Origin of the sequence: Stenotrophomonas beteli (genome assembly GCF_001431665.1) — a bacterium.
Classification (GTDB): domain Bacteria; phylum Pseudomonadota; class Gammaproteobacteria; order Xanthomonadales; family Xanthomonadaceae; genus Stenotrophomonas; species Stenotrophomonas beteli.
This window is the reverse complement of sequence record NZ_LLXV01000027.1, coordinates 1-113010: the sequence shown is the minus strand read 5'-3', so window position 1 is coordinate 113010 and position 113010 is coordinate 1. Positions and strand designations below refer to the sequence as shown.

The following is a 113010-nucleotide window of genomic DNA, read 5'->3' as shown; positions in this document are numbered from 1 at the left end:
GGAGACCTCACCCGGTACATCTCCGTAGGCCAGCCCGGACAGTGCGCCCGGCAGCGCAGGGGCGGCCACGCTGGAGGGGCCCAGGGTCTGTTCCAGCGCGTCGAACACCTCGGCATCGAGGTTGTTGCGTGCCTGGTGGTGCACCGACAGGCACAGGAACTGCGCATCCTCGCCCACCTGCGGATGCTGCGACAGGTTGAAGCGCGCGCCCGGCGCCAGCGCCCGCCATTGGCCAGCGCCTTCGATCGTGCGCGCGCGCACGCGCAGCGCATCCAGATGCTGCTGCGCGCGCCGCTGGCCGCGGGCGTTGTCCTGCCAGCCATACGGGCCGCAGGTGTCGCGATCGACGATGCCCAGGTCGTTGTTCTGCGCGGCCTCGGCGCTGGCCTGGCGCCGCTCCAGGGTGCGGTAATCCCAGGTGGCGCGCTCGACCTTGCCCGGTCGCCAGCGGTACGCGGTGGACCACTGCTGCACGCTGTCGCTGCGCTCGCTCTCGTCGCGGCGATGGAAGCGCACGCTGCCCAACTCGGCCGTGTCATGGCTGTGGTCGGCCAGCACCAGGGTGTGCGTGCCGAAGTCCGCACCGCCGGGCTCGCCGGCATGCTCGAACCAGTAATAGATGCCCTCTTCGGCCAGCAGCCGCTGGACGAAGGCCAGGTCGCTTTCCTGGTACTGCGTGGTCAGGCTGCGCCGTGCGTACTGGCTGGCGTCACCCAGCGACCAGCGCCAGGCCGGTGCCAACCCGCTGTAGTCGGCAAACAGGTCTTCGACGATCTCGACCACGGTCTTGTCGTGGAAAACGTAGCTGTCCACGCGCTGCGAGAGGAACGCCAGCCAGGGTTGCAGGCGCAGCCGGTAGCGGGCCAGGCCGCCGTTGCTGCCCAGCCGCTCGGCGGCCGTGATGCGGCCATGCAGCGGGCGCACGCTGCCATCGGCCTGTTGCAGCTGCAACAGCGCGCCCTGCCCGATCAGCGGTGCCAGCGCCAGGCCGGCGTCCAGCGACAAGGCGGTGATCGTCCACTGGAAGCCGAGGCCGTCGATCTGCTCGACGCCATCGAGGGTTTCGGCGACCAGCACGTCGGGTCCGCACGATGTATGCAGTTTCAGGAAGCGATGCGCATCGCTGGGCATCGCCAACGCCGAGCGCAGGGCAATCCACTGCGAAGCAGGTACAGAGCCATCCATGGGGCAACGCACGCAGGTCCAAGGAGCCGTGAGCGTGTTGCGGTAACGGAAGCCGATGAAGAGGCAAAGACGTCACGGCAGACGGGGCCACCGTGAAACGCAGGCGCTACCTGCGTGTTGTGGGCGCTAAGAAAGATACGAAACGCGCGCAGGGCACCGCATGGAATGGCGGTACCCGCCAACAGGCCAGACTGAAAACGGCAGCGGGTCACCGGGTCGGCAGTGCCGGCCACCGGCCGGCAACCCCCACTCCCTGGGTCAGTGCGCCATGCCGCGGGTGATCGCCGCCGCCCGCTGCTTCAGCTGGGTCACCGCATCGGGAATCATTTCCATGCCCACATCCAGGCCCGGGTTCAGCACCAGGCCGACGCCGTCGCCGATGCCGGCCAGCAGCGCATGCACCGCGATCGGCATCGCGTGGGCGAACTGCGGCAACTGTTCGTGCCACAGGCCGGCGCGCTCGGGGGCGGTGAACACCGCGAACATCGGCTCGCCGCTCTCGCTGGTCAGCACCAGCGGCGAGATGCTCTCATCCCACGCACCGTCTTCACCGATGGCCTTGTCCAGCAGCACGAACGCCGTCGAGGTCAGCAGGCCGTCGAGGAACTGCGCTGCGGTCAGCGTACCGTCCTGGGCCTGCAGCAGGCGTACCTCGAGGTCGTTGAGGGGTTCGAACGGGGTGTCGTGGTCCATGGTCGGTTCCGGTACGTGGTTGCAGGGCAGACTTTAGCAGGCCCGGTCCTCAACCGAAGAATCCGTGCCGCCACAGCCAGCCCAGCGCGGCCAGCCCCGCCACCACCACCAGCATCAACGGCAGGCCGAAGCGGTGCCGCCACGGGATCGGCACCCCGCCCAGCTGCTGGTCCATGGTCTCGGTATCCAGCACCCAGCCGTGCTCGCAGCGGGTGCAGGCCAGCTCGTAGCGGCGCTGGTAGGTGAAGCCGAACAGCAGGTCAATGCACGCCATCGTGTAGCGCAGCTGCGGGGCAAACTCGGTTTCCGTCTGGCAGCGCAGGCAGTGGTGCGCTTCGGTGGGACCGACGATCAGCACCCGTTCCTGTTGGCCGATCAGCAGCATCATGGGCGGCCTTGGCACGCCGGCTGGGCCAGCAGCCACTGTTGGGCCGCCGCCAGCGTGGCCGCATCACCTTCCGTGTGCTGATCAGGTTCGATCTTCAGCCCGTCGCCGCGGCCATCACGGTCCTGCATCACGCTGGTGGTCAGCAGCAGGCGACTGCCATCGGCCAGGGTGTGCACAACGTTGCCGGTCGAGACCCCTGCCGTCGGCTGGCCGAAGCTGCGCGCCTGCGCGCGGCCACGCCATGCCAGCGCCGAGGCCTCGCCCGAACTGCCGGTGCGCGGCCCTAACAGCACCGCCACCGGTGCCCCGGGGTGCCGCAGCACATGGCCGGACTGGCCGAAGTCCAGCAACGGCTTGCCCGCCAGCTGCACGGCAGTCGCGGTTAACGTCCAGCGCTGTGGCCCGTGCGCGGTTTCGAACGAGCCAACGTCCTCGTTGTTCACCACCGAGGTGCGCAGCAGCGGGGCCATGCCCAGCAGCATGGGCCACATGGAGCCGCCGCCGTTGTCACGCAGGTCGACGATCCAGCCACAGCGTGTGCCGTCATCCTTGCTGCGGATGACCTGCTGCCACCGCACGGCACGCTGGATGTCCTGGCGGAATTTTTCCTGCGGCGTTGCGCCAGGCGTGGCGGCATAGCCCTCGATGACCACCCAGCCAATACGCGCATCCACCGCATCGGCGACTTTGGCCCTTTCCACGGCGGCGGCGCCGACATGCTGCGCGCGCGCAAGGGATTCGCGCTGGCGCTGGGTCGTCGTCCATACGCCATGATTGCCCGTGCTGAGCGAAATGGCTTCGCGCAGAACGGCCAGCCGTTGCGCGGGGTCGCTCTGCGCCGATTGCAGGCGTACGCGGGTGGCGGCCCAGTCCACCCGGTCGCGATACAGTGCCTGCCGTTCAAGCAGGTTGAGGATCTCGGCCTGGGCCTCTGCCGAGGGCAGCTCGACCGGCTTCGGGGTCTCGGCCAGGGCGTTGGCCGCCAGCAGCGTGATCATCAGCGCGCCGATGCGACGCACTCCCTTGCGAACCTGCATGCGACGTTTCCTTGTCGTTGAGTCAGGCCGCAGCATAGCTCGCGGCCGGTGCGCTTTGCCATGCGTGAACTGTCGCATCTGGCTCCGCCGCGGGCTTAGGGAAGACGACCTCGATGCGATCAGCCCTTTGCAACGTTGCCCATGTCATCGCGGCGTAGAACGGGGGAAGGCGGCCTCCGTCGGCACCGCTTGTGCCGGCCGGGATTGGCGTCCTGAATCAAACATCGAATCGATCAAGTTGCCGCCTCAACGGCAATCGCGACAATGCGCCGGCTCGCCCATGGCGGGCGGTGCGTGGGGATCCTCGTGATCCGTGGGCTTTTTTCGATTCGATTCTGACCGGCACGCCAACCCGCACCGTCCGCCACCCTGCTTCCCGCAGGTGGCCTTGCCTTGTGAGGTTGCCGCCATGAACACGCGCCGCCCTCGGCGTTCTTCGCGCGATTGCGTGGCATTGCGCGGGGCCACGCCGCCGATGGGCAGGCGTGGCGGAACGCCAGACCAGCGAGGCACGCGGTCGGGAGTTGGCCGAGGCGACGCGCTGTATGGCGGCGGTGGTTGCGTGCGGCGGTGTGTTGCTGGCGGCGCAGTCCGCACGCGAGATGGATGATGCACAGGCGCAATGTCCGCCGCAAGGTGGAGGAAGGGTTGCTGCATGCGGTGGTGGTGTTGCCGATCATGCCGGGGCGCTGGTGGAACCGGATGCGCACGCCAGTGCGGTTTAGAGCCGAGCCCATGCTCGGCTGCGCGGAGGTCATGGCGCCGGTGGGATCAGTGCCGACCAAGGTCGGCACCTACCAGAGCGGGTCATGACATCTGCACGGCGCACTACCAGTCCGCGCGCAGTCCGATGTTGCCCTCGATGATGCGGCGCTTCTCGTTGCGGTCGCCACCCAGCTCGCGGGTGTAGTCGGCCACGGCGTAGGCGCTGATGGTGCGGTTGAATCGACCGACCACACCCACACCGGCTTCCAGCGCGCGTGAGCGCTGCGAATTGACGATCACGTCGTCGTCGAAGCGGATGCGGTCCTCGCCGGAACGGCCATGCCAGTAGTTGAGCTTGAAGTACGGCTGCCAGCCGTTGTCGGCCAGCTGGTAATCGCCGGCCAGGCGCAGGCCGACGCGGCCGGTCCAGGCGTTGTCGTTGTCGAAGCGCACGCTCGACACCTCATCGCGGCGTCCATCCAGCGCGGTGCGTTGCCAGATCACCTGCACCTGCGGTTCCAGCCACCACGCGGACTGTCCAAACCGCAGCAGCGGTTTGCCGGCCTCCACCGACACGCTGGTACCATCACCGCTCAGGCCGAAGCCCAGCCCACGCGAGGAACGCACGCGGCCGTCGTAGCGGCTCTGCATCGCTACAGCGTCGAGGTAGCCACCGCTGCTGTCGGTGAGCGTCCAGTACAGGCCCACGTGCTTGTCGTCCAGGCGGTTCTGTCCCACCTGCACGTTCTCCCAGCCCAGTGCCAGGCCGGTGGTCTTGCCCTGCGCGCGGGTGCGGCCGACGAACACGCCGATCTGGTTGCGGTGGTTGTCAGACACCGAGGCCCACACATCGAGACCGGCCTGCAGGCCCATCACATCGCCATCAAAGCCGGGCTGTGCATCGCCCTTCCAGTGGATCTCGCTGCTCTGCCCCACCAACCTGCCCCAGGCGGTGCGGAATGCGCCCTGGTTGTACAGCAGGCGCTGCTCGCCCTGCCGCTCGTGGAACGTGCCGAGACTGGCCAGCGAGGTCTCGCGCAGCAGTGGCGGTACCACCGCATAGGCGGCGGTCTCCACGCGGTACAGCGGCACCACCGCGCCTTCGGCCGGGCGTGCACCCGGCGTTGGCGGAGTGCCGGTACCGGGCAAGGCGCCACCGGCCACGGGCACGTCCGGCACCGCCGGGTCGCTGGGCGGCGCCACCGGCGCCGGTTCCGGCGGCGGCGGCGGCGGCGCGGTCTCGCCGGCGGTCAGGTCCGGATCCGTGGCGCCTTCCGGCGGCGGCGGCGGTGCCGGGGTGATCGGTGGCGGCGGTGCCACCGGCGGTGTCAGCGGCGGCGGGGTGGCGCTGCCACCGCCGTTGGGCGCCGGCGTCGGCCCGGTCACCAGCGTCGAGCGCAGGTACCAGTTCTCGCTGGTGCCGGCACTGACACCGCCCTTGAACAGGAAGTACTCGTAGGCACCGGCCGCGACCGGTGCGAACAGCGAGAACGCGCCCGGCGCGGTGCGGCCACCATTCAAGGCCTGCACCACCAGGATGCCATCGGCCAGCGTGGCAGCCCCGCTGCCGCCGGCATTGAGCACGCCGATGCCGGTGGTACCGGTGGCGGTACCGCCATCGATCACCAAGCGGTCGCTGGTTGAATTATCCGCCCCCAGAACGGTGCGCAGGTACAGGCCACCACCGTCACCGCGGTAGTTGCCACGCACGGTGAACACGTCACCAGCGCCAGTACCGGTCAGGTCGATGCGCCCGGCGTTGACCATCTCCACCAGTGCACCACTGTTGAACGGACGGACGGCATGGCCGCCACTGCCCGCGTAGACGGTGCTGGTGTCATCCACCGTCAGCGTGCCGGTGCCGGTTCCGCTGTCGCCCAGCACCAGGTCGCCATCAAAGGTCAGCTCGGTGCTGTTGGCCAGGCTGATCGCCTCCCAGTTCTGGAAGCGGCCCACGCCGTTGGTCTTGACGTTGTTGAAGTTGAGCTGGTCGATGCCACTGCCGCCGTCGAACAGCGGCACCGCACCCAGGTTGCCCTGGTTGAGGTTGCTGAGGTTGGCCACGTCGTTGTCCGGCCCCATGTCGATCGCGCCGTAGACGATGCCACCGCCGCTCCAGTTGAAGGTGTCATTGCCGGTGCTGAGCAGCACCTGCCCACGCACGGTGCCGTCGGTGATGGTCACGCTGTCGGCGCCGCCGCTGACGCTGATGTTGCCGCCGATGTAGGCGGTGCCGGAAATGATGATGGTGTCGGTGTCGAAGCCGGTCACCACGTTGCCGTCCACCGTGCCACCCGACTGGTCCCACAGGTTCTTGTCCAGCTTCATGTTGACCCGGCCGATGCGGCCGCCGGTCATCCAGGCCTGGTCGCCATCCTCGAACGCGCCGACGATGCGGCCGCCACTCATGCGGAACGTATCGATGTTGTCGCCCTGCTGCAGCGCGCCGAGAGTGCCGCCGGTCATGACGAAATCATCGCGGCCGCTGCCCTGCGCCACCACGCCGGTGACAGTGCCGCCGCTGACCGTCATCTGGTCATCGCCCGTGCCCTGGTCGATGCTGTCGATGGTGCCATCGACCAGCAGCAGCACATCGTTGCCATCGCCCTGCAGCACGCCGCCGGTGATGCTGCCGGCCCGCATTTCCAGGCGATCATTGCCGGCACCGAACTGCACGCCGGTACGCCCACTGATCGTGCCGCGGTTGACCAGCACGCTGTCACCGGCACCGACGAACTGCAGGGCTGTGGTGTTGCCGGTGCTGATGCTGCCGGTGTTGTCGACACGGCTGCCGCCACCAAGCTGCACGGCCACGCCTCCGACGGCGCTGATCGTTCCCAGGTTGGACAACAGGTGTCCGCCTGCGCCGACCAGCGAAATGGCGCTTGCGCCGCTGCTCTGTTGCAGCTGTGCGCCGCTGGCGACGTTGACCGTGATGCCGGCCGCGCCATTGGCGGTGATGGGAACCGTCTGCGGGTTCGGCGCGTTGGCGTCGCAGGTGACGGTCTGGCCGGCGACGGGGGCGGCGATGTCACAGCCGGCCCAGGCGGCGCTGGCGGTCAACAGCATGACGGACGGTACAGCCAGGGCCTGCAGTACGGAAACAGTGAGGCGGCGCATACGCACTGCGCGCGGGACGGCACGGGACATACAGCACTCCTGGAAAGGGGATCAGGAACTGCAAATGCACACTGCTGCAGGTGCAGTCTGCCGTGATATGAACCGTTTCGATAGGTGAACTTGCGTGCGGAAAATCACACTTCAGATGTGAAATCGCCGAACTCTCACGCCAATGTGATGTGGCTGAAATCGTTCATTTTTCAAGGCATCGGGGAACCGCGCGCAAAAGCACCCACGCCATGCGCGGTTGAGACGCCCTCCGGTGTAGGGTCAGAGCCATCAGATCTTCAGGTAGATCTTCCGCCGGTCCAGCCACCAGGCTACGCCCCACCACAGCGTGACGAACGCCAGCGCCTGCAGCATCGATGCCAGTTCCAATGCCTGCGGCAGGGCAGTCGCCAACTGCTGCCAGGCCCAGCCCCAGGCGCCAGTGGCCAGCAGCACCACCGACATCACCGATGCGCCCAGGTAGGCGGTGATCGCGTTGACCCCAAATCGCCGGCCCAGCGGCGGCCAGCCCTTCTGGTCGATCAGCAGGTGGCCCAGCCACAGCGCCAGCGCCGCGAGACCGCCCGTCCACAGTACGTAGCTGGGCGTCCACAGCTGCTTGTTCAACGGCAGCACCACGGCCAGCAACAGGCCCAGCACGGCGGTCGCCACACCCAACCCGGCCAGCGCGGCAGCGCGCCCATCGCGCAACAAGCCACCGGCCAGCAGGCCCAGCACCGTGCTGGCCAGCGCACCCAGCGTGCTCAGCAGGCCCTCCGGGTCGTGGCCCAGGCCGGTATCGGCGTGCCATTGGTAGATCCACGGGGCGAACAGCGCGGTATCCAGGCGGCTGGCCGGGTTGGTCCATGGCGCCAGATCACCGAGGCCCAGCAGCAGCACGGTGTAGCCCACCAGCAGCACGACCAGCACCCCAGCCTGCACGCGCGGCCGCGCATACACCGCCAGAACACCTGCCAAGGCGGCACACACCGCGATCCGTTGCAGCACGCCCCAGATGCGGAAGTGGTGGGTATCCAGCGCCCACCAGATCAGCAGATGCAGCAGCGCGCCGGCCACCAGGATGCGCAGCGCGCGCACCAGCACGCCGCGCACCAATGCTGGGCGTGCAGCGGCGTCCAGCGCGCGCGGTGCCACGCTGAAGGCCATCGATACGCCGACCAGGAACAGGAAGAACGGGAACACCAGATCGGTGGGCGTGCAGCCATGCCATTCCGAGTGACGCAGCGGTGCGAACACCGCACTCCAGTCACCAGGATTATTGACCAGCAGCATCGCCGCCACGGTGATGCCGCGCAGGGCATCGATCGAGCCCAGCCGGCGTGGCGGCGTAGCGTTCATCAGGCGGCCTCGTACTGCCCGGCAATCCAGGTGCCACGCACCTGCAGCGCATCGTCCAGCAGCACCAGGTCGGCCTGGTAGCCCTCGGCGATGTGGCCCAGGCGGTCATCGACATTGAGGAACTGCGCCGGATAGGTCGAGGCCATGCGCGCCGCTTCGGCCAGCGGTTGGCCGAGCAGCTGCACGGTGTTGCGCACTGCGGTGGCCATGTCCAGCGCCGAGCCTGCCAGCGAACCGGCGGCATTGCGCACCACGCCATCGATGGCGGTGATGGTTTCGCCGTACAGCACATAGCTGGGATCGTCGGCCCCGACCGGCGGCATCGCATCGGTCACCAGCAGCAGGCGACCGCGCGGCTTGGCCGCCAGCGCCACGCGCAGGCTGGCCGGATGCACATGCACGCCGTCGACGATGATGCCGATCCAGCTGTCGCGGTCTTCCAGCGCGGCGCCCACCGCGCCTGGCTCGCGGCCCTGCAGCGGCGACATCGCGTTGTACAGGTGGGTGAAACCGCGCACACCGGCATCCAGCCCGGCGCGGATCTCTTCGTAGGTCCCGGCGGTGTGGCCGGCAGCGACGATCACCCCTCGCTCGACAAGCGCACGGATGCTCTCCAGAGGCACCCGTTCCGGGGCCAGCGTCAGCAGCGTCACGCCGTTGTCCAGCGATGCCGCCAGCGCGATTTCCTCTTCATCGGGCACGCGGAACTTGCTGGCATCGTGCGTGCCCTTGCGCGCCGGCGCGATGTACGGGCCTTCCAGGTGGATGCCGATCACGCCCGGCACGCCCTGCGCGATCGCTTCGCGCAACGCACCGATCGCCTCGCGCATCACGCCCACATCATCGCTGATCAGCGTCGGCAGCATCGCGGTGGTTCCGAAGCGGCGGTGTGCCTGCGCGATGGTGCGCAGTGCTGCCACGTCCGGCGTGTTGTTGAACAGCGCACCACCACCGCCGTTGACCTGCACGTCGATGAAGCCGGGCAGCAGCCAGCCGCCGCCCAGGTCCACCTGCGCGTCGGCCTGGCCGAGCTGCGGCGCGGCGTCGGGCAGCAGCGCGGTGATCTTCCCGTCCTCGATCAGCAGCGCCAGGTCATCGCGGAAGTCATCCCCGACCAGGATGCGGGCATTGCGCAGCACGGTTGCCATCACACGGTCTCCGTCACCTTGTTCAGGTGCGGCGGCAGATCCGGATTGAAGCCTCGGCGCAGGGCCAGCGCGTTGATCGCGCGGTAGAAGCTCTGCACGGTCAGCAACGGTGCGCACAGCGGATGCGGGGCGGCCGCCACCGGCAGGTTGCCACCGGCACCGGCCAGCCACACCCGCGCGCCACGCGCGGTGAACTCATCGACCACTGCACGGGTGCCGGCGCCGGTTTCATCCGGCTGGGCGAAGGCCAGGACCGGGAAGCCGCGATCAACCAGCGCCATCGGGCCATGCTTCACTTCGGCCGAGCTGTAGGCTTCGGCATGCAGGCTGCAGGTCTCCTTGAACTTCAGCGCCGCTTCCTGCGCCGCGCCCAGGCCCAGGCCACGGCCCAGCACGAACAGGTTGGTGGCCTCGACCAGGCCTTCGGTCACTGCGCTCCAGTCGCACTGCCACGCTTCGCGCATGGCATCGGGCAGCAGGTCCAGCGCATTGCGCAGGCTGCTGTCCTGCTTCCAGTAAGCGGCCAGCTGCAGCAGCGCGGCCAGCGACGCCAGGTAGCTCTTGGTGGCGGCCACGCTTTTTTCGGCACCGGCGTGCAGCGGGATGACCGTGTCGGCCAGCTGCGCCAGCGGCGAATCCTCGACGTTGACCAGTGCAACCACGCGCGCGCCTGCAGCCTTGGCGGCCTCGGCATTGCGCAGCAGATCCGGGCTCTTGCCCGACTGCGAGATGACGATGAACAGCGCACCGCGCAGCTGCAGCGGTGCGGCATAGACCGACCCCACTGACGGCGACGCGGAGGCGACCACCAGGCCCAGCTGGGTTTCCAGCAGGTACTTGCCATAGGTGGCGGCGTGGTCGGAACTGCCGCGCGCGCAGGTCACCACGAACGGCGGCGGTGCCGCGCGCAGGCTGGCGGCCAGGGTTTCCAGGGTGGCGTGGTTGCGCGAGAACTGGCGGGCAACCACATCGGCCGCTTCAGCGGCCTCGGCGAACATCAGGGTGGCGGTGGGGTCTGACAGCGACATGGCAGGCTCAGGCAGGATCGGAAGGGAGGGGGCGTACGCCGGCCGGGCGCATCGGCGCGGTCGAACCGCGCACCACCAGCTGCGGCACGAAGCCCTGGTTATGCAGCGGCGCCGGCGCGTCGTCGTAGGCGTCGCTGCGCAGCTGCGCGATCAGCAGGCGCGCGGCATGCCGCGCAATGTCCTCGGTGGCCTGCTTGGCGGTGGTCAGCGGCGGCCACGACTGGCGTGAGAACGGGCTGTCCTCGAAGCCGGCGATGGACAGGTCGTAGGGCACGTTCATGCCGGCCGACTTGGCGGCGGCCAGTACGCCGGCCGCGATTTCATCGTTGGAGCCGAAGATGGCGGTGGGCGGCTCGCGCAGCGCCAGCAGGCGGCGCGCGCCGCGGAAACCATCGTCGAAGGTGTAGTCGCCCTGCACTACCAGGTGCTTGTCCACGGTCATGCCGTAGTCCTTCAGTGCGGCTTCGTAGCCGGCATAGCGTTCGCCCGAGGAGCGGTGCGACGTGCCGCCCCAGAGGAAGCCGATGCGCTGGTGGCCCAGCTGGATCAGGTGCTCGGTGATCTCGTAGGCGGCCTCGCGGTCGTCGACGAACACGCAGGCACCATCGGCCGGGTCTTCAGTGGCGGCGATGATGCGCACCAGCTTGATGCCGCGCGCGGTCAGCGCCTGGATCAGGTCGCGTCGCTCGGACATCGGCGCGGTCAGGACCAGCCCGGCCAGGCGCGAACGCTGTACCCAGTCGGCCAGTTCATCGGCCAGCAGTGGCGAGCTGGAATCACAGGGATGGATCTGCAGGCCGAAGCCGGTTTCGCGGCAGGCGGCCAGCACGCCGTTCTGCACGCCGATGATGTGGTACGGGTTGGGGTTGTCGTAGACCAGCCCGATCACGAAGGTGGTGCCGCTGCGCAGGTTGCGCGCGGACGGATCGGGTTCGTAATCGAGCTCGGCGATGGCACGCAGCACCCGCGCACGGGTGGCCTGCATCACCGAGGGCTCGTTGTTGATCACCCGCGAGACCGTCTTCAGCGAGACCTTGGCCTTCTCCGCAACGTCCTTGATGGTCGCTCTGCGCATGGGTTTTCCCTGGGGTTGGCTGCCGTCCATCATCGCCGATCAGGCCTTGTCCTGCGGCAGGCCGGCACGATGGCCGATCACCGAGTAGAACAGGATGTACAGGTAGCAGGGCACCATCAGCAGCACGAATACCAGCTGGAAGTCGATGTGCTGCTTGAGCACGGCGAACAGCTGCGGGATGATCGCGCCGCCGGCGATGCCCATCACCAGCAGCGCCGAGCCGGTCTCGGTGAAGCGGCCCAGGCCGCGGATCGCCAGCGGGAAGATCGCCGGCCACATCATGGCGTTGGCGAAACCCAGCAGGGCCACGAAGGCCACCGATACGTAGCCGTGGGTGGCCCAGGCGCCCAGGCAGAACACCACGCCCAGCACCGCCGAGATGGTCAGGTAGCGCGACTGCGACACCACCTTGGGGATCAGCAGCAGGCCGACCACATAGCCGACCAGCATCGCGCCGAGGGTGAGCGAGGTGAACATCTTGGTCTGGTCCAGCGGCAGGTCGAAACCATGGCCGTAAGTCCCGATCGCATCACCGGCCATGACCTCCACGCCGACGTAGACGAACAGGCACAACACGCCCAGCCACAGGTGCGGGAACTGGAAGATGCTGCGCCGTTCGGCGGCACCGGCCGCAACCGGCGTCGCATTGGCTTCGGACGACTTGATTTCCGGCAGCGGCGAGAACAGCACGGCCACCGCCAGCAGCACCAGCAGGCCCGCCATGGCCAGGTACGGTGCGTGGATCTTGGCGGCGAAATCGTTGAGCAGGGCGACCTTGGTGACCGCGTCGGCGGCCTGCACCTGCTTGTCCAGATCGCCGATGCCATGCAGCACCAGCGTGCCGATCAGCACCGGGGCGAGCATGCCGGCGATCTTGTTGCAGATGCCCATCAGCGCGATGCGGCGCGCTGCGGTCTCGATCGGGCCGAGGATGGAAATGTAGGGGTTGATCGCGGTCTGCAGCAGGGCCAGGCCGCTGCCGATCACGAACAGGCCGCCGAGCGCGCCCGGGTACCAGCGCTGGGTGGCGAATTCGCCGAACAGCGCGGCACCTCCGGCCATCACCAGCAGGCTCAGGCTCAGGCCCTTCTTCATGCCGGTGCGGCGCAGGATCCACGACGCCGGCAGCGCCAGGAAGAAGTAGGACAGGTAGAACACCATCAGCACCAGGAAGGCGCCGACCTCGCTGAGCTCGAAGGCCAGCTTGACGAAGGTGATCAACGGGCCATTGAGCCAGGTGAAGAAGCCGATCAGGAAGAACAGCACGCCGACGATGGCGATGGAGGTGGCCACGTTCGGGCGCGCGCTTGCAGCGGGGACGGCGGACATCAGGAGGGCTCCTGCGGCGACGGCCGCAGAACGCGGCGTCGGAGAGTGGCTGGGAACAACGTTGTCACATTCTTTCGATGGACAGCCGCGGTTTGTCAACTTCCACGCGCGGCACTGTGAACCTCGTGCTGCACTGCGCAACCTGATCACAGCGCGTTCTGCTGAATGCGCTTGAGCCCTTGAGCCCCGTGCAGCAAAGGTTCCCACGTGAAACGCATCCTCACGCCGTGTAAACGTTTACTGCATGTCGCATTCGTTGCGGCGCAGCAACGAAAGTGTCACGAACTCGTTGACATCGTTGTCAGCGGAGTTACAGACTCCGCCCAATCGCCGCCCCCTTTCCCGGGTCCGGCCCCACCTGCAGCAGGAGCCCGCGTGATCGCCAGCCACCCCGCCCCGGCCCATGTCCTGTCCCGCGTCGCGCCCTCGTTCCTGGCTGCCGACGTTGGCGGCACCCATGTGCGCGTGGCCCGGGTCCAGGCCAGCGGCGATGATGCCCATCCGGTGCAGGTGCTGGAGTACCGCAAGTACCGCAATGCCGACCACGCCGGGTTGAGCGCGATCCTGTCCGACTTCCTCGGCAATGGCCCGCGGCCCACGCACTGCGTGGTGGCCAGCGCCGGCTACGCCCGCGAGGATGGCACGGTGATCACCGCCAACCTGCCGTGGCCGCTGTCGGCGCGCCAGGTGGAGGCCGATGTCGGCCTGCAGCGGGTCTACATCGTCAACGACTTCGAAGCGGTGGCCTACGCCGCCGCGCAGGTGGACGCCAGCGGCGTGCTGCACCTGTGCGGACCGGAGACCGCTGCACGCGGCCCGACCCTGGTGGTGGGCCCGGGCACCGGCCTCGGCGCCGCACTGTGGATCCCCACCGCGCACGGCCCGGTGGTGCTGGCCACCGAAGCCGGCCAGCCGACCCTGGCGGCCAGCACCGAACTGGAAATGGCCATCGTCCGCCACATGCAGCGCGACCGCGCGCACGTGTCGATCGAGCACGCCCTGTCCGGCCCGGGCCTGATGAACCTGTACCGCGCGGTCTGTGCGCTGCAGGGGCAGGCACCGACGCTGGCCAGCCCGGATGCGGTGACCGCCGCCGCGATGGCCGACAGCGATACGCATGCGCGCCAGGCGCTGGATGTGTTCTGCGGCCTGCTCGGCAGCACCATCGGTGACATGGCGCTGTTCTACGGCGCGCATGGGGGCGTCTACCTGGCCGGCGGCATCCTGCCGCAGATCCGCGAATACCTGCATGCCAGCACCTTCGTCGAACGCTACCTGCAGAAGGGGCCGATGGGCGAAGCACTGGCACGCATCCCGGTGAAGGTGGTCGAGCACGGCCAACTGGGCGTGGTCGGCGCGGCCAGCTGGTACCTGCAGCAGTCGGCCGCCTGACACCGCAACCAGCTTCAACGCAATCGCAGCACGCAGTACGTGGCACGCCAACGCACGGGACCTCGCCGCCGCCCCGCGCATGTCATCGCAACCGTAATCGAACACCGCCGCCGGCATCCAATCGAGTGATGAGGAGAGACATCATGAACACCCGCAAGACCCTGCTTTCGGCCGCCATCGTCAGCTGCATCGCCTTCAGTGCGCATGCGCAGCAGGCCGCCCCGACCGCCACCGATCTGGACACCGTGACGGTCACGGGCATCCGTGGTTCGATGGAAAAGTCGCTGGACACCAAGCGCGAAGCCAATGCGCGCGTGGAAGTGGTCACCGCCGAAGACGTCGGCAAGCTGCCGGCGCACAACGTGGCCGACACCCTGCAGCGCCTGCCGGGCGTCAACATCAGCTCGTCCAGCGCCGACGAAGGCGGCTTCGATGAAGCCGACCGTGTCAGCCTGCGCGGCACCAGCCCGAGCCTGACCCAGACCCTGATCAACGGCCACACCGTCGGCTCGGCCGACTGGTTCGTGCTCAGCCAGGGCAACAATGTCGGCCGCAGCGTCAGCTACTCGCTGCTGCCCTCGGAACTGGTCAGCTCGGTGGAAGTGAACAAGTCCTCGCAGGCCAAGCTGCAGGACGGCGGCACCACCGGTACCGTCAACATCATCACCCGCAAGCCGCTGGAATTCTCCAAGCAGTTCACTGCCGAAGGCTCGATCGGCATGGTGCGCTCGGACCAGGCCAAGTCGAACGACCCGCAGTACTCGGCGCTGTTCAACTACAAGAACGACGAAGGTACCTTCGGCGTGATGGTGCAGGGCTTCAGCCAGAAGCGCGAGCTGCGCCGTGAAGCACAGGAAATCCCGGGCGGCTTCTTCAAGATCGCCGCAACCGATCCGGTGGCCCAGACCAACCCTGACCTGATCGGCGTCAACGTACCGGGCCTGCTGGGTTCGACCCTGTTCGAACAGACCCGTGAGCGCAAGGGCGGCCTGGTCTCGCTGCAGTTCAAGCCGACCGACACCCTTACCCTGGGCCTGAACGGTTTCAGTTCCAAGCTGGACGCCAACAACTACAACCGCAACTTCATGCTGTTCGGCAACAGCTTCGCCAAGTCGCAGGCGCCGAATCCGGGGTATGTGGTCAAGGACGGCGTGCTGACCAACGCCACCTACGCGGGCGTGCCGGGCACCGACTACGCGGTGTACGACATGATCTACCGCGAGTCGACGGCCAAGTCGAGCTACGTCACCTTCGATGCCGACTGGCAGATCAGCGACAGCCTGACTGCAAAGTTCCAGGCCGGCAGCACCAAGGGCACCGGCGAGACGCCGCGCCAGTACATCGCCGAAGTCACCCTGGCCAATGGCGGTGGCGCCAGCTGGGCCACGCACGGCAACGGCTCGCCGATCGACTGGAACCTGGGCGGCGACCTCTCGCCCAACGGCGTGACCAGCTTCGGCACCTGGGGCAACCAGCAGGTCACCGCCGAGGACAAGGAGAAGTGGGCAACGCTCGACTTCAACCAGTACTTCAACGACGGTGGCGTGCTGAACTCGATCGATTTCGGCCTGCGTTTCGCCGACCACAAGCGTGAAGCACTGTCGCCGGAAGGCGCAACGCCGGGCGACATCTGGAGCGCGTTGAAGAACGGCGCCACCTCCAACTATCCCAGCGGCTTCGCCGGTGATATCGGCGGCACCTTCCCGCGCAACATCTGGTATTTCACCCCGGGTGCGCTGAAGGACGCAGTGACCAACAACTCCACCTGGCTGGCCGGCAATGATGGCCCGACCGGTCGCCACAACTACGGTGCCGAGTGGAAGGTGAAGGAAAAGAACTTCGCTGGCTACGTGCAGGCCAACTTCCGTGGTGACTGGTGGAGCGGCAACGTCGGCCTGCGCTACGTCAACATCAAGCAGGACATCGACACCTACAACGCCGTCAGCAAGGCCGCCGATGCCGATGTCAGCAGCCTGTTCGGCATGTGGGAACGCATGGCCTTCCAGAACAAGCGCAACCGCGTGCTGCCCAGCGCCAACATCAAGTTCGACCTGGACGACAACCTCGTCCTGCGCGTGGCCGCTTCGCAGACCCAGACCCTGCCGGACTACTCGGCACTGGGCGCCTCCTCCTACGGTTCGGATCTGAACAAGACCGGTGGCGGCGGCAACCCGAACCTGAAGCCGACCCTGTCCAGCAACCTGGATGCCAACCTGGAGTGGTACTTCATGCCGCGCGGCCTGCTCTCGGTAGGCGCGTACCACATGAAGCTGAAGGACTACATCGCCTTCGACGTGGTCTCGCGCCAGCTGTACAGCGAACTGACCAACCAGCTCGAGACCTACCAGATCTCCACCCCGATCAACGCCGACGGCAAGGTGACCGGCGTGGAAGTGGCCTACGAGCAGCCGATCGGCGAGTACTTCGGCGTCAACGCCAACTACACCTACGCCAACGGCACCACCGCGCACACCTGGTCGGATGGTTCGCACAACCTGCTGGGTACTTCGAAGAACACCTACAACGTGGGTGCCTACTTCGAGAACGAACGCTTCGGTGCCCGCGTCAGCTACACCCGCCGTTCCTCGTTCCTGATCAGCCTGTCCGGTACCAACCCGTACTACCAGGATGATTTCGGCACGCTGTCGGCCTCGCTGAGCTACAAGGCCACCGACTGGCTGAGCATCACCCTGGACGGCCTGAACCTCAACAACCCGACCTACAAGTACTACCAGACCGCGGCCATCCCGACCTCGTTCTACAGCAACGGCCGCCAGTACTACCTCAACTTCCGCTTCAAGTACTGATCCAGCGGCGGCAACATCGCCGAGTCGTGCACGCACGCCGGGCCTGGGTCATTCCGGGCCCGGCGTTTTTCATGTATAGCGTTCATCGCACCGTTCCAAGGAGTCGTACCGATGGTCAAGCCTTCCCGCGCCCGGATGCGCAGCGCAGTGCTGCTGGGCAGCCTGCTCGCCCTGTTGCCGGCGCTGCCGGCCCTGGCCGCCGATCCCACGCCTGCCGCTGAAGCCCCCGGCCCGCAGCTGCGCGCCGGCAGCCTGATGCTGATTCCCGCGCCAGCCAACGTGCAACGCGGCCAGGGCAGCGGCATCACCGTGCGCGCCGATACCTTGCTGTATGCAGAAGGCGAAGCCGCGCAGCGCGCCGCCGGGCAGTTCGCCGACCTGCTGGCCCGCAGCGGCGGACCGCGCCTGGCACTGGCCAAGGGCAAGACCGCGGCCAGGACCGGCAGCATCCGCTTCCAGATCGTGCCCACGTTCCGCGACAGCGGCGAGAGCTACACGCTGGAAAGCACCGCGCAGGGCGTACTGGTACAGGCCGGCAACGAGGCCGGCCTGTTCTATGGCGCAACCACCCTCGCCCAGCTCGCCACCGGCGGCAGTAACGGCGTGCTGCCGGCGGTGCAGATCCAGGACGCTCCGCGCTTCAGCTGGCGCGGCTTCATGCTCGACTCGGCACGGCATTTCCAGAGCCTGGACGAGATCAAGCGCGTGCTCGATGCGATGGCCGCGCACAAGCTCAACACCTTCCATTGGCACCTGACCGATGACCAGGGCTGGCGCATGGAGATCAAGCGCTATCCGAAGCTCACCGAAGTGGGCAGCTGCCGCCTGCCGGCCGGTGACGGCGGCATCGATCCGGCCACTGGCAAGGAACATCCGTACTGTGGCTTCTATACGCAGGAGCAGATCCGCGAAGTGATCGCCTATGCCGCCAAGCTGCATATCCAGGTGATCCCGGAAATCGACGTGCCAGGCCACGCGACCGCTGCGATTGCTGCGTATCCGGAACTGGGCACCATCGATACGCCGCTGCAGCCGATCAGCGAATGGGGCGTGTTCCCGAACCTGTTCAACGTGGAAGACAGCACCGTCACCTTCCTTGAAAACGTGCTGGAGGAAGTGATCGACCTGTTCCCGGCCAGGTACGTGCACGTGGGCGGCGACGAGGCGGTCAAGGACCAGTGGAAAGCCTCCCGGCAGGTGCAGCAGCGCATGCGTGCGCTGGGCATCAAGAACGAGATGGCCATGCAGAGCCACATCATCAAGCGCCTTGAAACGTTCCTGGAGGCGCACGACCGGCGCCTGATCGGCTGGGATGAAATCCTCGAAGGCGGCCTGCCGCCACAGGCCACGGTGATGTCGTGGCAGGGCACCGAAGGCGGCCTGGCCGCCGCCAGCGCCGGCCACGACGTGATCATGTCGCCGGTGGGGTACCTCTACCTGGATTACCTGCAGACGGCCTCGCCGAATGAACCGCCGGGCCGCCCGACCCAGGTCAACCTCGGCAAGCTCTACAACTTCGAGCCGGTGCCGGCCGGACTGGCCGCGGACAAGCGCCAGCATATCCTCGGCCTGCAGGCCAACATGTTCACCGAGCACACGCGCACCTATGCGCGCCTGCAGCACAACCTGTTCCCGCGCCTGGCCGCGGTGGCCGAGACCGGCTGGAGCACGCCGGAACATCGCGACTTCCGCGATTTCCTCGCACGCTTGCCGGCGCAGCTGCAGCGCTACCGCGCCTGGAGCCTGGCCTATGCGCAGACCCCGTTCGAAGTGGGCGTGGACTACACCGACGATCGCGCGAAGAACACCGTGACCGTGTCACTGGCCAATCCGCTGGGTTATGAGGTGCGCTACAGCACCGATGGCCAGCCGGTGACCGCGCAGTCGCCGCTGTACCAGCAGCCGCTGACTGCAACGCCGCCCGCCAGCGTGCAGTCGGCCGCGTTCTACCAGGGCCAGATGCTGGCGGCGAAGCCGACGGTGGCGGCATTCACCGCGCAGTCGCTGCTCAGCCGGCGCAGCGATGAGCTGCTCAGCTGCGTTGGCAAGAAGGGGCTGGTGCTGCGCCTGGAAGACGATGGCCCGCGCGAGGGAACGCGTGCCGTGTTCAACGTGGACATCTTCCAGCCGTGCTGGCGCTGGCCGCAGGCACAGCTGGACGGCATCGGCAGCGTGGAAGTCCGCGCGGGACGCATTCCGTACTACTTCCAGCTGGCCCATGACGAGCCCAAGCGTCGCTTCGAAAAAGCAAGGCGCGCGCATGGCGAAATGCAGGTGCGTCGCGGCGATTGCAGCGGCAAGGTGCTGGCCGAAGCATCGCTGCCGGCCACGCCGGATGCCGATGGCTTCGTGACGCTGCGTGCGGCGCTGCCGAAGGGGACGCAGGGCACCGCTGACCTGTGCATCAACTTCACCGGCGACACGCGCCCGGCGATGTGGGTGCTGGATGAGGTCACGCTGGGGAAATGACAGCAGGCCTGTCCTGGCGGGTGCCGACCTTGGTCGGCACCTCGGGCAGCTCATCCACGCATGGCGTGGATCTACTGTAGAGCCGAGCCCGTGCTCGGCCGCCTTTCGGGTGGAAGCCGAGCATGGGCTCGGCGCTACGGAAACCCTTACCCGCGCCAGCGCAGCAGCAGGTCACGCATCGGGGTCAGTGCCGTGCCCATGCCCGCCAGCACGCCCACCGTGTTGGCGATGGCGTCCATCGGATCGGCCATGCGGTCATCGGTCAATGCCCCCTGCGCGAACTCGATGCCGACCCCCATCAGCACCAGGCCCACGCCTACCCACAGCAGCGGGCGTCCGCGCCGGAACAGCTGTACCGCACTGCCCGCCAGAATGAAGTAAGCAAGAAAGTGCTCGCCCTTGTCGCTGTTTTCCGGCAACGGAATCGGCGGCGGCGGGATCAGGCAGGCCACGATCACCAGCAGCACTGCGGTGACCCACAGCGCAGTCCACAACCGCGGCCGCCGCAGCGGCTTGATCAGCGGCAACGCACTGCTCACAGGCGCCAGCTCAGGTCGCCCAGTTCGAACGCCGGTTCGAAATCGACACCACGCTGCAGGCCGATGGCCTGGAAGCGCTCGCCCATCTCGGTCGGCAGGGTCAGCTTCTTCACCTGGTCACGCAGCTGGATGCGACCGACCTCATCGGTACGCTCTTCGGCCAGCAGCAGCACCTGGTCCAGGCCGTTGCCGAGCAGGAAACTGGCTTGACTGCAGTAACCGGCCAGCTCGAAACCACCGTGCATGCCCGCCTCGGCCATCGCGGTGAAATCCACCGAGGCGGTGATGTCCTGCAGGCCCGGCCAGCGATGCACGTCGTTGTGCACGTGGTGGCGATAGAACGCCCGCACGGTGCCATCGTCGCGATCAGGCTGGTAGAACTCGCCGCGGTTGTAGCCGTAGTCGATGAACAGCATCGCGCCGCGCTGCAGGCCACCGGCCACCGCCTGCAGCCAGTACGGCAGCTGCGGCAGCACCTCGGAGCGATAACCCTCGGCGAAGGGCTTTTCCAGATAACGCTCGATATGGCGCACCGCGCCGTTGAGCAGGATGTCGGCCGGCTGCGCGCCACGGATGAAGTTGCCTTCGGCATCCAGCTCGACGGTTTCCTCATACACCTCGCCATCGCGGATCAGGAAGCGCGGGGTCGGCAGCGCGTCGATCACTTCGTTGGCAAACACCACCCCTTCCCAGTCGTCTTCGAACGGGCGGTCGATCCAGTCCACGCGCGCAGCCAGCTCGGCCGGCAGGTTCTGCTGCAGGCGCTGCTGCTGGCGCTCGCGCAGGTCGGCGCTGGGTTCGAGGATGGCGTAGCGCGACGGCAGCGCCTCCAGCTCAGCCAGGCGCAGCAGCACCGCTTCGGCGAAGGCGCCGGTACCACCGCCCAGTTCCAGCATCCGCGCCTGTGCACCCAGCTGGGCGAACACAGGCGCCAGCGCATTGGCCACACTGCCGGCGAACAGGCTGCCGAGCTCGGGCGCGGTAGTGAAGTCGCCGCTGCCACCGAACTTGCTGGCACCGGCGCTGTAATAGCCCCAGCCCGGGGTATACAGGCACAGCTCCATGAAGCGCGAGAACGGCATCGCCCCGCCCTGTGCAAGGATTTCGGCGCGCAGGGCGGCGGCCAGCTGGTCGCTGTGGGCCAGGGCATCGGCTTCGGGCAGGGGGAAGGTGGGCTGCATGGCGTCTTCGAATGCGGTGACAATGGTGCACAGGATAGCCGAGCCTTGGAGGACCCTCGATGAGCGACACCCACCCCGTGGTCCTGATCACCGGCAGCGCACGCCGGATCGGCGCGGCCATTGCCCGCCAGTTCCACGCCTGTGGCTGGTCGGTGGTGCTGCACGCCAACACCTCCAGCGCCGAACTGCAGCAGGCCGCATTCGATTTCGACAACGTGCGCCCCGGCAGCGTGCTGGCCCTGCAGGCCGACCTGCGTGACGCCGACGCCCTGCCCGACCTGGTCGAACAGGCCGTCAGCCACTTCGGCCGCCTGGACGCGCTGGTGAATAATGCCTCCAACTTCTTCCCCACGCCGCTTGGCCAGGTGACCGCCGAGGCGATGGACGCGCTGTATGCGGTCAACGCGCGCGCACCGCTGCTCCTGTCCCAGGCTGCCGCGCCCTATCTGCGCCGCCAGCAAGGCTGCATCGTCAACCTGACCGACCTGCACGGCACCGACCCGATGCGCGACCACATCGCCTACACCATGGCCAAGGCCGCGCTGGAAATGGCCACGCGTTCGCTGGCGCTGGAGCTGGCGCCAAAGGTGCGGGTGAATGCGGTGGCGCCGGGGGCGATCCTGTGGCCGGAACAGGGCAAGGACGATTTCGCCCGCGAGGCGCTGCTGGCACGCACGCCGCTGGCGCGGATCGGCACGGTCGAGGAGATCGCCGAAGCGGTCTACTGGCTGGTGGCCGAAGCCAGTTTCGTCACCGGCCATATCCTGCGCGTGGATGGCGGGCGTACGGTCAGCTGAGATGTTGCCGGGATCCACAACGGGGTCAGATCCCTTTTCCCGCCGGGAAAAGGAATTGACCCCGTCACCCACCATCAGTCCAGGTCAACCACCTCGAACGCCTCGCCATACTGCGCGTGCGCCCGCCACAGCGTGGCCAGGTCGAGCCCGCTGACCGGATCGATGAAGCCCGGGGCGATGTCGGCCAGCGGCTTCAGCACGAAGGCATGCTTCAGCTCCGGGCGCGGAATGCGCAGGTGGCCGGGTCCTTCCACCACCAGGTCGCCGTAGAACACCACGTCGATGTCCAGTGTCCGGTCGGAGAAGCGCGGCCCGCTGCGATCGCGGCCGTGCGCGTCTTCCAGCGCATGCAGCCAGTCGTCCAGTTCCTGCAGCGGCAGGTCGGTGTCGATCGCCACCGCATTGTTGAGGAAGGCCGGGCCCTCGAAGCCGACCGCGGCGGTACGGTAGGCCGGCGATACCTGCAGCGCGCCGAAGCGCTCGCGCAGGGCCGTCACCGCAGCGTGGAGGTAGCGGCGGGGCTGGACGTTGCTGCCCAGGCTCAGGAGCACGGTGGTCATGCGATTCCGGTGGCGGCGTTCTGGGGGAGGACGTGGGCATGCCGTCATCACGGCGGCCTGCCTACACTACGGGACGCACATGATAGGGCACCGACATGACCTATTGCGTTGGAATCGAGGTCGACCAGGGCCTGGTCTTCGCCGCCGATACCCGGACCAATGCCTCGCTGGACGATGTGCGCGTGCATCGCAAGCTGCACGTGTTCGAGTACCCCGGCCAGGCAGCCTACGTGCTGATGGCGGCTGGCAACCTGGCCACCACCCAGCTGCTGGTGTCGCGCCTGGGGCGCGATGCCGATGAACGGCGCACGCCCAACCTGCGCGACATGACCCACCTGTTCGAGGCCGCCGAGTACGTCGGCCAGCTGCTGGTGGACAGCCAGGTGCACAGCAGCCACGGCGAACACGGCCATGACGGGGTCAACACCCAGGCCACGCTGATCTTCGGCGGCCAGATCGCCGGCGAGCGGCCCGGGCTGTACATGATCTATCCGCTTGGCAACGCCATCGCCGCGTCGCCGGAAACGCCCTACCTGCAGATCGGCGAATCCAAGTACGGCAAGCCGATCCTGGATCGCATCCTCAGCCCGGCCACGCGCCTTGAAGATGCCGCGCGCACCGCGATCGTGTCGCTGGACTCCACCATCCGCTCCAACCTGTCGGTGGGCTTGCCGATCGATCTGGCACTGCTGCGCGACGGTGAACTGCGCATCGGGCAACAGCTGCGGCTGGGCGCGGATTCGGCACTGTATGCCGATATCCACCAGAACTGGTCACGGCGGCTGGAGCAGGCGGTGGACGCCCTGCCGCGCTTCCCCTGGGAATCTTCTCTGTAGAGCCGAGCCCATGCTCGGCTGTCGGGATCAATGCGAACAGCAGCCGAGCACGGGCTCGGCTCTACTGAACCCCAGCCGCATCAGCCCAGCGCGTCGGCCACCGCGCGGAACACCTGCTGCATCTGCAGCGGCTTGCGCAGCACGTGCACCTCCACACCGGGCGGGAAGGCATCGGCAGGCACCGCCACCGCAGCGTCCTCAAGCACCAGCGCCGGGCCGCGATAGCCCAGCGTGGCCATCTCGCCCAGCAGCTGGCTGGCGGGCAGCAGCTTGGAGCCGGCGTCGGCAATCACCAGCGCCGGCAGCGCTTCCTGCTGCATCCAGCGCAGCGCGGCGGGGCCGTCGGACGCCAGCTGCAGCTGGTAGCCCTGGCTGGACAGTGCATTGCCCAGCAGCGACAGGCGCGTGGCTTCGCCATCGACCACCAGGATCGACTGGCCACTACCCAGCGCCACCAGCTGCTCGACCGGCTCACCGGCATCGGTGCTTTCATGCATCGGCAGGCGCAGCTCGAACGTTGTGCCCTGCCCCAACGCGCTGCTGACGTGGATGCTGCCACCGGCACCTTCGACGATGCGCTTGCAGGAAATCAGGCCCAGGCCGGTGCCGTCGGCCTTGGTGGTGAAGAACGGGTTGAACAGGTGCGAGAGCGTGTCCGCGTCCATGCCGATGCCTTCATCGGCCACGCGGATGCACATCCAGTCCACCCCATCGCGATGGCCGGCGTGGTTGGCGGTCAGGCTCAGGCGGCCCCCGTTGGGCATGGCCTGGATCGCGTTGAGTGCCAGGTTCAACATCACCTGCTGCAGCTCGGTGTAGTTGGCATCGACCACCAGGCCTTCATCCTGCACCTGCAGTTCCAGGCGCACCGCGTCGGGCACGTTGCTGCGCAACAGCAGCGCCACCGCGTCGAACAGGCCGTCGATCTCGATGCGTTCGCTCGGCTTGCGCGAACCGCGCACGAACGACAGCATCGATTCGGCCATTTCGTGGCCACGGCGCCCGCACTCGGCGATGACATCGGCCAGATGATGCAGCTGCGGATCATCGGTGCGTGCCTTCAGCAGGTCCGGCATGATCAGCAGCGGCTGCAGGATGTTGCGCAGGTCATGGCTGAGCCCGGCGGCAAGCAGCGACAGGCTTTCCAGCCGTTGTGCACGCATCAGTTCGGTTTCCACCCGCGCGCGTTCCACGGTACTGCGCGCATCGCGGATCGCGCGCGCCACCGCCGAAGGCAGACGCGCCGGCTGGTGCTTGATGATGTAGTCGTTGGCGCCCTTCTGCAGCGCCGCCACCGCGTTCTCCTCACCCATGGTGCCGGAGACGAAGATGAAGGGCACGTCCGGCGAGGTCTCGCGCACGATGCGCAGCGCATCGTCACCGGAGAAGCCCGGCATGCTCAGGTCGGACAGCACGATGTCCGGCTGGAACGCGGTCAGCGCCCGGCGCAGCTCTGCCTCGCTCTCCACGCGCTCGAAACGGGCGTCCAGGCCCGCGTCGAGCATCTGTTCGGACATCAGCTCGGCATCTTCCGGGGAATCTTCCACCAGCAGGATGCGCAGCGCCCCCAGGGCGGGACCGGTCAAGGGCATGGGCTCACTCGAGTTCCGGTGCCTGGTTGATCAACGCCCAGAACTTGCCCAGGGTCTGCACCGCGCCGAAGAACTGGTCCACGTCTACCGGCTTGACCACGTAGGCATTCACGCCCATGTCCCAGCTGCGGGCCAGATCGCTTTCCTCGCGTGAGGACGACAGGATCACCACCGGCAGGCGCTTGAGTTCATCGTGCTCGCGGATCTGCCGCAGCACTTCCAGGCCATCCATGCGCGGCATCTTGATGTCCAGCAGCAGTACCGCTGGCAGCCCTTCCTCGCGGTTGGCGAAGGCGCCACGGCGCAGCAGGTAGTCCATCACTTCCACGCCGTCTTCGACGTGCACGATGGGGTTGGCCAGGCGCGCCTCTTCCAGGGCGTCGATCGCCATTTCGGCATCGGCCGCGCTGTCTTCGGCGAGCAGGATGGTGCGCAGAGTGGTCATGCAGAAGGCCCTTGTTTATCCGCATCAGTGGCGGGAGGCAGGTAGAAGTGGAAGGTGGCGCCGACGTCCGGTTCGGCCTCGGCCCAGATGCGGCCGCCATGGCGGGTCAGCACGCGGCGCACGCTGGCCAGGCCGATGCCGGTACCCGGGTAGTCGCTGGCCTTGTGCAGGCGCTGGAAGACACCAAACAGCTTGCCGGCGTAGGCCATGTCAAAGCCTGCACCATTGTCGCTGACCGTGAACTGATGACCGCCGTCAGGCTGCGGCTGGTAGTCCACGCGGATTCTCGCCGGTTCGCGGTTGCCCGAGTACTTCACCGCGTTGCCGAGCAGGTTCAGCCAGACCTGGCGGATCATGTTCTCATCGCCCACCACGATCGGCAGCGGCGCGATGCTCCACTCCACGTGGTGCGCATGGCCGCTGTTCTCGGCCTCGGCCTGCAGGTTGGCATCGAGCATGGCGCGGGTATCGGCCACCAGCGACTGCATGTCCACGGCCTGCTGGCGCATCGCCGCGCGGCCCAGGCGCGAATAGACCAGCAGGTCGTCGATCAGCGCCGCCATGCGACGGGCGGAACTGGAGATCACCTCCAGGTAGTGGCGGCTCTTGTCATCGGCAGCATCGCCAAGGTGGCGCGACAGCTTGTCGGAGAATCCGGCCACGTGACGCAGCGGTGCGCGTAGGTCGTGCGAGACTGAATAGCTGAAGGCTTCCAGCTCGCGGTTGACCTCGGATACCTGCGCGACCTTGCCTTCCAGCTGGCGGTTCAGTTCCTCCACCCGCAGCTGCACGGCACGCTGCACGGTGACGTCGCTGACCGTGAGCAACACCACTTCATCGTCGGTGTCCGGCAGCGGCATGCGCCGCGCGTTGAGCAGCATGTAGCGCACCATGCCATCGGCGGCGCGCTGTTCATGCTCGAAGTCCCACAGTTCGCGGCCGCGCAACAGCACATCGGACAGTCGCTGGCGCATCACGGGATCTTTCCACGCGCCATCACCGACGGTTTCCAGCAGCAGGCCATCGGCACGCTCGTCGTGCAGCCCATACAGCTCGGCGAAGGCCGGGTTGTGCAGCTGCACGCGCAGGTCACGGTCGAGCAGCACGATCGGCTCGCGCACGGTCTGCAACACCGAGGCGGCGCGCGCGGCCGAGCGCAGCGACTGCCGTTCGGCGTGCAGGCGGCGGCCGATCTGCCGCTGCAGCAGCCACAGCACCAGCCCCAGCAGCGCCAGCTGCACCACCAGCGAACTCCACGACACCAGTTCGGTCTGCTTGCGCTGGCGAGCGGCCTGCTCGGCGCGCGCCGTCAGCAGCGCCTGCTCGCTGGCCTGCAGTTCTTCGACCAGGCCACGGATCGGATAACGCGTGCTCAGGTCCTGCACCAGCGCGCGCTGGTCGCTGTCCGGCTCGGACCGCGCCAGTTCGCGCGCCACCGCCAGCCGGCCGTCCAGCATGGATTGGATGCGGCCAATGCGGATCAGCTGGTCGGGATTGTCGCGCGTCATCCGGCCCAGTTCGGCCAGCCGCTCGGGAATCTCGTTGGCCTTGGCCATGCGTTCGCGCAGGCCCGGCGCATCGATGCCCTTGGACAGGGTCAGCGCTGCCGACTCGACATCGCGAACGTCCGCTTGCAGTTGCTGCAGGGCCACGCCCACCGCCTGGGTGTGGTTCACCCAGGCCATCGCCTCTTCGCTGTCCTGCTGCAGTTTACGCAGGGTCAACCACGGCACCACGATGATCGCCGCGGCCGCCAGCGCCAGGGCGGGCAACCGCCAGCGGTCCCAGATGTCATCACTGAAAACCAGCGCCATGGTTCCTCGTCAGCCGGGCCGCAGGGTGGGTCGGGACGAACCCGACGGCGGCGGAACCGGCAATATAGCGCAGGCGATCACAACTCTGGGCGTTCCAGCCAGGCTGGCTGAACGGGATCGCAGTCGTCAGACCTGTAGAGCCGAGCCCGTGCTCGGCTGCCTTGGAGTTCCAGCCGAACATGGACCCGGCCCTACAGCTCAACGGGTGCCCCTGGCGGGGGCGCCCGCCGGGTTCAGCGCTTGGCCGCGGCGCTGACCTTCAGTGCAGCGGCGTCGACACGGGTCACGCCCTTGATGCCCTTGGCAGTGGTGACCGCCTTGTCCTTCTCGGCCTGGGTGGCCACCGCGCCACTGAGGCTGACCACGCCATTGACCGTTTCCACCTTGATTTCGGTGCCCGGCACGTTGCTGCTGGCCAGCAGGTCCGCCTTCACCTTGGTGGTGATCCAGCTGTCGGTCACCGGTTCATTGGAGTCGTGGCGATCGGCATGGGTCGCCGGATGCGTGCTGGTCGGCGGGCTCTTGGCGGCCGGGTCCTTGGCGAATGCGGCGGAGGAAGACAGCGCCAGGCCCACGGTCAGGGCCGAAGCAATCAGCGTACGGGTGGAATTGCTCATCGTGTCGTACTCCTTTGGGATGTGCTGCCAGTCTGGACAGGTGCATGTGTGGCAGGCGTGGCGCCACGGTCATGCCGCCGTGAATCGGCGCGCCTGCAACGGCAACCGTTCAGTTTTGGCCTGCCACCGCCGGTCGTTTACCCTGCCCTTCCCACTGCCGGAGCCCTGCCATGCGCCCCGACCTGCATCTGGCCCTGATCGGCTACGGCCTTGCCGGCCGTGTGTTCCATGCTCCATTGATCCAGCACACGCCGGGCCTGGTGCTGCACAGCATCGTCAGTTCGCAACGCGACACGCTGCTGCGCGCGTTCAGCGACGTGCACGTGCGCGCCACACCGCAGGAAGTGTTCGACGACCCCGCCGTGGACGCGGTGGTGATCGCTACGCCGAACGAGCAGCACGCACCGCTGGCGATCGCGGCACTGGCGGCGGGCAAGCACGTGCTGGTCGACAAACCGTTCGCGCTCGATGCCGCCGAAGCGGACTCGGTGCTGGCTGCCGCCCGCGATGCCGGGCGCATTGCCACCGTGTTCCAGAACCGTCGCTTCGATGCCGACTTCCTGACCCTGCAGGCGCTGCTGGCTGATGGCGTGCTGGGCGACGTGGCCGAGTGCCATGCGCACTTCGACCGTTACCGGCCGCAGGTGCGCGACCGCTGGCGCGAGCAGCAGGGTCCCGGCAGCGGCCTGTGGTATGACCTGGGCCCGCATCTGCTGGATCAGATGCTGGTGCTGTTCGGCTGGCCCGAGGCGATCGACGCGGATCTGGCCGTGCAGCGCGAAGGCGGCAGCGGCATCGACTACTTCCACGCGGTGCTGCACTACCCACGGCATCGCGCGATCGTGCATTCCGGTTCGCTGGTGGCGGCACAGACGCCGCACTTCAGCGTGCATGGCAGCAAGGCCAGCTGGGTCAAGCATGGCCTGGACGTGCAGGAGGCGCAGCTGCGCCGCGGCGTGGCACCCGGCGCGCCGGGCTGGGGCATCGACCCGCGGCATGGCGAGCTGGTGCGCTGCGACGCCGAAGACAACATGCAGCGCACGACGGTCGACAATCTACCTGGCGACTACCGGCGGCTGTACGCGCAGTTCGCAGCGGCGATGCATGGCGACGGCGAGCCCACGGTCAGCGCGATGCAGGCGCTGCAGCTGATGCGGTTGCTGCAGGCCGGCATGGAAAGTGCGCGCGAAGGACGGCGGATCGCGTTGGGGTGATCGGCAGGGCTGCGCCCTGCACCCGCAGAAACGGTAGTGCCGGCCGCTGGCCGGCAACCTCAACAGCAACAGCAAAAGCCGGCTATCCGCGAGATGGCGGGGGGTCCGGTTGCGGGGGACGCCGTAAACCCCGCTCCGCGGTCCCGCCCAGCCGCTGGCGGCTGTGCGTTCGGACGCTTGCGAAGCAGTGCTTCGCAAGCAAAGCGCCCTCACCCTTGGGGGCTTGGCCGTGGCATCCATGCCGCGGACACCCCCGCAACCGGACCCACCCCGCCTTCGACAGTCATCCGCGCCCGACGGTAGGTGTCGACCTTGGTCGACACATCCACGCCATGCGTGGATGACGTGGCAATGACCGGAGAAGGCTTTTGTAGCGTCGAGCCATGCTCGACTGGCTGCATGGGTCAGAGCCCTTTCCTGCGGGAAGGGATCCGACCCCGATCTGCCTGGGGTCGGATCCCTTCGGCAACGCCGCAGGGCACTGACCCCACCGCAGTGCTTACGACGTCTTGATCGCGTGGCCGCCGAACTCGTTGCGCATCGCCGACAGCAGGCGGTCGGTGAACGAATTGGATTCACGCGAGCGCAGGCGTTCCAGCAGCGACAGGGTGATCACCGGTGCCGGTACGTCCAGCGCGATGGCTTCGGCCACCGTCCAGCGGCCTTCACCGGAATCCTCCACGTACGGCGCAATGCCCTCCAGCGACGGATTGCGCTTGAGCGCTTCGGTGCTCAGGTCCAGCAGCCACGAACGCACCACGCTGCCGTGACGCCACACCTCGGCCACCTGCGCCAGGTCCAGCTCCATCTCCTGCTTGCGTTCCATCAGTGCAAAGCCTTCGGCATAGGCCTGCATCATTCCGTACTCGATGCCGTTGTGGACCATCTTGGTGAAGTGGCCGGCGCCAGACGGTCCGACACGGGCCCAGCCGCGATCCTCGGCCGGTGCCAGCGTGCGCAGCAAAGGCGCGATCTGCTCCACCACCGTTGCTTCGCCACCGACCATCAGGCTGTAGCCTTCCTGCAGGCCCCATACGCCACCGCTGGTGCCGCAGTCCACGTAGCCCAGATCGTCTTCGGCCAGCGCCTTGGCGCGGCGGATCGAGTCCTGGTAGTTGGAGTTGCCGCCGTCGATGACGATGTCACCTTCGGCCAGGTGCGGGGTCAGCTGGCCCAGGGTCTGGTCGACGGTCTCGCCGGCCGGCACCATCAGCCACACCACGCGCGGCGCCGGCAGCGCGGCCACGGCGGCGGCCAGCGAATCCACCACCTCCAGGCCGGCCTCGGCGGCGCGCTGGCGGGCACCTTCGCCCGGGTCGTAGCCGACCACGCGGTGGCCGCCGCGATGCAGGCGCTGGGCCATGTTGGCACCCATGCGGCCGAGGCCGATCATTGCAATATCCATTGTTTCACCTTCAGTTGGGGTCTAGGGTCAGGCTGCCTGGCCTGCCGGTAGCCGCGCAGTGGCGCAGCTGCGCCTCGCGCCAACGCCGGTAGAGCGTGGTATGCAGATTGTGCACCGCCAGGTCGATCGAAAACGGCGTACGCGGGTTGCGATCGAGCAGGCGGGCGACGTGGTAGCCGATGGGACGTATACCGCGTGGATGCACATAGATCACGAACTGCTGGTAGAACGGATCGTCCAGCAGCTGGTCCATGCGGGCCAGCGTGTCGCGATGGCGTGGCGCCAGTGCCGCGCGCAGGCCGGGATCGCGCTCGAACAGCAAGCGTTCAAAGTAGCGCCGGCCCACGCGCGGGATGCGTTGCGCCAGCGTCCACAGCTCCACATTGCGCCGGTCGTACCAGGCCAGGCCACCACGCAGGGCCAGTGCCTGCGCGGCACCCTCGCCCACCTCGACCACGACGAAGTTCTCGGCCTGGTTGCTCAGGTCATCCAGGCTGCCCTTGTCGTACACATGCTCGATGAAGCCGGGAACACCGACGAAGGCCTGCCGGCCCATCGCCGAAGTGCGCACCGCCTTGCCATCGGCAAAGAAGTCGCCGGCATGCGCGCCGAGCAGGATGCTGTCGGTATCGTGCAGCGCCAGGAAGGTACCGATCGACAGCTCATCCGCAGCGAACTCCGTATCGAAGGCAGCATCGCCATACAGCTCGCGCTGGGTGGCCAGCTGCGCGACCTGGCGGCCGACACCGCATTCGGCACGCACCGAACCGCTGTAGAAGGCCTGCAGCGCTTGGCTGTTGCCGGCACTGGGCACGAAGCCACGACCGAAACTGCGTGTGCGCTGCCAGCCCTGCGAAGGCGCGCCCTGCATGCCAAAACCGATCCACCCCAGCTGCAGCCCGGAGAAGCGGAAGTCTGGATTGCCCTGCAATGCGGCCGTTGCACGGCGGGTGGCCGCGCCCAGTTCGAAGGCATAGGCGCAGACCGTCGCCGGATCGTCCAGCAGCGCCTGCAGCAGCGCCTGGCGCTCACCGGCCGGCAACGCCGCCGGCCACCGCACCTGAAGATCGCCGGCGGCCTGCGCCTCGGCCAGCGACGCGCGCGTGCACACCGGGCCCGCGTGCACCTGCGGCGCTGGCGTCTGTGCCGCGTCGAAGCGCCAGCCCAACCGCTGCAGCAGCCCCTGGGTGCAGCCCACGGGTGTGGCCGCATTGCCCAGCGCAGGCATCACCAGCAGCAGGGCCAGGCCCATCCACCTGCCACGCACTCTCAACCCTGGCCCGTGGCCGCCGGTGCGGGTTCAGGGGCCGGCGGTGGCGATGGCGGCGTGCCTGCTTCGCCCGGCAGGTACTGCTGCAGGCGCTGGAAGAAGCGCCGATAGAATTCGGCATCGGTGACCGTACTGCTGGCCACCTTCACCAGCGAGTCGTCATTGCTGCCGAACGGCAGCGATACCGAACCCAGCGCACCGACGCCGACACTGGCCGAGGTCGGGCTCTTCTTCAGGGCGTAACGGTCCTGCACCGCACTGACGAACACCAGCGCCTGGTTGCCGCGCGGCGCGCAGGAGATGCGCAGCACCAGCTGCTCGTGATCATCTTCGCGTGGCTGGAAGTTCTTGTTCCCCTCCACCTGGGTGTCGTCGGCGCGGGCGATGGCATAGCCCTGGCTGAGCAGGGTGCGGCGTGCTGCCTCGCAGGCCTCGCCGGGGCGACCATCGACCGTGCGCGAGAAGGTATCGCCCGAATCAAACGACTCGCGCAGGACGGTGCTTTCGGCGGCACGACCACCACAGGCCGACAGGATCAGGGCGCTGGAAAGCGCTACGGCAACGCTGGAAAGACGGGAGGCCCGCATGGGTACTCCTGCGAGGACGGTACCGCCAAGGGTAGCCCTGCGCCCGTGTGCGGCAGGTCGAAACCGGCGCCACCGGGGCCCACCGGTTGCTGCCGGTTCATGCACTGAAAAGGGGACGGAGGGGGATCAAGTCGTTCGTGGCACGCCGCTGGCCGGGCATGGGCCGACGCTACCGGGATGGACGTCCCCAGGAAGACGAAGGGCCGGCCAGGCCGGCCCCTCGGGTCTCTCGCTTGTCGAGCCGCTCAGTCGGCCCAGCGACCGGCGCCGGTGGACTGCGGCAGCACCTGCGCCGACAGCGGGCGATCAGCCTCCAGCAGGTTCACTGCATCGGCCAGGATCGAGGCCGACTCACGCAGCAGCGGGTCCGGACGCTTCTCGGCGGCCTTCTCGCGCGCGGCGTCCTTGACGATGTCGCGCTCGTTGCCGGTCAGGCCGTCATCGCTGCTGTCATCGGCCAGCGGATCCAGGGCCAGGCCCAGTTCCTTGCGCTGCAGCTGGCGCTCCTTGCGCTGGCTGTCCTGGCGCTCACGCTCGGCGCGGCGGGTGGCTTCATTCAACGAGATGTACTTCTTCGCCGCTTCGGTGCGGAACTGCTCCACATCCTCGTTCCACCACTGGAATTCCTTGTCGGTGGCGATACGCGCGCCGTGGCGGCTTTCCAGCTTCGGCAGCAGCGGCGCGAAGTTGCCGTACTGGGTGTGCGGCACGGCAGCGATGCGGGTCCACGGCAGCGCGTTGTCGTAGGTGCTTTCACCGAACTCGGTGGCATCGACGCTGGCCGGGAAAGCCAGGTCCGGTACTACGCCCTTGTGCTGGGTGCTGCTGCCGCTGATACGGAAGAACTGGGCGATGGTCAGCTTCACCTGGCCAAAGCGCTGGGTCTCGCCACTCGGCCAACGGTCGAGGTCGACGATGTTCTGCACAGTGCCCTTGCCGAAGCTGGTCTCACCGATCACCAGGCCACGGCCGTAGTCCTGGATGGCGCCAGCGAAAATTTCCGAGGCCGACGCCGAACCACGATTGATCAGCACGGCCAACGGGCCGTCCCACGCCACGCCCTGGTTGCGGTCGCTGTTGACGGTGACGCGGCCACCGGACTCGCGCACCTGCACCACCGGGCCCTGCTCGATGAACAGGCCGGTCAGTTCGATCGCCTCATCCAGCGAACCACCCCCGTTGTTGCGCAGGTCCAGCACCACGCCGTCCAGCTTGTCGTTCTTGAAGCCGGCCAGCAGCTTGGCCACGTCGCGGGTGGCCGAGGCATAGTCGGCCGCATTGCGGCGACGGCCTTCGAAGTCCTGGTAGAAGGTCGGCAGCTTGATCACGCCGACCTTGCGCGCCGGTTCGCCATTGGCGGCCGGAATGGTCATGGTCTCGCCCTTGGCGGCCTGTTCGGCCAGGCGCACCTTCTGGCGGGTCAGCACCAGCGTGTGGTGCTTGCCATCCACGCCCTCGGCGGCCGGGATGAACTCCAGCTTGACCTGGGTATCCTTGGCACCGCGGATCTTGGCCACGACGTCATCGATGCGCCAGCCGATCACATCCTCGACCAGGCCGGACTTGCCCTGGCCCACGCCGACGATGCGGTCACCCGGCTTCAGCGTGCCGTCCACCGCGGCCGGACCGCCGGCGATGATCTCGCGGATCACCACCATGTCGTCCTGGCGCTGCAGCTGCGCACCGATGCCTTCCAGCGACAGCGACATCGCTTGGTTGAAGTTCTCGGCAGTGCGCGGGGTGAAGTAATCGGTATGCGGATCGACCGCGCTGGTGTAGGCGTTCATGAAGAACTGGAAGACGTCCTCGCCCTTCAGTTCATTGACCGACTTCTCCAGCGTCGCATAGCGCTTGTCCAGCGTCTTGCGGATGTCATCGGGCTTCTTGCCGGCCAGCTTCAGGCGCAGCCAATCGTTCTTGACCGACTTGCGCCACAGCTCGTCCAGCTCGGCACTGCTGGCCGCCCACGGCACCTTCTTGCGGTCGTATTCGAAGCGCTCGTCGGTGGTGAAGTCCGGCTCCTGCTTGAGCAGCTTGCGCGCGTAGGCCACACGCTCGCCGACGCGCTGCTTGTAGACGGCGAACACCTGGAACGACGGTTCCAGCTCGCCGCCGCGGATGGCCGAGGCGATGTTGGCTTCAAACGGTGCGAAACGTGCCACGTCGGCCTGGGTGAAGTACTGCTTGCCGCCGTCCAGCGTCTCCAGGTAGCGCTTGAACACGTCCTTGGACGTGGCCTCGTCCAGCGCGCGCGGGCGGTAGGCGTAGCGGCTGTCGGACAGCAGGCCGTAGACCAGCTTGGAGGTCGTGACCTGATCGGCGGTCGCCGCCGCGGGCAATGCGGGCGAGTCGGCCTTGGCCGCCAGCGCCAGCGGGGCAACCAGCGCCAGGGCCAACAGGAATGCGGGGGCTTTGAATTTCATTGACGTGCTCGAAGGCGCCTTGCCAAAGGGGAGACTGCGGGGTGTTCAGACACCACGACAGTGCCGAAAGTTGCCGGGTTTGTCATCCGGCCGCGCTCGGTGGAAAACCAGCCTAGCCGGGCCGGTGTAGCAAATTGTGAATGCAGGCGAAGGCGTGCGGACCAACGGTCCGCACCCACCAGAATGGTGGTGACACCCATTGGCAGCGCCGGGCCATGGCCCGGCGGCAACCGCTTACCGGACGCCGGCGCCCTTGGCCTGCACGTCGGCGTGGTACGACGAGCGCACCATCGGGCCAGAGGCCACGTGGCTGAAGCCCAGCGCGTAGCCGTAGTCTTCCAGCGCCTTGTAGTCATCCGGGGTCCAGTACTTCAACACCGGGTGGTGGTGCGCGGTCGGCTGCAGGTACTGGCCGATGGTGATCATGTCCACGTCGTGCGCGCGCAGATCACGCATTGTCGCCTTGATCTGCTCGAAATCTTCGCCCAGGCCCAGCATGATGCCGCTCTTGGTCGGCACGTCCGGGTGCTGTGCCTTGAAGTTCTTCAGCAGGTTCAGCGACCACTGGTAGTCCGCGCCCGGGCGCACGTTGCGGTACAGGTCCGGCACGGTTTCGATGTTGTGGTTGAACACATCCGGCGGGTTCTGCGCCAGGATCTCCAGCGCACGCTCCATGCGGCCCTTGCCGCGGAAGTCCGGGGTCAGTACTTCGATGCGGGTGCCCGGCGACTTCTCGCGGATGGCGGTGATGCAGTCGACGAAGTGCTGGGCACCGCCGTCGCGCAGGTCATCGCGGTCGACGCTGGTCACCACCACGTACTTCAGGCCCATGTCAGCCACGGTCTGGCCGAGGCTGGCCGGTTCGTTGGCATCGGGCGGCTTCGGGCGGCCGTGGGCCACGTCGCAGAACGAGCAGCGGCGCGTGCAGACTTCGCCGAGGATCATGAAGGTGGCGGTGCCGTGGCCGAAGCACTCGTGGATGTTCGGGCAGCTGGCTTCCTCGCACACGGTCACCAGGCGGTTCTCGCGCAGCTTGGCCTTCAGGTTCTGCACGGCATTGCCCGACGGAATGCGCACGCGGATCCAGGACGGCTTGCGCAACACCGGCGCGTCGGCGAACTGCACCGGCGAGCGGTTGATCTTGTCACCGCCCAGCTGCTTGACCCCGGCCTGCAACGGCGCGGCGGACGGAGAGTCGCCCTGCACGATCTGCAGGGGAATGGAACGGGCGGTGGTTTCAGTCATGGCAGTTCCGGGGGGCGGTCAGGCGGCCGCAGAAAGATCAGGCAGTTCCGGCGTGTGCTGCAGCAGCAGGCCGAACTGGCGGGCCAGGTGGTCCAGCAGCACCGGCTTGACGGCCTCCATCCCGGAGGGCCCGCCCAAGTCTACCACCGAGGTCACCTGCAACCCCTGGTAGCCACAGGGGTTGATGCGGTGGAAGGGTTCCAGGTCCATCGACACATTGAAGGCCAGGCCATGGAAGGTGCAGCCGCGGCGCACGCGGATGCCGAGCGCAGCGATCTTGGCGCCGCCGACATAGACGCCCGGGGCGCCCTCGCGGCGTTCGGCGCCGATGTTCCACTCGCCCAGGGTATCGATGAGGGCCTGTTCGATGCGGCACACGTAGTCGCGCACACCAATGCCCAGCCGCGGCAGGCGCAGCAGCGGGTAGACCACGATCTGGCCAGGGCCGTGGTAGGTCACCTGGCCGCCACGGTCCACATGCAGCACCGGGATATCGCCCGGCGCCAGCACGTGTTCATCCTTGCCGGCCTGGCCCAGGGTGAACACCGGATCGTGCTCGACCACCCACAGTTCGTCGGCATCGGTGTCGCTGCGCTGGTCGGTGAAGCGCTGCATCGCGCGCCACACCGGCTCGTACGGCTGGCGGCCGAGGTCACGGACCACGGCCGGGCGCGGCGCGCGGTCTTCCGGGGCGGCGTCGGCCGGGCAGCTGCCGGCTACAGCGTCCACTTCACTTCCGGGTGGTCGCGCAGCGCCTGGTGGGCCAGGTCGTACTGTTCGCGGCTCTCGGCCTTGAACACGATGCGGACGGACACGTACTTGCCGTTGGACGAGTGCTTCCAGCTGATGCGTTCGTTGACGACATCGATGCCGGCGGCCAGCAGCAGGCGGGGGAGCTCATGTTCCAGGCCGCGGTTGGCCGGGCCCATGGCGCTGAGCTCGAACTGGCCGGGGAACTGGAAGCCGTGGTCGGGGTTGTCGGACTTGATTTCCATGGCCCCATTATCGGGCCGCAGGGCAACAAACCCAAGAGTATTCATCAAAGTCAAAGGCGGCACCTGCGGGCTGCTGCGTTGCAGGTGACCCGGAGGCGCGGGCCGAAAGCCCAACGGCAGCTGACTGCAATCTTCTGCCGCGCACGGTCCCGGCGGCGCAAAGACGGCCTGCGGCCGCCTTCACCCCAGGACCGCAGCGCGTACGCGGGTAACAAATTGTGTGCGCCGGACAATGTTGTTTTCGGAACAGACAAGTGATCCGAACGCGCTCGTTCCGACGCGCGGGCACGAGTACCGTAGCGTTGCAGAAAACGACAGAAAACCGCCCCCTTCCCCATGAGCATTCCATCCATGCGTAGTGTCGCAGCCCTCGGGCTGGCCGGCCTGCTGGCCTCTGCCCTCCCCCTGGCCGCCCAGGCGGCCGAACAGTGTGGCCCGGACGCCATGCGCGACCACCCGCCGCAGATCAATTTCCGCGTCGACAACGACCTGTTCGGTGGCCGCCACCAGGACCAGGGCTATACCAACGGCGCGCAGCTGACCCTGGTCTCGCCGAACCTGGTCGACTACACCGACGACCCCTGCCTGCCACGCATGGCGCGCTGGGTGAACCAGTACCTGGAAGGCCTGCACCCGGGCAGGTTCGAGCAGCAGAACATGATCTTCAGCATCGGCCAGGGCATCTTCACCCCGACCGACCCGGCCCGGCGCGATCTGATCGAGGAGGATCGCCCGTATGCCGGCGTGCTGCTGGCCAGCTTCGGTTTCAACGCGCGCAGCGGCGACCGCCTGCAGACCACCCAGCTGGCGCTGGGCGTGGTCGGGCCGTGGGCGCAGGGCAAGCAGGTGCAGGATGCGGTGCACAACCTGCTGGGTGACAAGAAGTTCGAAGGCTGGGACAACCAGCTGCACAACGAACCGGTGTTCATGCTGACCCACGAGCGCATGCGCCGCTGGCCGGCCGATGCCAGCACCAACGCCGGCGGCTGGGGCTGGGACGCGATCAGCCACTACGGCGGCTCGATCGGCAACCTGGAAACCAAGGCCAATGCCGGCGGCGAAGTGCGCTTCGGCTGGAAGCTGCCCGACGACTTCGGCAGCACGCCGCTGCGGCCGGCCGGCGAGAACACCGCGCCTACGCGCGGCGGCCGTCCCAGTGGCTGGTCCTGGCACCTGTTTGCCACCACCGATGCGGCGTGGGTGATCCGCGATATCACGCTGGACGGCAACACCTTCCGCAGCAGCCACAGCGTGGACAAGCGCCATGTGGTCGCCCAGGCCGGCTACGGCATCGCCGTGATGCGGGGACGCTGGAAATTCGCGATGGCGCGCTACCACAGCACCCGCGAGTTCGATGGCCAGCGCCAGTCGCCGGTGTTCGGCAGCTTCACCATCAGCCGCTCGCTGTAGGCGCCGTTCGTAGAGTCGAGCCATGCTCGACTGCATTCACCCTCAGTCGAGCATGGCTTGACTCTACAAAACGAAAAAGGCCGGCATTCGCCGGCCTCTTCCTTCACCACGCCGGGGCGTGGATCATTCCGATTCCCACCACATCCAGAAGCTGTCCCACAGGCGCTTGAAGAAGCCGGCCTGTTCGACTGCTGCCACCGCCACCAGCGGTGCCTCGGCAACGATCTTGCCATCCAGGGTCACCTTCACGGTGCCGATCTGCTGGCCAGCGGTGAACGGCGCTTCCAGCGTCTTGGGCACGTCGATGCTCGGCTTCAGGTCGTTGTAGCGGCCGCGCGGCACGCTCACCAGCATCGGCTGGGCTACGCCCAGCTGCACCTTGTCGGTGGTGCCCTTCCAGACCTTGTGCTCGGCCACGGCCTTGCCCGGCTCATACAGGCGATGGGTCTCGAAGAAGCGGAAGCCCCAGTTCAGCAGGGCCAGGCTGTCATCGGCACGCTGCTTCTCCGACGCACCGCCCAGCACCACGGCGATCAGTCGCTGGTCGCCACGCTGGGCCGAGCTCATCAGGCAATAGCCCGCCTCGGAGGTATGGCCGGTCTTGATGCCGTCCACGCTGCCATCGCGCCACAGCAGCAGGTTGCGGTTGGGCTGCTTGATGTTGCCGACCTGGAATTCCTTGATCTTGTTGTACGCGTAGGTTTCCGGGTAGTCGCGCACCATCGCGCGGCCCAGCAGCGCCAGGTCATAGGCAGTGCTGTGGTGGCCTTCGGCGGTCAGGCCGTGCGCGTTGACGAAGTGCGAGTCCTTCATGCCGATCTTGGCGGCGTAGCTGTTCATCAGCGAGGCGAAGGCCTCTTCGCTGCCGGCCACGTGTTCGGCCAGGGCGATCGCGGCGTCATTGCCGGACTGGATCGCCATGCCCTTTTCCATGTCTTCCAGGCGTGCGGTCTGGTTGACCGGGAAGCCGCTGTAGCTGCCGTCGGTACCGGCGCCACCTTCGCGCCAGGCGCGCTCGCTCATCATCACCTGGTCATCCGCACGGACCTTGCCGTTCTTGACCTCGGCGGCGATCACGTAGGACGTCATCACCTTGGTGATGCTGGCCGGTGCCAGCTGCTCGTGGACGTTTTCGCCAGCCAGTACCTGGCCGGTGGCGTAATCCATCAGCACCCAGGCCTTGGACACGCTCGGCGCCGGAGCGGGCGGAGTGGCAACGGTGGCCGGGGCGGCAGCGGCGGCGGCAGGCGCCGGCGTGGCCGGGGTCGGCAGCGGCGTCTGGGCGGAAGCCAGGCCCACCACCAGGGTGGCGGCCAGGGCGGTGGCGGCGGAACGGAAATTCATTGGACAGCAGGCTCCAGGGGACGGCCAGGAATGGAGGGTGGAACGTAACGGCCATTGTAAGGCCGGGGGAGCGCGGGCCGGCAGCACCGGCCCGGGCGGATCAATCCTTGACGATCTGCGGCGAACCCAGCCCCAGACCGGCGATGCGGCCGACAAGTTCCGCGGCACTGGCATGGTCATTGGCGGGAACACGCAGGCGGAACAGGGTACGGCCTCCGGCGGCGATGTCGCTGATGGTCGCCCCGACGATGCCGGCAGCGTTGAGCTGGCCCATCGCACGGTTGGCATTGTCGCGGCTGGAGAAGCTGGCGACCTGCACCATCACCGCGCCGACCACCTGTTGCGACAGGCTTGGCGTGGCCGGGGAAGTACGCACCGGTGCCGGTGACACGGTACGCGGGGCAGCGCTGGCCACAACGGCCGGCGCGGGTGCCGTGCTGCGTACCGGCGGCGCGCTCGGCGGCAGGCTGCTGACCGCCACGTCCGGCGCAGTACTGGCCACGCCCTGGGTGGTGGCCGGCTGGCCGCGCGACGGTGCCGCGCCGGTCGGCAGGCGGTTGACCAGGCGATCGATGTCGCTGTCGGCGGGTGCACGTGCGGCCGGTGCCGGCCGCGTGCTGGCGATCGCGCTGGCCGCAGCCGCTTCGGCGGCACGACGTTCGCGGCGCGAGGGTTTCTGCGCCAGCAGGTTGCCCTCGCCCGGCTGCAGTGCACGCACTTCCACATTGCCGGTGCCACGCTGGGTGATGCCCAGGCGCACCGCGGCGGCATAGCTGAGATCGACCACGCGGCCGTCATGGAACGGGCCACGGTCGTTGACGCGCACGATGACCGACTCGCCGTTGTCCAGGTTGGTGACACGGGCGAAGCTGGGCAGCGGCAGCGTCTTGTGCGCGGCGGTGAACTGGTACATGTCGTAGACCTCGCGGTTGGAGGTCAGGCGGCCATGGAACTTGGCGCCGTAGTAGGACGCGGTGCCGCGCTCGACGTAATCACGGGTGTCGTCGAGCACCTTGTACGACTTGCCCAGCACCACGTATGGCGACTTGTTGCCGATCGCCGAGCGCTCCTCGGCGGTCACTTCCGGCTCGGGAATGCAGGCCACGTTGGGAATGTAGTCCGGGGTGCTGTCACGCACGCCGGGTTTGTACAGGCCGCCGGCGGTGTAGTTGCCACGCGTGTTCGGGTCTTCCTTGGCCGCCGCATACGGCGAGCCTTCCGGACAGTGCGCCGGGCGCGAGCCGCGGCCCTGCACCAGCGTCCCGCTGGGCTTGCCACCATGGCCGGCCGTGGCCGGCTTCTTCGGCGCGCTGCTGCACGCCGCCAGTGCAAGGACGATCAAGCCTGGGACCAGCCATCTGATGTTCATGCCGGGGGCAGCTCCTGTCCGGCGATGGCCTGGGACAACTGGAACACGGCCATCGCGTACATCTTCGAGAGGTTGTAGCGGGTGATCGCGTAATAGTTCTGGAAACCGAGCCAGTACTGCTTGCCGGTGCTGCCTTCCAGGGTGATCGGGGTGGCGGTGGCGCCGGGCTGCACCGGCGCGCTGGGCTGGTAGCCGCGCTGCGCCAGGTCGGCCAACGACCAGGTCGGCATCCACTCGGTGGGGTTGAACTCCTCACGCCCCGGCGCAAGGGTGGCCGGCACGGCCACCTGCCCACCGCGCACCCAGCCGCCCTTCTTCACGAAGTAGTTGGCAATGGACGAAAACACATCGTCGTAGCTGTTGAACAGGTCGCGGCGGCCATCGCCGTTGCCGTCCACCGCGTAATCGAGGTAGCTGGACGGCATGAACTGGCCCATCCCCATCGCACCGGCATAACTGCCCTTGAGCGTGGTGATGTCCAGGTTTTCTTCGCGGCCCAGCTCGAACAGTTTGGCCAGCTCATCGCGGAAGAACAGCTCGCGGCGCACTTCGCGCTCCAGCTTGGCCGGGTCGCCGCTACGCGGGTAGTAGAAGGCCAGCGTATACAGCGCATCGAGCACGCGATGGCTGCCGGCATTCTTTCCATAGCTGGTTTCCACGCCAATGATCGCCACGATCACTTCGGCCGGAACGCCGGTACGCTGCTGCACGCGATCCAGTTCGGCGCGATGTTCGGCCAGGAACGCACGGCCACCGTCGATGCGTGCCTTGCTGATGAACATCGGCCGGTATTCGTTCCACGGCTTGACCCGCTCGGCCGGGCGCGACATCGCGGCGATGATCGGCGGGCGCACCTGCGCCTGGTCGAGCACGTTGCGGATCTGCTCCGGCTTCAGGCCATAGCGCTTGGCGGTATCGGCAATGAAACGGGCCCGCGCAAGCTCGAACGGCACCGGGGTGAGATCGACCGGCGGCGCGGTGGCGGCGGTGGCTTCGGGTGCGGCCTCGGCCGGGCCATGGGCCTTGGCGGCGGGCTGGCGCGGTGTACTGCTGGCCTGGGGCGAAGGCGGTGGGGACTTCGGCTGGGTCGCGCAGGCGACCAGGCCGAGGGTGAGCATGCAGGCCAGAGTGCGTCGAATCATCGTCGCAGGTTAGCAGGTCATGGATGAATTAAAACCCCTAACACCATGAATCACAACGATTTGCCCGCGTTCAGCGGGAAATGTGAAGGCGTCGTGATTGCCCTGCCCCATTCAGTGAGAGGTGGCCGGTTGCGTCCCCATCCCCGCAGACGCAACCGGCAACCGGATCCGGTCGGTACCTGCGCGGCTGCCGCTCCCCAGTGGCAGTGCTCCGCGCTCCCTGTACCCGTTGGATCAGTACTGCTTCCCGCCCGACGCCCCCTCGCGCTGCAACGATTAACGGCGCGCCGTGCCGAACGGGCCGCCATTGTGCAGGCCGATTACGACAAGTCCATTGATCAAGATCAACGCGGCGTAAAAGTGTGAACCAGACCGCATATTTTTCGGACTTTGGTCGGCGAGCGTAGCCGCATGCGTCGTTGTGAGAACGCTTCCACAACAGGCGTTGCGCAGAGTCAGGAAGGTTCCAGCCAATCGGTGCAGCCCCTCGTGGGTGGAGTGGGTCGCTGAAAGCCGGATTACTGAGGGCTGGCCGGGTGGGTATGCGGGGGTGTCAGCCGCATGGATGCGGCTGCCAAGCCTCCAGGGACGGATTCACGGCGTCCCCCGCGCACCCAGCCCGACCGGCCCACCCACGGCTTCTGCTTTCCACGACCACCCAGACCCCACCCACGAGGGGCTGCGCCGCTGGCTGGAAACCCTATCCCCCGTGCACGGGCCGATGCCCGCGTACCGCCATCACCAACCCGATGCCGGCCAGCAACGAGACCGCCGAGGTACCGCCGTAGCTGATCAACGGCATCGGGATGCCCACCACCGGCAGCAGGCCGGAGATCATCCCGCCATTGACCAGCACGTAGACGAAGAACGCCAAGCCCAGACTGCCGGCCAGCAACCGTGCGTGCGTGTCGCGCGCGTGCACGGCCACCCACAGGCAGCGCCCGACCACGAACAGATACAGCGCGAATACGCTGGCCACGCCGATCCAGCCGAACTCCTCGGCCAGCACCGAAAACGCGAAGTCCGTGGTGTACTCGGGCAGGAAATCCAGCGTGGCCTGCGTGCCCTGTCCCCAACCGCGCCCGTCCCAGCCGCCGGAACCGATCGCGATGCGCGACTGCAGGATGTTCCAGCCGGTACCAAGTGGATCGGCCGCCGGGTCGAGAAAGGTCAGTACGCGATCCTTCTGGTACTGCCGCAACAGGCCGAACCAGGCCAGTGGCGCGGCTACCGCCAGTCCTGCCGCGCCAGTGGCCACCCAGCCCCAGTGCAATCCGGCCAGCAACAGGGCGAACACACCGCTGGCGGTGACCAGCGTGGCCGTGCCGAGGTTGGGCTGCAGCAGGATCAGCACGGCCGGCACGCCAATCAGCGCGGCCGCCGTCAGCACCGTGCGCGGTGACGGGGGCAGCGGTTGCCGGTGCAGGTACCAGGCCATCATCAGCGGCAGGCTGAGCTTGAGCAGCTCCGACGGCTGCAGGTAGAACACGCCCAGGTTGAGCCAGCGTTGACCGTACTTGCCGGTGCCGATCACGTACACCGCCATCAGCGGCAGCATCGACACTGCGTAGATCGCCGGCGTCCACGCGCGCAGGCGCAGCAGCGGAACCCGCGACAGCAGCCACATCGCAACCAGGCCACCGGCAAAGCGCGCCGCCTGCCCGGCTACCGGGCCGGATACGCTGTGCAGCACGGCCAGGCCGGCCGCCATCAGGATCAACAGCACGGCCAGCAATGGCAGATCGATCGTACGCACCGCCTCACGGGCGATGCCAAGCAGTCGTTTCCATTCCACATGGGCACGGTAGCAATGCGTGCTTGCGTGAAGCTGTCAGGGTGCTTCCGCACCTGTAGAGTCGAGCCATGCTCGACTGCTTCTGCTGCATGAAAGGCGGTCGAGCATGGCTCGACTCTACAGAAGCGCGCAGCCGGTGTTACCCGTATCCACCGTGCACCGGGTTGTGGCTGCGCACCGCCATCACCAGGCCGAAACCGGCCAGCAGGGATACCGCCGAGGTGCCGCCGTAGCTGATCAGCGGCATCGGCACGCCCACCACCGGCAGCAGGCCGGAAATCATCCCGCCATTCACCAGCACGTAGACGAAGAACGCCAGGCCGGTGGCACCAGCCAGCAGCCGCGAATAGGAATCGCGCGACTGGCTGGCGATCCACAGGCAGCGCCCGATCACCACCAGGTACAGCGCCAGCACGGTGGCCACGCCGATCCAGCCGAACTCCTCGCTCAGCACCGAGAACGCGAAGTCGGTGGTCTGCTCGGGAATGAAGTTCAGGTGCGACTGCGAGCCCTCGCCCCAGCCCTTGCCATCGAAGCCGCCGGAACCGATCGCGATCTTCGACTGGATGATGTTCCAGCCGGCACCCAGCGCATCCATCTCCGGGTCCAGGAACATCATGATGCGGTCCTTCTGGTACGGCCGCAGCAACCAGAACCAGGCCAGCGGCGCGACCGCGGCCACGCCGCCCACGCCCAGGCCCACCCACCACCATGGCAGGCCGGCCAGCAGCAGCACGAACACGCCGCTGGCAGCGATCAGCACGCCGGTGCCGAAGTCCGGCTGCAGCATCACCAGCCCGGTCGGCACGCCGATGATGACCAGCGCGGTCAACACGGTGCTGAAGCGCGGCGGCAGCGGCATCCTGTGCAGGTACCAGGCCACCATCATCGGCAGGCTGACCTTCAGCAGCTCGGCCGGCTGCAGGTAGAAGAACTTCAGGTCCAGCCACTGCCGGCCGTATTTGCCGGTGCCAAGCACGAACACCGCCAGCAGCGGGATCATCGAGATCGCATAGATCATCGGCGTGGCCGAGCGGATGCGCAGGATCGGCACGCGCGAGATGCCCCACAGCGCCGCCATGCCCACCGCGAAACGTGCGCCCTGGGCCATCACCAGGCTGTCGCCACCAGCGCTCTTCAAGGTGGCCAGGCCGATCACCATCAGCGCGCCCAGGGCCAGGCACAACACCCAGTCCAGCGTGCTGAAGAAGCGGCGCAGCATGTCGCTGGCCCAGCGCAGGAACACCTTCATCGTGCGGGCTCCACAGCAGCCGGGCGCGGCGTGGCCGGTAGCGCGGCGGCAGCCGGCGTGGCCGGCGGCGCAGGTGCCGGTGCGGGCGCCGGCACACCCACCAGCACCGGGTGCTCGCCCAGCTGCGCGGCGCCCAGGTCACCGGCCTGGCGCGCACCCGCATCTTCGTTGTCGAACGCGGTGGCGCCGATGGCGGTGGTGCCGCGCTCGCTGTCCAGCGGCTGCATGCCTTCGGGCATCTTGCCCAGCAGGTAGGCGTCGAACACCTTGCGTGCGATCGGGGCAGCGGCCGAACCACCATAGCCACCGCCTTCCACGGCCACCGCGATGGCGATCACCGGGTTCTCGACCGGTGCGAAGCCGACGAACAGCGCGCGGTGGCGCAGGTGCATCGGCAGGCTCTTGGGGTTCACGGCAGCGGTGCCCTTGCGGCTGATCACCTGCGCGGTACCGGTCTTGCCGGCCATCACGTACGGCGCACCGACCGCCACGCGCCAGCCGCTGCCGCCGGGCCGCATGGTCGCCATCATGCCCTCGCGTACCGCCTGCACATTGTTGGGGTTGGGGCTGACCGGCTTGCTCTGCCCGGGCGGCGTTGCCGTCCAGTCACTGTCGAAGCCGTCGCGTTGCTGGATGACCAGGTGCGGAGTACGCAGCTGGCCGTCGGCCAGCGCGCTGACACCGCGCGCCAGCTGCAGCGGGGTGACCTTCCAGTCGCCCTGGCCGATGCTGATGTTGACCGTGTCGCCCGGGAACCAGGCTTCCTTGCGGGTCTTCCGCTTGTAGGCCGGCGACGGCAGGATGCCGCCGATCTCGCCGGTCAGGTCGATGCCGGTCGGCTGGCCGAAACCGTAGTACTCCATGTAGTGGTCGAAGCGCTCGATGCCCAGATCCAGCGCCAGTTTGTAGTAGTAGGTGTTGACCGATTCGGCGATGGACTTGCGCAGGTCGGTCCAGCCATGGCCGCCGCGATGCGCATCACCCCAGCCACGGCTGGTGCCGGGCAGGTAGAACATGCCGGTGGACAGCACCTTGTCTTCCGGACGGCGTACCCCCGAGTCCAGGCCGGCCAGGCCGATCAGCGGCTTCAGCGTGGAACCCGGGGCGACGCCGCCGAGCACCAGGCGGTTGAACTGCGGCCGCGACGGGTTCTCGTTCAACGCCTTGAAGTCGGCATGGGAAATGCCGTTGACGAACAGGTTGGGGTCGTAGGACGGCAGGCTGACCATCGCCAGCACTTCGCCGGTGCGCGGGTCCATCGCCACCGCCGAGCCTTCCTGGTCGCCGAAGGCAGCCACCATCGCGCGCTGCAGGTCGGCATCGATCGACAGCCGCAGATCGGCACCGGACTGCGCGGCCACCCGGCCGATGGTGCGGATCGCACGGCCCTGCACGTTGGTCTCGACCTGCTCGTAGCCGACCCTGCCGCGCAGCTGCTGCTCGTAATAGCGCTCCAGGCCGGATTTGCCGATGTGGGTCAGCGCGGCATTGCCTTCGCCGAGGATCTCCAGATCCTTGTCGTCGACGCGGCCGACGTAGCCGATGATGTGCGCGAACAGGTCGCCGTAGGGGTAGCGCCGGGTCAGGTAAGGCTCCAGCTCAACGCCGGGGAAGCGCCAGCGGTCGACGGCAAAGCGCGCCATCTCCTCGTCGCTCATGCGCAGCTTCAGCGTGACCGGCAGGAACTTGCGGCGCGCCTTGCGCGACTTGTTGAACGCTTCCAGCTCTTCCGGGCTGATGCTGATGATCTTCGCCAGCCCTTCCAGGGTGGCGTCCATGTCCTTGACCTTGTCCGGGGTCACGTCCAGGCGGAAGGCCGGCACGTTCTCGGCCAGCAGGCGGCCGTTGCGGTCGTAGATCATGCCGCGCCCGGGCACCACCGGCCGCGGCTTGATGCGGTTGGCTTCCGAACGCGTGGCGTAGACGTCGTGGTCCAGCACCTGCAGCTTGAAGTACCAGCCGCCCAGGCCCAGCAGGCACACCAGCACGCCCAGGAAGCCCAGCGCCGCGCGACGGCGGAACTGTTCGGCTTCGGCGTGCGGGTTCTTGACCTGGCGGCGCGGGATCATGGCTCAGCGCCCGCGCTTGCCGAAGCGCACCGCGTCCAGCAGCACGAACACCAGCGGCCACAGGCCCATGCCCAGCAGCGGCGCCCACCAGTATGACCACGGCAGGGTCGGCTCATCCACCACGATGTGGACCAGCGCGCTGACGATGCGGTCGTTGAACAGCAGGCCGCCGATGGCCAGCATCTGCTGCGACATCGGGAAGAAACGGATGCGGGCACGGAAACGCTGCAGGATGAAGGCCAGCATCACCAGCCGCAGCGCCTGTTCACCGAGCACGCCGCCGTACAGCAGATCGGCGACCACGCCGCTGGCGAAGGCGATGCCGAGGCCGACGCGCTCAGGGGCTTCGATCACCCAGTACGCCAGCACCAGCGCCAGCCAGTACGGGCGCAGCGGCTGCAGCAGCGCCGGCAGCGGCAGCAGGCCCAGCAGCAGCGCAATGACCAGGCTGGCCGGCAGCACCCATGGGTTGTCGCGCAGGCGGCTCATCGCTGGGCCTCCGGAATGACCGGGGTCGGCTCGACCGGTTGTGGCGCGTGCGGCTCCGCCGACGGATCCGGCACCGCTGGCTGTGCCGCCGGTGCGGTGGTCGCCCGCCGACCAAGCGGAGCCGCTGCCGGGGGTGCCGGAGCCGTTGCCGGGGAGGATGCAGCCGGAGCCGAGGCCGCCGGCGCAGTGGCGGTCGGTGCCGGCACCGTCGCGCCATTGGCTGGCCCACCTGCGGCCGGCGCTTCCAGCTGCAGGCGCAGCTCCGGCGGGATCCGGATCGCCGCACCGGGGCGCAGCAGCAGCACGTCGCGGCCGCGGTCGAGCTGGGCCGCCGGCTTCAGTTCGCCGACCAGGAAGGCGTGGGTGTCGTCCGGGCGCAGGCCGGTGATGGTGCCGACCGGGAAGCCGGCCGGGAAGCGACCGCCCAGGCCGGAGGTGACGATCTCATCGCCCACTTCCACCCCCGCGCTGAGCGGGATGTCGCGCAGCTCCAGCGTGTCGCCGCGGCCATAGACGATCAGGCGCACGCCGTTGCGGGCCACGGTCACCGGCACCGCGTGGTCGGGGTCGGTCAGCAGCAGCACGGTGGAGGTGCCACCGGTGACGCTGATCACCTGGCCCATCAGGCCGCCGGCATCGATCACCGCCTGCCCGACGTGCACGCCCTCGCGGCTGCCGGCGTCGAGCACCAGGCGCTGCTTCACCGGGTCCAGGTCGATGTCCAGGATCGGCGCCAGCTGCACGTCCAGGCCACTGCGCTCGGCCACGTTCAGCAGTTCGCGCAGCTGGGCGTTGTCCAGCGCAGCGGTCTGCAGGCGGGTCAGGCGCGCGTTGGCCAGCAGCAGCTGGTTGCGCAGTTCGCGGTTCTCGGTGACCAGCTGGGTGTGGCTGGCGGCGGAGTCCTTGACCTGGTTGCCGAGCTTGCCGGGCAGGCCGGCCAGCGCCCATACCGGCTGCACCAGGCTGTTGGCCTGCTCGCGCAGGCGCGCCAGCCACCCGGCCTGGTCGTCGAGGACGATCAGGGTGATGGCCAGCGCGAGGTAGGCCAGCAAGCGCAGGGGGCTGGCGGCATCACCGGATCGGGAGGCGACGGGAGGACCGGCGTAGGGCGGCACGGCAACGATTCAACTGGCAGGAGGCGGAGGGGAAACACGCGGGCGCCCCGCCGGTGCCGGCCCGCCATGACGGCGGGCCGCACCCCGGAAGGGCGCGGCGGGCAGGAGCGGCCGGGACGGCTTATTCCGGCGCAAAGAACTCGTTGCCGTGCATGTCCACCAGCTCCAGCGCACGACCGCCACCGCGGGCCACGCAGGTCAGCGGATCGTCGGCCACCTGCACGTGCAGGCCGGTTTCCTCGGAGATCAGGCGGTCCAGGTCACGCAGCAGGGCGCCGCCACCGGTCAGCACGATGCCGCGCTCGGCGACGTCGGCGCACAGTTCCGGCGGGGTCTGCTCAAGGGCCAGCTTGACCGCGCTGACGATGCCCGACAGCGGTTCGTGCAGGGCTTCGAGCACCTCGTTGGAGCTGATCTTGATCATCTTCGGCACGCCCTCGGCGAGGTTGCGGCCGGAGATTTCCAGTTCCTGCACTTCGGCCTGCGGGTAGGCACAGCCCAGTTCGACCTTGATGCGCTCGGCGGTGGCTTCACCGATCAGCATGCCGTGGTTGCGGCGCACGTAGTTGGTGATCGACTCGTCGAAGCGGTCGCCGCCGATGCGGACAGAGGCCGAATAGACGATGCCGTTGAGCGAGATCACCGCCACTTCGGTGGTGCCGCCGCCGATGTCGATGACCATCGAACCGCGGGCCTCGGTGACCGGCATGCCGGCGCCGATCGCGGCGGCCATCGGCTCTTCGATCAGGTACACGTCACGGGCACCGGCTTCCTCGGCCGATTCCTTGATCGCGCGGCGCTCGACCTGGGTCGAGCCGGCCGGCACGCAGACCAGCACGCGCGGGCTCGGGCGCAGCACGCGCGACTTGTGCACCTTCTTGATGAAGTGCTTGAGCATCGCCTCGGTATAGGTGAAGTCGGCGATGACGCCATCCTTCATCGGGCGGATGGTGGTGATATGGCCCGGGGTGCGGCCCAGCATCTGCTTGGCTTCGGCGCCTACGGCTGCCACCGAGCGGGTGCCCCCGATGGCACGGTCCTGGCGCACGGCCACGACCGACGGCTCGTTCAGCACGATCCCCTGCCCGCGCACGTAGATGAGGGTGTTGGCCGTGCCCAGGTCGATGGACAGGTCGTTGGAGAACATGCCACGGAGTTTCTTGAACATCTGAGGAAGGAGTCCTGAGGGGTGTCGTGCCCGCCGCGGGATGGCGAAAAAATGGGCAGAATTCGAGGCCGACAAGCCTAGCAACCCGCCTGCCGCCGAGCAAGGAAAAAACTAGCTGAACCCGCGTCTTGACAGGCTTTCGGCCGGATCGGGCATCACCCGGTTCTGGCCCTGAGCGGCACCAGCGGGTAACCTTTGCGCCGTCGGGCGCCCAAGGGCGCCGTTTGCTTGCCCGCTGAACCGGGCCGGCCCACCCCAAAATTCACCGCATAGGCTTACATCGATGTCCGCTCTGATCTGTGGTTCTCTTGCCTTCGACACCATCATGGTGTTCCCGGACCAGTTCAAGAATCACATCCTGCCGGACAAGGTGCACATCCTGAACGTGTCGTTCCTGGTCCCGCGCATGCGCCGCGAGTTCGGCGGCTGCGCCGGCAACATCGCCTACAACCTGCACCTGCTGGGCGGCCAGCCGATCCCGATGGGCACCGTGGGTTCGGACTTCGGCCCGTACCGCGAATACTTCGAAGGCCTGGGCATCGACCTGTCGCGCGTGCGCGTGATCGATGAGCTGTTCACCCCGCAGGCGTTCATTACCACCGACCACGACAACAACCAGATCACCGCCTTCCACCCGGGCGCGATGATGCGCTCCTACGAGAACCACGTGCGCGGCGTGCCGGGCGTGACCCTGGGCCTGGTCGGCCCGGATGGCCGCGAGGGCATGATCCAGAACGCGCAGGAATTCCACGAGGACGGCATCCCGTTCATCTTCGACCCGGGCCAGGCCATGCCGCTGTTCAACGGCCCCGAGCTGCGCGCCTTCATCGACCAGGCCGACTACGTGGTGGTCAACGACTACGAGTCGAACCTGCTGCAGGAACGCACCGGCTGGGACGAAAAGGAGATCGTCAGCCGGGTCAAGGCCTACATCACCACCCGCGGCCCGAAGGGCGCGGTCATCCACACCCCGGAGAAGAGCTACGACATCCCGCCGGCGCACGAGCGCCGCGTGGTCGACCCGACCGGCTGTGGCGACGCCTTCCGCGCCGGCCTGATCTACGGCATCCAGAAGGGCTACGACTGGCTGACCATCGGCCGCATGGGCAACCTGATGGGCGCGCTGAAGGTCGAGCATCCGGGCACGCAGAACCAGCGCTTCACCTTCGATGAGTTCAACGAGCAGTTCAAGCAGCAGTTCGGTTACGCGCTGGGCGCGTAAGCCGAACTGCCCGCGCATTCCACCTTGTCCCCGCGCCTTCGGCGCGCCCCCGTGAACAACAAGGGGGCTTTCCACCCGATGCGCTGCCGGGGATGAATGCTGTTGGGAGTGTCGACCTTGGTCGACACGCTGTGCCTTGGTAGGTGTCGACCTTGGTCGACACTGCCGGCCAGCGGCCGGCACTACCCCTTCTGCTGCCAGGCCGCCAGCAAGGCGCGGCAATCGGCGAAATGCCAGTCGGCGCTGCCCGGCCACGGGTTCTCCGGCAGGTTGACCAGCACGGTGTGCGTGCCCGCAGCGCGGCCGCACTCCAGGTCGTAGGCATGGTCACCCACCATCACCATGTCCGCGGCCGCTACGCCCCAGCGCCGCTGGTGCTGCAGCAGGCCGTCCGGTGACGGCTTGGGCACTGCTTCATCGCGGCCGATGATGTCGGCATCGTCGAACAACTCGCCGACCCCGATCGCCTCCAGCGTCAGCTTCGCCAGCGCATGGTCGTTGCGGGTCAGGATGCCCAGCCGGCAGCCCGCTGCAGCCAGCGCGCGCAGCAGCCTCACCGCGCCCGGTGCTGGCAGCGCGCCTTCGGCCAGCGCGCGTTCGTGATCCAGCAACCATGCGCGCTTGGCCTGTGCCGGCGCGTCCGGCAGCGCCGCGATATGGTCGAGGATGTCTTCCTCGGCGGCGATCTGCAGCGCACGGCGGATCGCGGCGAAATCATGCACGGCCACGGTCAGCGTGCCGTCCATGTCGAACACCCAGTGCCGGATCGCGGACAACGCCTGCACGGCGCTGCCCGCCGCCGCCCTCACTGCCACCACGGCGGCATGCGGCTGGCGTCGACGCCACCGGTTTCGAAAACCGCCGTGCGCGTGCCACCGGCCTTGACCGGGAACTCGATGCTGATCGACTTGCCCTTGCGCGCCAGCTTCCACAGCGCCTTCTGGTCGGTGATGAACAGGGCGATGGCTTCATCGGTCTTCGGGCGCCACGCGGCCATCGACACCGGCTTGCCGTCGTCCACGGTCACCTTCACCGTGCACTGCGGGCAGCGGAAGTCGCCGGCCTGCAGTACCAGGTAGGCATGCCGCTTCCACTCCGGATGATCGCGGAACACCAGCTGCACCGGCTTGGCGCCGCTGCCATCCACGTCCACCCGTTCCTTGCTGTAGATCTGCGCGGACACCTGGTTGCCCTTGCTGCCGACCGGAATCTGGTTGTACTGCCATAGCGCCTGCATGCGACGCAGGTCGCGTGCGGCATCGCCCTTGGCCTTGACCTCGTCGAAGCCTGCGGCGATGCGCTCGGCAGCGGCAGTGTCCTTGTACTGGTCCAGCAGCGAGGCGCCATGCAGGCGCGCGCGTTCCCAGTCCTGCGCGGCCACGGCCATGTCGTACTGCTTGGCGACGTCCTCGGCCTTGGCTTCCTTCTGCGCCTGGGCGGCGGCCGCGGCGGCTTCCTGCGCCTTGCGCTCTTCCTCGGGGTTGCTGCAGGCGGCCAGCGCCAGGGTGCAGGCGGTGAGCAGGATCAGTCGTTTCATGGCGGAGGTCCTTCGTGTTTTTCGCGATTCTGTAGAGTCGAGCCATGCTCGACTGGCTCTTCAACAGCAGTCGAGCATGGCTCGACTCTACAAAAAAAAGCGCCGGGGGATGCCCGGCGCGTTTTCTTACTTGGCTTCGGCCTTGGCCAGCATGTCCTGCACCGAGGCGGTGGTGATCGGGTGGTAGCCCGGCTTGGCCTTCTCGAACGCCTGCTTGGCCAGCTCCAGCCCCTTCGGCGTTTTCACCAGTTCTGCATAGATCGGCAGGATCAGCTTGCGACGGCCGACGCGTTCGATGAATGCAGCCGCGCCTTCATTGGCCTGCTCGTAGCCGCTGCGGATCGCCAGCGGGTACCAGCGCATGGCGATCTCGCCATTCGGGGTGCCGGTGAAGTGGAAGGCCTTGTCCAGCGTGGCCAGCTTGTCCAGCGGCTGGGTCGCACCCAGGCCGTCGATGAAGCGCACCCATTCCTGCGTGCTCCAGTCGGCGATGACCTGGCTGCTGGGCACGGTGCCGGCGCTGGCAAAGGCGATGCGCGCGGTATCGACGCTGCTGAAGTTGCGCGACTGCGCCTTGGCCGCGAACGCCGGGATGCCCGGCTCGTCCAGCCAGGCCTCCAGTTCGGCCTCGGTCACGGCCGACGGATTCTTCGGCAGCAGGTTCTTCTTCATGTAGTCGACGAACTGGTCGGTGTTCGCGCTCTGGAAGGCGTGGTCATCGAACCAGCCGCGCAGGAACGGATCGAAGGTCTCGCGGCCGAAGCGCTGTTCCAGGAACTCCAGGAACCATGCACCCTTGACGTAGGCGACCTGGCTGAGCGCTTCGTCGGGGTCGCGCTCGTTCAGCGGCGGCAGCGCCAGCGCCTGGTCGGCCGGGCTCATGTCCTTCACTTCGGCCAGCAGGTCGGTCTGGTCGATCTGCTTCTCCATCTCGGCCATCTCCTTGCCGTACAGGGCTTCGGTGATGCGGCCCTGGACGTAGGTGGTGAAGCCTTCATTGAGCCAGATGTCCTTCCAGCTGGCGTTGGTCACCAGGTTGCCCGACCAGCTGTGCGCCAGTTCATGGGCGACCAGCGAGACCAGCGACTTGTCGCCGACGATCACGGTCGGGGTGGCGAAGGTCAGGCGCGGGTTTTCCATGCCGCCGAACGGGAACGACGGCGGCAGCACCAGCATGTCATAGCGGCCCCAGCGGTATTCGCCGTACAGCTTCTCGGCGGCACCGATCATCTTCTCGGTGTCTTCGAATTCCTTGGCGGCCTTGTTGACCATGGTCGGCTCGGCCCAGACGCCGGAGCGGCCGGAGATCGGCTCGAACACCAGGTCACCGGCGGCGATGGCCAGCAGGTAGGACGGAATCGGCTGCGGCATCTTGAAGGTGTAGTCACCGTCACGCGCGGCCTTCGGATCGTTGTCGGCGCTCATCAGCACCATCACGTCCGGGCGCGAGACCACGTGCGCGCTGTAGGTGAAGCGAACGCTCGGGGTGTCCTGCAGCGGCACCCACGAACGGGCGTGGATGGCCTGCGACTGGCTGAACATGAAGGGCAGCTTCTTGCCTTCGGTCATCGACGGCGCCAGCCACTGCAGGCCCGAGGCGGTCGGTGCGGTGTGGTAGGTCACTTCCACCTTGGCCGGCTGTTCCGGGGCCTCGATGGTCAGCTTGCTGCCGAACACCTTGTCAGCGGCGGCCAGCTCGAACTTCAGCGGGCTGCGCGCGCCATCGGCGGCGACGGCCTCGACCTTGGACACGGTCAGCTCGCGGGTGTCGAGCACCAGCTGCCTGGCGTCCTTCTGCTTCCATTCCAGCGTGTAGGTGGCGGTGCCGCCGATCTGCTTCTGGTCGAAATCCAGCTTCAGATCCAGCGCGATGTCCTTGATGACGACCTTGTCCGGCTCGGCGTACGAGCTTTCGTCGTGGCTGCGGTTCTCGGCGTTCACGGGGGCGGCGGGGGCCTTTGCGGCAGTCGGGGCGGCGGCGGGCGCGGCCGCCTCCTGGGAGCAGCCGGCGGCCAGGGCCACGGCCAGCGGAAGGAGCATCAGCGGATTACGCATGAATCGGGACCGTTACGGGGATCAGACCCCCAATGGTACCTCCCTCCGGCCCCGCAGGCGTTGCGCGGTGCGGGGTAATGGCGGGCAAGGCGCCGGTAGTGCCGGCCGCTGGCCGGCAACCCCGTAGCCCGGTGATTGGCCGCGCAGATGCCGGCCAGCGGCCGGCACTACCGGAACACCGGGCTTACAGCTTGTAGCCGGAATGGATCGAGACGATGCCGCCGGTCAGGTTCTTGTAGTGGCAGCGCTCGAAGCCGGCCTGCCCCATCATCGCCTTCAGTTCGTCCTGCGGCGGGTGCTTGCGGATGCTCTCGGCCAGGTACTGGTAACTGTCCGAGTCGTTGGCGAACAGCTTGCCCAGCTTGGGCAGGATCTTGAACGAGTGGAAGTCGTAGATCGGCTTGAACCAGTCTGCGGTGACTTCGGAGAATTCCAGCACGCGGGCCTGGCCGCCCACCTTCAGCACGCGGTACATCTCGCGCAGGCCGGCGTCCTTGTCGGTCACGTTGCGCAGGCCGAAGGCGATGGTGACCAGATCGAAGCTGTTGTCCGGGAACGGCAGGGCTTCGGCATTGCACTGCACGTAGTCCAGGCCGAGCACCAGGCCGCGGTTGGTCAGGCGGTCGCGGCCGACCGACAGCATGCCGGCGTTGATGTCGCCCAGCACCACCGAGCCCTCGGCGCCGACGCGCTCCTTCAACAGCGCGGCGATGTCACCGGTGCCGCCGGCCAGATCGAGCACGCGGTCGCCCGGCTTCACCTGCGCGGTGGCCACGTAGTAGCGCTTCCACGCCCGGTGCACGCCCAGGCTCATCAGGTCGTTCATCAGGTCGTAGTTGCGCGCGACCGAGGTGAACACCTGCCCGACCAGCTTCTGCTTGTCCTTGGCGGCGACGTCGCGGAACCCGAAATGGGTGGTACCGGCTTTGTAGGGGGATTCGCTCATGGCCCCGATTATCGCACCGCCGGGAGCCATCGGCACCCCCTGCCCGTATCATGGCGGGCCACGACTTACCGGAGCCCCGCATGATCACCACGCCCGACTACCAGGCCCTGCTGCAGACCGCCATCGCCGAAGCCCGCCAGGGCCTGGCCGAAGGCGGCGTGCCGATCGGCGCGGCGCTGTACCACAATGACGGCCGCCTGCTCGGCTGCGGCCACAACCGCCGCGTGCAGGAAGGCGACCCCTCGGTGCATGGCGAGACCGACGCCTTCCGCAAGGCCGGGCGCCAGCGCCGCTACCAGGACACCATCATGGTCACCACCCTGGCGCCGTGCTGGTACTGCTCGGGGCTGGTGCGCCAGTTCAACATCGGCACGGTCGTGGTGGGCGAATCGCGCACCTTCCAGGGTGGCATCGACTGGCTGCGCGAAAACGGCGTCAACGTGATCGACCTGGACAGCCAGGAATGCGTGGATCTGCTGGGCGGTTTCATCAGCCGCCATCCGGACATCTGGAACGAAGACATCGGTGAATGAGCCGCGCGGCGTCATCTCTTGAGCCCGTTTAATGAACGCTTCAGCGCCGGCACCTCTTAGTGCTGGAAGCGTCTGCGGTCGTAGCCGTGACCGCGCGCACAGTCAGCTGGACTACGTGCATACACTGCGGTAACACCCCATCCGGCTGACGCGCCTAGGGTGGGGTTACCGGGGCCCCTTTTCCCCGGCGGAGCCAGCCATGTGCGCGCACGCCGTACGCCCTACGCCCGACCCGATCCTTGCCCCGATCCGCGAACGCCTGCAGCACCAGTTCGCGTTGCATCGGCGCGGCGCGCTGTTCTGGACCGCCTACCAGGGACTGCAGCTGGAACTGGCGCGCAGCCATCCGCTGGAGCATGAGCGCCTGTGCAACGCCATGGCCGACATGGCCGAAGACCTCGGCGCAGTCGAGCATGCGCAACTGATCGGCAATCGCCACACCGGCTCCACATCCCGCTGACGCGGCATGCACCGGCAGATACGCCACACTCCGATGAACCCCCACTCCCTTTCCACTCAACCGAACTGGATTGTCATGCACGCTGAAGTCCCCACCATTCCTCCGGTCATCAACGTAGACGCCGAGCTTGATCACTGGCGCCGCCAGCATGCAGAGGGCGCACTGCCGCACAACTCGTTCGGCTCCTACGTGCCGTGGATCAAGTTCGCCTGTGATTCGCTGATCACCCAGCCGCGCGCCAGCGAGGCCGAACGTGACGAGATGTTCCAGACCCAGTACGCCCTGCAGATCATGCCGCGGCTGAGCGAAGCACAGGCCCGCGAGTTCGTCGATCGTTGCTGGCAGCACGTTTACCAGAGCAGCCCGGTGCGCAGCCTGCAGGCGCCACGACTGCAGCGCATGCGCGCCTGACCGCCACTGCACGGCGCCTGCACGCGCCACTGCCGATCATCCTCGTCACCTGAGTGGGACGACGACGATGAAGGCACGAAACCTGTTCAATACGATCGCCAAGAAGGCCGCGGCCGCCACTGGCTCGCCGTGGACCTTCCTGGCTGCGGTAGCGATCGTGGTGATCTGGGGCATCACTGGCCCGGTGTTCGGCTTCAACGACACCTGGCAGCTGGTGATCAACACCGGCACCACCATCATCACCTTCCTGATGGTGTTCCTGATCCAGCACACGCAGAACGCCGATACGGCCGCGATGCAGATCAAGCTGGACGAGCTGATCCGCGCGACGGCCGAAGCCAACAACGAACTGTTGGACCTGGAAGAACTGGACGAAGCGCGCCTGGAAGAGATCCGCGCCGAGTACGAGCAGATGGCGCGTGAAGCCGGCGACGCGCTGGCGCGGGTACGCGCGTGCCACGCCGCGCGGCGCGACGATGAAGCGGTGTAGCAGGCTCCGCAATGACAATGCCGGCCGGCGGCCGGCTCTGCCATCGATCTTCAGGAGCTGCCAACCTTGGTTGGCACAGGGCCAGCCGCCTGCGCTGACGCATTCGTGCCAACCAAGGTTGGCATCTGCCAGGAGCGCTGCTCAGCTGCGCTCGTGCCAGCCGCCGCCCAGCACCTTGTACAGGGTGATGCGGTTGGCCTGCTGGGCCAGCTGCGCCTGCAGCTGGGTCTGCTGCGCGTTGTAGGCGGTACGCCGCGCATCGAGCAGGGTGACAAAGCTGTCCAGCCCCGCGTCGTAGCGTGCCTGCGACAGGCGGTTGGCCTGTTCGGCCGCTTCCACCAGGCGCTGCTGTGAACTCACCTGCTCATCCAGGCTGACATTCAACGCCAGCGCATCGGCGGTTTCGCGGAAGCCCACCTGGATCGACTTCTCGTACTGTGCCAGTGCGATGTCACGATCGGCGTTGGCGATGGCCAGGTTGGCGCGCAGCTTGCCGCCCTGGAAGATCGGCAGGGTGATCTTCGGCAGGAAGCTCCATACCCGCGTTCCGCTGTCGAACAGGTTGGACAGTTCGCTCGAACCGCTGCCGATGCTGCCGGTCAGCGAGATGCTGGGGAAGAACGCCGCGCGTGCCGCACCGATATTGGCGTTGGCCGCCAGCAACTGGTGTTCGGCGGCCATGATGTCCGGGCGCTGCAGCAGCACATCGCTGGGCAGGCCGGCCGGCGGCGGGGCCAATGCCAGCAGCTGCGGTTCGATGCTGTCCGGCAGCAGCGCCGGATCGAGCTGGCCGCCGGCCAGCAGCGCCAGCGCGTTGCGGTCCTGGGCCAGCTGGCCGCGCAGGCGCGCGGCATCGGTGCGTGCGGTCTCGACCAGGGTACGGGTCTGGGTCAGCTCCAGCGCCGAACTACCACCACGTTCGTGGCGGGCTTGGGCCAGGCGCAGCGAGTCCTCGTAGGTTTTCAGCGTGGCCTCGGCGATCTTCAGCCGCTGCGCATCGGCACCGTAGGTCAGCCATGCGGTGGCCGTCTCGGCCACCAGGCTCAACTGCGCGTTGCGGCGGTTGGCGGCGACGGCGAAGTACTGCTGCAGCGCCGCTTCACTGAGATTGCGCACGCGGCCGAACAGGTCCAGCTCGAAGTCGGCCACGCCGGCACCGGCGCTGAACTGCTCGGTGACACCGGCGTCGGTGCCCTGGCGCTGCATCTGGCCAGTGACGGCCACGCCGGGCACGCGGTCGGCGCGCTGCACGCGGTACTGGCCGCGTGCGCGTTCAACGTTGAGCACGGCCACGCGCAGGTCGCGGTTGTTCTGCAGCGACTGCTCGATCACCTGCTGCAGGCGCGCATCGGTGAAGAAGTCGCGCCAGCCGACGGTGGCGACATCGGCCACCTGGCCCTGCGCAGCGTCTACCGGCCACTGCGCCGGAATCGCCGGAGCGACGGCAGTATCCTTCGGCACCAGGGTGGAGCAGCCGGCCAGCGCGAGCGCGGCGGCAATGGAAAGGAACAGGGATGCACTTTTCATGGGGATGACTTCCATCGGTACTGCCGGATGGCAGGAGGTAGTGCCGGCCGCTGGCCGGCAACCTCGTTGGATTCACATCAAGCAAGCAGTAGGTGCCGGCCAGCGGCCGGCACTACCGTTTCAGGTCACGTCGTGGATCTGCGCTTGAACACGCGCTGCACCACCACGAAGAACAGCGGCACGAAGAACACGCCGAGCACGGTGCCGACAATCATGCCGCCGAGCACGCCGGTGCCGATCGCCTGCTTGGCGCCGGAGCCGGCACCGGTGGAGATCGCCAGCGGTACCACGCCCATGCCGAAGGCCAGCGAGGTCATCACGATCGGACGCAGGCGGTCGCGCACGGCATGCATGATCGATTCGATCAGGCCGGCGCCCTTCTCCAGGTTTTCCTTGGCGAATTCGACGATCAGGATCGCGTTCTTGCTGGTCAGGCCCACCGTGGTCAGCATCGCCACCTGGAAGTAGATGTCGCGCTCCAGGCCCTTGAAGGTGTTGGCCAGCACCGCGCCGAGGATACCCAGCGGAGCGGCCAGCAGCACCGCGGTCGGCACGCTCCAGCTTTCGTACATCGCGGCCAGGCACAGGAACACGATCATCAGCGACAGCGTGTACAGCAGCGGCGTCTGCGAACCGGCCTGGCGTTCCTGGTAGGACATCGCCGTCCACTCGATGCCGAAGCCCGCCGGCAGCTGCTTGGCCAGCTGTTCGATCTCGGCCATGGCGTCACCGGAGGCGACACCCGGGGCCGGTTCGCCCTGGATTTCCATCGCCGACACGCCGTTGTAGCGTTCCAGGCGCGGCGAGCCGTAGTCCCAGTGCTTGCTGGCGAACGCGCTGAACGGCACCATCTCGCCCTTGTCGTTCTTCACGGACCAGAGATCGAAGTCCTCCGGCACCATGCGGAACGGCTGGTCGGCCTGCACGAACACGCGCTTGACGCGGCCACGATCGACGAAGTCGTCGATATACGAGCTGCCCCACGCGGCGGCCAGTGTGCCGTTGATCTGGTCGATCGACAGCCCCAGCGAGGTCGCCTTGGCCGCGTCGATGTCGATGCGGAACTGCGGCGTATCCTCCTGGCCGTTCGGGCGCACGTTGGCCAGCTTCTTGCTGCCGGCGGCGAGGCCCAGCAGCTGGTTGCGTGCGGCCACCAGTGCCTCGTGGCCCTGGCCGCTGTTGTCCTTCAGGAAGAAGGTGTAGCCCGAGGCGGTACCCAGCTCCGGAATGGCCGGCGGCGGGAAGGCGAAGATGAAGGCATCCTTGATCTGGCCCAGCGACGCCATCGCACGGCCGGTAATCGGCATCACGCCATTGTCGGCGTCACGCTCGCTCCAGTCCTTCAGCTTGACGAACGCCATGCCGGCGTTCTGGCCCATGCCGGCGAAGCTGAAGCCCTGCACCGAGAACACCGAGTCCACCGCATCCTTCTCGTTCTGCAGGAAGTGGTTTTCCAGGGCCGCGATCGATTCCAGCGTACGTTCCTGGGTGGCACCGACCGGCGCCTGCACCAGCGCCATCAGCACGCCCTGGTCTTCGTTGGGCAGGAACGAGCTGGGCAGGCGCACGAACAACACGCCCATCAGCACGAACAGCGCCGCCACGATGCCCATGAAGCGCCACGGACGGTGGAGGATGCCGCGCACGCCGCGCTGGTAGCTTTCGCTGGTGCGGTCGAAGCCACGGTTGAAGCCATTGAAGAAGCGACCGGCCAGGCCACGGTGGGCGACGTGGTGCTCACCCTTCTTCAACGGCTTGAGCATGGTCGCGCACAGTGCCGGGGTCAGCACGATCGCCACCAGCACCGACAGCGCCATCGCAGAGACGATCGTGGCCGAGAACTGCCGGTAGATCACGCCGGTGGAGCCGCTCATGAAGGCCATCGGCACGAACACCGCCGACAGCACCAGGCCGATACCCACCAGCGCACCGGTGATCTGGCCCATCGACTTGCGGGTGGCCTCCAGCGGCGACAGCCCTTCCTCGGACATGATGCGCTCGACGTTCTCCACCACCACGATGGCATCGTCCACCAGCAGGCCGATCGCCAGCACCATCGCGAACATGGTCAGCATGTTCACCGAGAAGCCGAGCATGGCCAGCACGCCGAAGGTACCCAGCAGCACCACCGGCACGGCGATGGTCGGGATCAGAGTGGCGCGGAAGTTCTGCAGGAACAGGTACATCACCACGAACACCAGCACGATCGCTTCGATCAGGGTCTGCACCACGCCCTTGATCGACACGCGCACGAACGGGGTGGTGTCGTACGGGATCTCGGCCTTCAATCCGGCCGGGAAGAAGCTCTTCATGTCCTCCAGCGCGGCATCCACGCCGGCAGCGGTATCCAGCGCGTTGGCGCCGGTGGCCAGGGTCACCGCCAGGCCGCTGGCCGGCTGGCCGTTGTAGCGGGTGACGAAGTCGTAGGACTCGGCACCCAGTTCAACGCGGGCGACATCGCCCAAACGCAGCTCGGCACCGTCCTGTGCGCCGCGCACGATGATGTTGCGGAACTGTTCCGGGGTCTGCAGGCGCGACTGCGCGTTGATGGTGGCATTGAGCTGCTGGCCCTTCACCGACGGCGCACCGCCGAGCTGGCCGATCGCCACCTGGGCGTTCTGTGCCTTTACCGCTGCGGTCACCTCGGCAACCGACAGGCCGTAGGTGTGCAGCTTGTTCGGGTCCAGCCAGATGCGCATGGCGTACTTGCCACCGAACACCTGGATGTTGCCCACGCCCGGCACGCGGCTCAGACGATCAACGACATTCGAACCGACATAGTCGGCGATGTCGTTGGCGTCCATGCTGCCGTCCTCGGACACGAACGCGATGACGTTGAGGAAGCCCGAGCTGGACTTGGCCACGTTGATGCCCTGCCGCTGCACTTCCTGTGGCAGCAGCGGCATGGCCAGCTGCAGCTTGTTCTGCACCTGCACCTGGGCAATGTCCGGGTTGGTGCCGCTCTCGAAGGTCAGGGTGATGGTGGCCTGGCCGTTGGACGAGCTGTTGGAGGAGAAGTAGATCAGGCCATCAAGGCCCTTCATGTTCTGCTCGATGATCTGCGTCACCGAGTCCTCGACCACCTTGGCCGACGCACCCGGGTAGGTGGCGCTGATTTCCACCGCCGGCGGTGCGACGTTGGGGTACATCGAGACCGGCAGCTTGAACAGGGCCAGGCCGCCGACGAGCATGATGATGATGGCGATGACCCACGCGAAGATGGGTCGATCGATGAAAAAGCGTGCCATAGGGTTCTCCGCTTACTTCGCGTCGCCGGCCGGAGCGGCAGGCTGGGCGGCGGCCGCCGGCTTGGCCGGTGCAGCGCCCTTCTCGGTGGCCTTGACCGGCATGCCGGGGCCGATCTTCTGCAGGCCTTCGACGATGACCTTGTCGCCGGCCTTCAGGCCGTCCTCGACCAGCCACTTGTCGCCGACCGTGCGGCTGACCTTGACCGGGCGCACTTCGACCTTGTTGTCCTTGCCGACCACCATCGCGGTGGTGTCGCCCTTCGGGTCGCGGGCGATGCCCTGCATCGGCACCAGCACCGCATCGCTGCGCACGCCGCCGCCGATCACCGCGCGCACGTACATGCCCGGCATCAGCAGGCCGTCCGGGTTGTCCACCTTCACGCGCAGGCCGAAGCTGCCGGTGGCCGGATCGACACTGACCTCGGAAAACTCCAGCGAGCCCTTGTGCTCGAAGGTGCTGCCGTCTTCCATCAGGATGCTGACCGGCAGGGTCTGGTTGTCCTGCAGGCGGCCGGCAGCCAGTTCGCGGCGCAGCTGCAGCAGCTCGGCCGAGGACTGGGTCAGGTCGACATAGATCGGGTCCAGTTGCTGCACCGTGGCCAGTGCGTTGGCCTGTCCGGCGCTGACCAGCGCGCCCTGGGTGACGCTGGACTTGCCGATGCGGCCACTGATCGGCGCGGTGATGCGGGCATAGCCCAGGGTGACGTTGGCCGCATCCAGCGAGGCCTTGGCGGCGCCGACGTCAGCTTCGGCCTGCTTCTGCGCGGCCACGGCGTTTTCCAGGTCCTGCTGGCTGACCGCATCGACCTTGGCCAACTCGGTGATGCGCCTGGCGCTCAGGCGGGCGGCGTTGGCGGTGGCTTCGGCGCGGGCCAGCTGGGCGCGGGCGCTGTTGGCCTGGGCGCGGTAGCTGGCGTCCTCGATCTGGTACAGCGGCTCGCCAGCCTTGACCATGCCGCCTTCGGTGAACAGGCGCTTGGCGACGATGCCGTTGACCTGCGGGCGCACTTCGGCAACCAGGAAGGCATTGGTGCGGCCCGGCAGTTCGCGGGTCAGGCCCACGGTCTCGGACTTCAGCGTGACCACGCTGACCTCGCCCGGGCCCTGCTCGGGGGCCTGGGGTTGGCCGCCACAGGCAGCCACGGTCGCAGCGATCGCCAGCGACAGCGCGAGGGGTCGGATTCGGCTCAGCAACATGACGGAAAGGCTCTCAGGGGAAGGAATCTCAAAAAGCGCTGATATCGACCGGCGGGGCCGGCAGGCAACGCGCTCCGGCGTACGGCGGCAGCCTCAGGCGGCCTGCCAGCTACACGGCGGGAATGATGGGAGCGAAATATACATACATGCTTGTTTGTTTGTAAACCGGTACAATTCAGCCACGTTTCACCCGCACTCGTACCCATCCATGGCCCGCAAGACCAAAGAGGACACCCAGGCAACCCGGGAAGGCATCCTTGACGCCGCCGAAGCCTGCTTCCATGAACACGGCGTGGCCCGTACCACGCTGGAGATGATCGGTGCCCGCGCCGGTTACACGCGGGGCGCTGTCTACTGGCACTTCAAGAACAAGAGCGAGGTGCTGGCCGCGATCATCGAGCGCGTGCACCTGCCTTTCATGCAGGAGCTGGAGCGCACCTCGACCGACCAGCGCGACACGCCGGTGCACGACCTGCGCGCGGTGATGATCCACTCGTTCATCGAGCTGTCCGAGGACGAGCGCCTGCGCAAGACCATGGAGATCATGCTGCGCAGCGATGCGTCGGCCGATACCAGGGTGCTGACCGAAATGCAGCAGGCCGGTTTCCGCGATGCGCTGGACCGGATGGAGCGTGCCCTGCGCCGCGCCCGCGATCTGGGCCAGCTGCGCGAGGGTGCCGACCCGAAGATCGCCGCGCGCATGCTGCACGCGACCATCCTGGGCGTGCTGCACGGCGCAATGGTTGAACCAGACCTGATGGACCTCAAGCGCGATGGCATGCTCGCGCTGGACATGACCCTGGCCGCCTATGTGAAGGACGGCGTGTTCGTGCCCGGAACGGTGCCCGAGCCGTTGCCGGAAGCGTGAGCGAGGCTGCTCCCATCACTGCGGCCCTCCTGTAAGGACAGATCGATGATCCTGGACAACGTGGTGTGGGGCTTCATCGGCTGCGGCAGCGTCACCGAGAAGAAAAGCGGCCCCGCCCTGGCCAGAACACCCGGCTCACGGGTAGTGGCGGTCATGCGCCGCAATGCCGCATTGGCCGAAGACTATGCACGCCGCCACGCGATTCCGCGCTGGTACGCGGACGCCGATGCACTCATCGCCGATCCGGAGGTGAACGCGGTCTACGTTGCAACGCCGCCCTCCACGCACATGCACTACGCATTGCAGGCGATCGCCGCAGGCAAGCCGGTCTACATCGAAAAGCCGATGGCCATGGACCACGAGCAGTGCCAGCGCATCGTCGCGGCCAGCGCCCGCAGCGGCGTGCCCGTGTTCGTTGCCTACTACCGCCGCGCCCTGCCCCGCTTCGCACAGGTGAAGCAGCTGCTGGACGACGGCGCGATCGGCACAGTGCGCAGCGTGCGCGCCACCCTGCACCGGCCGCATTCAGTGGATGCCGCATCGCCTGACTTCTGGCGGACCAACCCCGCGATCGCCGGCGGCGGGCTGTTCGTCGACCTGGGCTCGCATACCCTGGACCTGCTCGACCATCTGCTGGGGCCGCTGCGCGATGTGCGTGGCCTGGCCAGTTCGTTGACCGGCGCCTACGCCGCCGAAGACAGCGTTTCGATGTGCTTCCGCACCGCAATGGGCGCGCATGGCATCGCGCACTGGAGTTTCTGCGCGTTCCGCCGCCAGGATGAGATCGAGATCACCGGCGACCGCGGGCAGCTGCGCTTTGCCACCTTCGAGGATGTTCCAGTGGTACTGGAAACCGAAGCAGGCGTGCAGACATTCGATATCCCCAACCCGCCGTCGATCCAGCAGCCCTTGATCGCCTCCCTCGTGGACGAACTGCGCGGCAACGGGCACTCGCCCTCGAACGGCATCAGCGCCGCCCGCACCAATGCAGTGATCGACCAGGTGCTGCGGGACTACCGCACCCGGCAATCGCGCTGACCGCACAAGAAAAAGGCCACCTTGCGGCGGCCTTTTCTGCTGCAGTGGATGGGGTCAGCGCCCTCGCCACGGCGAGGGACCCGACCCCACCGGGCATTACAGGATGTAGCGGCTCAGGTCCGGGTCCTGCACCAGCTCACCCAGGTGCTTGTCGACGTAGGCGCTGTCGATCGCCAGGCTTTCACCGTCGCGGTCCGGTGCCTCGTAGCTGAGCGAATCCAGCAGGCGCTCCAGCACGGTGTGCAGGCGGCGGGCACCGATGTTCTCCTGCCGCTCGTTCACCTGGAAGGCAATCTCGGCCAGGCGCTCGATGGCATCGGCGGTGAAGCTGACCTTGACGCCCTCGGTGGCCAGCAACGCTTCGTACTGCTTGGTCAGCGCGGCCTTCGGTTCGGTCAGGATACGCACGAAATCACCCTTGCTCAGCGCACCCAGTTCCACGCGGATCGGGAAACGACCCTGCAGCTCCGGAATCAGGTCGCTGGGCTTGGCCAGGTGGAACGCGCCCGACGCGATGAACAGGATGTGGTCGGTCTTGATCGTGCCGTACTTGGTCGACACGTTGGAACCTTCCACCAGCGGCAGCAGGTCACGCTGCACGCCTTCGCGCGAGACATCGCCGCCGCCCACGTTGTCGCCGCGCTTGGCCACCTTGTCGATCTCGTCGATGAACACGATGCCGTGCTGTTCGCAGGCCTCGATCGCCGCGGTGCGGATGTCGTCCTCGTTGACCAGCTTGCCGGCCTCTTCTTCCACCAGCAACGGGCGTGCGGCCTTGATGGTCAGCGTGCGCTTGTGCGCCTTGGCGCCACCACCGAGGTTGGCGAACATCGACTTCAGCTGCTGGCCCATTTCCTCCATGCCCGGCGGGGTCATGATGTCCATGCTGACGTTGGCGGCCAGGTCGAGTTCGATCTCGCGCTCGTCCAGCTCACCGTTGCGCAGCATCTTGCGGAACTTGATGCGGGTCTCGTTGTCCTGCGCCGACGGCTCGTTGCGGGCGACTTCCGGATCGAAACCGATGCCACCGCTGCGACGTGGCAGCAGCGCATCGAGGATGCGGTCTTCGGCACGTTCTTCGGCCTGGGTACGCACGCGCACCTTGGCCTGTTCGCGATACAGCTTGACCGCGGTATCGGCCAGGTCGCGGATGATCTGCTCGACGTCCTTGCCGACATAGCCGACTTCGGTGAAGCGGGTCGCTTCGACCTTCACGAACGGCGCGTTGGCCAGCGTGGCCAGGCGGCGCGCGATCTCGGTCTTGCCGACGCCGGTCGGGCCGATCATCAGGATGTTCTTCGGCATCACTTCATTGCGCAGTTCGGCCGGCAGTTGCATGCGGCGCCAGCGGTTGCGCAGGGCGATGGCCACCGCGCGCTTGGCGTCGTGCTGGCCGACGATGTGCCGGTCCAGTTCCTGCACGATCTCGCGCGGGGTCATGGTGGCGGAGGAAACTTCGATCTTCGACATGGATGTGCTCACGGATTCAGATGCATGTAGAGCCGAGCCATGCTCGGCTGACGGGCAGCCCTGCCGAGCATGGCTCGGCACTACAGAAGAGCGGTCACAGCTCCTCGACCACCACGTTGCGGTTGGTGTAGATGCAGATGTCGCCGGCGATGCCGATCGCTTCGCTGGCGATGGTGCGCGCATCCAGTTCGGTGTGCGCCATCAGCGCGCGCGCAGCCGACAGGGCATACGAACCACCAGAACCGATGGCGATGATGCCGTCCTCCGGCTCGATCACATCACCGGTGCCGCTGATGATCAGCGAGGTTTCCTTGTCGGCCACTGCCAGCAGGGCTTCCAGCTTGCCCAGGCGGCGCTCGGTGCGCCAATCCTTGGCCAGCTCCACCGCTGCGCGCTGCAGCTGACCGTGCTTTTCCAGCTTGGCCTCGAACAGCTCGAACAGGGTGAAGGCATCGGCCGCGGCCCCGGCAAAGCCGGCCAGCACCTGGCCATCACGGCCCAGGCGGCGCACCTTGCGTGCATTGCCCTTCATCACGGTGTGGCCCAGCGTGACCTGGCCGTCGCCGGCAATGGCCACGTGCTCGCCGCGACGGACGCAGACGATGGTGGTGGCGTGGAAAACGTTGGGGTTCTGACTGGGGTCCATGATGCCTCCGGGGTGACAGAACCAGAGGTGGGGACTGCGCTGCGCCCTTCAAGCCACCTGCCACCGCCTGCCACAGGGGCAACGTTCAGCTTTCTGCGCTGCCCGCTTTGCCGCTGCGGCGCTTGGCGCGTGGGTGCGCAGCGTCGTAGACCTTGGCCAGGTGCTGGAAATCGAGGTGGGTGTAGATCTGGGTGGTGGCGATGTCGGCGTGGCCGAGCAGCTCCTGCACACCGCGCAGATCACCCGATGATTCCAGGATATGGCTGGCAAAACTGTGCCGCAGCATGTGCGGGTGCACGTGCTTGAACAGGCCCTGGCGCTGCGCCAGCTGGCGGATGCGGATCTGCACCGCGCGCTGGCTGATCGGCCCGTTGCGGCCGGGAAACACCGGCGAGGCCGGGCCGCCACCACTTTCCGCACGCCAGGCCTGCAGCGCTTCGCGTGCCGGCCGCCCGAACGGCACCCGGCGCTGGCGGTTGCCCTTGCCCATCACATTGACCAGGCCGCTGGCGAAATCCAGGTCGCGCCAGGTCAGTGCGCAGACTTCGCTCAGGCGCAGGCCGGAGGAGTAGAACAGTTCCAGCAGTGCGCGGTCACGGCGGCCAAGCTCGCCTTCCGGTTCCAGCTCGACCAGCTGCACGGCTTCGTCGGCATCGAGCACCTGCGGCAACCGGCGCGGTGCGCGCGGTGCCTTCAGCGTCGCCGCCGGACTCACTTCGATGCGACCGTGCTTGAGCAGCCAGGCGTAGAAGCTGCGGCAGGCCGACAAGCGGCGCTGCAGGCTCTTGGCCGAAAGGCCACGGCGATGCTCGTCGGCAATGAACTGGCGCAGCGCGTCTGCATCGAGTGCCTCCACTGCGACGCTACGCGGCTCGGCCCAGGCCGAGAGTGCGTCCAGGTCGCGGCGGTAGGCGTCAAGCGTATGCGCCGACATCCGCCGCTCCACCTGCAGGTGCTGCAGGAAGGCCTGTACCGCGCTCATCGTCGTGGTGTCCTGCTCAGCCTGCGAAGCGCTTCAGGCCGGTGGCCAGGGCGTCGCCCATCATGCGCAGGAACAGCGTGCCCATGCCCGGGTAGAAGCGGTTCGGATCGTGGCTGCCCACGGCAATCAGGCCCACGCCCGGCAGCGGCAGCAGTGCGGTGGTCTGCACTTCCTCGTTGCGCACGCCGTACAGCACGGCGTTCTTCTCCGGCTGCAGGCGGCCGCAGATCGGCTCACCGTCCTTCAGGCAGTCGCGGAACGGGCCCAGCTGCGGATCATCGGCGGCAATCACCTGCAGCCAGTCGGCCTGTTCCAGCCCGGCCACCGGCGTGTGCACCACCAGCCTCACCAGGTCGCCGGCGAAGTCTTCCTGCAGCGATGCGGCCATCGCGCGCAGGGTGTCAGCCGCGTTGTCCTGCTTCATCAGCGCCAGGGTCAGCTGGTGCGTGCGCACCGCCAGGCGTTCGTTGACCTGGGCGGTCGCGCCCAGGTCGGCCAACCGTCGTGCCAGCTCGCGGTTCTTCTCGCGCAGCACTTCCAGCTGGTAGCTGGCCAGCGATGCGGTCGGGCCGTCATCGCGCGGCACCACCAGGGTCAGGGCCAGGTCCGGGAACTGCTTGAGGAAGCCGGGATGACGCCGCAACCAGGCAGCGACTTCATGGGCCCCGAGCTTGTCGACGGTTTCGGTCATGCCATCCACTCCCCTTCGAAGACGAATGCGGTCGGGCCGGCCATCACCACCGGCTGGCCATCGCCCGGCCACTGGATGCGCAGGTCGCCACCGGGCAGGCTGATGCGGGCATCGCGCTGCAGGCGGCCGCGCTGCATCAGGGTTACCGCGGCGGCGCAGGCGCCACTGCCGCAGGCCAGGGTTTCGCCGACGCCGCGCTCGAACACGCGCAGGCGGGCGTGCGCCGGGCCCATCACCTGGGCGAAGCCCACGTTCACCGAGCGCGGGAACGACGCATGCTGCTGCAGCAGCGAACCCACGCGTTCAACCGGAGCAGCATCGATCAGGCCTACTTCGATCACCGCATGCGGGTTGCCCATCGACACTGCGGCGAAGCGTACGCTCTCGCCCTGCAGTGGCAGCAGGTATTCCTCGCGCGGGTGGGCAAAGCCCATCAGCGGCACGTTGGCCGGCTCGAACGCGGGCACGCCCATGGTTACCGCGAATTGCCCATCACCGAGCACCTTCACTTCATGGCTGGACAGCGGGCTGTCGATGACGAACGCATCGCCCTGCGCACTGCCCTCGCGCACCAGCCAGGCCGCGATGCAGCGCGCCCCGTTGCCGCACTGCTCGGAATTGGAACCGTCGGCATTCCAGATGCGGTACGAGGCCACCGAGCCTTCCGCACGCGGCGCCTCGATGGTCAGGATCTGGTCGCAGCCGACGCCGGTGTGGCGGTCGGCCAGGCGCGCGGCCAGCTCGGGCGTCGGCGGCAGCGTGCCGTCACGCAGGTCGATCACTACGAAATCATTGCCCGCGCCGTGCATCTTGCTGAAGCGCAGGGCCCTGGAACCGGCCTTACTCATTCCCGCTGCCCGCCTTCTTCTCCGGTGCTGGCGTCGGCTGCGGTGCCGGCTCTGCGGTCGTGGCCGGGGTACCGGTGCCCTCGGTCTGCGCCGGGGTCGCCTCGGTGGCGGGCTCGGCCGCCGGTTCAACGGCTTCTTCCACCGGCACCGGCTTCTGCGGCAGTACCAGCGGGCCCTTGTTGCCGCAGGCGGCGAGGAGCAGCAGCGAGGCCGCTGCCAGCGGAATCAGGATGGCGTTTCGATGGGGGATCTTCATGCCCCGAGTATAGCCATTGGTGGCTGAGCGGTTGGTGCAGGGAATCGGGTTGCCGGCCAGCAGCCGGTACTACCGCCGGCGCTCAATCCGCGGGCGGTGGCGGCAACGGCCGGGTCCACAGCCAGATCGCCACCACGGTCATGCTGCTGATGGAGAACCATTTCACCCAGGCAATCGGCACGCACCACAGCATGATGCCCGCGCACACGGCCATGGTGATCGTGGCCATCCACTTGCCGTAGCGGCTGACCGCGCCATGCGCCTGCCAGTTGGCGATGGCCGGGCCGAAGCGCGGGTGCTGCAGCAGCCAGGTGTGCAGGCGATCGGACCCGCGCGAGGCGGCCCAGGCCGAGATCAGGATGAATACGGTGGTGGGCAGGCCCGGCACGAAGATGCCGACGATGCCGGTGCCCAGGCTGGCGTACGCCAGCAGCCACCAGGCCCAGCGGAACCGCACCACGCGCGGCGGCGTGGCGGCATCGCGGGTGACGGGATCAGGCGGGCTCATGGCCGCAAGGATACCGGTTCAGGGTGCCAGGCAACGCCCGGCACCCTGTCGTCGTCACGGCTGGGCGAGGCCCAGCTGCTGCAGCACGAACGCGTACGACTCGGACAGCTCGCGGTAGCGCTGGAAACGCCCGGACTTGCCACCATGCCCGGCCTCCATGTTGGTGCGGAACAGGATCGGGTGGTGGCCGGTGTTGTCGTCACGCAGCTTGGCCACCCACTTGGCCGGCTCCCAGTACTGCACCTGCGAATCCCACAGGCCGGTGCCCACGAACAGCGCCGGGTAGGCCTGCTGCTTCACGTTGTCGTAGGGGGAGTAGGACAGCATGTAGTCGTAATACTGTTTCTGTTCCGGGTTGCCCCACTCGTCGTACTCGTTGGTGGTCAGCGGAATGGTCGGGTCGAGCATGGTGGTGACCACGTCGACGAACGGCACCTGCGCCACCATCACCCGGTAATCCTGCGGCGCCTGGTTGGCCACCGCGCCCATCAGCAGGCCACCGGCGCTGCCGCCGGACGCGGCGACGCGATCCTTCGCCGCCCAGCCCTGCGCGACCAGGCCGCGGGTGACATCAATGAAGTCGTTGAAGGTGTTCTGCTTGTGCAGCAGCTTGCCGTTCTCGTACCAGTCGCGGCCCATTTCCTGGCCACCGCGGATGTGGGCGATGGCATACACCACGCCACGATCGAGCAGGCTGACCGCCGTCTGGTTGAAGTACGGGTCCATCGACATGCCGTAGCTGCCGTAGGCGTACTGGAACAGCGCGCCCTTGCCATCCTTCTGGTAGCCCTTGCGGTAGACCAGCGACACCGGCACCTTCACGCCATCGCGCGCGGTGATCCAGACGCGGTCGGTTTCGTACTTCGAGGCGTCATAGCCGATCACCGGCTGCACCTTCAGTTGGCGGCGCTCACCGGTGGCGGTGTTCAGTTCGAACACGGTGGTCGGGGTGGTCATCGAGGTGTAGACGTAGCGCAGCCACGGCGTATCGGCCTCGGTGTTGTCGCCCAGGCCCATCGAGTACGCCGGCTCATCAGCCTTCACGTAGTCGCTGCGGCCATCCTTGAACAGCAGGCGGATGCGCTCCAGGCCCTCGGAACGTTCAGCGATGGCGGTGTAGCTGTCGAACAGTTCGAAGCCTTCGATGAACACCGCATCGTCATGCGCAATCCAGTCTTTCCACTGTGCGCGGGAGGTGGCATCGGTCGGTGCGGTGACCAGCTTGAAGTTCTTCGCCCCGTCGTTGGTGCGGATCACCCAGCGGCCGTCGTAGTGGTCGGCATCGTATTCGACATCACGCTGGCGCGGGGCCAGCACGGTGAACGTGGTCGGGTCGCTGGCCGGCGCGTAGCGCTCTTCCGAAGACACCGTGCTGTGCACGCCGATGGTGATGAAGCGATCGTCGCGGGTGCGGCCGATGCCCATGTAGAAGCTGTCGTCCTTCTCTTCGTAGACGACGGTGTCGGTGCTGGCCGGGGTGCCCAGCACGTGCTTCTTCACGCGCACGGTCAGCAGCGTTTCCGGATCGTTCTCGACATAGAGCACGGTGCGGTTGTCATCGGCCCAGACCAGGTCGCCGGAACTGCCTGTGATCACATCGGGCAGCACCTGGCCGGTGCGCAGGTCCTTGAAGCGGATCGTGTACTGGCGGCGGCCCACGTCATCATCGGCCCAGGCCAGCAGCTGGTTGTCCTGGCTCACTTCCATCGATCCGACGCTGAAGTAGCCCTTGCCGGCGGCCATCGCGTTGACGTCCAGCAGGATCTCTTCGGCCGCGTCCATGCTGCCCTTGCGGCGGGCGTGGATCGGGTAGTCCTGGCCGGTCTCGAAGCGGCTGTAGTACCAGTAGCCGCGCTCACGCGCAGGCACGCTGGAATCGTCCTGCTTGATGCGGCCCACGATCTCCTTGTAGAGCGTGTCTTCCAGCGGCTTGAGCGGTGCCAGCAGCTGGTCAGCATAGGCATTCTCGGCCTGCAGGTAGGCCAGCATGTCCTTGTTCTCGCGCTTGTCGTCGCGCAGCCAGTAATAGTCGTCGTTGCGGGTCGCGCCGAACGGCGCCTTGACCACATGCGGATGCTTGGCGGCATCCGGCGGAACGGGCGGAGTGGCGGCGGTGGCAGTGGTGGTCATCAGGCTGGCAAGCAACAGGCAGAGGGTGGATTTCATGAAGTAGGGTTCCTGGCGCATCAATGCAATGGTCTTCGGCGGGGTCAGATCCGTTTTCCCGAAAAGGGATCTGACCCCAATCCCGGCAATGCGGCAACCCTGCGGATCGTCATGGGTCGTACCGGCCGGCGTACCATGGGCACATGAGTACCCTGCCCCACACGCCGGGCTACAGCCGGCGCAGCCATGAAATCGCCCCATTCCACGTGATGTCCCTGCTGGCCCGCGCGCAGGCGCTGGAACAGGCCGGCCACGATGTGATCCACCTGGAGATCGGCGAGCCGGACTTCACCACCGCCGGACCCATCGTGCGCGCCGGCCAGGCCGCACTGGCCGCCGGCCATACCCGCTACACCGCCGCACGCGGGCTGCCGGCCCTGCGCCAGGCGATCAGCGGCTTCTATGGCAGCCACTACGGGCTGGACATCGACCCCGAACGCATCCTGGTCACCCCCGGCGGCTCCGGTGCGCTGCTGCTGGCCAGCAGCCTGCTGGTCGATCCAGGCCGCCACTGGCTGCTGGCCGACCCCGGCTACCCGTGCAACCGCCACTTCCTGCGCCTGGTGGAAGGCGGCGCGCAACTGGTGCCGGTTGGCCCGAAGACGGCCTACCAGTTGACCCCGTCGCTGGTGGAACAGCACTGGAACAGCGACAGCGTCGGCGCACTGGTAGCCTCGCCGGCCAACCCGACCGGCACCGTGCTGTCGGCCGACGAACTGGCGGCCCTGTCCAGGACGCTGCGCGCGCGCGGCGGTCACCTGGTGGTGGACGAGATCTATCACGGCCTGACTTATGGCCTGGATGCGCCCAGCGTGCTGCAGGTGGACGACAGTGCGTTCGTGCTGAACAGCTTCTCCAAGTACTTCGGCATGACCGGCTGGCGGCTGGGTTGGCTGGTGGCACCGCCGGCAGCGGTACCGGACCTGGAGAAGCTGGCACAGAACCTGTACATCAGCGCGTCGAGCATCGCCCAGCACGCGGCGCTGGCGTGTTTCAGCGAAGAAGCGATGGCGATCTTCGAACAGCGCCGGGAAGCATTCCGGCAGCGCCGCGATTTCCTGCTGCCCGCGTTGCGCGAGCTCGGATTCCGCATCGAGGTGGAACCGCAGGGTGCGTTCTATCTTTACGCCGATGTCAGTGCCTTCACCGACGACGCGCAGGCATTCTGTGCGCATTTCCTGGAAACCGAGCACGTGGCATTCACCCCGGGGCTGGATTTCGGCTTCCACCGTGCGAACCAGCACGTGCGGCTGGCCTATACGCAGGAAGTGCCGCGGTTGCAGGAGGCGGTGGCGCGGATTGCGCGCGGGTTGGAGCGCTGGCAGGGATCACGTTGACGGTCGTGCCGGCCGCTGGCCGGCAACGGCATCATCCACGCATCCCCCGTTTGCCGGCCAGCGGCCGGCACTACCGGTAATGAAAAACGCCGCCCGGGGGCGGCGTTTTCCGTTGTGCTTATTTACCGCCCAACCGCTCCCACAGGAAGCTGTAGGCCAGCGCCGACATATGTGCGGCCTGCGCGTTGTTGGCTGCGCCGCCGTGGCCCCCTTCGATGTTCTCGTAGTAGGTCACGTCCTTGCCTGCATCGATCATCTTCGCCGCCATCTTGCGGGCATGGCCCGGATGCACGCGGTCATCGCGGGTGGAGGTGGTGAACAACACCGGCGGGTAGCTCTTCTTCGCATCGAACAGGTGGTACGGCGAGAAGGTCTTGATGAAGTTCCAGTCGCTGGTGTCCGGGTTGCCGTACTCGGCCATCCACGAGGCGCCGGCCAGCAGATGGCTGTAGCGCTTCATGTCCAGCAGCGGCACCTGCACCACCACCGCACCGAACAGCTCCGGGTACTGGGTCAGCATGTTGCCGGTCAGCAGGCCACCGTTGCTGCCGCCCTGCACGCCCAGGTGCTTGGCGCTGGTGATCCTGCGCTTGACCAGATCGCGCGCCACTGCGGCCATGTCTTCATAGGCCTTGTGGCGGTTCTGCTTCAGCGCGGCCTGGTGCCAGCGCGGGCCGTACTCGCCGCCACCACGGATGTTGGCGACCACGTACACGCCGCCCTTCTCCAGCCAGGCGCGGCCCATGCCACCGGAATAGCCCGGGGTCAGCGAAATCTCGAAGCCACCGTAGCCGTACAGCAGGGTCGGGTTGGAGCCATCGAGCTTCATCGCCTTGTCGTGCACGACGAAGTACGGCACGCGGGTGCCATCCTTGCTGGTGGCGAAGTGCTGCTCGATCACCTTGCCCTTGGCATCGAAGAAGGCCGGCATGGTCTTCAGCGTTTCCGGGGCCTGGCCGATCTCGGCCAGGGCCAGCGTGGTCGGGGTCAGGTAATCGGTGGCGGTCAGCCACACCGCGTCGCTGTCATTGCTGTCCACCGCGCCCACGGCCAGCGTGCCGAAGGCCGGCGCGCCGACGAAGCGGCTGGTCTGCCAGCCGTTGGCGCCCGGGGTCAGCACCGACAGGCGGTTCTTGACATCGTCCAGCACGTTCAGCACCAGGTGGCTTTTGGTCCAGGTGGCGCTGGCCAGCGAGGTGGTCGCGGTCGGGGTGAACAGCACGTCGAACTCGCGCTTGCCGGCCAGGAAGTCATCCAGCTTCGTCGCCAGCAGCGAACCGGACGCGTACGTCTTGCCGCCCACGGTCCACGGATCGCGCAGCTCCAGGGTCAGCCACTGCTTGTGCAGGCCTTTCTCGGCCGAATTCGGCGCATCGATCTTGGTCAGCGTGCCATCGTCGCTGCGCAGATACAGCTCGTTGTTGTAGAAGGCCAGGGTGCGGCTGACCAGGTTGCGTTCGAAGCCCGGGGTGTCATCGTGCATCGCCGCGATGTACATGTCCTCCGGCTTGCCTTCATACACCACGGTGGCCGAAGCCATCGGCGTGCCGCGCTTCCACAGCTTGGCCACGCGCGGGTAGCCGGAAGTGGTCATCGAGCCGGCACCGAAGTCGGTGTAGACGAACACCGTGTCGCGATCAACCCAGTTGAGGCCGCCCTTCGATTCCGGACGGAAGAAGCCGTCCTTGATCCAGGTCTTGTTGGCCAGATCGAACTCGCGGGTCACGTCCGCGTCAGCGCCGCCGCGCGACAGCGCGATCAGGCAGCGGCTGTAATCGGGGCGCAGGCAGTCGGCGCCGTGCCAGACCCAGTTCTCACCCTCGGCCTTGTTCAGTGCATCCAGGTCGAGCACGGTCTCCCACTGCGGCGAAGCCTTGCGGTACTCGGCCAGGGTGGTGCGCCGCCACAGGCCGCGTTCGTGCTGCTGGTCCTTCCAGAAGTTGTAGTAGTAATCGCCGATCTTCTGCACGCCGGGAATCTTGGCATCGGAGTCGAGCACCTCGCGGATGCGGGTCTCCATCTCCTTGAAAGCCGGGCTCTGCGCCAGGCGCGCCTCGGACTTGGCATTCTGTTCCTTGACCCAGGACAGCGGCTTGTCGCCGGTGACGTCCTCCAGCCAGGCGTAGCGATCGGTGTCTTCAGCGGCCACGGCGGTCCCCACCGAGGCAGCGGTCATCATGCCGGCCAGCAGGCAGGCGGAAGCGAGTCGTGACATTGCAGCTCCAGGCAGTCATAAGCCGTGGAACGCTAGCACGGAATGTCGCGGGCTCCCCCGTGTCGAAGGTCAGGCCGGGGCCGCCGGACTGCGCCGGCCACGCGCAGCCGGAACCGGCCGACGGCGCGCCGGTCCACCGGTACGCCGCACCAGCCGCAGCCATGACAGGCGCGGCAGCGGAAAGCGCAGCAGCGCCCACCAGGCTGCGAGCGGCATGCCCACCAGCCACATCGGCAGCCACCCCACCCATCCGCTGCTGCCACGTGCCGCCGGCCAGACCAGTACCAGCGCCAGCCCGGCCAGCGCCAGTTGCCGCACGCCGCGCAGCAGGCGTGGGTCGGCGCGTTCGATGACGCGTTCAGTTGCAGGGCGACGGACAGAACGTGCGTTCATGGGGCTTCTCCGGTAGACAATGCAACACAGCTTGGGCAAGCCCCTTCTCACAGGTTGCGACACCATTGACGGATCGCGCACGCTCAGTCGACCATGCTCAGGCAAAGCCCTCCTGAGCCCGCTCCCGCATGACTTCGATCCGCCCGCTCTGCGCCGTGTTGCTGGCCCTGTCCCTGGCGGGCCCCGCCATGGCGGCCAGTGAGCCGCCATCACCCCGTGCCAGCGTCCCACGCGCCGCCGATCCGGATGCGCCGATCGACCTGAAGCGCTTCATGGGCACCTGGTACGTGATCGGCCGCGTGCCGAACTTCATCGAGCGCGGGCACGTGGCCAGCGTCAACGAGTACGAACTGCGCGACGCGCACAAGGTCGGCATCACCTACCGTTACCGCGATGGCTTCGGCGAACCGCTGCAGGAAGTACGCGCGCGCGCCAGCGTCGACCCGGACAGCGGCAACCACGGCTGGCGCACCTGGTTCTACCGCGTGGTGCCCACCCACTCGCGGGTGCTGGAAGTCGCCCCGGATTACTCGTGGGCGCTGATCGGTTACCCGGGCCGTGAGATGGCCTGGATCTTCTCGCGCACGCCGGACATGGACAAGGCCCTGTACAAGGAGCTGGCCGAGCGCCTGCGTGACGAGTACGGCGTGAACACCGACAAGCTCAAGCGCGTGCCGCAGCACCCCGAGCAGGTCGGCAAGCTGGGCTTCGAAGTACCCAACGCGCGTTGATCGCCCGAGGGATTTCCGGCCAGTGGCCGGCAGTACCCGAACGAGACGCCGGGCGCCGCCCGGCGTTCTGTCATCTGCGGCTGTAGTGCGCGACCAGGCGGTCGCCGAGCATCTGCAGCAGCTGCACCAGCACCAGCAGCAGGACCACGGTGACCAGGGCGACGTCGGTGTGCGAACGCTGGTAGCCGTCGCGGAAGGCCAGATCGCCCAGACCACCGGAACCGATCGCACCGCCCATCGCGGTGAAGCCGATCAGCGCTACGGTAGTGACCGTCGCACCGGCAATCAGGCCGGGACGCGCTTCCGGCAACAGCACGCGGGTGACCAGCTGCCAGGTGGTGGCGCCCATTGCCTGGGTGGCTTCGATCACGCCGCGGTCCACTTCGCGCAGCGCAGTCTCGACCAGCCGCGCGTAGAACGGCGCGGCACCAATCACCAGCGGCACGATCGCACCGCGCACGCCCAGCGAGGTGCCCATCAGCAACAGCGTGACCGGGATCAGCACGATCATCAGGATGATGAAGGGCACCGAGCGGAGCAGGTTCACCACCAGCGCCAGCACGCCATAGGCGAACGGCCGGCGCTTCATCTGCGGTGCGCCGAACAGGTACAGCAGCACACCCAGCGGCAGGCCGATGGCCAGGGTCAGCGGCAACGAACCAAGCAGCATCAGCAGGGTGTCGATGGTGGCCTGGCCGATGTCGGCCCACTTGCCCGCATCCAGATGGCGAAAGAAACCACCGGCAGTGGCGATGATCATCGACGCAGCTCCTCAACATGCACGCCGGCAGCCACGAACGCGGCCTGCGCAGCGGACTGGTCACCGCCCACCAGGGCGACCACCAGCTGGCCATACGGGGTGTCCTTGATCCGGTCGATACGGCCGGACAGGATGTTGTAGTCGACACCGGTCTGCCGCGCGACGCTGCCCAGCAACGGCTCGTAGGTGTCGCCACCGAGGAAGGTCAGGCGCACGATGCGCCCGCCCACGACGTCAAAATCACGGTGCAGCGCCCCCTCGTCGACATGCTCCGATTCGCTGACGAAACGGCGCGTGGTCGGATGCTGCGGATGCAGGAACACCCGGGTGACCGGCCCGGTCTCGACCATCTGCCCGGCGTCGAGCACGGCCACACGGTCGCAGACGCGGCGGATCACATCCATCTCGTGGGTGATCAGCACGATGGTCAGGCCGAGCTCGCGGTTGATCTTCGACAGCAGCGACAGCACCGAGGCGGTGGTCTGCGGGTCGAGCGCACTGGTGGCCTCATCGCACAGCAGGATCTGCGGGCGCGTGGCCAGCGCACGGGCGATGCCGACGCGCTGCTTCTGGCCGCCAGAGAGCTGCGCCGGGTACTTCTGCGCATGCGCCTCCAGGCCGACGGTGTGCAGCAGCTCGGCCACGCGCGCGTCGATCTCCGCCTTCGGCGTGCCGGCCAGTTCCAGCGGGAAAGCCACGTTGCCGGCCACTGTGCGCGAGGACAGCAGGTTGAAGTGCTGGAAGATCATGCCGATGCGCCGGCGCAGCGCGCGCAGGCCATCCGCGTCCAGTGCGGTGACATCCTCGCCGCCGATCAGCAGCCGGCCGCCGCTGGGTTCTTCCAGGCGGTTGATCATGCGGATCAGGGTCGACTTGCCCGCGCCGGAATGGCCGATGATGCCGAACACCTCACCGGCCTCGATGGTCAGGTCCAGCGGTTGCAGCGCGCTGACTGCGCGGCCGGCAACGGCATAGGATTTGTGCAGGCGCTGGAACTCGATCACGGGCGTGGCTCACCGGCGGGGTGATGGAAGGGGGCGTGCAGCCTACCAGCGCCGGCGGTCGCGCGCCCGCGCCATGGACCAGAATGTTATTCCTTTTGGTTCTAAGTCGCCCGCGCCGGCGCACTGGCCGGGGTCAGAGCCCCTGCGGGGATCCGACCCCGGGGGTCGGATCCCCGCAGGGGCTCTGACCCCATTCCCTGGCCCAACCGGCTCAGGGATGATCCAGCGGCTTCGGCGGCTGCACCCGGTTCAGGCGTTCCCGGTGCAGCAGGTACAGGCCCGAAGCCACGATGATCGCGGCGCCCACCCAGGTGTAACCATCCGGCAGCTGGCCCCAGAAGGCCAGGTCCCAGCCGATCACCCAGACCAGGCCGCTGTACTCCAGCGGCGCGATCATCGACGCCTCGCCCAGCTGGAACGCCCGGGTCAGGGCGATCTGGCCCAATGCCCCGGCCAGGCCCATGCCAGCGATCAGCGGCGCGTGTGCCAGCTGCAGCGGCACCCAGCCGGGAATGGACAGCAGGCCGGCACCGATGGCCATGATCACCAGGAACCAGACCACCATCGACTGCGAGGTATCGGTGCGGGTCAGCAGGCTGACGGTAATCGCGGCCACGGCATAGGCGGTGGCCGCGGCCAGCACCATCAGGCCGGGCACCGAGATGAAGCCGTCCACACCCGGCCGCAGCACCACCAGCACGCCGATCAGGCCGATACCGATGGCCACCCAGCGCCGCGGCCCGACCCGCTCACCCAGCAGCGGTACCGACAGCGCGGCGATCAGCAGCGGAGCGACGAAATAGATGGTGTAGGCGGTGGACAGCGGCAGGTCGCGCAGGGCGAACACGAAGCAGCCGATCATCGCCATGCCCAGCGCGCCACGCAGCAGGTGCAGGCCCCAGCGGCGCGGCACCAGCGAGCGCGGCCCGGCGCTGACCAGCACCCACACCAGTACGAACGGCAGCGAGGCCGCACCGCGCAGGAAAGTCACTTCCAGGGTGGGATAGCTGGCTGACAGCTGCTTCATGCCGGCGTCCATCAGCGAGAAGCAGGCGACCGCCGCGACCATCCAGGCCACCGCGCGCGAGGGGGAGCGTTGCACATTCATGGCCCATTATCGCCCGGTCGTCGCTTTCTGTAGAGCCGAGCCCACGCTCGGCTGCTTTGTGGAGAGCCGAGCGTGGGCTCGGCTCTACAGAGGACGGGCATGCGGGCCCTCGCGATAGAATGGGTGCCACTGAATCCTGCGGAGCATCGCCCATGCCCTCCTTCGACGTCGTGTCCGAAGTCGACACCCACGAGCTGACCAACGCCATCGACCAGGCCAACCGCGAACTGGCCACCCGCTTCGACTTCAAGGGCGTGGACGCCAAGTTCGAGCGCGACGGCGATGTCATCAACCAGGTCGCGCCGACCGAGTTCCAGCTCAAGCAGATGAACGACATCCTGCGCGCCCGCCTGGCCGCGCGCGGTATCGACGTGCTCAGCCTGGAGTTCGGCGACATCGAGACCAACCTGGCCCAGGCCCGGCAGAAGATCACCGTCAAGCAGGGCATCGAGCAGAAGATCGCCAAGAAGATCGCCGCCGCACTGAAGGAGGCCAAGCTGAAGGTGGAAAGCCAGATCAACGGCGACAAGCTGCGCGTGCAGGGCAAGAAGCGCGACGATCTGCAGGACGCCATCGCCGTGCTCAAGGCCGGCAAGTTCGAGCTGCCGCTGCAGTTCAACAATTTCCGCGACTGAGGCATCCGCCGGGCGCGGCCCGGCGCTGCCAGCGGCAGGCACGACGGCGCGTTGCCAGCGACGCGCCTACAATGGCGGCCCCGCCAGCCGACGTGCCCGCCATGACCGATTCCCCGCTGCCCACCGATGATCCGATCGCCGCTACCCGCCTGTGGCTGGAGCGCATCGTCATCGGCCTGAACCTGTGCCCGTTCGCCAAGGCGGTCTATGTGAAGGACCAGGTCCGCATCGTGCTCAGCGATGCGACCACACCGGAAGCGCTGGTTGAACAGCTGGCCGAGGAACTGGTGCTGCTGCGCGACACGCCCGCCGAACAGATCGATACCACGCTGATCGTGCATCCACAGGTACTGACCGATTTCCTCGACTACAACGATTTCCTCGACAACGCCGACGCCGCGATCGAGGCGCTGGACCTGCAGGGGATCCTGCAGGTGGCCAGCTTCCACCCGGACTACCAGTTCGACGGCGTGGCCGCGGACGACGCCAGCAACTACACCAACCGCGCGCCCTTCCCCACCCTGCACCTGCTGCGCGAAGACAGCGTGGCGCGCGCGGTGGATGTCTATCCGGACCCGGACGTGATCGTCGAGCGCAACATCCAGACCCTGGACCGCATCGGCGTGGACGGCTGGCATCGTCGTCTGCGCGGCGAAGATCTGTCATGAGCGGCGTGCCGCCGATTGCCGCGTGGCCAGCCGCGCCGCTGGCAGGCAAGGTGGTGCTGGTGACCGGCGGCGCCAATGGCATCGGCCGTGGCATCGCCCAGGCCGTGCTCGGTGCCGGTGGACGCGTACTGATCGGCGACCTGGACGCGGAAGCTGGCGCGGCGTGCCTGGCCGAATGGCAGCGCGGTGACGATGCCGCATTCCAGCGCCTGGACATCATCGACGAAGCGAGCGTGCGCGCTTTCATTGCCGAGGCGCTGCAGCGTTTTGGCCGTATCGACGGACTGGTCAACAACGCGGGCATCGCCGGCCCGCACGGCACGCCGCTGCAGGACATGGACTGGGACCAGTGGCAGCGCCGCCTGTCCTCGCTGCACGGCGCCTTCCTGTGCAGCAAGCATGCACTGCCGGCACTGTCGGCCAGCACGGCTGGCGCGATCATCAACATCGCTTCCACCCGTGCCTGGCAATCGGAAGCCCACAGCGAAGCCTATGCCGCAGCCAAGGGCGGACTCGTGGCCTTCACCCATGCACTGGCGATCAGCGCCGGGCCGGCGGTGCGGGTGAACAGCATCAGCCCCGGCTGGATCGGCACCACAGCCTGGCAAGCGCCTTCGCGCCGCCACGCGCCGGAGTATTCAGCCATCGACCATGCGCAACATCCGGTCGGCCGCGTCGGCCAGCCCGAGGACATCGGCGCATTGGCGGTGTACCTGCTGTCATCGCTGTCCGGGTTCAGCACCGGCCAGGATTTCATCGTCGACGGCGGCATGACCCGGAAGATGATCTACGCCGAATGACCCGTCTTCGGTAGTGCCGGCCGCTGGCCGGCATGTGCGTGGATGGGGGCGACGTGCCAACCAAGGTTGGCACCTACCAAACGGTTTATGCCATGCCCGAGTGACGCAGCAGCGCATCGATCTGCGGTGCGCGGCCGCGGAAGGCCTTGAAGTTCTCCGCCGCCGGGCGGCTGCCACCGCGCGACAGGATCTCATCGCGGAAACGTGCACCGGTTTCGGCCAGTGCCTGCGGCGCTTCCTCGAACGCGGCGTAGGCATCGGCACTGAGCACTTCAGCCCACTTGTAGCTGTAGTAACCGGCCGCATACCCGCCGGCGAAGATGTGGCTGAACTGATGCGGGAAGCGGTTCCAGGCCGGCGGATGGTTCACCGCCACTTCCGCGCGCACGCGGTCGAGCAGCGCCAGCACGCTGTCCTGCGCTGGTTCGAACTGGCTATGCAGCAGCATGTCGAACAGGCCGAATTCCAGCTGGCGCACGGTGGCCATGCCACTGTGGAAGTTGCGCGCGGCCAGCATGCGCTCGTACAGCGCGCGCGGCAGCGGTTCGCCGGTTTCCACATGCGCGGTCATGGCCTGCAGGTGGTCCCACTCCCAGCAGAAGTTCTCCATGAACTGGCTCGGCAGTTCCACCGCATCCCACTCCACGCCGTTGATGCCGGCCACGCCCAGCTCGCCGATGCGGGTCAGCAGCTGATGCAGGCCATGGCCCATTTCATGGAACAGCGTGGTCACCTCATTGTGGCTGAAGGTGGCCGGCTTGCCGTTCGCGCCGCGGCCGAAATTGCACACCAGGTAGACCAGCGGCGTCTGCACGCTGCCATCGGCGCGCACGCGGCGGTTGCGGCAATCGTCCATCCACGCGCCACCGCGCTTGCCCTCACGCGCATACAGGTCCAGATAGAACTGGCCGACCAGCGCGCCCTGCGCATCCACCAGGCGGAAGAAGCGTACGTCCTCGTGCCACACCGGCGCGCTGTCCTCCTGCACGCGCAGGCCGTACAGCTGCTCGATCACCGAGAACAGACCACCGAGCACCTTCGGCTCGGTGAAGTACTGCTTCACGTCCTGCTCGGAATAGCTGTAGCGGGCCTGTTTCAGGCGGTCGGCGGCGAACGCCAGGTCCCACGCCTGCAGCTGCTCGATACCGAGCTGCTCGCGCGCGAACTGCTCCAGCTCGGCGCGGTCCTTGGCGGCGAAGGGCTTGGCACGCGCCGCAAGGTCACGCAGGAAACCCAGTACTTCGGCCGGGTCCTGTGCCATCTTGGTCGCTACCGAATAATCGCCATACGAACCGAAGCCGAGCAGTGCGGCCAGTTCAGCGCGCAGGGCGAGGATCCGATCGATGTTGCCGCTGTTGTCCAGGGACTCATCGCCGAACTCCGACGCACGCTGCGCGCTGGCGCGGTACAGGATCTCGCGCAGGTCGCGGTCTTCTGCCCAGGTCTGCACCGGCAGGTAGCAGGGCATCTGCAGGGTCAGTTTCCAGCCCGGCGCGCCATCCTTCTGCGCGGCGGCATGTGCAGCGGCCTTCACGTCATCCGGCAGGCCCTTCAGTCGCGCTTCGTCCTCGACCAGCAGCGACCAGGCATCGGTAGCATCGAGCACGTTCTGCGAGAACTTCGCCGACAGTGCCGACAGCTCCTCCTTGATGGCCGCGAAGCGCTGCTGCGCCTCCGGCGCCAGCTCGGCACCACCGAGGCGGAAATCGCGCAGGGTGTTGTCCAGTACCTTGCGCTGGGCGTCGTCGAAGGTCGCGGCCTCCGCGCTGGCCGCCAGGGCCTGGTACTGGCGGTACAGCGCCAGGTTCTGGCCCAGCGCGCTGGCAAAGCGGGTCACCCGCGGCAGGTTGCTGTTGTAGGCCTCGCGCAGTTCCGGGGTATTGACCACGCCCTGCAGGTGGCCGACCAGGCCCCAGGCGCGCCACAGGCGCTCGGTGGCATCGTCAAGCGGAGCCACGAAGGTCTGCCAGGTGACCGGTTGCACCTGCTCGGCCGTGCTGACGGCGGCCTCGGCCTCGGCCAGCAGCATGTCCAGCGCCGGCGCCACGTGCTCGGGGCGGATCGCCTCGAAGCGCGGCAGGCCGGAAAAATCGAGCAGGGGGTTGGCAACGGTCACGGCAGATCTCCAGGGTACGGGCCCGGCACGCGGGCAGCATGCAGGATATGGCGCTGGCAGGCGGGGCTGACAAGGGGGCGCGGCCCGGCATTCACGTCGGCCTTACGGTCGCGGTTCGAAGCTCTGCCTGCGGGGGAGTCCGCAGCGGTACGCACCGAACGAGGCCCTACATGGAAGGTCTGGCTGCAGTTGCATCCACCTCACCGTCCCGGTCACTGGCCTTGTCCGCCAGCCCGGCCGAACTGGCCTGGATCGCCGCACTGTGCGATGCCGGCGACGACGCCCCGCGCCACCTGCAGCAGCTGCAGGCGCTGCTGCAGCAGGGCGGCACCTTCAACGATGCCCAGGAGTGGTACCCGTTCGAAGTGGTCGAGCGCGGCGCCAGCCAGTTGCGGCTGGGCCACGAGCGCGAGTTCGTGATCTGCGTGCTGCTGTGGCTGCAGGCGCTGGCCCAGGGCCGCGCCAGTGTGCTGGATCCGAGCCTGCACCTGGATGACCGCGCCATGGACATCGAGGCCCTGCCCGACGCGTTGCGCGACGCGGTGCTGGATGCGTTCACCGCGGCGGGATATTGATCGGAGCATGACGCACCGCTGCGCCTGCCGGGCATGGCCCGGCGAGAGCGTCGTCCGTGCTACAGCGCTTCCAGGCTGCACCAGGGCAGCGCGGGCAGCCCCTGCCCGGCCACTGCGGCAGCCAGCTGCGCATCGGCGCCATCCACGTCGATGCCCTGGCGCGCGTACCACGACGGGTCGTAATAGCTCTGTGCATAGCGCTCGCCGCTGTCGCACAGGATGCTGACGATGCTGCCGCGGTGGCCCGCCTCGCGCATCCACTGCGCAGCCTGCAGCACACCGATGAAGTTGGTGCCGGTGGAACCACCGACACGGCGGCCCAGCTGGCGGCTGACATGGCGCATCGCGGCCAGGCTCAGCGCATCGGGCACCTTCACCATCGCATCGACGCTGGTCGGGATGAAGCTCGCCTCTACCCGCGGCCGGCCGATGCCTTCCACGCGCGAGCCGCCGCTGCAGGTCAGGCCGCGCCAATCCTGCTCGCCGGCCACGGCGGCTTTGTAGCCGTCGAAGAACACCGACACTTCCGGGTCCGCGCACAGGATGCGGGTGTCATGCCGGCGGTAGCTGACATAGCGGCCCAGCGTGGCTGCGGTACCGCCGGTGCCCGGGCTGCACACGATCCACTCCGGAATCGGGCTGGGCTCCTCGGCCATCTGCTTGAAGATGGATTCGGCGATGTTGTTGTTGGCACGCCAGTCGGTGGCGCGCTCGGCATAGGTGAACTGGTCCATGAAGTGGCCACCGGTTTCACGTGCCAGCCGTTCCGATTCGCAGTTGAGGTCGCAGGCACGCTCGACCAGGTGGCAGCGCCCGCCATGGAATTCGATCGCCGCAATCTTCTCCGGCGAGGTCGTGGCCGGAATCACCGCGATGAACGGCAACCCGAGCAGGCGCGCGAAATAGGCTTCGGAGACGGCGGTCGAGCCGCTGGAGGCCTCGATCACCGGACGCCCTTCACGCAACCAGCCATTGGCCAGCGCATACAGGAACAGCGAGCGCGCCAGCCGGTGCTTGAGGCTGCCGGTGGGATGGCTCGACTCATCCTTCAGGTACACATCGATGCCCTCGAACCCGGGCAGTGCCAGCGGGATCAGGTGGGTATCGGCGGAGCGGTTGAAATCGGCTTCGATCTTGCGGATGGCGGCGGCCACCCATTCACGCTGCGACATGGCGGGCAATCGTTGTCAGGATGGAACGGTTCGATCCGGCCATTGTACGTCGCGGTGCGGTCAGGTGCCGGTCGCTAGAATGGGACCATCCGGCCGGCAACGGCCCTGCCTGAAGGATCTCTCCCATGACCATTCCCGCCCTGCGCGATGTCCCCGGCGTCGCCGCCCAGGCCCCGGCCGAAACCACCGGCTTCGTGTTCAACCACACCATGCTGCGCGTGAAGGACATTACCGCTTCGCTGGACTTCTACACCCGCGTGCTCGGCTACCAGCTGATCGACAAGCGCGACTTCCCCGAGGCCCAGTTCAGCCTGTACTTCCTGGCCTATGTGCCCGCTGGCGTCACGGTGCCGGAAGATGACAACGCCCGCCGCCTGTGGATGGCCGGGCTGCCGGGCGTGCTGGAACTGACCCACAACCACGGCACCGAAACCCAGGACGGCGCGGTCTACCACGACGGCAACAGCGACCCGCGCGGCTTCGGCCACATCTGCGTGTCGGTGCCGGACATCGAGGCCGCCTGCCAGCGCTTCGAGGACCTCGGCGTGGCCTTCCAGAAGCGCCTGACCGACGGACGCATGAAAAACCTGGCCTTCATCAAGGATCCGGACGGCTACTGGGTCGAGATCATCGCCAACTGACCCACAAAAAGGGGACGGAGGGGATTAAGTCGTTTCTGGCACTATTGAGCCGCAAGCGACTTAATCCCCTCCGTCCCCTTTTTTGCGAGGTTCGTATGGAAACGATGGAACTGCACCGTGGCCGCCTGATCGACCACATCCAGCTGGTGGTGCGTGATCTGGCCGCCAGCCGCCGCTTCTACCAGGCGGTGTTCGACACCATCGGCATCCCGATCGCCGGCGAAGGCGATGATTACTTCTGGGCCGACGAGCTGTTCATTTCCAGCGCCAGCAGCCGTGCCGCCGCTGGCCAGCTGACCGGCCGCCATCATCTCGCCTTCCAGGCCCGAGACAGCGCCACTGTTGATGCCTTCCACACTGCCGCGATCGCTGCCGGCGGTACCGACAACGGTGCACCGGGCGAACGCCCCTACCATCCGGGTTACTACGGCGCCTTCGTGCTGGACCCGGATGGCAACAACATCGAGGTGGTTTACCACGGCCCGGCGAACTACAGCGCGGATTCGGTGAAGGTGACGTTCTAGGCTGCGGATCGCGTAACGAAACAGCGGCTCCTGAGAGGGTGCTCTTCGGCCGGCACTAACGGCTGAAGAGTCCGCAAAGAATGTCCTCGTTGCGTCGCTCCCCAAGCGGCATCAGCAACTGCACGATGTGATTCCGATTGCTTGGGGGAAGGTCTGGGGCGTATCGGAGCACTTCCAGCAGACCACGCAGTGCAAAATCCATGGCCGAACTGTGGACCCCCTCCTCAAGGGAGTGGGCCCTTTCCCTGATCGCCTGGGATAGATCGCCGGCCATGTGAAGCCCCAGATTCCCACGCAGGTAGCCCTCCGATGGCATACAGGAAAACGGGAGTACACAGTCAATGCCAATCAGCACGTTGCGCATGCACTCCGCCGCGAGCGGCACATTGGATGACTGGCACGTGAAATGCGACTGCAACGCACTGACATACTCCCGCAAGGCGCTATTGCTCGCTTCGGGACGTTCAGTACTCTCCCATTCGCGTGCCAGCGACCAAGCCAGATCAGAAGCCGGAGGCAAGAAACTCGCCGTGGAACGGGAAGGCCAACGCCATTTTGCGTTCGCGGCTTCACGCTTCTGTTCGCAACACGTCCAGCGGATCACCTCCGGAATCATTTCCTGAAGTAGCCAGTCATGAGTGAAGCGTGCATCCCAGTGCCCGCGCACAGAGCAAGCGGACCGCGGATCGATTGGGCTCCAGCCAATCGTGACGCTTTGACGCTTGCCTGACCACAGAATGCTTTCAGAATACGGATAAACGATCGCGTGATAGCCTTCGTCGAAGCGCTCACCGCCGCGACCGCTGTAAACCTTCAAGAAGGACGATGATGCATCGAACATATGCCATGGGCCGTCCCCTCGAGCAACATCATGCGCCCGCGCGAACGCCAGCATCTGTTGCCAGAAATCAGGCCGCACTGACAGCAGTCCGACGGCCGACGGATGGTGCTCGATCAACTCAAAATCGAACGAACGATACGCTGAAACATATTCCAGGCAAGCCCTGTGGATGCGATTCCAGGCGCGCTCGAGAATCCAGTCGAGGTCAGCTACCTCTGCCTCCTTCAGGGAGAGTCTTACATGGCGCCCCATCACCAGGTAAGCCCCAGCACCGGTAGTATGCGGGATTGCATAAGGCCGCTCCATCGACGCATCTGCGTGCACCCGCCAGTGCGCCCAGCTCAACAACTCCCGTGCAGACAGTGCCATGGATATCCCCGAGATATCCGTCCGCGCGAATGACAGCGCGGCAGACAAGCGCCTGTCCAAGCGCCCGGGAAGATTAATGGAGCAGGCAACACTACGGTTATTGAGCTGGAGCGATTGACCGTACAGAAGCTCTTCCAATGCGGCGAAACTACTCTCTTGTGGAATCGGCAACAACGGCGCGGCAGGTACGCAGAAGCCCGTCGCAACGCTCTCACCGTACAGCTCGGCGACGATTCGCCACTGGTCACGAAGCAAGTCATTGAGCACCGCCCGGTCCCACAGATGAGGATCGATCTGTCGATCCAGCAACTGACGTTCGCAGTCCTCCCATTCCTCCAGCAGCGACGTCTCATCGGAAATGGCATAGGTCGTGCAGAGGTGGAAACTCGATGCTGTGGCAGCGTACCTCCCCTCCAGGAACTTGCCGACCCACCGCTTCAACGTACCTCGACGGATCTCGATGACCCGCTTCGCTTCGTAGCAGGCGAATCGATCAGTCGCGGCAATCCTGCACTGAATATCGATCCCCGATTGGGTCGAACCTGACTTCCCAATCCGTCGAGCCCTGAACGTAGCACTGGGCGCGCAGTTGGCCAGCCGCACTACTAGCTTCTCGAAGTTCTCAGGTGTGATGTCCTGCAGAGGAAGGCGATCGCTCTTGGGTTGTGCTACAGGATCTCGCTGCCGATCCATCGGCTCACGCAGCTGCTCCAGTGTCACATCTTCATCGGCGTACAATCCATAGCTTGTCCGGTTCATTCCAACGTCCCTGTTCCAACGCCATTGCCCAAAAGCATCTGGCAAGACCTGGACGGAATCAACCGGCATTCGCCGTCTGGGACAGACTGTATCGAAAAAACGGAGCCTCCCCCCAATTGCTGCCTACGTGCACATTTGCGAGGCAAGCCCACGCGGAGTGAGCCGGCCCCTCACACCCTGAATGCCTACAGCGTCAATGCGCCGCCATGTAGATGTCCTGCAGCACGGCCTTCTCCAGTTCCAGCTCGCCCAGCAGGTTCTTCACGATGTCGCCCAGGCTGAGGATGCCGACCAGCTGATTGCCGTCGGTGACCATCAGATGACGGCGCCGCGAGTACGTCATCAGCGACATGGCCTGCTTCAGCGTGGCCTCCGGCGCGATGCCTTCCAGGCCGGTGGACGGCACGCTGGAAATCACCCGGCGCCCGGCCTGCGGGCCGTCGTCGGCCAGGGTACGCACGATGTCCTTTTCGGAAATGATGCCGACCGGGGCATCGTCCTTCATCACCACCAGGGCAGCGATTTTATTCGCGCTCATCTTGTGGGCGGCCGCACCGATGGTGTCTTCCGCATCGATGGTGATGACAGCTTCTTTCTTGGATTGCAGGAGTTCGCGGACGTTCATTCTTGTTTCCTGGTGCAGGTCACTGAAGTCAAAAAAGTGTGCTCTTCCGATACGCCCCCTCCCCGGGAACAGACCTTTCAGCGCACGTCTGGCGCACTGGCTGCGCGTTCCTGGATCGGACCGGCATACCACGTGCTGCAACGCCAACGAGGCGGGTCCGGCAGCGCAACCCGTATCTCGGTCGGATCGATTCTACGACTGCCGACTGCGGCCACTACCGGCACCGATGGGACAGTTCGTCGTGTGAACCCACCGACGATCCAGAGAATGGCACCGCCGCTGAAACCGAGGCTGAACACAGGCGGTTCCGCGCACTCAAGATTGATCTTCCGCGGCCGGGCACGGACAGAACGGCCATGCGCCGTCCCACTTCGGGCGGGCCGGCGGAAGGCACATCCTCCGCCGGCCACCGGGGCTACTTCGAGCAACGCCCGTTCTGGGCCATCTTCAGCTGCATCACCTGGCTGCGGCCTTCCGATTCCGGAACCACCGTCAGCTTCGCGCCGCCAACGAACACGCCCATCTTGATCGACTGCTGGATGAAGTAGTTGCGACCGGCTTCGGTAAACAGCTTGAGGTCGTTCGGCGAGAATTCCGACTCGGTGGAGATCACATGTTCCTGGCCACCGGCAACCTGGGTATAGAAGAACACCTTGTCGGCGGTTTCGCCCAGGCACTCTCCATCGATCAGCACGTCCTTCTTCAGTGCCTTGCCGACAAAGCTGTTGCGGAACACGTACACCCCGGACTTGCCGTCCTGCGGTGCCGGGAAGGTTTTCGCCGTATCCACCACGCTCTTCTCGGTCATCGGAACGCTCGCACAACCCGACAGCATACTGATTGCCACCGCCAACGCGACTCCATGCAGCTTCTTCATCTACAGCCCCTGTAATGCGCGCCATCGCGCGCGGAATGGACATGGCCAGGCCCACCCGTTACGGGTGGGTTGCCAACAGCGAAAGGAGGCTCCGGCATCACTGTGCAGGGCATGGTTCGTCGCATGGCAGCCTGCACAGGCATCCTCCGTGATACGCGGGTTCGGCCGCAGAGAATGCCATGCCGGCATGAAAAAAGGGCGACCCATCGGGCCGCCCTCGCCTGTGCTGCCGGCAGATCGGCCAGGCCTTACTCCACCGTCACGCTCTTGGCCAGGTTGCGCGGCTTGTCCACGTCGGTGCCCCGCGCCAGTGCGGTGTGGTACGCCAGCAGCTGCACCGGAATGGTGTGCACGATCGGGCTGAGCACGCCGGCGTGGCGCGGGGTGCGAATCACGTGCACGCCTTCGGACGCGTTGAAGTTGCTGTCCTGGTCGGCGAACACGAACAGTTCACCGCCACGCGCACGCACTTCCTGCATGTTCGACTTCACCTTCTCCAGCAGGCTGTCGTTGGGGGCGATCACCACCACCGGCATGTCCTCGTCCACCAGCGCCAGCGGACCGTGCTTGAGTTCGCCGGCCGGGTACGCTTCGGCATGGATATAGGAGATCTCCTTGAGCTTGAGCGCGCCTTCCAGCGCGATCGGGTAATGCAGGCCACGGCCCAGGAACAGCGCGCTGCTCTTGCGCGCGAACCGCTCGGCCCAGGCAGCGATCTGTGGCTCCATGTTCAGCGCGTGCTGCACGCTGCCCGGCAGGAAGCGCAGCTGCTCCAGGTAGTCCGCTTCCCGCGCCGCGTCGATGCGGCCATGCAGCTTGCCAAGCACCACGGTCAGCTGGAACAGCGCGGCCAGCTGGGTGGTGAAGGCCTTGGTCGAGGCCACGCCGATTTCGGCGCCGGCGCGGGTGTAGCAGACCAGTTCGCTGGCGCGCGGAATCGCGCTTTCCGGCACGTTGCAGATCGACAGCGTGTGCTGGTGGCCCAGCGACTTGGCGTACTTGAGCGCCTCCATCGTATCCAGCGTTTCGCCCGACTGGGAAATGGTCACGATCAGGTGGTTCGGGTTCGCGTAGGCGGCGCGGTAGCGGTACTCGCTGGCGATCTCCACGCTGCACGGCAGGCCGGCGATGGCTTCGATCCAGTAGCGCGCGGTCAGGCCGGCGTAGTAGCTGGTGCCGCAGGCGATGATCTGCACGCCTTCGATACCCGACAGCACCGCTTCGGCGTTCTTGCCGAACAGTTCGGCCGGAAAGCCGCCGGCGTCGATCGCCGCCTCGATGGTGTCCCCCAGCGCGCGCGGCTGCTCGTGGATTTCCTTCTGCATGAAGTGGCGGTACGGGCCCAGCTCCAGCGAGGCCAGCGACACGTCGGACAGGTGCACTTCGCGCTCGACCGGCTGGTCATGGCCGTCGAAGATGCGCACGCCGTCGCGGCGGATTTCGGCGGTGTCGCCCTCCTCCAGGAAGATCACCTTGCGCGTGGCCGAGATCACCGCCGACACATCCGATGCAACGAAGTTCTCACCCTCGCCCAGGCCGACCAGCAGCGGGCAGCCCATGCGCGCGCAGACGAAGCGCTCCGGCTCGGCACGGCTGACCACGGCCAGCGCGTAGGCACCGGTCAGTTCCTTCACCGTGTGCTGCAGCGCCACCAGCAGGTCATCGCCGCCCTTCAGGTGATGGTGGATCAGGTGCGCGATGACTTCGGTGTCGGTCTGCGATTCGAACGTGTAGCCCAGCGCCCGCAGCTTCTCGCGCTGCTCCTCGTGGTTCTCGATGATGCCGTTGTGCACCAGCGCCACGCCGTGGCTGATGTGCGGATGCGCGTTGGCCTCGGTGACACCGCCGTGGGTGGCCCAGCGGGTGTGGCCGATGCCCAGCACCGCATTGAAGCCTTCGGCCTCGGCGGCCGTGGCCATTTCCGAAACGCGACCGGTACGCCGCACGCGACGAACGTCCGGCCGATCGTGCTGGTCGATCACGGCGATGCCGGAGGAATCGTAACCGCGGTACTCAAGCCGCTTCAGGCCCTCGATCAGTACCGGCACCACGTCGCGATCGGCGATCGCACCCACGATTCCACACATGTCACGCGTTTCCTTGAAGACGATCGCGGCATTCTAGCGTGCGTGTCCGCCTTCCCCCTCCTGTCCGCTTAATGAAAGTGTCCGGAAAGGTGTCCGCGGACACCCGGACACCGCCACGCCATCTCCAACCCATTGAAAACAAATGAAATAAAGTTGGCACGCTGCGTGCTTGGTACTGGCTACCACCGTCAGGCACGTACCCGATGATCCGCGACACTTCCGCCCAGGACCAGATCGTTTCCTCCGCCCCGGCCAGCGCCACCCGCGCCACCTGGCATCGCTACCGCTGGCCGGCCCTGGGTGCCATCGCCCTGATCGCCGGCATCGGCTGGGCCGTGCACGCCTGGTCCAATGCCAGTCGCTCCTTCGACAGCAGCCGCGTGCGCATCGCCGAAGTGAAGCGTGGCGACCTGGTGCGCGACATCGCCGCCGACGGCCGCGTGATCGCCGCCAACAGCCCGATCCTGTACGCCATCTCGGCCGGTACCGTGGACCTGAAGGTGGTCGCCGGCGATGTGGTGAAGAAGGGCCAGGAGCTGGCGATCATCGACAGCCCGGAACTGCGCAGCAAGCTGGCCCAGGAACAGGCCACCCTGGCCGGCCTGGAGGCAGAGGCCAGCCGCGCCGCGCTGGATGCCACCCTGGCCCGCGCCAAGTCGCGCAAGGAAACCGACCAGGCCACCATCGAACGGCAGGCCGCCGACCGCGACCTGCAACGCTACCAGCGCGGTTACGACGGCGGCGCAGTACCGCAGATCGATCTGGCCAAGGCCAAGGATTCGCTGAAGAAGGCCGACATCACCCTGGCCAATGCCACCACCGATGCCCGCCTGCAGAGCCAGGGCGCTGACCTGGATGCCCGCAACAAGCGCCTGCTGGCCGACCGCCAGAAGGCCGTGGTGGCTGAAGTGCAGCGCCAGGTCGATGCACTGACCCTGCGCGCACCGTTCGATGGCCAGGTCGGCCAGGTGCAGGCCGTCCAGTCCACCAACCTGGCCGCCAATGCGCCGGTGCTGGGCGTGGTCGATCTGTCCAAGTTCGAAGTCGAGATCAAGGTACCGGAAAGCTTCGCCCGCGACCTGGCCATCGGCATGCCGGCGCAGCTGACCGGTGGTAACGGCAAGCCCTTCCCGGGCGAGATCAGCGCGGTGTCACCGGAAGTGGTCAACGGCGAGGTCAATGCCCGCGTGCGCTTCGCCAGCGCACAGCCGGAAGGCCTGCGCCAGAGCCAGCGGATGTCGGTGCGCGTACTGCTCGACACCCGCAAGGACGTGCTGAAGGTCGAGCGCGGCCCGTTCGTCGAACAGGGCAATGGCGTGGCCTACGTGATGGATGGCCGCACCGCGGTGCGGCGTCCGGTGGAACTGGGCGTCAGCAGCCTGGGCGAAGTGGAAATCAAGTCGGGTGTGCAGCCGGGCGACCGCATCGTGGTCTCCGGCAGCGACCTGTTCAAGGACGCCGAACGCGTCTCCGTCAACTGATACCTGAACCCTGAATCCTGGAGAGAGGACACCCCATGTACATGCTCGAAATGCGTTCGGTCGCCAAAGTCTTCCGCACCGAACAAGTGGAAACCCACGCACTGCGCTCGCTGGAACTGCAGGTCAAGGAAGGTGAGTTCGTCGCCGTCACCGGCCCGTCAGGCTCTGGCAAAACCACCTTCCTCAACATCGCCGGCCTGCTGGAAACCTTCACCAGCGGCACCTACATGCTCGACGGCCAGGACGTGAGCACGCTGGGCGACGACGCCCGCAGCCGCCTGCGCAACCAGAAGATCGGCTTCATCTTCCAGGGCTTCAACCTGATTCCCGACCTGAACCTGTTCGACAACGTCGACGTGCCGCTGCGCTACCGGAAGATGAGCGCCAGCGAGCGCCGCGAGCGCATCGAAAAGGCGCTGAGCCAGGTCGGCCTGGGCTCGCGCATGAAGCACTACCCCAATGAACTGTCCGGCGGCCAGCAGCAGCGTGCCGCCATCGCGCGCGCCCTGGCTGGCAGCCCGCGCCTGCTGCTGGCCGACGAACCGACCGGCAACCTGGACACGCAGATGGCCCGCGGCGTGATGGAGCTGCTGGAGGAGATCAACGCCGCCGGCACCACCATCGTGATGGTCACCCACGACCCGGAACTGGCCGCGCGCGCGCAGCGCAACGTGCACATCGTCGATGGCCAGGTCACCGACCTGGTGCGCGAGCCGGTGCTGGCCACGCCGGTGCGCCACATCGTCGCCGTCAACGAGTGAGGGCCCGACCATGTTCGCCTACTACGCCCGATTGGCGGCCCGCAGCTTCCGCCGCAACAAGGTCCTGACCGCACTGATGGTGATCGCCATCGCGCTCGGCATCGGCGCCTCGATGACCACCCTGACCGTGTTCCACGTCCTGTCCGGCAACCCCATTCCGGACAAGAGCGAGCGCCTGTTCTACGCGCAGATTGACCCACGGCCCCGCAACGGCTTCGGCCTTGAGGAGGAGCCGGAAGAGCAGATGACGCGCTATGACGCCGAAGCCCTGCTGCGCGAAGCGAAAGCCGAGCGCCAGGTGATGATGACTGCCGGTGATGCAACGATCGAACCGGACAACAGTACGCTCAAGCCGTTCTCCATCGACACCCGCTGGACCTCGGCCGACTTCTTCCCGATGTTCAACGTGCCCATGCAGTACGGGCGGCCGTGGACCCGCGAGGACGACAACGGGCGGGCCCGCGTGGCCGTCATCTCCAAGGCGCTCAACGAGAAGCTGTTCCAGGGCGCGAACAGCGTCGGTCGCGAAATCCGGCTTGAGGGCAATGCGCTGCGCATCGTCGGCGTCATGAAGGCCTGGAACCCGGAGCCGCACTTCTTCGACCTCACCACCGGCGCGTTCGGCAAGGAAGAGGATCTGCTGGCGCCGATCTCCACCTCGTTCGATCTGCAGCTGGGCAGCAATGGCAACATGAACTGCTTCGGCGAAAATCCCGACGGCGCCAACAGCTACTCCGTCAACGCGCCCTGCGCCTACCTGCAGTACTGGGCAGAGATGGATCCGTCCAAGGCCGGCGACTACCGGCGCTATCTGGAGAACTACTCCAGCCTGCAGCGCCAGGCCGGCCGCTTCGAACGCCCGGTCAACGTCCGCCTGCGCAACGTGATGGAGTGGCTGGACTTCAAGGGCGCGGTACCCAGCGACGTGCGGCTGCAGCTGTGGCTGGCCCTGGGCTTCCTCGGCGTCTGCCTGGTCAACACGGTAGGCCTGCTGCTGGCCAAGTTCCTGCGCCGCAGCGGCGAGATCGGTGTGCGCCGCGCGCTGGGCGCCAGCCGCGGCCAGATCTTCCTGCAGTGCCTGGTCGAAGCCGGTGCCGTGGGTGTGGTCGGCGGCGTGCTCGGCATCGGACTGGCCCTGCTGGGGCTGTACGCGGTCCGCCAGCAGCCCGTCAGCTACGCGCAGCTGGCCCACCTGGATGGCAGCATGCTGCTGCTTGCGCTGGGCCTTACCCTGCTCGCCAGCCTCGCCGCCGGCTTCCTGCCCGCCTGGCGCGCGATGCAGGTCACTCCCGCCATCCAGCTCAAGTCGCAGTAAGCACGAGAACGAGGACTTCCCATGGACATCCGCCCCATCCTCAGCACCCTGCGCCGGCACAAGACCGCTGCCGCGCTGATCGTGCTTGAAATCGCCCTGACCTGCGCCATCGTCTGCAATGCCCTGTTCCTGGTCAGCCAGCGCGTGGAGCGCATCAGCCGGACCAGCGGCATGGCTGAAAACGAGCTGGTCCTGGTCCGCGTGACCGGCGTCGGCAAGCAGACCAATGCCGCCGCCCGTACCCGCGAGGACCTGGCATCGCTGCGCGCCATCCCCGGGGTCACCGCGGTCAGCGTGATCAACCAGGTGCCGTTCCGCAACAGTTCGTCCAACACCAGCATCTCGCGCGAAATGAACCAGGAACGGCCGACGGCCAGCGTCGGCATGTACACGTTCTCCGAAGACGCGTTGCGCACGCTGGGCCTCAACCTGGTTGCCGGCCGCGACTTCCAGCCGGCCGAGTACTTCGACTTCGAGAACCTGAGCAAGGCCAACGGCACGCCGGTGATCCTCAGCCAGGCCGCCGCGCACAAGATGGCGCCGGACGGCAATGCGCTGGGCAAGACGTACTACATGGGCAAGCAGACGGTGAACGTGATCGGCATCGTCGATACGCTGGCCACGCCCAATGGCTGGGGCAACAACTGGGATGACACCATGATCATGCCGGTGCGCCACGTCTTCGGCGACGGCATCTACATGCTGCGCACCGATCCTGCGCGCCGCGATGAGGTGCTCAAGGCCGCCCTGGCCGCATTGGACCGTAACGATCCCAACCGCCTGATCCGCGAGAAGCAGTCGTTCACCGACCAGCGCGAGGACTTCTTCAAGAACGACCGGGCAATGGTCGGCCTGCTGATCACCGTCTGCGTGGCGCTGCTGGTGGTCACTGCGCTTGGCATCGTCGGGCTGGCCAGCTTCTGGGTGCAGCAGCGCAGCAAGCAGATCGGCATCCGCCGCGCACTCGGTGCCACCCGTGGCCAGATCCTGCGCTACTTCCAGACCGAGAACTTCCTGCTGGCCACGCTGGGCATCGTGCTGGGCATGCTGGCCGCCTACGCGATCAACCTGGCACTGATGAACCTGTACGAGCTGCCGCGCATGCCGCTGCTGTACCTGCCGCTGGGCGCCCTGCTGCTGTGGACGTTGGGCCAGATTGCAGTGTTCGGGCCGGCCCGGCGTGCGGCGGCGGTGCCGCCGGCAGTCGCTACGCGAGGCGCCTGAGATGCGCGCCTGCACGATGGTACTGATGCTGCTTCTGCCGCTGCCGGCGCTGGCCGGCGGTGGCAGCGCGCAGACGCTGGAATGGCGCCAGGACGAAGCGCGGCTGTCGCTGCGCTCGACCGAGGGCCAGGTACATGTGGAGATGGCCAAACCGGAGGGACGCTTCGGCGTGCGCCGCGGTGACCGCATCCTGCGCGTGGACGATGTCGCCGTGCGCCAGGTCGAGCATCTGAGCGAGGCCCTGCGCCAGACCACCGCACCGACCGTGTACCTGTTGCTGCGCCGCGACAAGCGCGAGCTGACGGTGCCGGTGGACGCGGCCGCCTGGCGCCTGGCGCTGGTCGCACCACCGCCGCCACCGCCGCCACCGCCTCCGGCGCCGCTGCGCTGAGCAACGCGCCCTGCACGGGCGTTGGTTTGGCTATGCTTGATGGGTGGCGCCGGGCTCTCCCGGCGCCTGCACGCGAACGGCTCCAACGGCGCCGCCCATCCCTTTCCGCAGAACTGCTTGATGCCTTCGATCCTGATCATCGACGACAACGCCAGCGTGGGCACCGCCCTGGACGTGCTGTTCTCCCTGCATGACATCGACACCCTGCAGGCGCAGACCCCGGCCGATGGCCTGGCGCTGCTCGAATCGCAGCCGGTCGACCTGGTGATCCAGGACATGAACTTCAGCGAGGACACCACCTCCGGTGAAGAAGGCGAGGCGCTGTTCGCACAGATCCGCGCGCGCCACCCGGACCTGCCGGTGATCCTGCTCACCGCCTGGACTCATCTGAGCAGTGCGGTCGACCTGGTCAAGGCCGGCGCGGCCGACTACCTGGCCAAGCCCTGGGACGACCGCAAGCTGCTGACCACGGTCAACAACCTGCTGGAACTGTCCGAGGCACGCCGCGAGCTGGACCGCCGTCGCTCGCGCGAACTGCGCCAGCGCAACGCGTTGGAGCAAAAGTACGACCTGTGCGGTGCCGTGGTCGCCGATCCGGCCAGTGAACGCGTGATCACCCTGGCCTGCCAGGTCGCACGCTCGGAACTGCCAGTGCTGATCACCGGCCCCAACGGTGCCGGCAAGGAGAAGATCGCGCAGATCATCCAGGCCAACTCGCTGGTCGCCAAAGGGGCATTCGTGGCGGTCAACTGCGGCGCACTGCCATCGGAGCTGATCGAAGCCGAACTGTTCGGTGCCGAGGCTGGCGCCTACACCGGCGCCAACAAGGCACGCGAAGGCAAGTTCGAAGCGGCCGACGGCGGCACGCTGTTCCTGGATGAGATCGGCAACCTGTCGCTGGGCGGGCAGATGAAGCTGTTGCGTGTACTGGAAACCGGGCGCTTCGAGCGCCTGGGCTCCAACCGCGAGCGCCAGGTCAAGGTGCGCGTGGTCAGTGCGACCAATGCCGACCTGCCGGCGATGATCCGCGATGGCAGCTTCCGCGAGGACCTCTACTACCGGCTCAACACCGTGGAGCTGGTGTTGCCGCCGCTGGCCGAGCGCCCCGGTGACATCGTGCCGTTGGCCGAGCGCTTCCTGACCGCAGGCAAGCCGCTGTCCAGCGCCGCCATCGCCGCGCTGCAGCGGCATCCGTGGCCCGGCAATGTGCGCGAGCTGCGCAATGTGATCCAGCGCGCCGAGCTGCTGGCCACCGGCAACCGCATCGAAGTGGCCGACCTGAATCTGCCGCGGGCGCCTGCGCCGCCCCGGCCTGCGCCCAGTGCGGGCAATGATCCCGACCGTGCGCGCATCGAGGACGTACTGGCGCGCAATCACGGCGTCATCGCCCAGGCCGCAGCCGAACTTGGCCTGAGCCGTCAGGCGCTGTACCGGCGCATGGATCGCCACGGTATTCCGCGCGAATGAAGCGGCGCTCGTTCACCTTCCGCCTGTTCCTTCGCCTGCTGCCGGTGCTGGCACTGGCTGCCGCGTTGCCCTGGCTGCTGGCGTACTGGATGGACCACGGCTGGGTGGTTACCACGGTTTCGGCACTGATCCTGCTGTTGCTGATGTGGTGGACACTGCGCCGCGCCACCGCGCCGGTACGTTCGCTGATGCGCGCCTTGTCCGGCACCACCAGCAGCTACCGCGATGGCGAGTACAACTTCGGCGTGCACTGGCCCGGCAACGATGAGCTGGGCGACCTGGTGCAGGCCCACCGTGAGCTGGGCGATGTACTGCGCGCGCAACGGCAGGGCCTGGTGCAACGCGAGCTGCTGCTGGACACCATGGTGCAGAACACGCCGGTGGCGATGCTGCTGATCGCTTCTGGCGGCGATGGCATTTCGCGCGTGGTGTTTTCCAACCTGGCTGCACGCAAGCTGCTGCATGGGGGCTGGAAGCTGGAAGGCCAACGCCTGGACGATGTGCTGGAGCAGGTGCCGGTGGAACTGCGTGATGCCATCGCCCGTGGCGGTGACAGCCTGTTCGCGGTGCATGCCGAAGGCGAGGATGCCGATGAGGACGACGAGCAGGTCTATCACCTCTCGCGCCGGGCGTTCCAGCTCAACGGGCGCCCGCATGACCTGCTGCTGGTGCGCCTGCTCACCGCCGAACTGCGCCGCCAGGAAGTGCAGACGTGGAAGAAGGTGATCCGGGTCATCAGCCATGAGCTGAACAATTCGCTGGCGCCGATCGCCTCGCTGGCCCATTCCGGCGGCGTGCTGGTGCAGCGCGAACGTTTCGACCGGCTGCCGGAAATCTTCACCACCATCGAAGACCGTGCGCGCCACCTGGAGGGCTTCATCCGCGGCTATGCGCGCTTTGCCAAGCTGCCACAGCCGCAGCTGCAGACCGTGCACTGGGCGCCGTTCCTGTCCAGCCTGCGCCAGCAGATTCCGTTCGGCATGGAGCGCGAGCCGGACGAGGAACTGAGCAGCCGCATCGACATCGCGCAGTTCGGGCAGGCGCTGTTGAACCTGCTGAAGAATGCGCACGAGGCCTGTGCCGAAGCCGAACCACCCAACGATGACGTGCAGGTTCAGCTGACACGGCTGCCGCAATGGCTGCGGCTGGATGTGCTTGACCGTGGCAAGGGCATGAACGAGCAGGTGCTGCAGAACGCGTTGATGCCGTTCTATTCGACCAAGCGCAATGGCACCGGGCTGGGGCTGGCGTTGACGCGCGAGATCGTGGAGGCACACGGCGGGCGCGTATCACTGCAGAACCGCGCCGACGGTGGGTTGTGCGTGTCGATCCTGTTGCCGGTGGGTTGAGCGGCAACGGGGTTGACGGTAGCCGCCTACCTTGGTCGGCCTGTCGGTAGATCCACGCCATGCGCGGATATGCCGGCCAAGGCCGGCAACTACCAGACGCGCCGCATCACCACGCGCAGATGCATTGGAAATCCCAGCGCGGCCTCTTCGGCCATCAGCGCGCGCAGGCCATCGCTCCACCGCGTCTCGGGCACCACCTCGAATCCTTCGCTGGCATAGAAAGGCGCATTCCAGGGCACGTCGGACAACGTAGTCAGCACCGCTGCTGCGTAGCCGCCGGTCCTGGCCTGTGCCAATGCATGGCGTAACAACGCGCGGCCATGACCGCGGCGCGCATGCGCTGGATCCACATCCATCTGCAGGACATGGAACTCGCCTGCCAGTTCGCCGGCCAGCAGGTAGCCGGCAATGCCGCCGCCGGCGCCATCCACCACCCAGAGCTGCCCACGCTCAAGGCCGTCCTGCAGCGTCGGCAGGTCCAGGCCATGCCCGGCGAACACCGGATAGGCCTCATGGCCCCTCAACACCTCGCCGGCGCGCTGCTCGATGCCGGGCAGCACACCGAGTTCATCGGCGCGGGGAATGCGGGGCTCAGGACTTCTTGAGCGGGCGCTTCCAGCCATCGATGGTTTCCTGTCGGGCACGTGCCAGTGTCAGTTTGCCGTCCGGCGCGTTGCGGGTGATGACCGAACCGGCGGCAATGGTCGCGCCGTCGCCAATGGTCACCGGTGCCACCAGCGAGCTGTTGGAGCCGATGAACGCGTTGTCGCCGATGGTGGTGGTCGACTTGTTCACGCCATCGTAGTTGCAGGTGATGGTGCCAGCGCCGATGTTCACCTTGCTGCCGATCACCGCATCGCCCAGGTAGGTGAGGTGATTGGCCTTGCTACCGACACCCAGCGTGACCTTCTTGGTCTCGACGAAGTTGCCGACGTGCACGCCATCGGCCAGCACGGTGCCCGGTCGCAGGCGCGCGAACGGGCCGATCTGCGCGGCACCCTCGGTAACTACACCCTCCAGATCGCAGTGCGCACGCACGTCGGTGCCCGGCCCCAGGTTGACGTCCTTCAGGCGGTTGAATGGACCGATGGTGACGCCATCAGCGAGCACGATGTTGCCCTCCAGCACCACGTCGACGTCGATCAGCACGTCGCTGCCGACGGTGACGGTACCGCGGATATCCAGCCGCGCCGGATCACGCACGCGCGCGCCCTGCGCGCACAGTGCACGCACCGCGCGGCGCTGCCAGGCACGCTCCAGCTGCGCCAGCTGCCAGGGATCATTGGCCCCTTCCGCTTCCTGCGGGTCGGCGACCAGCGCCATCTCGGCCGGGGTGTACTCATGGGCGGCGAAGGCGAACACGTCGGTCAGGTAATACTCGCCCTGCGCGTTGCCGTTGGACAGCTGCGACAGCCAGCGGCGCAGCGCGGTCGATTCCGCGGCGATGATGCCGGTGTTGATGATGCGTACGCGCAGCTGCTCGTCGCTGGCATCCTTCTGCTCGACGATCGCACCGACCTTGCCCTCGGCATCGCGCAGCACGCGACCATAGCCGGTCGGGTCAGCCACCTCGGCCACCAGCACCGCCAGCCGGCCCGGCTGCGCCAGCAGGTCGCGCAGCGTCTGCGCGCGGATCAACGGCACGTCACCGTACAGCACCAGCACCTGCGCGGCATCGGGCACCTGCGGCATCGCCTGTGCGACCGCATGGCCGGTACCGAGCTGCTGCGCCTGTTCAGCCCATTGCAGATCCTGCTGGCCAGCGAAGTACTGGCGCACGGCTTCGCCGCCGTGGCCGTAGACCACGTGGATCGCCGCCGGGTCCAGCTGGCGCGCCGCAGCGATCACGTGTGCCAGCATCGGCTCGCCGGCAATCGGCTGCAGCACCTTCGGCAACACCGACTTCATGCGCTTGCCGGCGCCGGCGGCGAGGATGATGACGTGCAGGGGTTGGGTCATGGCAACAGCGGTCCGTGGGTCGTTGCCGATGATTCTAGAGCGTGGGCCGTTAACATGGGCATCCCTCCTCCTCTTCAGACCTGCCGATGAGCCTCGTCCGCCAGGGAAGCGCCTACCTCGTCATCGGGCTCGTGCAGCTGCTGGTGGACTGGCTGGTGTTCGTGCTCGCCACCGCGCTGGGCATGCCGGTGGCACCGGCCAACATCACCGGGCGCCTGGCCGGCATGCTGCTGGGCTTCTGGCTCAACGGCCGCTACACCTTTGCCGAGGCCGGCAGCCATCGGCTGGGCTGGAAGCGTTTTGCCCGCTTCTTCGTGCTCTGGCTGCTGATGACCGCGGCAAGCACGCTGCTGGTGAGCCTGGTCGATCATGCCCTCGGACTGCAGTACACCTGGCTGGCCAAGCCGCTGGTGGAAGGCGGGCTGGCCTGCGTGTCGTTCCTGCTGATGCGCTATGTGGTGTATCGCTGATACGAGGCGGGATCCGGATCGGCACGCAAGTCGGTGCTGCCCCGCCAGACAAACAAAAACGCCGGCACAGGGCCGGCGTTCTCGTGGATGCAGCGCGTGAACCTCAGTGCTTGAGGGTCTTGCGCAGGCGTTCCAGCGCCTGCAGCTGGACAACGGCTTCAGCCAGCTTCTGCTGGGCTTCGGCCACTTCCATCGCTTCGCCACGGTTGGCCAGGATGCGCTCGGCTTCTTCCTTGGCCTTGCGGACCGAGGCTTCGTCGATGTCCTGCGCGCGGATCGCGGTGTCGGCCAGCACGGTCACCACCTGCGGCTGCACTTCCAGGATGCCGCCGGAAATGGCGAAATCCAGCTGCTCGCCATTCGGCGTGGTCACTACCACCTTGCCCGGCTTCAGGCGGGTGATCAGCGGCGCGTGCTTGGGCGCGATGCCCAGTTCGCCCAGCTCACCGGTGGCCACGACCAGGGTCGCTTCGCCACGGAAGATTTCCTGCTCGGCGCTGACGATGTCGCAACGGATCGTGCTCATGCAAATCTCTTCGCTGTTCGCGGCGGCGCAATGCCACCGTGGGGGTCCACCGGCGCGGGCGGTTGCCCGGCACCGGCGTCAGGTCGGGCAGGATCGCTCCCGCCCGTCCCGGATCAGGCCTTCTCGGCCATCTTCTTGGCCTTCTCGACCGCTTCTTCGATGCCGCCGACCATGTAGAACGCCTGCTCCGGCAGGTGGTCGTACTCGCCATCGACGATGGCCTTGAAGCCACGGATGGTGTCCTTCAGCGGCACGTACTTGCCCGGCGAACCGGTGAACACTTCGGCCACGTGGAACGGCTGGCTGAAGAAGCGCTCGATCTTGCGGGCGCGCGACACGGCCTGCTTGTCTTCTTCGGACAGTTCGTCCATGCCCAGGATGGCGATGATGTCCTTCAGTTCCTTGTACTTCTGCAGGGTCTGCTGGACGCGCTGGGCGGTGTCGTAGTGCTCGTGGCCGATGACCAGCGGGTCCATCTGGCGGCTGGTGGAGTCCAGCGGATCGACGGCCGGGTAGATACCCAGCGAGGCGATCGAACGCGACAGGGTGACGGTCGAGTCCAGGTGGGCGAAGGTGGTCGCCGGCGACGGGTCGGTCAGGTCGTCCGCGGGAACGTAGACGGCCTGGATCGAGGTGATCGAGCCATTCTTGGTCGAGGTGATGCGCTCCTGCAGGACGCCCATTTCCTCGGCCAGGGTCGGCTGGTAACCCACGGCGGACGGCATGCGGCCCAGCAGTGCCGACACTTCGGTACCGGCCAGGGTGTAGCGGTAGATGTTGTCGACGAACAGCAGGACGTCCTTGCCCTTGCCGTTTTCGTCCTTCTCATCGCGGAAGTACTCGGCCATGGTCAGGCCGGTCAGGGCGACGCGCAGACGGTTGCCCGGCGGCTCGTTCATCTGGCCGTACACCATCGCCACCTTGTCCAGGACGTTGGAGTCCTTCATTTCGTGGTAGAAGTCGTTGCCCTCACGGGTACGCTCACCCACGCCGGCGAACACGGACAGACCGCTGTGCGCCTTGGCGATGTTGTTGATCAGCTCCATCATGTTGACGGTCTTGCCGACGCCGGCGCCGCCGAACAGGCCGACCTTGCCGCCCTTGGCGAACGGACACATCAGGTCGATGACCTTGATGCCGGTTTCCAGCAGTTCGGTGGCCGGGGACTGGTCTTCATACGACGGCGCAGCGCGGTGGATTTCCCAGTTGTCGCTGGCGGCCACCGGGCCGGCTTCGTCGATCGGACGGCCCAGCACGTCCATGATGCGGCCCAGGGTGCCGGCGCCGACCGGCACCGAGATGCCACGGCCGGTGTTGACGGCAACCAGGTTGCGCTTCAGGCCGTCGGTGGAACCGAGGGCGATGGTACGCACCACGCCGTCGCCCAGCTGCTGCTGGACTTCGAGGGTGATTTCGGTGTTCTCGACCTTCAGCGCGTCGTACACCTTCGGCACCGACTCACGCGGGAATTCGACGTCGACGACCGCGCCGATGATCTGAACGATCTTGCCCTGACTCATTGCTGCATCCTCTAATGTGTGCTTTGAACGAACGCGGTCAGACTGCTGCCGCGCCGCCGACGATTTCGGAGATTTCCTGGGTGATCGCTGCCTGGCGCGCCTTGTTGTAGACGAGCTGCAGGGTGCCGATCAGCTTGTTGGCGTTGTCGCTCGCCGCCTTCATCGCAACCATGCGTGCCGCATGCTCGGAGGCGACGTTTTCCAGCAGTGCCTGGTACACCAGCGATTCGATGTAACGCGTCATCACATGCTCGAGCACGGTCGCGGCATCGGGTTCGTACAGGTAATCCCAGTCGTGGTGAGCGACCTGCTTTTCAGCCGGCGGCAGCGGCAGCAGCTGATCGAAGCTGGCCTTCTGCGTCATGGTGTTCACGAAGCGGTTGTAGACCAGGTACACGCGGTCGACCTTGCCTTCGGTGAAGGCGTCGAGCATGACCTTGATCACACCGATCAGCGATTCCAGCTTGGGCACGTCGCCGATGTGGGTCACGCTGCCGACCATGTTGACCTTCACGCGGCGGAAGAAGGTCGAAGCCTTCTGGCCGATGGTCACCAGGTCCACTTCGGCCCCCTTGTCCTGCCATGCCTTGGCTTCGCCCAGCATCTTGCGGAACAGGTTGTTGTTCAGGCCGCCGGCCAGGCCGCGATCGGAGGAGATCACGATGAAGCCGACCCGCTTGACCTGCTCGCGCTCGACCAGGAACGGATGCTGGTAGTCGGTGCTGGCCTGGGCCAGATGACCGATCACCTGCTTCATCGCCTGCGCGTACGGACGCGAGGTCTTCATCCGATCCTGCGCCTTGCGGATCTTGGAGGCCGAGACCATTTCCAGGGCGCGCGTCACCTTGCGGGTGTTCTGCACGCTCTTGATCTTGGTTTTGATTTCGCGTCCGCTTGCCATCTCTTGTTTCCCGTGGCGCGGGGCGGTTGCCCCGCGTTGTTCAACCGTTTGTCATCTGGTCCAGCGGAGCCTGGGGCTCCGCTCTACAGGACCGCGATTACCAGCTGCCGGTGGTCTTGAACTCGGCGATGCCCTTCTTGAAGGCACCTTCGATGTCGTTGTCCCAACCGCCGGTGGCGTTGACCTTGCTGACCAGCTCGCCCTGGGTGTTGGCGAAGTGGGCGTGCAGGCCTTCTTCGAACGCCAGCAGCTTGTTGACCGGCACGTCGTCGAGGTAACCCTCGTTGACGGCGTAGATCGACAGCGCCTGGTTGGCGATCGACATCGGCGCGTACTGCTTCTGCTTCATCAGCTCGGTGACGCGCTGGCCACGCTCCAGCTGCTTGCGGGTCGCTTCGTCCAGGTCCGAGGCGAACTGCGCGAACGCAGCCAGCTCACGGTACTGGGCCAGCGAGATACGGATGCCGCCCGACAGCTTCTTGATGATCTTGGTCTGGGCCGAGCCACCGACGCGCGACACCGAGATACCGGCGTTCACGGCCGGGCGGATGCCGGCGTTGAACAGGTCGGTTTCCAGGAAGATCTGGCCGTCGGTGATCGAGATCACGTTGGTCGGAACGAAGGCGGACACGTCGCCGGCCTGGGTTTCGATGATCGGCAGCGCGGTCAGCGAACCGGTCTTGCCGGTGACCTTGCCTTCGGTGAACTTCTCGACGTATTCCTCGGACACGCGGGCCGCACGTTCCAGCAGGCGCGAGTGCAGGTAGAACACGTCACCCGGGTAGGCTTCACGGCCCGGCGGGCGCTTCAGCAGCAGCGAGATCTGGCGGTAGGCCACGGCCTGCTTGGACAGATCGTCGTACACGATCAGCGCGTCTTCGCCGCGGTCCATGAAGTACTCACCCATGGTGCAGCCCGAGTAGGCGCTGATGTACTGCATCGCAGCCGATTCGGAAGCGGTGGCGGCCACCACGATGGTGTGGGCCAGCGCGCCGTTCTCTTCCAGCTTGCGCACGATGTTGGCGATGGTCGAAGCCTTCTGGCCGATCGCAACGTACACGCACTTGATGCCGGTGCCCTTCTGGTTGATCACCGCATCGATGGCCATCGCGGTCTTGCCGGTCTGGCGGTCACCGATGATCAGCTCGCGCTGGCCACGGCCGATCGGGATCATCGCGTCGACCGACTTGTAACCGGTCTGCACCGGCTGGTCGACCGACTTGCGCCAGATCACGCCCGGCGCAACACGCTCCACCGGAGCGGTCAGCTCGGTGCCCAGCGGGCCCTTGCCGTCGATCGGCTCGCCCAGCGCGTTCACGACGCGGCCCAGCAGTTCCGGACCGACCGGCACTTCCAGGATGCGGCCGGTGGTCTTGGCGACGTCGCCTTCGCGCAGGTGCTCGTAGTCACCCAGCACCACGGCGCCGACCGAGTCGCGCTCCAGGTTCAGGGCCAGGGCGAAGGTGTTGTTCGGCAGTTCGATCATTTCGCCCTGCATCACGTCGGCCAGACCGAAGATGCGCACGATGCCGTCGGACACGCTGGTCACGGTGCCTTCGTTGCGCGATTCCGCGGCCAGCTTGACCTTCTCGATGCGGTTCTTGATCAGTTCGCTGATTTCGGAGGGGTTGAGCGTGGTTGCCATCGTCAAGTCCTAGTGCCGGCAGCGGGGCCGGACGTTAAATGAATTCAGTTAGCGAGCGCGGTCTGCAGACGGGCCAGCTTGCCCTTCAGCGAACCATCGATGACCACGTCGCCGGCGTCGATCACGGCGCCGCCGATCAGCGAGGCATCGACCGCGGTGGTCACGTCGACCTCGCGGTTGAAGCGCTTGCGCAGCGCGACCTTGATCGCATCCAGCTCAGCGGCCGACAGCTCGGCGGCCGAGGTCACCGTGGCCTTGACCACGTGCTCGGCTTCGGCGCGCAGGGCGTCGAACATGCCGGAGATTTCCGGCAGCAGCGGCAGACGATGCGATTCGGCCAGGATGGCCAGGAAGCGCGAGTAGGTCTCGCCGTGCGACACCGGCGCCAGCAGGGCGACGGCGTCGTCACGACCCAGCTCCGGGTTGGCGAGCAGGGCCGCCACGCGCGGGTCGGCGGCGACGTGGGCGGAGAACGCCAGGGCGTCCGACCACGGCGCGAACGCGCCTTCGTCGCGCGCGGTCGCGAACGCGGCGCGGGCGTACGGGCGGGCAAGCGTGAGGGCCTGGCTCATCCTTAGATCTCCGAGGCCAGCTCGTCGAGCAGCGCCTTGTGGGCGTTGGCGTCGATTTCGCGCTTGAGCAGCTTTTCGGCACCGGTCACGGCCAGCGCGGATACCTGCTTGCGCAGATCTTCGCGGGCACGGTTGGCGGCGGCGTCGATTTCAGCCTGGGCCAGTTCTTTCTGGCGGGTGGCTTCGGTGATCGCTTCGTTGCGGGCGGCATCGACGATCTGATTGGCGCGCGCGTGGGCCTGATCGATGATCTCGTTGGCCTTGGTGCGGGCTTCCTTCAGCGCTTCGTTGACCTTCTCCTGCGCCTGGGCCAGATCTTTCTGGCTGCGGTCGGCAGCAGCGAGGCCTTCAGCAATCTTCTGCTGGCGCTCTTCGATCGCGTTCATCAGCGGCGGCCAGATCTTGGTCGCGATGATCCAGATCAGACCAGCGAAGGCGAGCGCCTGCGCAAGAAGGGTGAAATTGATATTCATGGTTAGCTCGATCGCTGGTTTCGGGGTGGACGCGCCGCCGTAGCGGCGCATCCGGCCTTCATCCGAAACCGGGTGCATCAGCACCCGGTCGTCTCAAACCGCTGTATCAGCCGGCCAGAGCCTTGGTGACGGCGCCAGCAAAGGCAGCCGACAGCGGGTTGGCGAAGGCCAGCAGCAGGCCGACGGCGACCGAGATGATGAACGCGGCGTCGATCAGGCCGGCGGTGATGAACATGCGGACCTGCAGGACCGGGATCAGTTCCGGCTGGCGGGCGGCCGACTCCAGGAACTTACCAGCCATGATGGCCAGACCCAGACCGGCGCCCAGCGCGGCCAGGCCGATCATGATGCCGACGGCAAGGGCGGTGGAGCTCTGAATCTGCGCGAAGTTGGTCAGGACGGCGAAGTACATGGTTATCTCCAGGAACTTAAGTTGCTAAGGGTGATGAAACGGATGAAGGTTGAAACGCGTTGAAGCTTGAAACGTCAGTGAGCGTCTTCCGACAGGCTCAGGTACACGATCGACAGCATCATGAAGATGAAGGCCTGCAGCGGGATCACCAGCAGGTGGAACAGCATCCAGCCGAGGCCGAACGCACCACCGGCAATGGCACCGAAGAAACCGGCACCACCCAGCACCCAGATCAGCAGGAACACGATTTCGCCGCCGAACATGTTGCCGAACAGTCGCATCGCCAGCGAGATCGGCTTGCTCAGCCACTCGACGATGTTGAGGATCAGGTTGAACGGCATCATCCACTTGCCGAACGGCGCCGTCAGGAATTCCTTGATGAAACCGCCCAGGCCCTTCGCACGCAGGGCGAAGAACAGCATCAGGAAGAACACGCTGAAGGCCATGCCGAGGGTGGCGTTGACGTCAGCGGTCGGCACCGGCTTCCAGTAGTGGATACCGGCCATCTCCAGCGGCTTGGCGATGAAGTCGGCCGGGATCATCTTCAGCAGATTCATCAGCAGAATCCAGAAGAAGATGGTGATGGCGATCGGCGTGACCAGCTTGCTCTTGCCGTGGTAGGTGTCCTTGGCCTGGCGGTCGACGAACTCCAGGCAGATTTCCACGAAGGCCTGCCACTTGCCCGGCACGCCGGCGGTGGCCTTGCGGGTGCCCAGCCAGAAGGCAACCACGATCACCAGGCCCATCAGGACCGCAGTGAGGAAGGTATCGACGTGGATATGCCAGAACATACCCTCACCCTTGCCGACCGGAGCGGTCAGGTTCTGCAGGTGATGCTGGATGTAGCTGGTAGGGGTTAGAGCCTCGCCCGCCATGTGTCCGGAACCTTAGTTATTTGAATTTTTGTCAACGCCTGGCCATGGCCAGGACCTGGAACATCAGGCCGACGGCGATACCGGCCAACAGCGCCAGTGCAGGCAGCTTGAAGACCAGGAACCCCACCAGCAGGACGCCGAAAACGACTACCCACTTGGCCACGATCGCGACGATCAGCCGCGCCATCGCCGAACCCGCCGCCACCGCCCCGCCACTGAGCGCCATTCGAGCCGCAACCCAGCCGCCGGCCGAAATGGCCACACCGGACGCCAGCGCGCCGAGGGCATATTTCGGACCCACCAGCAGGAAGGCCAGGGCCAGGACAGCGACCGCGGCCAGCGGGTAGACCGCGGCGCGCAGCATCAGTCGCCGACCCGCATCAACGGAGTTCAGCACAGGACGTCCCGCGTGGTTGCAAGTGGATGGCTGAGGCGGCTACAGCAGGGGGGCCTCATCGAGCCGCCAAATTATAGCAATGGGACAATTTGCGAGACAACCGCTCCCTGTTCATCCCTGAAGGCCGCAAGTTGCGGTAACGGTTACATTTTTGCGTTCCGCCCCGGGGACAATGACGTCCGTGTCATGTTGCGGCGCAATATTAAACTTTGGTCGCAGGCGACGGAACTTTCGCCGACAGCGCCGGTCCGATCATTCGACCTGCCTGCAGCATCCTCGTCGGCTCCACCCCCGCAGGTCCCAGGATGGCCCCGAAGCCCGTCTCCGGGGCCATCTTTTTGCACCATCGCGACAGCGCTGAACCGTCCACATGACGTGGACCATACGTTCACGGATGGTGGACGCCGGCGTCCGGCACAGTGGTCTTCATTCTGATGAACCCCTGCAAGGACTCTTCGATGCGCCCCGTACCCACCCTGCTCGCCTTCTCCCTGCTCGCCGCCGGCGCTTCGTTCGCCAATGCCGCCCACGCCGCCGAAGGCGATGACCGCTTTGCCCTGCGCCTGGGTGCGATGAACATCGACTCGGACAACACGCTCCGCGGCAAGACCAATGTCGCCGGCCAGGACATCGGCTTCTCCGAGGACTTCAAGCTGGGTGGCAAGGAGTGGGAGCCGCGCATCGACGGCATGTTCCGTATCAGCAACCGCCAGCGCCTGCTGTTCAACTACTTCAAGTACGACAAGGACCGCCGCGAGACCCTGGGCCAGGACATCTCCTTCGGTGACGTCAACGTGCCATCCGGCAGCTTCGTGAAGGGCGAGCTGAAGTACCAGGTGGCCAGCCTGGTCTATGACTACTCGGTGGTGGACACCGATACCTTCGACCTCGGCCTGCAGCTGGGTGCCGAGTACGCCAAGGTCAGCACCAAGGCCTACGCCGATCTGGGCACTGTCTACGAAGGCCAGTTCCTCAACGAGAAGACCGACGGCGTGGCGCCGGTGGTGGGCGCACGGCTGAGCTTCACCCCGTCCGAGAAGTGGATGATCACCCTGCAGGGCCAGTACCTCAACACGCGCTGGGGCAGCTTCGACGACTACAAGGGCGACCTGAGCCGCGCCAACGCCATCGTCGATTACCGCTTCACCAAGAACTTCGGCGTGTTTGCCGGCTATGACTGGTTCAAGCTCGATGCGGACAAGAAGGGCAGCGATGGCACCATCGGCCTGAAGCAGGAATTCAAGGGCCCGGTGGCCGGCGTCAGCTTCGTGTTCTGATCCCTCGTCCCTTCCACGCTCTCTCTCCTGGCGCGGCCTCCGGAACATCGGGGCCGCGCTTTTTTGTGGGTTCCTGTCAGAAGAGCAGAAGCGGGTTGGTCGAGCGCTGGGGGGAGAGGGGCTTGCGTGCGAATGTCCCCCGGCGCCGGCCCGCAGCCGTCACCTCCTCCTTTACTTCGCACACAGCGCCCGCTCCCTCCGCGTGTCATGCATCCAGGCGGCCTGAGCACCGGCTCTCGACTATCCGCAAGCCGAGCCGCTGC

The 113010-nt window shown here is 66.9% G+C and carries 102 protein-coding genes; 32 read left to right on the top strand and 70 right to left on the bottom strand.

Features of this window, described 5'->3' with window-relative positions; genetic code table 11:
- The 4 genes from ARC23_RS07165 to ARC23_RS07150 all read right to left on the bottom strand — a co-directional run.
- On the bottom strand, nucleotides 1-1185 hold a 1185-nt coding region (locus ARC23_RS07165; protein WP_152985220.1), incomplete at its 3' end, for a type VI secretion system Vgr family protein.
- Nucleotides 1186-1443: 258 nt separating this feature from the next.
- Complete coding sequence (locus tag ARC23_RS07160) at nucleotides 1444-1878, bottom strand: SseB family protein (protein ID WP_057496609.1); 435 nt, start codon at nucleotides 1876-1878, stop codon at nucleotides 1444-1446.
- A 49-nt stretch (nucleotides 1879-1927) separates the two neighbouring features.
- The gene (locus tag ARC23_RS07155; protein ID WP_057496608.1) at nucleotides 1928-2263 is read right to left on the bottom strand and encodes a hypothetical protein; all 336 of its coding nucleotides are present in this window, start codon (nucleotides 2261-2263) and stop codon (nucleotides 1928-1930) included.
- A complete protein-coding gene (locus tag ARC23_RS07150; protein WP_057496607.1) occupies nucleotides 2263-3303 on the bottom strand; it encodes a S41 family peptidase in 1041 nt (346 codons plus the stop codon). The genes ARC23_RS07155 and ARC23_RS07150 overlap by 1 nt, the downstream gene beginning before the upstream one ends.
- A gap of 609 nt (nucleotides 3304-3912) precedes the next feature.
- On the opposite strand from ARC23_RS07150, the gene ARC23_RS21185 reads away from it, so the two are divergent.
- On the top strand, nucleotides 3913-4116 hold the full coding sequence (locus ARC23_RS21185; RefSeq protein WP_238985206.1) for a hypothetical protein: 204 nt from the start codon (nucleotides 3913-3915) through the stop codon (nucleotides 4114-4116).
- A 15-nt stretch (nucleotides 4117-4131) separates the two neighbouring features.
- Here ARC23_RS21185 and ARC23_RS07140 read toward each other — a convergent pair whose 3' ends face one another.
- The 6 genes from ARC23_RS07140 to ARC23_RS07115 form a co-directional block, all read right to left on the bottom strand.
- Nucleotides 4132-7158, bottom strand: coding sequence for an autotransporter family protein (locus ARC23_RS07140; RefSeq protein ID WP_057496605.1), 3027 nt, complete (start codon nucleotides 7156-7158; stop codon nucleotides 4132-4134).
- A 249-nt stretch (nucleotides 7159-7407) separates the two neighbouring features.
- Nucleotides 7408-8475, bottom strand: coding sequence for an acyltransferase family protein (locus ARC23_RS07135; RefSeq protein ID WP_057496604.1), 1068 nt, complete (start codon nucleotides 8473-8475; stop codon nucleotides 7408-7410).
- Entirely contained in the window at nucleotides 8475-9623 is a 1149-nt protein-coding gene (nagA, locus tag ARC23_RS07130; protein WP_057496603.1) for an N-acetylglucosamine-6-phosphate deacetylase, read from the bottom strand. The genes ARC23_RS07135 and nagA overlap by 1 nt, the downstream gene beginning before the upstream one ends.
- A complete protein-coding gene (locus tag ARC23_RS07125; RefSeq protein WP_057496602.1) occupies nucleotides 9623-10651 on the bottom strand; it encodes an SIS domain-containing protein in 1029 nt (342 codons plus the stop codon). Before ARC23_RS07125 ends, nagA begins: the two co-directional genes overlap by 1 nt.
- Before the next feature lie 7 nt (nucleotides 10652-10658).
- Nucleotides 10659-11726 carry a LacI family DNA-binding transcriptional regulator gene (locus tag ARC23_RS07120; protein ID WP_057496601.1) on the bottom strand — a complete coding sequence of 356 codons (1068 nt, stop codon included), beginning with the start codon at nucleotides 11724-11726 and terminating at the stop codon, nucleotides 10659-10661.
- Between the two features lie 39 nt (nucleotides 11727-11765).
- Complete coding sequence (locus ARC23_RS07115) at nucleotides 11766-13055, bottom strand: sugar MFS transporter (protein ID WP_057496600.1); 1290 nt, start codon at nucleotides 13053-13055, stop codon at nucleotides 11766-11768.
- Nucleotides 13056-13430: 375 nt separating this feature from the next.
- On the opposite strand from ARC23_RS07115, the gene ARC23_RS07110 reads away from it, so the two are divergent.
- The 3 genes from ARC23_RS07110 (at nucleotide 13431) to ARC23_RS07100 (ending at nucleotide 19723) form a co-directional block, all read left to right on the top strand.
- Nucleotides 13431-14447, top strand: a complete 1017-nt coding sequence (locus ARC23_RS07110) for a glucokinase family protein (protein WP_057496599.1) — start codon at nucleotides 13431-13433, stop codon at nucleotides 14445-14447.
- Between the two features lie 143 nt (nucleotides 14448-14590).
- Nucleotides 14591-17254 (top strand): TonB-dependent receptor, encoded by a 2664-nt coding sequence (locus tag ARC23_RS07105; RefSeq protein WP_057496598.1) that lies wholly within the window; start codon nucleotides 14591-14593, stop codon nucleotides 17252-17254.
- A 111-nt stretch (nucleotides 17255-17365) separates the two neighbouring features.
- Complete coding sequence (locus tag ARC23_RS07100) at nucleotides 17366-19723, top strand: family 20 glycosylhydrolase (protein WP_057496597.1); 2358 nt, start codon at nucleotides 17366-17368, stop codon at nucleotides 19721-19723.
- A gap of 146 nt (nucleotides 19724-19869) precedes the next feature.
- On the opposite strand, the gene ARC23_RS07095 is transcribed toward ARC23_RS07100, so the two are convergent.
- Nucleotides 19870-20262 carry a VanZ family protein gene (locus ARC23_RS07095; protein ID WP_057496596.1) on the bottom strand — a complete coding sequence of 131 codons (393 nt, stop codon included), beginning with the start codon at nucleotides 20260-20262 and terminating at the stop codon, nucleotides 19870-19872.
- Nucleotides 20259-21443 carry a class I SAM-dependent methyltransferase gene (locus ARC23_RS07090; protein WP_057496595.1) on the bottom strand — a complete coding sequence of 395 codons (1185 nt, stop codon included), beginning with the start codon at nucleotides 21441-21443 and terminating at the stop codon, nucleotides 20259-20261. Before ARC23_RS07090 ends, ARC23_RS07095 begins: the two co-directional genes overlap by 4 nt.
- Nucleotides 21444-21502: 59 nt before the next feature.
- Between ARC23_RS07090 and ARC23_RS07085 the strand changes: the two genes are divergently transcribed.
- Nucleotides 21503-22240, top strand: coding sequence for a pteridine reductase (locus ARC23_RS07085; RefSeq protein ID WP_057496594.1), 738 nt, complete (start codon nucleotides 21503-21505; stop codon nucleotides 22238-22240).
- Between the two features lie 74 nt (nucleotides 22241-22314).
- On the opposite strand, the gene folK is transcribed toward ARC23_RS07085, so the two are convergent.
- Nucleotides 22315-22800 carry a 2-amino-4-hydroxy-6-hydroxymethyldihydropteridine diphosphokinase gene (gene folK, locus ARC23_RS07080; protein WP_057496593.1) on the bottom strand — a complete coding sequence of 162 codons (486 nt, stop codon included), beginning with the start codon at nucleotides 22798-22800 and terminating at the stop codon, nucleotides 22315-22317.
- A gap of 95 nt (nucleotides 22801-22895) precedes the next feature.
- On the opposite strand from folK, the gene ARC23_RS07075 reads away from it, so the two are divergent.
- On the top strand, nucleotides 22896-23636 hold the full coding sequence (locus tag ARC23_RS07075; protein ID WP_057496592.1) for a 20S proteasome subunit A/B: 741 nt from the start codon (nucleotides 22896-22898) through the stop codon (nucleotides 23634-23636).
- Between the two features lie 80 nt (nucleotides 23637-23716).
- Here ARC23_RS07075 and ARC23_RS07070 read toward each other — a convergent pair whose 3' ends face one another.
- The 4 genes from ARC23_RS07070 to ARC23_RS07055 form a co-directional block, all read right to left on the bottom strand.
- Nucleotides 23717-25228, bottom strand: a complete 1512-nt coding sequence (locus ARC23_RS07070; RefSeq protein WP_057496591.1) for an ATP-binding protein — start codon at nucleotides 25226-25228, stop codon at nucleotides 23717-23719.
- Between the two features lie 4 nt (nucleotides 25229-25232).
- Nucleotides 25233-25673, bottom strand: coding sequence for a response regulator (locus ARC23_RS07065; RefSeq protein WP_057496590.1), 441 nt, complete (start codon nucleotides 25671-25673; stop codon nucleotides 25233-25235).
- Nucleotides 25670-27487: a sensor histidine kinase gene (locus ARC23_RS07060; RefSeq protein ID WP_057496589.1), complete on the bottom strand. Its 1818-nt coding sequence runs from the start codon at nucleotides 27485-27487 to the stop codon at nucleotides 25670-25672. The genes ARC23_RS07065 and ARC23_RS07060 overlap by 4 nt, the downstream gene beginning before the upstream one ends.
- A gap of 233 nt (nucleotides 27488-27720) precedes the next feature.
- Nucleotides 27721-28104, bottom strand: coding sequence for a BON domain-containing protein (locus ARC23_RS07055; protein ID WP_057496588.1), 384 nt, complete (start codon nucleotides 28102-28104; stop codon nucleotides 27721-27723).
- 170 nt (nucleotides 28105-28274) lie between these two features.
- Here ARC23_RS07055 and ARC23_RS07050 point away from each other — a divergent pair, with 170 nt between their 5' ends.
- Nucleotides 28275-29318, top strand: a complete 1044-nt coding sequence (locus tag ARC23_RS07050; RefSeq protein ID WP_057496587.1) for an oxidoreductase — start codon at nucleotides 28275-28277, stop codon at nucleotides 29316-29318.
- Nucleotides 29319-29817: 499 nt separating this feature from the next.
- Here ARC23_RS07050 and gnd read toward each other — a convergent pair whose 3' ends face one another.
- From gnd to ARC23_RS07015, 7 genes are all read right to left on the bottom strand, one after another.
- Entirely contained in the window at nucleotides 29818-30723 is a 906-nt protein-coding gene (gene gnd, locus ARC23_RS07045) for a phosphogluconate dehydrogenase (NAD(+)-dependent, decarboxylating) (protein WP_057496586.1), read from the bottom strand.
- 10 nt (nucleotides 30724-30733) lie between these two features.
- Entirely contained in the window at nucleotides 30734-31975 is a 1242-nt protein-coding gene (locus ARC23_RS07040; RefSeq protein WP_057496585.1) for a hypothetical protein, read from the bottom strand.
- 17 nt (nucleotides 31976-31992) lie between these two features.
- The gene (locus tag ARC23_RS07035; protein ID WP_057496584.1) at nucleotides 31993-32580 is read right to left on the bottom strand and encodes a DUF2242 domain-containing protein; all 588 of its coding nucleotides are present in this window, start codon (nucleotides 32578-32580) and stop codon (nucleotides 31993-31995) included.
- A gap of 245 nt (nucleotides 32581-32825) precedes the next feature.
- Nucleotides 32826-35003, bottom strand: coding sequence for a carboxy terminal-processing peptidase (locus ARC23_RS07030; protein ID WP_057496583.1), 2178 nt, complete (start codon nucleotides 35001-35003; stop codon nucleotides 32826-32828).
- A gap of 234 nt (nucleotides 35004-35237) precedes the next feature.
- Nucleotides 35238-36248, bottom strand: a complete 1011-nt coding sequence (lipA, locus tag ARC23_RS07025; RefSeq protein WP_057496582.1) for a lipoyl synthase — start codon at nucleotides 36246-36248, stop codon at nucleotides 35238-35240.
- Between the two features lie 18 nt (nucleotides 36249-36266).
- Nucleotides 36267-36977, bottom strand: a complete 711-nt coding sequence (lipB, locus tag ARC23_RS07020; protein WP_057496581.1) for a lipoyl(octanoyl) transferase LipB — start codon at nucleotides 36975-36977, stop codon at nucleotides 36267-36269.
- Nucleotides 36965-37243 carry a YbeD family protein gene (locus ARC23_RS07015; RefSeq protein ID WP_005411067.1) on the bottom strand — a complete coding sequence of 93 codons (279 nt, stop codon included), beginning with the start codon at nucleotides 37241-37243 and terminating at the stop codon, nucleotides 36965-36967. The genes lipB and ARC23_RS07015 overlap by 13 nt, the downstream gene beginning before the upstream one ends.
- Before the next feature lie 351 nt (nucleotides 37244-37594).
- Here ARC23_RS07015 and ARC23_RS07010 point away from each other — a divergent pair, with 351 nt between their 5' ends.
- The gene (locus ARC23_RS07010) at nucleotides 37595-38653 is read left to right on the top strand and encodes a lipid A deacylase LpxR family protein (protein WP_080393039.1); all 1059 of its coding nucleotides are present in this window, start codon (nucleotides 37595-37597) and stop codon (nucleotides 38651-38653) included.
- Nucleotides 38654-38776: 123 nt separating this feature from the next.
- Here ARC23_RS07010 and ARC23_RS07005 read toward each other — a convergent pair whose 3' ends face one another.
- From ARC23_RS07005 to ARC23_RS06965, 9 genes are all read right to left on the bottom strand, one after another.
- Nucleotides 38777-39997 carry a D-alanyl-D-alanine carboxypeptidase family protein gene (locus ARC23_RS07005; RefSeq protein WP_057496579.1) on the bottom strand — a complete coding sequence of 407 codons (1221 nt, stop codon included), beginning with the start codon at nucleotides 39995-39997 and terminating at the stop codon, nucleotides 38777-38779.
- Nucleotides 39998-40097: 100 nt separating this feature from the next.
- Complete coding sequence (locus tag ARC23_RS07000; protein WP_057496578.1) at nucleotides 40098-41366, bottom strand: septal ring lytic transglycosylase RlpA family protein; 1269 nt, start codon at nucleotides 41364-41366, stop codon at nucleotides 40098-40100.
- Nucleotides 41363-42508, bottom strand: coding sequence for a lytic murein transglycosylase B (gene mltB / locus ARC23_RS06995; RefSeq protein WP_057496577.1), 1146 nt, complete (start codon nucleotides 42506-42508; stop codon nucleotides 41363-41365). Before mltB ends, ARC23_RS07000 begins: the two co-directional genes overlap by 4 nt.
- Before the next feature lie 700 nt (nucleotides 42509-43208).
- On the bottom strand, nucleotides 43209-44303 hold the full coding sequence (gene rodA / locus ARC23_RS06990; RefSeq protein WP_057496576.1) for a rod shape-determining protein RodA: 1095 nt from the start codon (nucleotides 44301-44303) through the stop codon (nucleotides 43209-43211).
- A 139-nt stretch (nucleotides 44304-44442) separates the two neighbouring features.
- The gene (gene rodA, locus ARC23_RS06985) at nucleotides 44443-45555 is read right to left on the bottom strand and encodes a rod shape-determining protein RodA (protein ID WP_057496575.1); all 1113 of its coding nucleotides are present in this window, start codon (nucleotides 45553-45555) and stop codon (nucleotides 44443-44445) included.
- A complete protein-coding gene (mrdA, locus tag ARC23_RS06980; protein ID WP_057496574.1) occupies nucleotides 45552-47624 on the bottom strand; it encodes a penicillin-binding protein 2 in 2073 nt (690 codons plus the stop codon). The genes rodA (ARC23_RS06985) and mrdA overlap by 4 nt, the downstream gene beginning before the upstream one ends.
- A 3-nt stretch (nucleotides 47625-47627) precedes the next feature.
- On the bottom strand, nucleotides 47628-48113 hold the full coding sequence (gene mreD, locus ARC23_RS06975) for a rod shape-determining protein MreD (RefSeq protein ID WP_057496573.1): 486 nt from the start codon (nucleotides 48111-48113) through the stop codon (nucleotides 47628-47630).
- Nucleotides 48110-49228, bottom strand: coding sequence for a rod shape-determining protein MreC (gene mreC, locus ARC23_RS06970; RefSeq protein ID WP_057496572.1), 1119 nt, complete (start codon nucleotides 49226-49228; stop codon nucleotides 48110-48112). The genes mreD and mreC overlap by 4 nt, the downstream gene beginning before the upstream one ends.
- Nucleotides 49229-49349: 121 nt before the next feature.
- Nucleotides 49350-50396 (bottom strand): rod shape-determining protein, encoded by a 1047-nt coding sequence (locus ARC23_RS06965; RefSeq protein WP_005411077.1) that lies wholly within the window; start codon nucleotides 50394-50396, stop codon nucleotides 49350-49352.
- Nucleotides 50397-50679: 283 nt separating this feature from the next.
- Between ARC23_RS06965 and ARC23_RS06960 the strand changes: the two genes are divergently transcribed.
- Entirely contained in the window at nucleotides 50680-51618 is a 939-nt protein-coding gene (locus ARC23_RS06960; protein ID WP_005411078.1) for a carbohydrate kinase family protein, read from the top strand.
- Nucleotides 51619-51800: 182 nt separating this feature from the next.
- Here the strand turns inward: ARC23_RS06960 and ARC23_RS06955 are convergent, their stop codons facing one another.
- The 4 genes from ARC23_RS06955 to ubiE form a co-directional block, all read right to left on the bottom strand.
- Nucleotides 51801-52436, bottom strand: a complete 636-nt coding sequence (locus ARC23_RS06955) for an HAD family hydrolase (RefSeq protein ID WP_057496571.1) — start codon at nucleotides 52434-52436, stop codon at nucleotides 51801-51803.
- The gene (locus ARC23_RS06950; protein WP_057496570.1) at nucleotides 52424-53155 is read right to left on the bottom strand and encodes a hypothetical protein; all 732 of its coding nucleotides are present in this window, start codon (nucleotides 53153-53155) and stop codon (nucleotides 52424-52426) included. The genes ARC23_RS06955 and ARC23_RS06950 overlap by 13 nt, the downstream gene beginning before the upstream one ends.
- A gap of 126 nt (nucleotides 53156-53281) precedes the next feature.
- Entirely contained in the window at nucleotides 53282-55210 is a 1929-nt protein-coding gene (locus ARC23_RS06945) for a M1 family metallopeptidase (RefSeq protein WP_057496569.1), read from the bottom strand.
- A 184-nt stretch (nucleotides 55211-55394) separates the two neighbouring features.
- Nucleotides 55395-56156, bottom strand: a complete 762-nt coding sequence (gene ubiE / locus ARC23_RS06940; protein WP_005411082.1) for a bifunctional demethylmenaquinone methyltransferase/2-methoxy-6-polyprenyl-1,4-benzoquinol methylase UbiE — start codon at nucleotides 56154-56156, stop codon at nucleotides 55395-55397.
- Nucleotides 56157-56236: 80 nt separating this feature from the next.
- Here ubiE and ARC23_RS06935 point away from each other — a divergent pair, with 80 nt between their 5' ends.
- From ARC23_RS06935 to ARC23_RS06920, 4 genes are all read left to right on the top strand, one after another.
- A complete protein-coding gene (locus ARC23_RS06935) occupies nucleotides 56237-56689 on the top strand; it encodes a nucleoside deaminase (RefSeq protein ID WP_057496568.1) in 453 nt (150 codons plus the stop codon).
- 199 nt (nucleotides 56690-56888) lie between these two features.
- Nucleotides 56889-57149, top strand: coding sequence for a hypothetical protein (locus tag ARC23_RS06930; RefSeq protein WP_057496567.1), 261 nt, complete (start codon nucleotides 56889-56891; stop codon nucleotides 57147-57149).
- Nucleotides 57150-57224: 75 nt separating this feature from the next.
- Nucleotides 57225-57560 carry a hypothetical protein gene (locus ARC23_RS06925; protein ID WP_005411085.1) on the top strand — a complete coding sequence of 112 codons (336 nt, stop codon included), beginning with the start codon at nucleotides 57225-57227 and terminating at the stop codon, nucleotides 57558-57560.
- 67 nt (nucleotides 57561-57627) lie between these two features.
- A complete protein-coding gene (locus ARC23_RS06920) occupies nucleotides 57628-58050 on the top strand; it encodes a low affinity iron permease family protein (protein ID WP_057496566.1) in 423 nt (140 codons plus the stop codon).
- A 141-nt stretch (nucleotides 58051-58191) separates the two neighbouring features.
- On the opposite strand, the gene smeF is transcribed toward ARC23_RS06920, so the two are convergent.
- From smeF to smeD, 3 genes are all read right to left on the bottom strand, one after another.
- Entirely contained in the window at nucleotides 58192-59592 is a 1401-nt protein-coding gene (smeF, locus tag ARC23_RS06915; protein WP_152985219.1) for a multidrug efflux RND transporter outer membrane subunit SmeF, read from the bottom strand.
- Between the two features lie 110 nt (nucleotides 59593-59702).
- Nucleotides 59703-62825: a multidrug efflux RND transporter permease subunit SmeE gene (gene smeE, locus ARC23_RS06910; protein ID WP_057496564.1), complete on the bottom strand. Its 3123-nt coding sequence runs from the start codon at nucleotides 62823-62825 to the stop codon at nucleotides 59703-59705.
- A gap of 12 nt (nucleotides 62826-62837) precedes the next feature.
- On the bottom strand, nucleotides 62838-64022 hold the full coding sequence (gene smeD, locus ARC23_RS06905; RefSeq protein WP_057496563.1) for a multidrug efflux RND transporter periplasmic adaptor subunit SmeD: 1185 nt from the start codon (nucleotides 64020-64022) through the stop codon (nucleotides 62838-62840).
- A gap of 208 nt (nucleotides 64023-64230) precedes the next feature.
- Here smeD and smeT point away from each other — a divergent pair, with 208 nt between their 5' ends.
- Together smeT and ARC23_RS06895 are read left to right on the top strand one after the other, a co-directional pair.
- Nucleotides 64231-64890: an efflux transporter SmeDEF transcriptional repressor SmeT gene (gene smeT, locus ARC23_RS06900; protein ID WP_057496562.1), complete on the top strand. Its 660-nt coding sequence runs from the start codon at nucleotides 64231-64233 to the stop codon at nucleotides 64888-64890.
- A gap of 45 nt (nucleotides 64891-64935) precedes the next feature.
- On the top strand, nucleotides 64936-65928 hold the full coding sequence (locus tag ARC23_RS06895; RefSeq protein ID WP_057496561.1) for a Gfo/Idh/MocA family protein: 993 nt from the start codon (nucleotides 64936-64938) through the stop codon (nucleotides 65926-65928).
- Nucleotides 65929-66024: 96 nt separating this feature from the next.
- Here the strand turns inward: ARC23_RS06895 and hslU are convergent, their stop codons facing one another.
- From hslU to ARC23_RS06855, 8 genes are all read right to left on the bottom strand, one after another.
- Nucleotides 66025-67398: an ATP-dependent protease ATPase subunit HslU gene (hslU, locus tag ARC23_RS06890; protein WP_057496560.1), complete on the bottom strand. Its 1374-nt coding sequence runs from the start codon at nucleotides 67396-67398 to the stop codon at nucleotides 66025-66027.
- Nucleotides 67399-67492: 94 nt separating this feature from the next.
- Nucleotides 67493-68044, bottom strand: a complete 552-nt coding sequence (hslV, locus tag ARC23_RS06885; protein ID WP_005411093.1) for an ATP-dependent protease subunit HslV — start codon at nucleotides 68042-68044, stop codon at nucleotides 67493-67495.
- Nucleotides 68045-68129: 85 nt separating this feature from the next.
- Nucleotides 68130-69026, bottom strand: coding sequence for a tyrosine recombinase XerC (gene xerC, locus ARC23_RS06880; RefSeq protein ID WP_057496559.1), 897 nt, complete (start codon nucleotides 69024-69026; stop codon nucleotides 68130-68132).
- Nucleotides 69027-69042: 16 nt separating this feature from the next.
- Complete coding sequence (locus ARC23_RS06875) at nucleotides 69043-69717, bottom strand: DUF484 family protein (RefSeq protein ID WP_057496558.1); 675 nt, start codon at nucleotides 69715-69717, stop codon at nucleotides 69043-69045.
- On the bottom strand, nucleotides 69714-70565 hold the full coding sequence (gene dapF, locus ARC23_RS06870) for a diaminopimelate epimerase (RefSeq protein ID WP_057496557.1): 852 nt from the start codon (nucleotides 70563-70565) through the stop codon (nucleotides 69714-69716). Before dapF ends, ARC23_RS06875 begins: the two co-directional genes overlap by 4 nt.
- The gene (gene lptM / locus ARC23_RS06865; protein ID WP_057496556.1) at nucleotides 70558-70821 is read right to left on the bottom strand and encodes an LPS translocon maturation chaperone LptM; all 264 of its coding nucleotides are present in this window, start codon (nucleotides 70819-70821) and stop codon (nucleotides 70558-70560) included. Before lptM ends, dapF begins: the two co-directional genes overlap by 8 nt.
- 82 nt (nucleotides 70822-70903) lie before the next feature.
- Nucleotides 70904-71329, bottom strand: coding sequence for a YbaN family protein (locus ARC23_RS06860; RefSeq protein WP_057496555.1), 426 nt, complete (start codon nucleotides 71327-71329; stop codon nucleotides 70904-70906).
- 54 nt (nucleotides 71330-71383) lie between these two features.
- Nucleotides 71384-73495, bottom strand: coding sequence for a S9 family peptidase (locus tag ARC23_RS06855; RefSeq protein ID WP_057496612.1), 2112 nt, complete (start codon nucleotides 73493-73495; stop codon nucleotides 71384-71386).
- A 143-nt stretch (nucleotides 73496-73638) separates the two neighbouring features.
- Between ARC23_RS06855 and ARC23_RS06850 the strand changes: the two genes are divergently transcribed.
- Complete coding sequence (locus tag ARC23_RS06850; protein WP_057496554.1) at nucleotides 73639-74832, top strand: pyridoxal phosphate-dependent aminotransferase; 1194 nt, start codon at nucleotides 73639-73641, stop codon at nucleotides 74830-74832.
- 118 nt (nucleotides 74833-74950) lie between these two features.
- Here the strand turns inward: ARC23_RS06850 and ARC23_RS06845 are convergent, their stop codons facing one another.
- Nucleotides 74951-77047: a prolyl oligopeptidase family serine peptidase gene (locus ARC23_RS06845; protein ID WP_057496549.1), complete on the bottom strand. Its 2097-nt coding sequence runs from the start codon at nucleotides 77045-77047 to the stop codon at nucleotides 74951-74953.
- 69 nt (nucleotides 77048-77116) lie between these two features.
- Nucleotides 77117-77440, bottom strand: a complete 324-nt coding sequence (locus tag ARC23_RS06840; protein ID WP_057496547.1) for a hypothetical protein — start codon at nucleotides 77438-77440, stop codon at nucleotides 77117-77119.
- A gap of 128 nt (nucleotides 77441-77568) precedes the next feature.
- Between ARC23_RS06840 and ARC23_RS06835 the strand changes: the two genes are divergently transcribed.
- The gene (locus ARC23_RS06835; protein ID WP_057496546.1) at nucleotides 77569-78171 is read left to right on the top strand and encodes a lipocalin family protein; all 603 of its coding nucleotides are present in this window, start codon (nucleotides 77569-77571) and stop codon (nucleotides 78169-78171) included.
- A gap of 70 nt (nucleotides 78172-78241) precedes the next feature.
- Here the strand turns inward: ARC23_RS06835 and ARC23_RS06830 are convergent, their stop codons facing one another.
- From ARC23_RS06830 to ARC23_RS06820, 3 genes are all read right to left on the bottom strand, one after another.
- A complete protein-coding gene (locus ARC23_RS06830; protein ID WP_057496544.1) occupies nucleotides 78242-78931 on the bottom strand; it encodes a methionine ABC transporter permease in 690 nt (229 codons plus the stop codon).
- Nucleotides 78928-79935, bottom strand: coding sequence for a methionine ABC transporter ATP-binding protein (locus ARC23_RS06825; RefSeq protein WP_057496542.1), 1008 nt, complete (start codon nucleotides 79933-79935; stop codon nucleotides 78928-78930). Before ARC23_RS06825 ends, ARC23_RS06830 begins: the two co-directional genes overlap by 4 nt.
- A gap of 211 nt (nucleotides 79936-80146) precedes the next feature.
- Nucleotides 80147-81043: a DMT family transporter gene (locus tag ARC23_RS06820; protein WP_057496541.1), complete on the bottom strand. Its 897-nt coding sequence runs from the start codon at nucleotides 81041-81043 to the stop codon at nucleotides 80147-80149.
- A gap of 152 nt (nucleotides 81044-81195) precedes the next feature.
- Between ARC23_RS06820 and ARC23_RS06815 the strand changes: the two genes are divergently transcribed.
- The 3 genes from ARC23_RS06815 (at nucleotide 81196) to ARC23_RS06805 (ending at nucleotide 83146) form a co-directional block, all read left to right on the top strand.
- On the top strand, nucleotides 81196-81678 hold the full coding sequence (locus tag ARC23_RS06815; RefSeq protein ID WP_057496540.1) for a YajQ family cyclic di-GMP-binding protein: 483 nt from the start codon (nucleotides 81196-81198) through the stop codon (nucleotides 81676-81678).
- A 101-nt stretch (nucleotides 81679-81779) separates the two neighbouring features.
- A complete protein-coding gene (locus ARC23_RS06810) occupies nucleotides 81780-82346 on the top strand; it encodes a DUF1415 domain-containing protein (RefSeq protein WP_057496611.1) in 567 nt (188 codons plus the stop codon).
- Nucleotides 82343-83146 (top strand): SDR family oxidoreductase, encoded by an 804-nt coding sequence (locus tag ARC23_RS06805; protein WP_057496539.1) that lies wholly within the window; start codon nucleotides 82343-82345, stop codon nucleotides 83144-83146. The genes ARC23_RS06810 and ARC23_RS06805 overlap by 4 nt, the downstream gene beginning before the upstream one ends.
- An 85-nt stretch (nucleotides 83147-83231) precedes the next feature.
- On the opposite strand, the gene ARC23_RS06800 is transcribed toward ARC23_RS06805, so the two are convergent.
- On the bottom strand, nucleotides 83232-85262 hold the full coding sequence (locus ARC23_RS06800; RefSeq protein ID WP_057496538.1) for a M3 family metallopeptidase: 2031 nt from the start codon (nucleotides 85260-85262) through the stop codon (nucleotides 83232-83234).
- Nucleotides 85263-85432: 170 nt separating this feature from the next.
- On the opposite strand from ARC23_RS06800, the gene ARC23_RS06795 reads away from it, so the two are divergent.
- Complete coding sequence (locus ARC23_RS06795) at nucleotides 85433-85837, top strand: hypothetical protein (RefSeq protein WP_057496537.1); 405 nt, start codon at nucleotides 85433-85435, stop codon at nucleotides 85835-85837.
- 59 nt (nucleotides 85838-85896) lie between these two features.
- On the opposite strand, the gene ARC23_RS06790 is transcribed toward ARC23_RS06795, so the two are convergent.
- Nucleotides 85897-87009, bottom strand: coding sequence for a PLP-dependent cysteine synthase family protein (locus ARC23_RS06790; protein WP_057496536.1), 1113 nt, complete (start codon nucleotides 87007-87009; stop codon nucleotides 85897-85899).
- Between the two features lie 125 nt (nucleotides 87010-87134).
- Here ARC23_RS06790 and gloA point away from each other — a divergent pair, with 125 nt between their 5' ends.
- Nucleotides 87135-87650: a lactoylglutathione lyase gene (gene gloA / locus ARC23_RS06785; protein WP_057496535.1), complete on the top strand. Its 516-nt coding sequence runs from the start codon at nucleotides 87135-87137 to the stop codon at nucleotides 87648-87650.
- A gap of 95 nt (nucleotides 87651-87745) precedes the next feature.
- Nucleotides 87746-88174 carry a VOC family protein gene (locus ARC23_RS06780; protein WP_057496534.1) on the top strand — a complete coding sequence of 143 codons (429 nt, stop codon included), beginning with the start codon at nucleotides 87746-87748 and terminating at the stop codon, nucleotides 88172-88174.
- A gap of 55 nt (nucleotides 88175-88229) precedes the next feature.
- Here ARC23_RS06780 and ARC23_RS06775 read toward each other — a convergent pair whose 3' ends face one another.
- The 4 genes from ARC23_RS06775 to glmS form a co-directional block, all read right to left on the bottom strand.
- Nucleotides 88230-90143, bottom strand: a complete 1914-nt coding sequence (locus ARC23_RS06775) for a hypothetical protein (protein WP_152985218.1) — start codon at nucleotides 90141-90143, stop codon at nucleotides 88230-88232.
- 193 nt (nucleotides 90144-90336) lie between these two features.
- Nucleotides 90337-90768 carry a CBS domain-containing protein gene (locus ARC23_RS06770; protein ID WP_057496532.1) on the bottom strand — a complete coding sequence of 144 codons (432 nt, stop codon included), beginning with the start codon at nucleotides 90766-90768 and terminating at the stop codon, nucleotides 90337-90339.
- Nucleotides 90769-91183: 415 nt separating this feature from the next.
- On the bottom strand, nucleotides 91184-91576 hold the full coding sequence (locus ARC23_RS06765; protein ID WP_238985204.1) for a DUF2846 domain-containing protein: 393 nt from the start codon (nucleotides 91574-91576) through the stop codon (nucleotides 91184-91186).
- Nucleotides 91577-91893: 317 nt separating this feature from the next.
- Entirely contained in the window at nucleotides 91894-93732 is a 1839-nt protein-coding gene (glmS, locus tag ARC23_RS06760; RefSeq protein WP_057496530.1) for a glutamine--fructose-6-phosphate transaminase (isomerizing), read from the bottom strand.
- Between the two features lie 203 nt (nucleotides 93733-93935).
- Here glmS and ARC23_RS06755 point away from each other — a divergent pair, with 203 nt between their 5' ends.
- The 7 genes from ARC23_RS06755 (at nucleotide 93936) to ARC23_RS06725 (ending at nucleotide 101720) form a co-directional block, all read left to right on the top strand.
- Nucleotides 93936-95213 (top strand): efflux RND transporter periplasmic adaptor subunit, encoded by a 1278-nt coding sequence (locus tag ARC23_RS06755; RefSeq protein WP_057496529.1) that lies wholly within the window; start codon nucleotides 93936-93938, stop codon nucleotides 95211-95213.
- A 35-nt stretch (nucleotides 95214-95248) separates the two neighbouring features.
- Nucleotides 95249-95974 (top strand): ABC transporter ATP-binding protein, encoded by a 726-nt coding sequence (locus tag ARC23_RS06750; RefSeq protein WP_057496528.1) that lies wholly within the window; start codon nucleotides 95249-95251, stop codon nucleotides 95972-95974.
- A 10-nt stretch (nucleotides 95975-95984) separates the two neighbouring features.
- The gene (locus ARC23_RS06745) at nucleotides 95985-97289 is read left to right on the top strand and encodes an ABC transporter permease (protein WP_057496527.1); all 1305 of its coding nucleotides are present in this window, start codon (nucleotides 95985-95987) and stop codon (nucleotides 97287-97289) included.
- A 21-nt stretch (nucleotides 97290-97310) separates the two neighbouring features.
- Nucleotides 97311-98513 (top strand): ABC transporter permease, encoded by a 1203-nt coding sequence (locus tag ARC23_RS06740; protein WP_057496526.1) that lies wholly within the window; start codon nucleotides 97311-97313, stop codon nucleotides 98511-98513.
- A 16-nt stretch (nucleotides 98514-98529) separates the two neighbouring features.
- Entirely contained in the window at nucleotides 98530-98904 is a 375-nt protein-coding gene (locus tag ARC23_RS06735; protein WP_203226345.1) for a PDZ domain-containing protein, read from the top strand.
- Nucleotides 98905-99024: 120 nt separating this feature from the next.
- Complete coding sequence (locus ARC23_RS06730) at nucleotides 99025-100371, top strand: sigma-54-dependent transcriptional regulator (RefSeq protein WP_057496610.1); 1347 nt, start codon at nucleotides 99025-99027, stop codon at nucleotides 100369-100371.
- Nucleotides 100368-101720 (top strand): sensor histidine kinase, encoded by a 1353-nt coding sequence (locus ARC23_RS06725; RefSeq protein WP_057496524.1) that lies wholly within the window; start codon nucleotides 100368-100370, stop codon nucleotides 101718-101720. The genes ARC23_RS06730 and ARC23_RS06725 overlap by 4 nt, the downstream gene beginning before the upstream one ends.
- Nucleotides 101721-101809: 89 nt before the next feature.
- Here ARC23_RS06725 and ARC23_RS06720 read toward each other — a convergent pair whose 3' ends face one another.
- Entirely contained in the window at nucleotides 101810-102343 is a 534-nt protein-coding gene (locus tag ARC23_RS06720) for a GNAT family N-acetyltransferase (protein WP_057496523.1), read from the bottom strand.
- Nucleotides 102312-103679 carry a bifunctional UDP-N-acetylglucosamine diphosphorylase/glucosamine-1-phosphate N-acetyltransferase GlmU gene (gene glmU, locus ARC23_RS06715; RefSeq protein WP_057496522.1) on the bottom strand — a complete coding sequence of 456 codons (1368 nt, stop codon included), beginning with the start codon at nucleotides 103677-103679 and terminating at the stop codon, nucleotides 102312-102314. The genes ARC23_RS06720 and glmU overlap by 32 nt, the downstream gene beginning before the upstream one ends.
- 86 nt (nucleotides 103680-103765) lie before the next feature.
- On the opposite strand from glmU, the gene ARC23_RS06710 reads away from it, so the two are divergent.
- Nucleotides 103766-104149, top strand: coding sequence for a GtrA family protein (locus ARC23_RS06710; RefSeq protein ID WP_057496520.1), 384 nt, complete (start codon nucleotides 103766-103768; stop codon nucleotides 104147-104149).
- 103 nt (nucleotides 104150-104252) lie between these two features.
- Here ARC23_RS06710 and ARC23_RS06705 read toward each other — a convergent pair whose 3' ends face one another.
- The 9 genes from ARC23_RS06705 to ARC23_RS06665 all read right to left on the bottom strand — a co-directional run bounded on the left by ARC23_RS06705 (nucleotide 104253) and on the right by ARC23_RS06665 (nucleotide 111470).
- Complete coding sequence (locus ARC23_RS06705; RefSeq protein ID WP_005411127.1) at nucleotides 104253-104675, bottom strand: F0F1 ATP synthase subunit epsilon; 423 nt, start codon at nucleotides 104673-104675, stop codon at nucleotides 104253-104255.
- Between the two features lie 113 nt (nucleotides 104676-104788).
- Nucleotides 104789-106195 carry a F0F1 ATP synthase subunit beta gene (gene atpD / locus ARC23_RS06700; RefSeq protein WP_005419510.1) on the bottom strand — a complete coding sequence of 469 codons (1407 nt, stop codon included), beginning with the start codon at nucleotides 106193-106195 and terminating at the stop codon, nucleotides 104789-104791.
- A gap of 37 nt (nucleotides 106196-106232) precedes the next feature.
- Nucleotides 106233-107096 carry a F0F1 ATP synthase subunit gamma gene (gene atpG, locus ARC23_RS06695; RefSeq protein ID WP_006471334.1) on the bottom strand — a complete coding sequence of 288 codons (864 nt, stop codon included), beginning with the start codon at nucleotides 107094-107096 and terminating at the stop codon, nucleotides 106233-106235.
- Nucleotides 107097-107193: 97 nt separating this feature from the next.
- Nucleotides 107194-108741 (bottom strand): F0F1 ATP synthase subunit alpha, encoded by a 1548-nt coding sequence (atpA, locus tag ARC23_RS06690; protein ID WP_049461479.1) that lies wholly within the window; start codon nucleotides 108739-108741, stop codon nucleotides 107194-107196.
- Between the two features lie 44 nt (nucleotides 108742-108785).
- Nucleotides 108786-109313: a F0F1 ATP synthase subunit delta gene (locus ARC23_RS06685; protein WP_049461482.1), complete on the bottom strand. Its 528-nt coding sequence runs from the start codon at nucleotides 109311-109313 to the stop codon at nucleotides 108786-108788.
- A gap of 2 nt (nucleotides 109314-109315) precedes the next feature.
- Complete coding sequence (locus tag ARC23_RS06680; RefSeq protein WP_005419512.1) at nucleotides 109316-109786, bottom strand: F0F1 ATP synthase subunit B; 471 nt, start codon at nucleotides 109784-109786, stop codon at nucleotides 109316-109318.
- Between the two features lie 106 nt (nucleotides 109787-109892).
- Nucleotides 109893-110198 carry a F0F1 ATP synthase subunit C gene (atpE, locus tag ARC23_RS06675; protein ID WP_005411133.1) on the bottom strand — a complete coding sequence of 102 codons (306 nt, stop codon included), beginning with the start codon at nucleotides 110196-110198 and terminating at the stop codon, nucleotides 109893-109895.
- A gap of 74 nt (nucleotides 110199-110272) precedes the next feature.
- Nucleotides 110273-111073 carry a F0F1 ATP synthase subunit A gene (gene atpB / locus ARC23_RS06670; protein ID WP_057496519.1) on the bottom strand — a complete coding sequence of 267 codons (801 nt, stop codon included), beginning with the start codon at nucleotides 111071-111073 and terminating at the stop codon, nucleotides 110273-110275.
- A 31-nt stretch (nucleotides 111074-111104) separates the two neighbouring features.
- Complete coding sequence (locus ARC23_RS06665; RefSeq protein WP_181358707.1) at nucleotides 111105-111470, bottom strand: hypothetical protein; 366 nt, start codon at nucleotides 111468-111470, stop codon at nucleotides 111105-111107.
- Nucleotides 111471-111928: 458 nt separating this feature from the next.
- Here ARC23_RS06665 and ARC23_RS06660 point away from each other — a divergent pair, with 458 nt between their 5' ends.
- Complete coding sequence (locus ARC23_RS06660; RefSeq protein ID WP_057496517.1) at nucleotides 111929-112747, top strand: hypothetical protein; 819 nt, start codon at nucleotides 111929-111931, stop codon at nucleotides 112745-112747.
- The last annotated feature ends 263 nt before the right edge of the window (nucleotides 112748-113010 follow it).

What these genes read in the sequence shown, in the direction of transcription:
- ARC23_RS07160 (WP_057496609.1), bottom strand. Translation starts at nt 1,878, where the DNA reads ATGGACCACGACACCCCGTTCGAACCCCTCAACGACCTCGAGGTACGC.
- ARC23_RS07155 (WP_057496608.1), bottom strand. Translation starts at nt 2,263, where the DNA reads ATGCTGCTGATCGGCCAACAGGAACGGGTGCTGATCGTCGGTCCCACC.
- ARC23_RS07150 (WP_057496607.1), bottom strand. Translation starts at nt 3,303, where the DNA reads ATGCAGGTTCGCAAGGGAGTGCGTCGCATCGGCGCGCTGATGATCACG.
- ARC23_RS21185 (WP_238985206.1), top strand. Translation starts at nt 3,913, where the DNA reads ATGCACAGGCGCAATGTCCGCCGCAAGGTGGAGGAAGGGTTGCTGCAT.
- ARC23_RS07140 (WP_057496605.1), bottom strand. Translation starts at nt 7,158, where the DNA reads ATGTCCCGTGCCGTCCCGCGCGCAGTGCGTATGCGCCGCCTCACTGTT.
- ARC23_RS07135 (WP_057496604.1), bottom strand. Translation starts at nt 8,475, where the DNA reads ATGAACGCTACGCCGCCACGCCGGCTGGGCTCGATCGATGCCCTGCGC.
- nagA (WP_057496603.1), bottom strand. Translation starts at nt 9,623, where the DNA reads ATGGCAACCGTGCTGCGCAATGCCCGCATCCTGGTCGGGGATGACTTC.
- ARC23_RS07125 (WP_057496602.1), bottom strand. Translation starts at nt 10,651, where the DNA reads ATGTCGCTGTCAGACCCCACCGCCACCCTGATGTTCGCCGAGGCCGCT.
- ARC23_RS07120 (WP_057496601.1), bottom strand. Translation starts at nt 11,726, where the DNA reads ATGCGCAGAGCGACCATCAAGGACGTTGCGGAGAAGGCCAAGGTCTCG.
- ARC23_RS07115 (WP_057496600.1), bottom strand. Translation starts at nt 13,055, where the DNA reads ATGTCCGCCGTCCCCGCTGCAAGCGCGCGCCCGAACGTGGCCACCTCC.
- ARC23_RS07105 (WP_057496598.1), top strand. Translation starts at nt 14,591, where the DNA reads ATGAACACCCGCAAGACCCTGCTTTCGGCCGCCATCGTCAGCTGCATC.
- ARC23_RS07100 (WP_057496597.1), top strand. Translation starts at nt 17,366, where the DNA reads ATGGTCAAGCCTTCCCGCGCCCGGATGCGCAGCGCAGTGCTGCTGGGC.
- ARC23_RS07090 (WP_057496595.1), bottom strand. Translation starts at nt 21,443, where the DNA reads ATGCAGCCCACCTTCCCCCTGCCCGAAGCCGATGCCCTGGCCCACAGC.
- ARC23_RS07085 (WP_057496594.1), top strand. Translation starts at nt 21,503, where the DNA reads ATGAGCGACACCCACCCCGTGGTCCTGATCACCGGCAGCGCACGCCGG.
- folK (WP_057496593.1), bottom strand. Translation starts at nt 22,800, where the DNA reads ATGACCACCGTGCTCCTGAGCCTGGGCAGCAACGTCCAGCCCCGCCGC.
- ARC23_RS07075 (WP_057496592.1), top strand. Translation starts at nt 22,896, where the DNA reads ATGACCTATTGCGTTGGAATCGAGGTCGACCAGGGCCTGGTCTTCGCC.
- ARC23_RS07070 (WP_057496591.1), bottom strand. Translation starts at nt 25,228, where the DNA reads ATGCCCTTGACCGGTCCCGCCCTGGGGGCGCTGCGCATCCTGCTGGTG.
- ARC23_RS07065 (WP_057496590.1), bottom strand. Translation starts at nt 25,673, where the DNA reads ATGACCACTCTGCGCACCATCCTGCTCGCCGAAGACAGCGCGGCCGAT.
- ARC23_RS07060 (WP_057496589.1), bottom strand. Translation starts at nt 27,487, where the DNA reads ATGGCGCTGGTTTTCAGTGATGACATCTGGGACCGCTGGCGGTTGCCC.
- ARC23_RS07055 (WP_057496588.1), bottom strand. Translation starts at nt 28,104, where the DNA reads ATGAGCAATTCCACCCGTACGCTGATTGCTTCGGCCCTGACCGTGGGC.
- ARC23_RS07050 (WP_057496587.1), top strand. Translation starts at nt 28,275, where the DNA reads ATGCGCCCCGACCTGCATCTGGCCCTGATCGGCTACGGCCTTGCCGGC.
- gnd (WP_057496586.1), bottom strand. Translation starts at nt 30,723, where the DNA reads ATGGATATTGCAATGATCGGCCTCGGCCGCATGGGTGCCAACATGGCC.
- ARC23_RS07040 (WP_057496585.1), bottom strand. Translation starts at nt 31,975, where the DNA reads ATGGGCCTGGCCCTGCTGCTGGTGATGCCTGCGCTGGGCAATGCGGCC.
- ARC23_RS07035 (WP_057496584.1), bottom strand. Translation starts at nt 32,580, where the DNA reads ATGCGGGCCTCCCGTCTTTCCAGCGTTGCCGTAGCGCTTTCCAGCGCC.
- ARC23_RS07030 (WP_057496583.1), bottom strand. Translation starts at nt 35,003, where the DNA reads ATGAAATTCAAAGCCCCCGCATTCCTGTTGGCCCTGGCGCTGGTTGCC.
- lipA (WP_057496582.1), bottom strand. Translation starts at nt 36,248, where the DNA reads ATGACTGAAACCACCGCCCGTTCCATTCCCCTGCAGATCGTGCAGGGC.
- ARC23_RS07015 (WP_005411067.1), bottom strand. Translation starts at nt 37,243, where the DNA reads ATGGAAATCAAGTCCGACAACCCCGACCACGGCTTCCAGTTCCCCGGC.
- ARC23_RS07010 (WP_080393039.1), top strand. Translation starts at nt 37,595, where the DNA reads ATGCGTAGTGTCGCAGCCCTCGGGCTGGCCGGCCTGCTGGCCTCTGCC.
- ARC23_RS07005 (WP_057496579.1), bottom strand. Translation starts at nt 39,997, where the DNA reads ATGAATTTCCGTTCCGCCGCCACCGCCCTGGCCGCCACCCTGGTGGTG.
- ARC23_RS07000 (WP_057496578.1), bottom strand. Translation starts at nt 41,366, where the DNA reads ATGAACATCAGATGGCTGGTCCCAGGCTTGATCGTCCTTGCACTGGCG.
- mltB (WP_057496577.1), bottom strand. Translation starts at nt 42,508, where the DNA reads ATGATTCGACGCACTCTGGCCTGCATGCTCACCCTCGGCCTGGTCGCC.
- rodA (WP_057496575.1), bottom strand. Translation starts at nt 45,555, where the DNA reads ATGAAGGTGTTCCTGCGCTGGGCCAGCGACATGCTGCGCCGCTTCTTC.
- mrdA (WP_057496574.1), bottom strand. Translation starts at nt 47,624, where the DNA reads ATGATCCCGCGCCGCCAGGTCAAGAACCCGCACGCCGAAGCCGAACAG.
- mreD (WP_057496573.1), bottom strand. Translation starts at nt 48,113, where the DNA reads ATGAGCCGCCTGCGCGACAACCCATGGGTGCTGCCGGCCAGCCTGGTC.
- ARC23_RS06965 (WP_005411077.1), bottom strand. Translation starts at nt 50,396, where the DNA reads ATGTTCAAGAAACTCCGTGGCATGTTCTCCAACGACCTGTCCATCGAC.
- ARC23_RS06960 (WP_005411078.1), top strand. Translation starts at nt 50,680, where the DNA reads ATGTCCGCTCTGATCTGTGGTTCTCTTGCCTTCGACACCATCATGGTG.
- ARC23_RS06950 (WP_057496570.1), bottom strand. Translation starts at nt 53,155, where the DNA reads ATGAAACGACTGATCCTGCTCACCGCCTGCACCCTGGCGCTGGCCGCC.
- ARC23_RS06945 (WP_057496569.1), bottom strand. Translation starts at nt 55,210, where the DNA reads ATGCGTAATCCGCTGATGCTCCTTCCGCTGGCCGTGGCCCTGGCCGCC.
- ubiE (WP_005411082.1), bottom strand. Translation starts at nt 56,156, where the DNA reads ATGAGCGAATCCCCCTACAAAGCCGGTACCACCCATTTCGGGTTCCGC.
- ARC23_RS06935 (WP_057496568.1), top strand. Translation starts at nt 56,237, where the DNA reads ATGATCACCACGCCCGACTACCAGGCCCTGCTGCAGACCGCCATCGCC.
- ARC23_RS06930 (WP_057496567.1), top strand. Translation starts at nt 56,889, where the DNA reads ATGTGCGCGCACGCCGTACGCCCTACGCCCGACCCGATCCTTGCCCCG.
- ARC23_RS06925 (WP_005411085.1), top strand. Translation starts at nt 57,225, where the DNA reads ATGCACGCTGAAGTCCCCACCATTCCTCCGGTCATCAACGTAGACGCC.
- ARC23_RS06920 (WP_057496566.1), top strand. Translation starts at nt 57,628, where the DNA reads ATGAAGGCACGAAACCTGTTCAATACGATCGCCAAGAAGGCCGCGGCC.
- smeF (WP_152985219.1), bottom strand. Translation starts at nt 59,592, where the DNA reads ATGGAAGTCATCCCCATGAAAAGTGCATCCCTGTTCCTTTCCATTGCC.
- smeE (WP_057496564.1), bottom strand. Translation starts at nt 62,825, where the DNA reads ATGGCACGCTTTTTCATCGATCGACCCATCTTCGCGTGGGTCATCGCC.
- smeD (WP_057496563.1), bottom strand. Translation starts at nt 64,022, where the DNA reads ATGTTGCTGAGCCGAATCCGACCCCTCGCGCTGTCGCTGGCGATCGCT.
- smeT (WP_057496562.1), top strand. Translation starts at nt 64,231, where the DNA reads ATGGCCCGCAAGACCAAAGAGGACACCCAGGCAACCCGGGAAGGCATC.
- ARC23_RS06895 (WP_057496561.1), top strand. Translation starts at nt 64,936, where the DNA reads ATGATCCTGGACAACGTGGTGTGGGGCTTCATCGGCTGCGGCAGCGTC.
- hslU (WP_057496560.1), bottom strand. Translation starts at nt 67,398, where the DNA reads ATGTCGAAGATCGAAGTTTCCTCCGCCACCATGACCCCGCGCGAGATC.
- hslV (WP_005411093.1), bottom strand. Translation starts at nt 68,044, where the DNA reads ATGGACCCCAGTCAGAACCCCAACGTTTTCCACGCCACCACCATCGTC.
- xerC (WP_057496559.1), bottom strand. Translation starts at nt 69,026, where the DNA reads ATGAGCGCGGTACAGGCCTTCCTGCAGCACCTGCAGGTGGAGCGGCGG.
- ARC23_RS06875 (WP_057496558.1), bottom strand. Translation starts at nt 69,717, where the DNA reads ATGACCGAAACCGTCGACAAGCTCGGGGCCCATGAAGTCGCTGCCTGG.
- dapF (WP_057496557.1), bottom strand. Translation starts at nt 70,565, where the DNA reads ATGAGTAAGGCCGGTTCCAGGGCCCTGCGCTTCAGCAAGATGCACGGC.
- lptM (WP_057496556.1), bottom strand. Translation starts at nt 70,821, where the DNA reads ATGAAGATCCCCCATCGAAACGCCATCCTGATTCCGCTGGCAGCGGCC.
- ARC23_RS06860 (WP_057496555.1), bottom strand. Translation starts at nt 71,329, where the DNA reads ATGAGCCCGCCTGATCCCGTCACCCGCGATGCCGCCACGCCGCCGCGC.
- ARC23_RS06855 (WP_057496612.1), bottom strand. Translation starts at nt 73,495, where the DNA reads ATGAAATCCACCCTCTGCCTGTTGCTTGCCAGCCTGATGACCACCACT.
- ARC23_RS06850 (WP_057496554.1), top strand. Translation starts at nt 73,639, where the DNA reads ATGAGTACCCTGCCCCACACGCCGGGCTACAGCCGGCGCAGCCATGAA.
- ARC23_RS06845 (WP_057496549.1), bottom strand. Translation starts at nt 77,047, where the DNA reads ATGTCACGACTCGCTTCCGCCTGCCTGCTGGCCGGCATGATGACCGCT.
- ARC23_RS06840 (WP_057496547.1), bottom strand. Translation starts at nt 77,440, where the DNA reads ATGAACGCACGTTCTGTCCGTCGCCCTGCAACTGAACGCGTCATCGAA.
- ARC23_RS06835 (WP_057496546.1), top strand. Translation starts at nt 77,569, where the DNA reads ATGACTTCGATCCGCCCGCTCTGCGCCGTGTTGCTGGCCCTGTCCCTG.
- ARC23_RS06830 (WP_057496544.1), bottom strand. Translation starts at nt 78,931, where the DNA reads ATGATCATCGCCACTGCCGGTGGTTTCTTTCGCCATCTGGATGCGGGC.
- ARC23_RS06820 (WP_057496541.1), bottom strand. Translation starts at nt 81,043, where the DNA reads ATGAATGTGCAACGCTCCCCCTCGCGCGCGGTGGCCTGGATGGTCGCG.
- ARC23_RS06815 (WP_057496540.1), top strand. Translation starts at nt 81,196, where the DNA reads ATGCCCTCCTTCGACGTCGTGTCCGAAGTCGACACCCACGAGCTGACC.
- ARC23_RS06810 (WP_057496611.1), top strand. Translation starts at nt 81,780, where the DNA reads ATGACCGATTCCCCGCTGCCCACCGATGATCCGATCGCCGCTACCCGC.
- ARC23_RS06805 (WP_057496539.1), top strand. Translation starts at nt 82,343, where the DNA reads ATGAGCGGCGTGCCGCCGATTGCCGCGTGGCCAGCCGCGCCGCTGGCA.
- ARC23_RS06795 (WP_057496537.1), top strand. Translation starts at nt 85,433, where the DNA reads ATGGAAGGTCTGGCTGCAGTTGCATCCACCTCACCGTCCCGGTCACTG.
- ARC23_RS06790 (WP_057496536.1), bottom strand. Translation starts at nt 87,009, where the DNA reads ATGTCGCAGCGTGAATGGGTGGCCGCCGCCATCCGCAAGATCGAAGCC.
- gloA (WP_057496535.1), top strand. Translation starts at nt 87,135, where the DNA reads ATGACCATTCCCGCCCTGCGCGATGTCCCCGGCGTCGCCGCCCAGGCC.
- ARC23_RS06780 (WP_057496534.1), top strand. Translation starts at nt 87,746, where the DNA reads ATGGAAACGATGGAACTGCACCGTGGCCGCCTGATCGACCACATCCAG.
- ARC23_RS06775 (WP_152985218.1), bottom strand. Translation starts at nt 90,143, where the DNA reads ATGAACCGGACAAGCTATGGATTGTACGCCGATGAAGATGTGACACTG.
- ARC23_RS06770 (WP_057496532.1), bottom strand. Translation starts at nt 90,768, where the DNA reads ATGAACGTCCGCGAACTCCTGCAATCCAAGAAAGAAGCTGTCATCACC.
- ARC23_RS06765 (WP_238985204.1), bottom strand. Translation starts at nt 91,576, where the DNA reads ATGACCGAGAAGAGCGTGGTGGATACGGCGAAAACCTTCCCGGCACCG.
- glmS (WP_057496530.1), bottom strand. Translation starts at nt 93,732, where the DNA reads ATGTGTGGAATCGTGGGTGCGATCGCCGATCGCGACGTGGTGCCGGTA.
- ARC23_RS06755 (WP_057496529.1), top strand. Translation starts at nt 93,936, where the DNA reads ATGATCCGCGACACTTCCGCCCAGGACCAGATCGTTTCCTCCGCCCCG.
- ARC23_RS06750 (WP_057496528.1), top strand. Translation starts at nt 95,249, where the DNA reads ATGTACATGCTCGAAATGCGTTCGGTCGCCAAAGTCTTCCGCACCGAA.
- ARC23_RS06745 (WP_057496527.1), top strand. Translation starts at nt 95,985, where the DNA reads ATGTTCGCCTACTACGCCCGATTGGCGGCCCGCAGCTTCCGCCGCAAC.
- ARC23_RS06740 (WP_057496526.1), top strand. Translation starts at nt 97,311, where the DNA reads ATGGACATCCGCCCCATCCTCAGCACCCTGCGCCGGCACAAGACCGCT.
- ARC23_RS06735 (WP_203226345.1), top strand. Translation starts at nt 98,530, where the DNA reads ATGGTACTGATGCTGCTTCTGCCGCTGCCGGCGCTGGCCGGCGGTGGC.
- ARC23_RS06730 (WP_057496610.1), top strand. Translation starts at nt 99,025, where the DNA reads ATGCCTTCGATCCTGATCATCGACGACAACGCCAGCGTGGGCACCGCC.
- ARC23_RS06725 (WP_057496524.1), top strand. Translation starts at nt 100,368, where the DNA reads ATGAAGCGGCGCTCGTTCACCTTCCGCCTGTTCCTTCGCCTGCTGCCG.
- ARC23_RS06720 (WP_057496523.1), bottom strand. Translation starts at nt 102,343, where the DNA reads ATGGCTGGAAGCGCCCGCTCAAGAAGTCCTGAGCCCCGCATTCCCCGC.
- glmU (WP_057496522.1), bottom strand. Translation starts at nt 103,679, where the DNA reads ATGACCCAACCCCTGCACGTCATCATCCTCGCCGCCGGCGCCGGCAAG.
- ARC23_RS06710 (WP_057496520.1), top strand. Translation starts at nt 103,766, where the DNA reads ATGAGCCTCGTCCGCCAGGGAAGCGCCTACCTCGTCATCGGGCTCGTG.
- ARC23_RS06705 (WP_005411127.1), bottom strand. Translation starts at nt 104,675, where the DNA reads ATGAGCACGATCCGTTGCGACATCGTCAGCGCCGAGCAGGAAATCTTC.
- atpD (WP_005419510.1), bottom strand. Translation starts at nt 106,195, where the DNA reads ATGAGTCAGGGCAAGATCGTTCAGATCATCGGCGCGGTCGTCGACGTC.
- atpG (WP_006471334.1), bottom strand. Translation starts at nt 107,096, where the DNA reads ATGGCAAGCGGACGCGAAATCAAAACCAAGATCAAGAGCGTGCAGAAC.
- atpA (WP_049461479.1), bottom strand. Translation starts at nt 108,741, where the DNA reads ATGGCAACCACGCTCAACCCCTCCGAAATCAGCGAACTGATCAAGAAC.
- ARC23_RS06685 (WP_049461482.1), bottom strand. Translation starts at nt 109,313, where the DNA reads ATGAGCCAGGCCCTCACGCTTGCCCGCCCGTACGCCCGCGCCGCGTTC.
- ARC23_RS06680 (WP_005419512.1), bottom strand. Translation starts at nt 109,786, where the DNA reads ATGAATATCAATTTCACCCTTCTTGCGCAGGCGCTCGCCTTCGCTGGT.
- atpE (WP_005411133.1), bottom strand. Translation starts at nt 110,198, where the DNA reads ATGTACTTCGCCGTCCTGACCAACTTCGCGCAGATTCAGAGCTCCACC.
- atpB (WP_057496519.1), bottom strand. Translation starts at nt 111,073, where the DNA reads ATGGCGGGCGAGGCTCTAACCCCTACCAGCTACATCCAGCATCACCTG.
- ARC23_RS06660 (WP_057496517.1), top strand. Translation starts at nt 111,929, where the DNA reads ATGCGCCCCGTACCCACCCTGCTCGCCTTCTCCCTGCTCGCCGCCGGC.